Annotated in this window: 102 protein-coding genes, 1 tRNA gene and 3 pseudogenes (2 of these 106 cut by a window edge); 63 read left to right on the top strand and 43 right to left on the bottom strand. The window is 72.4% G+C overall.

The window, feature by feature from the left end; genetic code table 11:
- The 6 genes in view from hisB to hisF are tightly spaced (at most 25 nt apart) and all read left to right on the top strand, a layout consistent with a single transcriptional unit that may run on beyond the window.
- Positions 1-439 carry the 3' portion of an imidazoleglycerol-phosphate dehydratase HisB gene (gene hisB, locus ACGFQC_RS04640; RefSeq protein ID WP_363087259.1) on the top strand. The gene continues 155 nt to the left of window position 1, outside the view, so the window shows 439 of its 594 coding nt (coding positions 156-594); its start codon lies beyond the left edge, outside the window; it ends in the stop codon at positions 437-439.
- Positions 436-600 (top strand): hypothetical protein, encoded by a 165-nt coding sequence (locus ACGFQC_RS04645; protein ID WP_170109940.1) that lies wholly within the window; start codon positions 436-438, stop codon positions 598-600. The genes hisB and ACGFQC_RS04645 overlap by 4 nt, the downstream gene beginning before the upstream one ends.
- The gene (gene hisH / locus ACGFQC_RS04650; protein ID WP_393287760.1) at positions 591-1,241 is read left to right on the top strand and encodes an imidazole glycerol phosphate synthase subunit HisH; all 651 of its coding nucleotides are present in this window, start codon (positions 591-593) and stop codon (positions 1,239-1,241) included. Before ACGFQC_RS04645 ends, hisH begins: the two co-directional genes overlap by 10 nt.
- Positions 1,238-1,963, top strand: a complete 726-nt coding sequence (gene priA, locus ACGFQC_RS04655) for a bifunctional 1-(5-phosphoribosyl)-5-((5-phosphoribosylamino)methylideneamino)imidazole-4-carboxamide isomerase/phosphoribosylanthranilate isomerase PriA (protein WP_363087261.1) — start codon at positions 1,238-1,240, stop codon at positions 1,961-1,963. Before hisH ends, priA begins: the two co-directional genes overlap by 4 nt.
- Positions 1,960-2,373: a RidA family protein gene (locus ACGFQC_RS04660; protein WP_363087262.1), complete on the top strand. Its 414-nt coding sequence runs from the start codon at positions 1,960-1,962 to the stop codon at positions 2,371-2,373. The genes priA and ACGFQC_RS04660 overlap by 4 nt, the downstream gene beginning before the upstream one ends.
- A 25-nt stretch (positions 2,374-2,398) precedes the next feature.
- Positions 2,399-3,154, top strand: a complete 756-nt coding sequence (gene hisF / locus ACGFQC_RS04665; RefSeq protein ID WP_363087263.1) for an imidazole glycerol phosphate synthase subunit HisF — start codon at positions 2,399-2,401, stop codon at positions 3,152-3,154.
- Positions 3,155-3,224: 70 nt separating this feature from the next.
- On the opposite strand, the gene ACGFQC_RS04670 is transcribed toward hisF, so the two are convergent.
- Together ACGFQC_RS04670 and ACGFQC_RS04675 are read right to left on the bottom strand one after the other, a co-directional pair.
- Complete coding sequence (locus tag ACGFQC_RS04670; RefSeq protein WP_363087264.1) at positions 3,225-3,623, bottom strand: VOC family protein; 399 nt, start codon at positions 3,621-3,623, stop codon at positions 3,225-3,227.
- A gap of 12 nt (positions 3,624-3,635) precedes the next feature.
- Positions 3,636-4,271, bottom strand: a complete 636-nt coding sequence (locus ACGFQC_RS04675) for a TIGR03085 family metal-binding protein (protein WP_363087265.1) — start codon at positions 4,269-4,271, stop codon at positions 3,636-3,638.
- Positions 4,272-4,353: 82 nt separating this feature from the next.
- Here ACGFQC_RS04675 and hisI point away from each other — a divergent pair, with 82 nt between their 5' ends.
- The 11 genes from hisI to lgt all read left to right on the top strand — a co-directional run bounded on the left by hisI (position 4,354) and on the right by lgt (position 13,436).
- Complete coding sequence (gene hisI / locus ACGFQC_RS04680; protein WP_363087266.1) at positions 4,354-4,806, top strand: phosphoribosyl-AMP cyclohydrolase; 453 nt, start codon at positions 4,354-4,356, stop codon at positions 4,804-4,806.
- A gap of 11 nt (positions 4,807-4,817) precedes the next feature.
- Positions 4,818-6,320, top strand: a complete 1,503-nt coding sequence (locus tag ACGFQC_RS04685; protein WP_363087267.1) for an anthranilate synthase component I — start codon at positions 4,818-4,820, stop codon at positions 6,318-6,320.
- A 52-nt stretch (positions 6,321-6,372) separates the two neighbouring features.
- A complete protein-coding gene (locus tag ACGFQC_RS04690; protein ID WP_363087268.1) occupies positions 6,373-7,023 on the top strand; it encodes a TIGR02234 family membrane protein in 651 nt (216 codons plus the stop codon).
- A 159-nt stretch (positions 7,024-7,182) separates the two neighbouring features.
- Positions 7,183-7,434, top strand: coding sequence for an HGxxPAAW family protein (locus ACGFQC_RS04695; protein WP_363087269.1), 252 nt, complete (start codon positions 7,183-7,185; stop codon positions 7,432-7,434).
- Positions 7,435-7,517: 83 nt separating this feature from the next.
- A complete protein-coding gene (locus tag ACGFQC_RS04700; RefSeq protein ID WP_363087270.1) occupies positions 7,518-7,964 on the top strand; it encodes a DUF2752 domain-containing protein in 447 nt (148 codons plus the stop codon).
- 183 nt (positions 7,965-8,147) lie between these two features.
- Entirely contained in the window at positions 8,148-8,957 is an 810-nt protein-coding gene (gene trpC, locus ACGFQC_RS04705; RefSeq protein WP_363087271.1) for an indole-3-glycerol phosphate synthase TrpC, read from the top strand.
- A gap of 19 nt (positions 8,958-8,976) precedes the next feature.
- A complete protein-coding gene (trpM, locus tag ACGFQC_RS04710) occupies positions 8,977-9,216 on the top strand; it encodes a tryptophan biosynthesis modulator TrpM (protein WP_393287764.1) in 240 nt (79 codons plus the stop codon).
- Positions 9,217-9,280: 64 nt separating this feature from the next.
- On the top strand, positions 9,281-10,564 hold the full coding sequence (trpB, locus tag ACGFQC_RS04715; protein ID WP_363087272.1) for a tryptophan synthase subunit beta: 1,284 nt from the start codon (positions 9,281-9,283) through the stop codon (positions 10,562-10,564).
- Complete coding sequence (gene trpA, locus ACGFQC_RS04720) at positions 10,561-11,397, top strand: tryptophan synthase subunit alpha (protein ID WP_363087273.1); 837 nt, start codon at positions 10,561-10,563, stop codon at positions 11,395-11,397. Before trpB ends, trpA begins: the two co-directional genes overlap by 4 nt.
- 139 nt (positions 11,398-11,536) lie before the next feature.
- Positions 11,537-12,313, top strand: a complete 777-nt coding sequence (locus ACGFQC_RS04725) for a thioredoxin domain-containing protein (RefSeq protein WP_363087274.1) — start codon at positions 11,537-11,539, stop codon at positions 12,311-12,313.
- Between the two features lie 82 nt (positions 12,314-12,395).
- Positions 12,396-13,436 (top strand): prolipoprotein diacylglyceryl transferase, encoded by a 1,041-nt coding sequence (gene lgt, locus ACGFQC_RS04730; RefSeq protein WP_363087275.1) that lies wholly within the window; start codon positions 12,396-12,398, stop codon positions 13,434-13,436.
- 295 nt (positions 13,437-13,731) lie between these two features.
- Here the strand turns inward: lgt and ACGFQC_RS04735 are convergent, their stop codons facing one another.
- The 7 genes from ACGFQC_RS04735 to ACGFQC_RS04765 form a co-directional block, all read right to left on the bottom strand.
- On the bottom strand, positions 13,732-14,553 hold the full coding sequence (locus ACGFQC_RS04735; RefSeq protein WP_363087276.1) for a CoA ester lyase: 822 nt from the start codon (positions 14,551-14,553) through the stop codon (positions 13,732-13,734).
- A complete protein-coding gene (locus tag ACGFQC_RS04740; protein ID WP_363087277.1) occupies positions 14,550-15,776 on the bottom strand; it encodes a CoA transferase in 1,227 nt (408 codons plus the stop codon). The genes ACGFQC_RS04735 and ACGFQC_RS04740 overlap by 4 nt, the downstream gene beginning before the upstream one ends.
- Positions 15,773-15,934, bottom strand: coding sequence for a hypothetical protein (locus ACGFQC_RS04745; protein WP_393287767.1), 162 nt, complete (start codon positions 15,932-15,934; stop codon positions 15,773-15,775). The genes ACGFQC_RS04740 and ACGFQC_RS04745 overlap by 4 nt, the downstream gene beginning before the upstream one ends.
- A complete protein-coding gene (locus tag ACGFQC_RS04750) occupies positions 15,931-17,301 on the bottom strand; it encodes an ADP-ribosylglycohydrolase family protein (protein ID WP_363087278.1) in 1,371 nt (456 codons plus the stop codon). The genes ACGFQC_RS04745 and ACGFQC_RS04750 overlap by 4 nt, the downstream gene beginning before the upstream one ends.
- Positions 17,301-18,518 carry an ADP-ribosylglycohydrolase family protein gene (locus ACGFQC_RS04755; RefSeq protein ID WP_363087279.1) on the bottom strand — a complete coding sequence of 406 codons (1,218 nt, stop codon included), beginning with the start codon at positions 18,516-18,518 and terminating at the stop codon, positions 17,301-17,303. The genes ACGFQC_RS04750 and ACGFQC_RS04755 overlap by 1 nt, the downstream gene beginning before the upstream one ends.
- 8 nt (positions 18,519-18,526) lie before the next feature.
- A complete protein-coding gene (locus ACGFQC_RS04760) occupies positions 18,527-19,822 on the bottom strand; it encodes an ADP-ribosylglycohydrolase family protein (RefSeq protein WP_393287826.1) in 1,296 nt (431 codons plus the stop codon).
- A 314-nt stretch (positions 19,823-20,136) separates the two neighbouring features.
- Entirely contained in the window at positions 20,137-21,141 is a 1,005-nt protein-coding gene (locus ACGFQC_RS04765; RefSeq protein ID WP_363087280.1) for an ADP-ribosylglycohydrolase family protein, read from the bottom strand.
- A 294-nt stretch (positions 21,142-21,435) separates the two neighbouring features.
- Here ACGFQC_RS04765 and ACGFQC_RS04770 point away from each other — a divergent pair, with 294 nt between their 5' ends.
- From ACGFQC_RS04770 to ACGFQC_RS04785, 4 genes are all read left to right on the top strand, one after another.
- On the top strand, positions 21,436-22,167 hold the full coding sequence (locus ACGFQC_RS04770; protein ID WP_363087281.1) for a VIT1/CCC1 transporter family protein: 732 nt from the start codon (positions 21,436-21,438) through the stop codon (positions 22,165-22,167).
- A gap of 386 nt (positions 22,168-22,553) precedes the next feature.
- A complete protein-coding gene (gltB, locus tag ACGFQC_RS04775) occupies positions 22,554-27,149 on the top strand; it encodes a glutamate synthase large subunit (RefSeq protein ID WP_363087282.1) in 4,596 nt (1,531 codons plus the stop codon).
- The gene (locus ACGFQC_RS04780; RefSeq protein ID WP_363087283.1) at positions 27,142-28,605 is read left to right on the top strand and encodes a glutamate synthase subunit beta; all 1,464 of its coding nucleotides are present in this window, start codon (positions 27,142-27,144) and stop codon (positions 28,603-28,605) included. Before gltB ends, ACGFQC_RS04780 begins: the two co-directional genes overlap by 8 nt.
- Positions 28,606-28,848: 243 nt before the next feature.
- Positions 28,849-29,577 carry a VWA domain-containing protein gene (locus ACGFQC_RS04785; protein ID WP_363087284.1) on the top strand — a complete coding sequence of 243 codons (729 nt, stop codon included), beginning with the start codon at positions 28,849-28,851 and terminating at the stop codon, positions 29,575-29,577.
- Positions 29,578-29,724: 147 nt separating this feature from the next.
- Here ACGFQC_RS04785 and ACGFQC_RS04790 read toward each other — a convergent pair whose 3' ends face one another.
- Entirely contained in the window at positions 29,725-30,621 is an 897-nt protein-coding gene (locus ACGFQC_RS04790; RefSeq protein ID WP_363087285.1) for a hypothetical protein, read from the bottom strand.
- 180 nt (positions 30,622-30,801) lie between these two features.
- Between ACGFQC_RS04790 and ACGFQC_RS04795 the strand changes: the two genes are divergently transcribed.
- The 5 genes from ACGFQC_RS04795 (at position 30,802) to ACGFQC_RS04815 (ending at position 37,754) form a co-directional block, all read left to right on the top strand.
- On the top strand, positions 30,802-31,137 hold the full coding sequence (locus ACGFQC_RS04795) for a chorismate mutase (RefSeq protein WP_363087286.1): 336 nt from the start codon (positions 30,802-30,804) through the stop codon (positions 31,135-31,137).
- 151 nt (positions 31,138-31,288) lie between these two features.
- A complete protein-coding gene (locus ACGFQC_RS04800) occupies positions 31,289-31,822 on the top strand; it encodes a response regulator (protein ID WP_363087287.1) in 534 nt (177 codons plus the stop codon).
- Between the two features lie 470 nt (positions 31,823-32,292).
- Positions 32,293-34,785, top strand: a complete 2,493-nt coding sequence (pepN, locus tag ACGFQC_RS04805; protein WP_363087288.1) for an aminopeptidase N — start codon at positions 32,293-32,295, stop codon at positions 34,783-34,785.
- A gap of 195 nt (positions 34,786-34,980) precedes the next feature.
- Complete coding sequence (locus ACGFQC_RS04810; protein ID WP_363087289.1) at positions 34,981-36,339, top strand: aminotransferase class V-fold PLP-dependent enzyme; 1,359 nt, start codon at positions 34,981-34,983, stop codon at positions 36,337-36,339.
- Positions 36,336-37,754 (top strand): SidA/IucD/PvdA family monooxygenase, encoded by a 1,419-nt coding sequence (locus ACGFQC_RS04815; RefSeq protein WP_363087290.1) that lies wholly within the window; start codon positions 36,336-36,338, stop codon positions 37,752-37,754. The genes ACGFQC_RS04810 and ACGFQC_RS04815 overlap by 4 nt, the downstream gene beginning before the upstream one ends.
- Before the next feature lie 95 nt (positions 37,755-37,849).
- Here the strand turns inward: ACGFQC_RS04815 and ACGFQC_RS04820 are convergent, their stop codons facing one another.
- Positions 37,850-39,655 (bottom strand): 5'-nucleotidase C-terminal domain-containing protein, encoded by a 1,806-nt coding sequence (locus tag ACGFQC_RS04820; RefSeq protein ID WP_363087291.1) that lies wholly within the window; start codon positions 39,653-39,655, stop codon positions 37,850-37,852.
- A gap of 265 nt (positions 39,656-39,920) precedes the next feature.
- Between ACGFQC_RS04820 and ACGFQC_RS04825 the strand changes: the two are divergent.
- Positions 39,921-40,262, top strand: a pseudogene (locus ACGFQC_RS04825) (SIMPL domain-containing protein); the annotation flags it as partial.
- Between the two features lie 158 nt (positions 40,263-40,420).
- A complete protein-coding gene (gene pyk, locus ACGFQC_RS04830) occupies positions 40,421-41,857 on the top strand; it encodes a pyruvate kinase (protein ID WP_363087292.1) in 1,437 nt (478 codons plus the stop codon).
- Between the two features lie 12 nt (positions 41,858-41,869).
- Here the strand turns inward: pyk and ACGFQC_RS04835 are convergent, their stop codons facing one another.
- Both ACGFQC_RS04835 and ACGFQC_RS04840 read right to left on the bottom strand, forming a co-directional pair.
- On the bottom strand, positions 41,870-42,658 hold the full coding sequence (locus ACGFQC_RS04835) for a helix-turn-helix domain-containing protein (RefSeq protein WP_363087293.1): 789 nt from the start codon (positions 42,656-42,658) through the stop codon (positions 41,870-41,872).
- A gap of 80 nt (positions 42,659-42,738) precedes the next feature.
- A tRNA-Leu gene (locus ACGFQC_RS04840) sits at positions 42,739-42,822 on the bottom strand.
- 94 nt (positions 42,823-42,916) lie between these two features.
- On the opposite strand from ACGFQC_RS04840, the gene ACGFQC_RS04845 reads away from it, so the two are divergent.
- Complete coding sequence (locus ACGFQC_RS04845; protein WP_086771301.1) at positions 42,917-43,573, top strand: ANTAR domain-containing response regulator; 657 nt, start codon at positions 42,917-42,919, stop codon at positions 43,571-43,573.
- 95 nt (positions 43,574-43,668) lie between these two features.
- Here the strand turns inward: ACGFQC_RS04845 and ACGFQC_RS04850 are convergent, their stop codons facing one another.
- The 9 genes from ACGFQC_RS04850 to ACGFQC_RS04890 all read right to left on the bottom strand — a co-directional run bounded on the left by ACGFQC_RS04850 (position 43,669) and on the right by ACGFQC_RS04890 (position 53,754).
- The gene (locus ACGFQC_RS04850) at positions 43,669-44,385 is read right to left on the bottom strand and encodes an ABC transporter ATP-binding protein (protein ID WP_363087294.1); all 717 of its coding nucleotides are present in this window, start codon (positions 44,383-44,385) and stop codon (positions 43,669-43,671) included.
- Complete coding sequence (locus ACGFQC_RS04855) at positions 44,382-45,278, bottom strand: ABC transporter ATP-binding protein (RefSeq protein WP_363087295.1); 897 nt, start codon at positions 45,276-45,278, stop codon at positions 44,382-44,384. Before ACGFQC_RS04855 ends, ACGFQC_RS04850 begins: the two co-directional genes overlap by 4 nt.
- 5 nt (positions 45,279-45,283) lie before the next feature.
- A complete protein-coding gene (locus tag ACGFQC_RS04860) occupies positions 45,284-47,107 on the bottom strand; it encodes a branched-chain amino acid ABC transporter permease (RefSeq protein ID WP_363087296.1) in 1,824 nt (607 codons plus the stop codon).
- Between the two features lie 5 nt (positions 47,108-47,112).
- A complete protein-coding gene (locus ACGFQC_RS04865) occupies positions 47,113-48,045 on the bottom strand; it encodes a branched-chain amino acid ABC transporter permease (protein ID WP_363087297.1) in 933 nt (310 codons plus the stop codon).
- Positions 48,046-48,153: 108 nt separating this feature from the next.
- Positions 48,154-49,383 (bottom strand): branched-chain amino acid ABC transporter substrate-binding protein, encoded by a 1,230-nt coding sequence (locus ACGFQC_RS04870; protein ID WP_363087298.1) that lies wholly within the window; start codon positions 49,381-49,383, stop codon positions 48,154-48,156.
- Positions 49,384-49,671: 288 nt separating this feature from the next.
- On the bottom strand, positions 49,672-50,289 hold the full coding sequence (locus ACGFQC_RS04875) for a Tat pathway signal sequence domain protein (RefSeq protein WP_363087299.1): 618 nt from the start codon (positions 50,287-50,289) through the stop codon (positions 49,672-49,674).
- A complete protein-coding gene (locus ACGFQC_RS04880; RefSeq protein WP_363087300.1) occupies positions 50,286-50,534 on the bottom strand; it encodes a hypothetical protein in 249 nt (82 codons plus the stop codon). The genes ACGFQC_RS04875 and ACGFQC_RS04880 overlap by 4 nt, the downstream gene beginning before the upstream one ends.
- A 388-nt stretch (positions 50,535-50,922) precedes the next feature.
- Positions 50,923-51,405, bottom strand: a complete 483-nt coding sequence (locus ACGFQC_RS04885) for a hotdog fold thioesterase (protein WP_363087301.1) — start codon at positions 51,403-51,405, stop codon at positions 50,923-50,925.
- 69 nt (positions 51,406-51,474) lie between these two features.
- Positions 51,475-53,754: an FdhF/YdeP family oxidoreductase gene (locus ACGFQC_RS04890; protein WP_363087302.1), complete on the bottom strand. Its 2,280-nt coding sequence runs from the start codon at positions 53,752-53,754 to the stop codon at positions 51,475-51,477.
- 226 nt (positions 53,755-53,980) lie between these two features.
- On the opposite strand from ACGFQC_RS04890, the gene polA reads away from it, so the two are divergent.
- Positions 53,981-56,707, top strand: coding sequence for a DNA polymerase I (gene polA, locus ACGFQC_RS04895; RefSeq protein ID WP_363087303.1), 2,727 nt, complete (start codon positions 53,981-53,983; stop codon positions 56,705-56,707).
- 468 nt (positions 56,708-57,175) lie between these two features.
- The gene (locus tag ACGFQC_RS04900; protein ID WP_363087304.1) at positions 57,176-57,556 is read left to right on the top strand and encodes a hypothetical protein; all 381 of its coding nucleotides are present in this window, start codon (positions 57,176-57,178) and stop codon (positions 57,554-57,556) included.
- Positions 57,557-57,583: 27 nt separating this feature from the next.
- Here ACGFQC_RS04900 and ACGFQC_RS04905 read toward each other — a convergent pair whose 3' ends face one another.
- Positions 57,584-58,420 (bottom strand): DUF4184 family protein, encoded by an 837-nt coding sequence (locus tag ACGFQC_RS04905; protein WP_363087305.1) that lies wholly within the window; start codon positions 58,418-58,420, stop codon positions 57,584-57,586.
- A 338-nt stretch (positions 58,421-58,758) separates the two neighbouring features.
- Here ACGFQC_RS04905 and ACGFQC_RS04910 point away from each other — a divergent pair, with 338 nt between their 5' ends.
- Positions 58,759-60,552, top strand: coding sequence for a lytic murein transglycosylase (locus ACGFQC_RS04910; protein ID WP_363087306.1), 1,794 nt, complete (start codon positions 58,759-58,761; stop codon positions 60,550-60,552).
- A gap of 418 nt (positions 60,553-60,970) precedes the next feature.
- On the opposite strand, the gene hrpB is transcribed toward ACGFQC_RS04910, so the two are convergent.
- Both hrpB and ACGFQC_RS04920 read right to left on the bottom strand, forming a co-directional pair.
- Positions 60,971-63,589, bottom strand: coding sequence for an ATP-dependent helicase HrpB (hrpB, locus tag ACGFQC_RS04915; RefSeq protein WP_363087307.1), 2,619 nt, complete (start codon positions 63,587-63,589; stop codon positions 60,971-60,973).
- A gap of 205 nt (positions 63,590-63,794) precedes the next feature.
- Entirely contained in the window at positions 63,795-64,619 is an 825-nt protein-coding gene (locus ACGFQC_RS04920) for a class I SAM-dependent methyltransferase (RefSeq protein ID WP_393287828.1), read from the bottom strand.
- A 378-nt stretch (positions 64,620-64,997) separates the two neighbouring features.
- Here ACGFQC_RS04920 and rpsA point away from each other — a divergent pair, with 378 nt between their 5' ends.
- The 4 genes from rpsA (at position 64,998) to ACGFQC_RS04940 (ending at position 69,000) form a co-directional block, all read left to right on the top strand.
- Positions 64,998-66,500 (top strand): 30S ribosomal protein S1, encoded by a 1,503-nt coding sequence (gene rpsA, locus ACGFQC_RS04925; RefSeq protein ID WP_363087309.1) that lies wholly within the window; start codon positions 64,998-65,000, stop codon positions 66,498-66,500.
- A 419-nt stretch (positions 66,501-66,919) separates the two neighbouring features.
- Positions 66,920-67,858, top strand: coding sequence for a PAC2 family protein (locus ACGFQC_RS04930; RefSeq protein WP_363087310.1), 939 nt, complete (start codon positions 66,920-66,922; stop codon positions 67,856-67,858).
- A 57-nt stretch (positions 67,859-67,915) separates the two neighbouring features.
- A complete protein-coding gene (gene coaE, locus ACGFQC_RS04935; protein WP_363087311.1) occupies positions 67,916-68,569 on the top strand; it encodes a dephospho-CoA kinase in 654 nt (217 codons plus the stop codon).
- Positions 68,570-68,619: 50 nt separating this feature from the next.
- Positions 68,620-69,000, top strand: coding sequence for a tetratricopeptide repeat protein (locus tag ACGFQC_RS04940; RefSeq protein ID WP_363087312.1), 381 nt, complete (start codon positions 68,620-68,622; stop codon positions 68,998-69,000).
- Between the two features lie 29 nt (positions 69,001-69,029).
- On the opposite strand, the gene ACGFQC_RS04945 is transcribed toward ACGFQC_RS04940, so the two are convergent.
- Complete coding sequence (locus tag ACGFQC_RS04945; RefSeq protein WP_363087313.1) at positions 69,030-69,296, bottom strand: DUF6343 family protein; 267 nt, start codon at positions 69,294-69,296, stop codon at positions 69,030-69,032.
- A 285-nt stretch (positions 69,297-69,581) separates the two neighbouring features.
- Between ACGFQC_RS04945 and ACGFQC_RS04950 the strand changes: the two genes are divergently transcribed.
- From ACGFQC_RS04950 to ACGFQC_RS04980, 7 genes are all read left to right on the top strand, one after another.
- A complete protein-coding gene (locus ACGFQC_RS04950) occupies positions 69,582-70,259 on the top strand; it encodes a class I SAM-dependent methyltransferase (RefSeq protein ID WP_363087314.1) in 678 nt (225 codons plus the stop codon).
- Between the two features lie 89 nt (positions 70,260-70,348).
- The gene (locus tag ACGFQC_RS04955; RefSeq protein ID WP_363087315.1) at positions 70,349-70,816 is read left to right on the top strand and encodes a DoxX family protein; all 468 of its coding nucleotides are present in this window, start codon (positions 70,349-70,351) and stop codon (positions 70,814-70,816) included.
- Positions 70,817-70,866: 50 nt separating this feature from the next.
- On the top strand, positions 70,867-71,577 hold the full coding sequence (locus tag ACGFQC_RS04960) for a uracil-DNA glycosylase (RefSeq protein ID WP_363087316.1): 711 nt from the start codon (positions 70,867-70,869) through the stop codon (positions 71,575-71,577).
- A gap of 292 nt (positions 71,578-71,869) precedes the next feature.
- On the top strand, positions 71,870-72,256 hold the full coding sequence (locus tag ACGFQC_RS04965; RefSeq protein WP_363087317.1) for a hypothetical protein: 387 nt from the start codon (positions 71,870-71,872) through the stop codon (positions 72,254-72,256).
- Positions 72,256-73,023: a nucleotidyltransferase domain-containing protein gene (locus ACGFQC_RS04970; RefSeq protein WP_363087318.1), complete on the top strand. Its 768-nt coding sequence runs from the start codon at positions 72,256-72,258 to the stop codon at positions 73,021-73,023. Before ACGFQC_RS04965 ends, ACGFQC_RS04970 begins: the two co-directional genes overlap by 1 nt.
- A gap of 212 nt (positions 73,024-73,235) precedes the next feature.
- Positions 73,236-75,152, top strand: coding sequence for an FUSC family protein (locus ACGFQC_RS04975; RefSeq protein ID WP_363087319.1), 1,917 nt, complete (start codon positions 73,236-73,238; stop codon positions 75,150-75,152).
- A 289-nt stretch (positions 75,153-75,441) separates the two neighbouring features.
- A complete protein-coding gene (locus ACGFQC_RS04980; RefSeq protein ID WP_363087320.1) occupies positions 75,442-75,618 on the top strand; it encodes a hypothetical protein in 177 nt (58 codons plus the stop codon).
- 8 nt (positions 75,619-75,626) lie between these two features.
- Here the strand turns inward: ACGFQC_RS04980 and ACGFQC_RS04985 are convergent, their stop codons facing one another.
- The 3 genes and pseudogenes from ACGFQC_RS04985 to ACGFQC_RS04995 all read right to left on the bottom strand — a co-directional run.
- Positions 75,627-75,920 (bottom strand): hypothetical protein, encoded by a 294-nt coding sequence (locus ACGFQC_RS04985; protein WP_393287782.1) that lies wholly within the window; start codon positions 75,918-75,920, stop codon positions 75,627-75,629.
- Entirely contained in the window at positions 75,917-76,360 is a 444-nt protein-coding gene (locus tag ACGFQC_RS04990) for a hypothetical protein (RefSeq protein WP_363087321.1), read from the bottom strand. Before ACGFQC_RS04990 ends, ACGFQC_RS04985 begins: the two co-directional genes overlap by 4 nt.
- A 518-nt stretch (positions 76,361-76,878) precedes the next feature.
- Positions 76,879-77,661: pseudogene (locus tag ACGFQC_RS04995) on the bottom strand (ATP-binding protein); the annotation flags it as partial.
- A gap of 228 nt (positions 77,662-77,889) precedes the next feature.
- Between ACGFQC_RS04995 and ACGFQC_RS05000 the strand changes: the two are divergent.
- From ACGFQC_RS05000 to ACGFQC_RS05010, 3 genes are all read left to right on the top strand, one after another.
- Positions 77,890-78,750 carry a helix-turn-helix transcriptional regulator gene (locus tag ACGFQC_RS05000; protein ID WP_363087322.1) on the top strand — a complete coding sequence of 287 codons (861 nt, stop codon included), beginning with the start codon at positions 77,890-77,892 and terminating at the stop codon, positions 78,748-78,750.
- Entirely contained in the window at positions 78,751-79,026 is a 276-nt protein-coding gene (locus ACGFQC_RS05005) for a DUF397 domain-containing protein (RefSeq protein WP_363087323.1), read from the top strand.
- A gap of 101 nt (positions 79,027-79,127) precedes the next feature.
- Positions 79,128-79,940, top strand: a complete 813-nt coding sequence (locus tag ACGFQC_RS05010; RefSeq protein ID WP_363087324.1) for an SAM-dependent methyltransferase — start codon at positions 79,128-79,130, stop codon at positions 79,938-79,940.
- A 315-nt stretch (positions 79,941-80,255) separates the two neighbouring features.
- Here the strand turns inward: ACGFQC_RS05010 and ACGFQC_RS05015 are convergent, their stop codons facing one another.
- Complete coding sequence (locus tag ACGFQC_RS05015) at positions 80,256-81,671, bottom strand: PLP-dependent aminotransferase family protein (protein WP_363087325.1); 1,416 nt, start codon at positions 81,669-81,671, stop codon at positions 80,256-80,258.
- A gap of 170 nt (positions 81,672-81,841) precedes the next feature.
- Between ACGFQC_RS05015 and ACGFQC_RS05020 the strand changes: the two genes are divergently transcribed.
- A complete protein-coding gene (locus tag ACGFQC_RS05020) occupies positions 81,842-82,312 on the top strand; it encodes a carboxymuconolactone decarboxylase family protein (RefSeq protein WP_363087374.1) in 471 nt (156 codons plus the stop codon).
- Between the two features lie 74 nt (positions 82,313-82,386).
- Here the strand turns inward: ACGFQC_RS05020 and ACGFQC_RS05025 are convergent, their stop codons facing one another.
- On the bottom strand, positions 82,387-83,898 hold the full coding sequence (locus ACGFQC_RS05025; RefSeq protein ID WP_363087326.1) for a glutamate synthase subunit beta: 1,512 nt from the start codon (positions 83,896-83,898) through the stop codon (positions 82,387-82,389).
- Between the two features lie 357 nt (positions 83,899-84,255).
- The gene (locus ACGFQC_RS05030; RefSeq protein WP_363087327.1) at positions 84,256-84,963 is read right to left on the bottom strand and encodes a DUF2293 domain-containing protein; all 708 of its coding nucleotides are present in this window, start codon (positions 84,961-84,963) and stop codon (positions 84,256-84,258) included.
- Between the two features lie 214 nt (positions 84,964-85,177).
- Between ACGFQC_RS05030 and ACGFQC_RS05035 the strand changes: the two genes are divergently transcribed.
- The 3 genes from ACGFQC_RS05035 to ACGFQC_RS05045 all read left to right on the top strand — a co-directional run bounded on the left by ACGFQC_RS05035 (position 85,178) and on the right by ACGFQC_RS05045 (position 86,958).
- Positions 85,178-85,819: a uridine kinase gene (locus ACGFQC_RS05035; protein ID WP_363087328.1), complete on the top strand. Its 642-nt coding sequence runs from the start codon at positions 85,178-85,180 to the stop codon at positions 85,817-85,819.
- A gap of 45 nt (positions 85,820-85,864) precedes the next feature.
- Entirely contained in the window at positions 85,865-86,317 is a 453-nt protein-coding gene (locus tag ACGFQC_RS05040) for a PPOX class F420-dependent oxidoreductase (RefSeq protein ID WP_363087329.1), read from the top strand.
- Between the two features lie 206 nt (positions 86,318-86,523).
- Positions 86,524-86,958 (top strand): CBS domain-containing protein, encoded by a 435-nt coding sequence (locus tag ACGFQC_RS05045; protein ID WP_363087330.1) that lies wholly within the window; start codon positions 86,524-86,526, stop codon positions 86,956-86,958.
- Between the two features lie 24 nt (positions 86,959-86,982).
- Here the strand turns inward: ACGFQC_RS05045 and ACGFQC_RS05050 are convergent, their stop codons facing one another.
- A complete protein-coding gene (locus tag ACGFQC_RS05050) occupies positions 86,983-88,110 on the bottom strand; it encodes a magnesium and cobalt transport protein CorA (protein WP_363087331.1) in 1,128 nt (375 codons plus the stop codon).
- 263 nt (positions 88,111-88,373) lie between these two features.
- Here ACGFQC_RS05050 and ACGFQC_RS05055 point away from each other — a divergent pair.
- A pseudogene (locus tag ACGFQC_RS05055) lies at positions 88,374-89,168 on the top strand (SAM-dependent methyltransferase); the annotation flags it as partial.
- A 130-nt stretch (positions 89,169-89,298) separates the two neighbouring features.
- Here the strand turns inward: ACGFQC_RS05055 and ACGFQC_RS05060 are convergent.
- Together ACGFQC_RS05060 and ACGFQC_RS05065 are read right to left on the bottom strand one after the other, a co-directional pair.
- Complete coding sequence (locus ACGFQC_RS05060; RefSeq protein ID WP_393287786.1) at positions 89,299-90,330, bottom strand: carbohydrate kinase family protein; 1,032 nt, start codon at positions 90,328-90,330, stop codon at positions 89,299-89,301.
- On the bottom strand, positions 90,315-91,223 hold the full coding sequence (locus ACGFQC_RS05065) for a pseudouridine-5'-phosphate glycosidase (protein WP_363087332.1): 909 nt from the start codon (positions 91,221-91,223) through the stop codon (positions 90,315-90,317). Before ACGFQC_RS05065 ends, ACGFQC_RS05060 begins: the two co-directional genes overlap by 16 nt.
- A gap of 99 nt (positions 91,224-91,322) precedes the next feature.
- Here ACGFQC_RS05065 and ACGFQC_RS05070 point away from each other — a divergent pair, with 99 nt between their 5' ends.
- Positions 91,323-91,751, top strand: coding sequence for a VOC family protein (locus ACGFQC_RS05070; protein ID WP_363087333.1), 429 nt, complete (start codon positions 91,323-91,325; stop codon positions 91,749-91,751).
- 469 nt (positions 91,752-92,220) lie between these two features.
- Here the strand turns inward: ACGFQC_RS05070 and ACGFQC_RS05075 are convergent, their stop codons facing one another.
- Positions 92,221-92,775, bottom strand: a complete 555-nt coding sequence (locus ACGFQC_RS05075; RefSeq protein ID WP_363087334.1) for a methylated-DNA--[protein]-cysteine S-methyltransferase — start codon at positions 92,773-92,775, stop codon at positions 92,221-92,223.
- A gap of 94 nt (positions 92,776-92,869) precedes the next feature.
- A complete protein-coding gene (locus ACGFQC_RS05080) occupies positions 92,870-93,739 on the bottom strand; it encodes a glycerophosphodiester phosphodiesterase family protein (protein ID WP_363087335.1) in 870 nt (289 codons plus the stop codon).
- Positions 93,740-94,014: 275 nt separating this feature from the next.
- Between ACGFQC_RS05080 and ACGFQC_RS05085 the strand changes: the two genes are divergently transcribed.
- The 6 genes from ACGFQC_RS05085 to ACGFQC_RS05110 all read left to right on the top strand — a co-directional run bounded on the left by ACGFQC_RS05085 (position 94,015) and on the right by ACGFQC_RS05110 (position 102,410).
- Entirely contained in the window at positions 94,015-94,872 is an 858-nt protein-coding gene (locus ACGFQC_RS05085; protein ID WP_363087336.1) for an MHYT domain-containing protein, read from the top strand.
- A 40-nt stretch (positions 94,873-94,912) separates the two neighbouring features.
- Positions 94,913-97,060: an excinuclease ABC subunit UvrB gene (gene uvrB, locus ACGFQC_RS05090; protein WP_363087337.1), complete on the top strand. Its 2,148-nt coding sequence runs from the start codon at positions 94,913-94,915 to the stop codon at positions 97,058-97,060.
- Between the two features lie 154 nt (positions 97,061-97,214).
- Positions 97,215-97,793 (top strand): TerD family protein, encoded by a 579-nt coding sequence (locus tag ACGFQC_RS05095; RefSeq protein ID WP_363087338.1) that lies wholly within the window; start codon positions 97,215-97,217, stop codon positions 97,791-97,793.
- A 54-nt stretch (positions 97,794-97,847) separates the two neighbouring features.
- Positions 97,848-99,872 (top strand): TerD family protein, encoded by a 2,025-nt coding sequence (locus ACGFQC_RS05100; protein WP_363087339.1) that lies wholly within the window; start codon positions 97,848-97,850, stop codon positions 99,870-99,872.
- A gap of 288 nt (positions 99,873-100,160) precedes the next feature.
- Positions 100,161-101,162 (top strand): TerC/Alx family metal homeostasis membrane protein, encoded by a 1,002-nt coding sequence (locus tag ACGFQC_RS05105; RefSeq protein ID WP_363087340.1) that lies wholly within the window; start codon positions 100,161-100,163, stop codon positions 101,160-101,162.
- Positions 101,163-101,309: 147 nt separating this feature from the next.
- Positions 101,310-102,410: an ionic transporter y4hA gene (locus ACGFQC_RS05110; RefSeq protein WP_363087341.1), complete on the top strand. Its 1,101-nt coding sequence runs from the start codon at positions 101,310-101,312 to the stop codon at positions 102,408-102,410.
- On the opposite strand, the gene ACGFQC_RS05115 is transcribed toward ACGFQC_RS05110, so the two are convergent.
- Both ACGFQC_RS05115 and ACGFQC_RS05120 read right to left on the bottom strand, forming a co-directional pair.
- Positions 102,400-103,719, bottom strand: coding sequence for an MFS transporter (locus ACGFQC_RS05115; RefSeq protein ID WP_393287790.1), 1,320 nt, complete (start codon positions 103,717-103,719; stop codon positions 102,400-102,402). The genes ACGFQC_RS05110 and ACGFQC_RS05115 overlap by 11 nt on opposite strands.
- A 70-nt stretch (positions 103,720-103,789) precedes the next feature.
- Positions 103,790-104,836: a S66 peptidase family protein gene (locus tag ACGFQC_RS05120; protein ID WP_363087342.1), complete on the bottom strand. Its 1,047-nt coding sequence runs from the start codon at positions 104,834-104,836 to the stop codon at positions 103,790-103,792.
- Between the two features lie 102 nt (positions 104,837-104,938).
- Here ACGFQC_RS05120 and aroQ point away from each other — a divergent pair, with 102 nt between their 5' ends.
- On the top strand, positions 104,939-105,406 hold the full coding sequence (aroQ, locus tag ACGFQC_RS05125) for a type II 3-dehydroquinate dehydratase (protein WP_363087343.1): 468 nt from the start codon (positions 104,939-104,941) through the stop codon (positions 105,404-105,406).
- A 192-nt stretch (positions 105,407-105,598) separates the two neighbouring features.
- Positions 105,599-105,910, top strand: a complete 312-nt coding sequence (locus tag ACGFQC_RS05130) for a hypothetical protein (RefSeq protein ID WP_363087344.1) — start codon at positions 105,599-105,601, stop codon at positions 105,908-105,910.
- 271 nt (positions 105,911-106,181) lie between these two features.
- Here ACGFQC_RS05130 and ACGFQC_RS05135 read toward each other — a convergent pair whose 3' ends face one another.
- Positions 106,182-106,835, bottom strand: a complete 654-nt coding sequence (locus tag ACGFQC_RS05135; protein ID WP_363087345.1) for an MBL fold metallo-hydrolase — start codon at positions 106,833-106,835, stop codon at positions 106,182-106,184.
- Positions 106,836-106,844: 9 nt separating this feature from the next.
- Positions 106,845-107,534, bottom strand: coding sequence for a maleylpyruvate isomerase family mycothiol-dependent enzyme (locus ACGFQC_RS05140; protein ID WP_363087346.1), 690 nt, complete (start codon positions 107,532-107,534; stop codon positions 106,845-106,847).
- A 223-nt stretch (positions 107,535-107,757) separates the two neighbouring features.
- Here ACGFQC_RS05140 and uvrA point away from each other — a divergent pair, with 223 nt between their 5' ends.
- On the top strand, positions 107,758-110,778 hold the full coding sequence (gene uvrA / locus ACGFQC_RS05145; RefSeq protein WP_363087347.1) for an excinuclease ABC subunit UvrA: 3,021 nt from the start codon (positions 107,758-107,760) through the stop codon (positions 110,776-110,778).
- 51 nt (positions 110,779-110,829) lie between these two features.
- Here the strand turns inward: uvrA and ACGFQC_RS05150 are convergent, their stop codons facing one another.
- Complete coding sequence (locus ACGFQC_RS05150; RefSeq protein WP_363087348.1) at positions 110,830-111,741, bottom strand: carbohydrate kinase; 912 nt, start codon at positions 111,739-111,741, stop codon at positions 110,830-110,832.
- A gap of 366 nt (positions 111,742-112,107) precedes the next feature.
- Here ACGFQC_RS05150 and ACGFQC_RS05155 point away from each other — a divergent pair, with 366 nt between their 5' ends.
- A complete protein-coding gene (locus ACGFQC_RS05155; protein ID WP_363087349.1) occupies positions 112,108-112,533 on the top strand; it encodes a Rieske (2Fe-2S) protein in 426 nt (141 codons plus the stop codon).
- A 19-nt stretch (positions 112,534-112,552) separates the two neighbouring features.
- On the opposite strand, the gene ACGFQC_RS05160 is transcribed toward ACGFQC_RS05155, so the two are convergent.
- The gene (locus ACGFQC_RS05160; protein WP_363087350.1) at positions 112,553-113,572 is read right to left on the bottom strand and encodes a hypothetical protein; all 1,020 of its coding nucleotides are present in this window, start codon (positions 113,570-113,572) and stop codon (positions 112,553-112,555) included.
- Positions 113,573-113,845: 273 nt separating this feature from the next.
- Between ACGFQC_RS05160 and uvrC the strand changes: the two genes are divergently transcribed.
- On the top strand, positions 113,846-114,500 hold the 5' end (the start) of the coding sequence (gene uvrC / locus ACGFQC_RS05165; protein ID WP_363087351.1) for an excinuclease ABC subunit UvrC. It continues 1,445 nt past the right edge of the window; only the first 655 of its 2,100 coding nucleotides appear in the window; it begins with the start codon at positions 113,846-113,848; its stop codon lies beyond the right edge, outside the window.

Here is a 114,500-nt window from a genome sequence, read left to right on the forward strand (position 1 = left end):
GACCGTGAAGACCGACGGCGACCTGCACATCGACTCCCACCACACCATCGAGGACACCGCCCTCGCGCTGGGCGCCGCCTTCAGGCAGGCGCTCGGCGACAAGGTGGGCATCTACCGCTTCGGCAACTGCACGGTCCCGCTGGACGAGTCCCTCGCCCAGGTGACGGTGGACCTGAGCGGCCGCCCCTACCTCGTGCACACCGAGCCCGAGAACATGGCGCCGATGATCGGCGAGTACGACACCACCATGACCCGGCACATCCTGGAGTCCTTCGTCGCCCAGGCGCAGATCGCGCTGCACGTGCACGTGCCCTACGGACGCAACGCGCACCACATCGTGGAGTGCCAGTTCAAGGCACTGGCCCGGGCCCTGCGCTACGCCTCGGAGCGCGACCCGCGCGCGGCCGGCATCCTCCCCTCCACGAAGGGCGCGCTGTGACCGGTCTGTCGACCATCCTGATCGTCGTCGGTCTCTTCCTGGCCGGCGGCATCTACTCCTTCGTCAAGCAGGACATGCCGAGGAGCCTGATCGTGCTCCTCTCCATCGGCGCCGCGATGTGTCTGGTCGCGGGAGTGATGAGGTTGGAGGTGTGGAGTTGACCGCCGCATCCAAGAAGGTCGTCGTCTTCGACTACGGCTTCGGCAACGTCCGCTCCGCCGAGCGCGCCCTCGCGCGCACCGGGGCCGACGTCGAGATCACGCGCGACTTCGACACGGCGATGAACGCCGACGGGCTGCTGGTGCCGGGCGTCGGCGCCTTCGCCGCCTGCATGAAGGGCCTGCGGGACGCCCGCGGGGACTGGATCATCGACCGCCGGCTGGCCGGCGGCCGCCCGGTGATGGGCATCTGCGTCGGCATGCAGATCCTGTTCGCCCGCGGCATCGAGCACGGGGTGGAGACCGAGGGCCTCGACGAGTGGCCCGGCGCGGTCGAGCCGCTCCGGGCGGAGATCGTGCCCCACATGGGCTGGAACACCGTGGACGCCCCGGCCGACTCCGAACTGTTCGCCGGCCTGGACGCGGACGCGCGCTTCTACTTCGTGCACTCCTACGCCGTCCAGGACTGGTCCTTCGACGAGCACAACCCCACCATGCGGGCGCCCAGGGTGACCTGGTCGACGCACGGCGAGCCGTTCGTGGCCGCCGTGGAGAACGGCCCGCTGTGGGCCACCCAGTTCCACCCCGAGAAGTCCGGCGACGCCGGAGCCCAGCTCCTCACCAACTGGATCGGAACCCTGTGAGCAAGCTCGAACTCCTCCCCGCCGTCGACGTCCGCGACGGCCAGGCCGTCCGGCTCGTGCACGGCGAGTCGGGGACGGAAACTTCTTACGGTTCGCCCCTGGAGGCCGCCCTCGCCTGGCAGCGCTCGGGCGCCGAGTGGCTGCACCTGGTCGACCTGGACGCCGCGTTCGGCACCGGCGACAACCGCGCGCTGATCGCCGAGGTCGCGGGCGCCATGGACATCAAGGTGGAACTGTCCGGCGGCATCCGCGACGACGACACCCTCGCCGCCGCCCTCGCCACCGGCTGCACCCGCGTCAACCTGGGCACGGCCGCCCTGGAGACCCCCGAGTGGGTCGCCAAGGTCATCGCCGAGCACGGCGACAAGATCGCCGTCGGCCTCGACGTCCGCGGCACCACCCTGCGCGGCCGCGGCTGGACCCGGGACGGCGGCGACCTCTACGAGACGCTGGAGCGCCTGAACAAGGAGGGCTGCGCGCGCTACGTCGTCACCGACATCGCCAAGGACGGCACCCTCCAGGGCCCCAACCTGGAACTGCTGCGCACCGTGTGCGCCGCCACGGACCGTCCGGTCGTCGCCTCCGGCGGGGTGTCCTCCCTCGACGACCTGCGCGCCATCGCCGCACTGGTCCCCCTCGGTGTGGAGGGCGCCATCGTCGGGAAGGCGCTCTACGCGAAGGCGTTCACCCTGGAAGAGGCCTTGGAGGCTGTGTCTTCATGACGTCCGAAGCCGTACGGCGCGTGCAGAGCGGAAATCCCTGGGAAGAGACTCTCGGCTTCGCGCGCGCCGTCGCGGCGGGCGACATGGTGCTGGTGGCGGGCACGACGTCCTTCAAGGGCAGCGTGCTGTACGGGGAGGGCGACCCCTACGAACAGGCCAAAGTGGCCTTCACCAGCGCCCTGGAGGCGATCGCCGAGTTCGGGCTGGGACCCGAGTCGGTGGTCAGGACCCGGATGCACCTGGCGCATCCACGGGACGTCGACGAGGTGGGCCGGGCCCACAAGGAACTCTTCGACACCGTGCGCCCGGCCGCGACCCTGCTGGTCGTGGAGGGGTTCATCGACCCGCGCGTCCTGGTCTCCGTGGAACTGGAAGCATTCAGGGGCCACAGAGGCAACAGAGGCAAATAGAAGCAATCAGAGGAGCCGTGGATTCATGACCCTGGCGGTCCGAGTCATCCCCTGCCTGGACGTGGACAACGGCCGGGTCGTCAAGGGCGTCAACTTCCAGAACCTGCGCGACGCGGGCGACCCCGTCGAGATGGCCAAGGTGTACGACGCCGAGGGCGCCGACGAGCTGACGTTCCTGGACATCACCGCCTCGTCGGGCAACCGCGAGACCACCTACGACGTGGTCCGGCGCACGGCCGAGCAGGTGTTCATCCCGCTCACCGTCGGCGGCGGGGTGCGCACCCCCGAGGACGTCGACAAGCTGCTGCGGGCCGGTGCCGACAAGGTCGGCGTCAACACCGCCGCGATCGCCCGCCCGGAGCTGATCAAGGAGATCGCCGAGCGCTTCGGCAGCCAGGTGCTGGTGCTCTCCGTGGACGCCCGCCGCACCGGTTCGGGCTCCTTCGAGGTCACCACCCACGGCGGCCGCCGCGGCACCGGCATCGACGCCGTCGAGTGGGCCCACCGCGCCGCCGAGCTGGGCGCCGGCGAGATCCTGCTCAACTCGATGGACGCGGACGGCACCAAGGACGGCTACGACCTGGAGATGATCGCCGCCGTCCGGAAGCACGTCTCGGTCCCGGTCATCGCCTCCGGCGGCGCCGGCAAGCTCTCCGACTTCGCCCCGGCCGTCGAGGCGGGCGCGGACGCGGTCCTGGCCGCGTCGGTCTTCCACTTCGGCGACCTGCGCATCGGCGAGGTCAAGCAGGCGCTGCGGGCGGCGGGCCACCCGGTCCGCTGAGGCGTCCCCCGATGTCAGCCCCGGCCACCTGGTGGCCGGGGCTCACGCGTGAGCGGACACGAAAGCCGGACTACCCCCGCGCCTGCGCCAGTTGCACGTAGTTGCCGACCGTGTCGTCCAGCACCGCGGTGATCATCCGACCCTGCTCCCGCGGCTCCTGCGGGAAGTGCACGCCGAGGCCGCTCAGCCGCTCGAACTCCGCCCACATGTCGTCCACGGAGAACACGATGCAGGGCAGCTCGGCCTTCCGCAGCGCCGCGCGGTACGGCGCCGCGACCGGGCCGTGGCCGGCTTCCAGCAGCAGCTGGAGCTCCCGCTGGGCGCCCCCGGCCGCGCCCACGGTGACGTACCGCGCGCCGTCGCCCAGGTCCAGGTGGACGCGGGTCTCGAAGCCGAGGACGCCGGTGTAGAAGGCATGGGCCCTGGCGACGTCGTCGACGTACACGCTGGTCACGGCGACCTTGATCACTGCGGCGTCCTCTCAGATGCCGAGCTGCTTGCCGCCGCGCAGTGCGGTGAGGGCGTCCTCGTCGCCGACCAGGTCCACCTCGGCGGCGTTCTGCCGGCCGTACAGGAACAGCAGCAGTTCCGAGGGCTCGCCGGTCGCCGTGACGACCGGGGTGCCGCGATTGGCGACCGCCGTACGCCCGTCCGGGCGGCGCAGCACCAGGCCGGTCGGGGTGCCGCGGCCCATCAGCCGGGCGGTGCGCTCCAGGCGCGCCCACAGGGCGTCCTGGAAGACCGGGTCCAGCTCACGGGACGTCCAGTCGGGCTGGGCGCGGCGGACGTCCTCGCCGTGGATGTAGAACTCGACGGTGTTCGACGCCTCGTCGAGCTGCTTGACCCGGAAGGGGGAGAACCGCGGCGGGCCGGTACGGATCAGCTGGATCAGCTCCTCGTACGGCTTGGCGGCGAACTCCTCCATCGTCCTGTCCAGCCGGGACGCGAGCTGCTTGACGATGATGCCGCCGGCCGCGTCGGGCCGGCGCTCGCGCACCACCACGTGCGCGGCCAGGTCGCGGGCCTGCCAGCCCTCGCAGAGGGTCGGCGCCTCGGGCCCGGCCGTCTCCAAGAGCTCGGCGAGCAGGAGTCGTTCACGCTTGGCGAAAGTGGACATGCCGTCAGCCTACGACCGTCCGGCGGGTCCGCCCAGTGGACATCGGCCCGGGAGTGTCACCGCCGCGCGGCACAATGGCCCCATGACCAGCAAGCCCGCCCGTCACCCGGCCACCACCCCTGAGCGGGGCGCTTCGCCCCACAGTTCCCCGCCCCGCGGTCTCGCCCCGGACATCGCCGCGCGCCTCAGGCGCAGCCCCGACGGCCTCGTACCGGCCATCGCCCAGCAGTACGACACCGGAGAGGTGCTCATGCTCGGCTGGATGGACGACGAGGCGCTGCACCGCACCCTGACGACCGGCCGGTGCACGTACTGGTCGCGCAGCCGCCGCGAGTACTGGGTCAAGGGCGACACCTCCGGCCACTTCCAGTGGGTCAAGGCGGTCGCCCTGGACTGCGACGCCGACACCCTGCTGGTCAAGGTCGACCAGGTCGGCGCCGCCTGCCACACCGGCGCCCGCACCTGCTTCGACGCCGACGTGCTCCTCGAGGACGCCGGGAGCGCCGGTTCCGGCACCTCCGCCTCCGGTCAGTAAGGTCAGCCGTCATGGATCTCGAGACGTTCCGCAAGCTGGCCACCGACCGCCGCGTCGTCCCGGTCACCCGCAAGCTCCTCGCGGACGGTGACACCCCGGTCGCGCTCTACCGCAAGCTGGCCGCCGAGCGCCCCGGCACCTTCCTGCTGGAGTCCGCGGAGAACGGCCGTTCCTGGTCCCGGTACTCGTTCGTCGGCGTGCGCTCGGCGGCCACGCTCACCGCACGCGACGGACAGGCCCACTGGCTCGGCACGCCGCCCGTCGGCGTCCCGGTCGACGGCGACCCGCTGGCCGCCCTGCGCGCCACCATCGAGGCCCTGCACACGCCCCACCAGGAAGGCCTGCCGCCCTTCACCGGCGGCATGGTCGGCTACCTGGGCTACGACATCGTCCGCCGGCTGGAGAAGATCGGCCCCGGCGAGCGCGACGACCTCCGGCTGCCCGAGCTGACCATGCTCCTCACGAGCGACCTCGCCGTGATGGACCACTGGGAGGGCTCCGTCCTGCTGATCGCCAACGCGATCAACCACAACGACCTCGACACGGGCGTGGACGAGGCCCACGCGGACGCCGTCGCCCGTCTCGACGCCATGGAGGCGGACCTCTCACGCGCCGTGGCCCAGCCGCCCGCCGTCCTGCCCCCCTCCGAACTGCCCGAGTACACGGCCCGGTGGGGCGGCCCCGACTTCCGGCGGGCCGTCGAGGACGTCAAGGAGCGCATCCGCGCGGGCGAGGCCTTCCAGGTCGTCCCCTCCCAGCGCTTCGAGACGCCGTGCACGGCGAGCGCGCTGGACGTCTACCGGGTCCTGCGGGCCACCAACCCCTCGCCGTACATGTACCTGTTCCGCTTCGACGGCTTCGACGTCGTGGGTTCCTCCCCGGAGGCGCTGGTCAAGGTCGAGGACGGGCGGGCCATGGTGCACCCCATCGCCGGCACCCGGCACCGCGGGGCGACCCCGCAGGAGGACCAGGCGCTCGCCGACGAGCTGCTGGCCGACCCCAAGGAGCGCGCCGAGCACCTCATGCTCGTCGACCTCGGCCGCAACGACCTGGGACGGGTCTGCGAGCCCGGCTCCGTCGAGGTCGTCGACTTCATGTCCGTCGAGCGCTACTCCCACGTCATGCACATCGTCTCGACGGTCACGGGCCGGGTCGCGGCGGGCCGCACCGCCTTCGACGTCCTCACCGCCTGCTTCCCGGCGGGCACCCTCTCCGGCGCCCCCAAACCCCGCGCCATGCAGATCATCGACGAACTGGAACCGTCCCGCCGCGGCCTGTACGGCGGCTGCGTGGGCTACCTGGACTTCGCCGGCGACTCCGACACCGCCATCGCCATCCGCACCGCCCTGCTGCGCGACGGCACCGCCCACGTCCAGGCCGGCGCCGGCATCGTCGCCGACTCCGACCCGGTCGCCGAGGACCAGGAGTGCCGCAACAAGGCGGCGGCCGTGCTCCGCGCCGTCCACACCGCCAACCGACTGACTGGTCAAGTAGGGGCGCTTCGCGCGAAGTAGGACGAGACTCACGTGAACCCCGGGTGACGGTTCGCCCGGGGTTCAGGCGATAGTGGAGTACGTGACTGCCGTTCCTCGTCCCCGTTCCGAAGCCGCCGCTCCCGCCCGGTCCGGCCGCCGGAGCCTCGCGTTCGCCCTGATGTGCGGTGCGCTGGGCGCGGCCCTGACCCTGCTCGCGACCCGGCAGCGCTGGTCGCAGGGCACGGCGACGGTGGCCGGCGGAGCCTTCCCCCTGACCGCCAAGGGCAGCGACGTCACGGGCGTCCCCGCGGCGCTCGCCATAGTGGGCCTCGCCGCGCTCGTCGCCGTCTTCGCCGTCCGCCGGGCGGGACGCCTCACCGTCGCCGCCCTCCTCGCGCTCTCCGGCGCCGGCATCGTCGTCGCCGCGCTGCTCGGTGCCTCCGACAGCTCCGCGCTCGACGACAAGGCCGCCGAGGCCTCCGGGGACACCGCCGCGGCCGTCGCCTCCCTCACCCACACGGCCTGGCCCTACGCCGCCGCGGCGGGCGGCGCCCTGATCCTCCTGGCGGGCCTGCTCGCCCTGCGCTACGGCCGCCTGTGGCCGGCCATGTCGGGCCGTTACGAGCGCGACGGCACTCCCCGGGCCCGGCGCAGGGCCCCGGTCGTCGACCCCGACCGTCCCGAGGACATCTGGAAGGCCCTGGACCGAGGCGAGGACCCCACGGGCGCGGACCCGGCCTGATCCGCCTCCGCGTCCGGTTCCCCGGTGTGGCGAACCAGACTCGATCGGAAGCCACCCCGGCCCTCCCGCACGCGTGCGCGTACGGGACAATGGAGGACGAGCCCCCGGCTCGGACATGTACGACCCGTACGCCACATAGACAGCAACGAGGAGCAAGTCATGGCGGGCAGCAGCCACGGACACACCCCGGCCGCCTGGACCGGTGTCACCATCGCCTTCATCGGTTTCTGCGTCGCGGGCGCGTTCATGGTGATGGCCGAGCCGCTCGGCTTCTGGGCCGGCATGGTGATCGTGGTCCTCGGCGGTGTCGTCGGCGCGGTCATGAGCGCCATGGGCCTCGGCATGCCGAAGGACGCCCACCCGGTGCACCGGGTCACCACGACGCGCGAGCCGGTCGGCGCCGAGGGCTGACGCCCGCGAACGACCTCGCGTGAGGGGCGGCCGGTGCGCAACCGGCCGCCCCTCACGCGCGCGCGGACGTGTCGCGGGGCACAATGCGAGGCGTGAACGCAGACAGCCGCAGCGTGACGCCGCCCGCTCCCGCGACCGTCCTGGCCCGGCTCGCGGTGCCCGCCGGGATCCTCGCGGCCGTCGTGGGCGCCTTCGCGTACGTGGCCGCCGTCGACCCCAACGAGCCGGGCCACTACCCGGTCTGCCCGCTGCTGCGGGTCACGGGCCTCTCCTGTCCCGGCTGCGGCGGTCTGCGCAGCGCCCACGCCTTCGCGCACGGCGACCTGGTGACCGCGCTGCACGCCAATGCCCTGGCCGTGGCCGGCTACGCGGGTTTCGCGGTGCTGTGGACCGTCTGGGTGGTCCGCGCGGCACGGGGCCGCCCGGTCCGCATCGATCCCGGACCGGTCCCGATGTGGACGCTGGGCGCGTTGCTGCTGGCCTTCACGGTGGTCCGGAACCTGCCGTCCGGCGGCTGGCTGCTTCCCTGAACACCGGTGAGCGTCCAGCACGGGGGGACCTCCCGCCCCAGCCGTGCGAAGCTGGTCCGAGAGCGGGGGAGGGACCGCCCTCCACCGGATGCGAGGCCACCGCCCTCCTCCGGATACCATCGCAGTGACCATCCATTTCCTCTGGTCGCTGGAACCGCAACCGTCTGGAAGGGGGCCGCTCGCGTGAGTGTGCTCGACGAGATCATCGACGGAGTCCGTGCCGACCTCGCGGAGCGGCAGGCGCGCGTCAGCCTCGACGAGCTCAAGGAGCGCGCGGCCAAGGCCCCCGCGGCCAAGGACGGGGTCGCCGCGCTCAAGGGCGACGGCGTCAAGGTGATCTGCGAGGTCAAGCGCTCCAGCCCCTCCAAGGGCGCGCTGGCCGCGATCGCCGACCCGGCGGGCCTCGCCGCCGACTACGAGGCGGGCGGCGCCGCCGTCATCTCCGTCCTCACCGAGGAACGCCGCTTCGGCGGCTCGCTCGCCGACCTCGAAGCGGTCCGCGCGCGCGTCGACATCCCGGTGCTGCGCAAGGACTTCATCGTCACGTCGTACCAGCTGTGGGAGGCGCGCGCGTACGGCGCCGACCTCGTCCTGCTGATCGTCGCCGCCCTCGACCAGCCGGCCCTGGAGTCGCTGATCGAGCGCGCCGTCTCCATCGGCCTCACCCCGCTCGTCGAGGTGCACGACGAGGACGAGGTCGAGCGCGCCGTGGACGCGGGCGCCAAGCTGATCGGCGTCAACGCCCGCAACCTCAAGACCCTCGAGGTCGACCGGGGCACGTTCGAGCGGGTCGCCCCCGAGATCCCGGACCACCTCGTCAAGATCGCCGAGTCCGGCGTCCGGGGCCCGCACGACCTGATCGCCTATGCCAACGCCGGCGCCGACGCGGTCCTGGTCGGCGAGTCCCTCGTCACCGGCCGCGACCCGAAGACGGCGGTCGCCGACCTGGTGGCGGCGGGCGAACACCCCGCACTGCGGCACGGCCGGGGCTGACCCCGCTAGGCTGGACACGATGACGCTCCCGATCACCCTCACGGCCACGGACCGGTACGCCCGCCTCGCGCGCGGCTGCCGCCCCCGTGGCTGCCGCGCGCCCGCACGCAGGGTGCACGGCCGCAGGGTGCGGTACGTCATCGGAGACGAGCCGGGCCAGGTGAACGGACGCCGATGGCAGCGCGCCCCCGAGGGGCGCAGCGCAGTGTCCGCCCACGCGGCTTCGCCGCTCGGGTGCGACCGGCCACACCCGGCCTGAGGTCGTCGGACCAGCTCCGCCCCACGGCGATCGGTTTCTCCCCAACTCACCGTGAGGTTTCCGCATGCCCAGCGAGTTCTTCATTCCCGACCCCGAGGGTCGGGTCCCCACCGCCGAAGGCTACTTCGGCGCCTTCGGCGGCAAGTTCATCCCGGAGGCCCTGGTCGCCGCCGTGGACGAGGTCGCCGTCGAGTACGACAAGGCCAAGCACGACCCCGAGTTCGCCCGCGAGCTCGACGACCTGCTCGTCAACTACACCGGCCGGCCCAGCTCCCTCACCGAGGTGCGGCGGTTCGCCGAACACGCCGGTGGCGCCCGGGTGTTCCTCAAGCGCGAGGACCTCAACCACACCGGCTCCCACAAGATCAACAACGTGCTCGGCCAGGCCCTGCTCACCAAGCGCATGGGCAAGACGCGCGTCATCGCGGAGACCGGCGCCGGCCAGCACGGCGTCGCCACCGCCACCGCCTGCGCGCTGTTCGGCCTCGAATGCACCATCTACATGGGCGAGATCGACACCCGGCGGCAGGCCCTCAACGTGGCCCGGATGCGCATGCTCGGCGCCGAGGTCGTCGCGGTGAAGTCCGGCAGCCGCACCCTGAAGGACGCCATCAACGAGGCCTTCCGCGACTGGGTCGCCAACGTCGACCGCACCCACTACCTGTTCGGCACGGTCGCCGGACCGCACCCCTTCCCGGCGATGGTCCGCGACTTCCACCGCGTCATCGGCGTCGAGGCCCGCCGCCAGATCCTGGAGCGCACCGGACGCCTGCCCGACGCGGCCGTCGCCTGCGTCGGCGGCGGTTCCAACGCCATCGGCCTCTTCCACGCCTTCATCCCGGACACCGGCGTACGTCTGATCGGCTGTGAGCCGGCCGGGCACGGCGTCGAGACCGGCGAGCACGCCGCCACCCTCACCGCGGGCGAGCCCGGCATCCTGCACGGCTCCCGCTCCTACGTCCTCCAGGACGACGAGGGCCAGATCACCGAGCCGTACTCGATCTCGGCCGGCCTGGACTACCCGGGCATCGGCCCCGAGCACTCCTACCTCAAGGACAGCGGCCGCGGCGAGTACCGCGCGGTCACCGACGACGCGGCCATGCAGGCGCTGCGCCTGCTGTCGCGCACCGAGGGCATCATCCCGGCCATCGAGAGCGCGCACGCGCTGGCCGGCGCCCTGGAGATCGGCAGGGAGCTGGGCGAGGACGGACTGATCGTCGTCAACCTCTCCGGCCGCGGCGACAAGGACATGGACACAGCCGCCCGCTACTTCGGCCTGTACGACACCGACGCCGAGGTCGCCGCCGACGCGGCCGACACCGCCGAGATCGAGGGGGACGCCAAGTGAGCGGCGCTGCATCGAACAGCAAGAAGTGCGGACTACTGTCGGACACCCTCGCCGCCGCCAGGGCCGAGGGACGTGCCGCGCTCATCGCCTACCTGCCGGCCGGGTTCCCGACGGTCGACGGCGGCATCGAGGCGATCAAGGCCGTTCTGGACGGCGGCGCCGACGTCGTCGAGGTGGGGCTGCCGCACAGCGACCCCGTCCTCGACGGCCCGGTCATCCAGACCGCAGACGACATCGCCCTGCGCGGCGGCGTACGGATCGCGGACGTCATGCGCACCGTCAAGGAGGCGTCCGGGGCCACCGGCAAGCCGATCCTGGTCATGACGTACTGGAACCCCATCGACCGTTACGGCGTCGAGCGCTTCACCGCCGAACTGGCCGAGGCGGGCGGGGCGGGCTGCATCCTGCCCGACCTGCCCGTGCAGGAGTCGGCGCTGTGGAGGGAGCACGCCGAGAAGCACGGTCTCGCGACGGTCTTCGTCGTGGCGCCCAGCAGCAAGGACGAGCGACTCGCCACGATCACCGAGGCGGGCAGCGGATTCGTCTACGCCGCCTCGCTGATGGGTGTCACCGGCACCCGCGCGTCGGTGGGCGCGCAGGCTCAGGAGCTGGTCGAGCGCACCCGCGCCACCGGCACCTCACTGCCCGTCTGCGTCGGCCTCGGGGTGTCCGACGCCCGGCAGGCCGCAGAGGTCGCCGGCTTCGCCGACGGGGTGATCGTCGGTTCGGCCTTCGTCAAGCTGATGCTCGACGCCCCGGACGAGGCGGCCGGTCTCGCGGCCGTGCGCGAACTCGCGGGCGAGCTGGCGAAGGGCGTGCGCGGCCAGGCCTAGAACGGGACGGGGCACCGCACGCGACGGGCACCGCACGCGACGGGGCGGAGCACGTCGGGCACGGGAGGAACCGGTCACTCGAACGGGTGGACCTGGGACCGGGGAGGCGCTGGGCGCCTCCCCGGTTCGTTTCCGGGGTGTGAGCGAGAAGAATCGTGACAGGAAGCGCACCGCCCGGGAACGGCTGGCGGTCGAGCGTGACAGGCAGAAGGCCGCGGAGCGGCGGCGGCGGACGCTGATCGTCGCCGCGAGCGTCGTCTGTGTACTGGGCCTGGCCGCGGTCATCGGCATCGTCGCGGCGAACGCCGGCAAGGACGACGGCGGCGACAGCGCGGGCCCGGTCGTGGCGCCCTCGGGCGCGCAGGGCAAGGACGCCCTCGCGATCCCGGTCGGGAAGGAGAGCGCGAAGTCCACGCTCACCGTGTGGGAGGACTTCCGCTGCCCGGCCTGCAAGTCCTTCGAGGACACCTACCGTTCGACGATCCACGAGCTGACCGACGCCGGGAAGCTGAAGGTGGAGTACCACCTGGCCACCATCATCGACGGCAACATGGGCGGCAGCGGGTCCCGCACCGCGGCCAACGCCGCGGCCTGCGCGCAGGACGCCGGAAAGTTCCCCGCCTACCACGACGTGCTGTACGTGAACCAGCCGGAGGAGACCGACGACGCCTTCGCCGACGACGACAAGCTCCTCGAACTCGCCGGCAAGGTCGACGGCCTCGACACCCCCGCCTTCCGCGCCTGCGTGGCGAAGGGCACCCACGATGGCTGGGTCGAGAAGTCCAACCAGGCCTTCCGCACCGGTGGTTTCACCGGCACCCCGACCGTCCTGTTCAACGGCAAGAACATCTACCAGGACCGGACGATGACGCCGGCGAAGCTGAAGAAGATGGTGGAGGAGGCCGACCAGGGGTGAGCCCCGCTCACCGGCCCGTTATGGAGCCGTAGCCGGGCTGCCCGCCGTGGGCCCGGCCCGGCACGGTAGCGTCGACCCTGCCATGGAACTTGCCTACATTCCCAGCCCGTCGCGCGGGGTGATCCACCTCGGTCCCATTCCGCTGCGCGGCTATGCCTTCTGCATCATCATCGGTGTCTTCGTCGCCGTCTGGCTCGGCAACAAGCGCTGGATCGCCCGGGGCGGGCGGGCCGGCACGGTGGCCGACATCGCCGTCTGGGCCGTGCCCTTCGGCCTGATCGGCGGCCGGCTCTACCACGTGATCACGGACTACGAGCTGTACTTCAGCGAGGGCCGCGACTGGGTGGACGCCTTCAAGATCTGGGAGGGCGGCCTCGGCATCTGGGGCGCGATCGCGCTCGGCGCGGTGGGTGCCTGGATCGGCTGTCGCCGCCGGGGCATCCCGCTGCCCGCGTATGCCGACGCCATCGCGCCGGGCATCGCCCTCGCGCAGGCGATCGGCCGCTGGGGCAACTGGTTCAACCAGGAGCTGTACGGCAAGGAGACCGACCTGCCGTGGGCCCTGCACATCACGTCCTCCGTGGACGGCCGGGAGCCGGGCTACTACCACCCGACGTTCCTGTACGAGTCGCTGTGGTGCGTCGGCGTCGCCCTCCTCGTCATCTGGGCCGACCGCCGCTTCAAGCTGGGGCACGGACGGGCGTTCGCCCTGTACGTCGCCGCGTACTGCGCCGGTCGCTTCTGGATCGAGTACATGCGCGTCGACGACGCCCACCACATCCTCGGTCTGCGGCTGAACAACTGGACCGCGCTCGTCGTGTTCCTGCTGGCCGTGGCGTACCTCGTGATCTCGGCCAGGAAGCGGCCGGGACGGGAGGCCGTGGTGGAACCGGGCGCGGACGACCCCACCGGCGGTGAGGCCGCCTCCGGCTCCGAGGCCGACGGCGAAGCCGCGACCGGGGCCAAGGCCGAGTCCACGCAGGACGGCGACGAGGGCGAGGCCGGGGCGAAGGCCGACGAGGACGGCGAGGCCGGGTCGAAGGACGGCAAGGACGGCAAGGACGAGGCGGAGGACCGGGCGAAGGACGCCGCCGAGTCCGGCTCGGCGGGCAAGAAGAGCTGACGGCGACTTCCACGACGACGAGGGCGCCCGGGATCTCCGGGCGCCCTCGTCGTGTGCGACGGCTCAGGGCCTGTCGTTTGGACCACGCCGCGGACGCGGGGGCTGGTGCGCGCTCCCCGGAGGGGGGTGCCCCCAGCGGCGTCGTCGTCGGTTGCCGACGTCCCCCGGCCTTCGGCCGGGAGGTGCCCCCACCGCGGCGACGCCCTCCTCCGCCCTGCGGCCGCACGCACCAGCCCGGCTCACCGGCACCGAACAGCCCCGTGGCTGCCTTGCGCCCCGATCCGAACGACAGGCCCTAGGTGCGGTGGGCCAGCGACAGCGTCCGCCGGGCCGTCGCCACCACCGCCGCGTCGACGAACCGGCCGTCCGGCAGGGCCTGGGCGCCCGGCTCGGCCGCCGCCGCCTTCACGATCGTCTCCGCTTCCTCGATCTCCCGCTGCGTGGGCAGGTAGGCCCGTTCGATGATCGGGAGCTGGCGGGGATGGATCGCCGACCGGCCCAGGAAGCCCAGGCCGCGACCGTGCGCACAGGAGGACGCCAGACCCTCGAGGTCGCGGACGTCGGGGTGGACCGACTGCGGCGGCGGGGCCAGTCCCGCCGCCCGCGCGGCGACGATCACCCGGGAGCGGGACCAGTCGAGGCCCGCGTCCGCCCGTACGCCGAGGTCGGCCCGCAGGTCGGACTCGCCCAGGGAGATGCCGCGCAGGTCGGGGTGGGCGGCGGCGATGGCATAGGCGTGTTCGACGCCGAGGGCCGTCTCCAGGAGGGCGTAGAGCGGGTGCGGGCCGTGCTCCGCGACGAGGCCGGCGATCCGGGTGATCTGGGCGGGTGAGGTCACCTTGGGCAGGCGGAGGCCGCGGACGCCTGGGAGGGCCGCCACCGCCCGGAGATCGGCGGCGGCGAGGGGGCCGTCCAGGGCGTTGACCCGGACGTGGACCGGGACCGGCTGATCCTCGGAGAGCAGCTCGGCGGTGGCCTCGCGGGCGTACTCCTTGCGGTCGGGGGCGACCGCGTCCTCCAGGTCGATCACGACGACGTCCGCTCCGCAGCGCAGGGCCTTGGCGACGACGTGCGGGCGGTCGCCGGGGACGTACAGCCAGGTGAGCGGGAAGGTCACAGGGCGCCCTCCGTCCGCAGGGCCTCCAGGTCGGCCGGCGTCAGGCCCAGTTCGGTGAGGACCGCCTCGGTGTCCGCGCCGTGCGGGCGTCCGGTCCAGCGGATCGCGCCGGGGGTGGCGGAGAGGCGGAAGAGGACGTTCTGCATGCGGATCGGGCCCAGTTCGGGATCGTCGACCGTGGTGACGGTGTCGAGGGCCTGGTACTGGGGGTCGGTCAGCACGTCCCGTACGTCCTGGATCGGGGCGACGGCCGCTTCCGCCTTCTCGAAGGCGGCGAGGACGTCGGTGCGGGTGCGGGCGGCGATCCAGGTGCCGACCGCGGTGTCGAGGACGTCGGCGTGGGCGGCCCGTTCGGCGCCCGTCGCGAACCAGGGCTCGTCGATCAGGTCGGGGCGGCCGACCAGCCGCATCACCCGCTCCGCCACCGACTGGGCCGATGTGGACACGGCGACCCAGGTGCCGTCGGCCGTGCGGTAGGTGTTGCGCGGGGCGTTGTTCGCGGAGCGGTTCCCGGTGCGCTCCTGGACGTATCCGAGCTGGTCGTACCAGAGGGGCTGCGGGCCGAGGACGGTCAGGATCGGTTCGATGATCGCCATGTCGACGACCTGGCCCTCGCCCGTGCGGTCGCGGGCGGCGAGGGCCGTCATGACGGCGTACGACGTGGCGAGCGCCGCGATGGAGTCGGCGAGGCCGAACGGCGGCAGGGTCGGGGGCGCGTCGGGTTCGCCGGTGATGGAGGCGAAGCCGCTCATCGCCTCGGCGAGGGTGCCGAAACCGGGGCGGTGGGCGTACGGGCCGAACTGGCCGAAGCCGGTGACGCGGGTGAGGACCAGTCGGGGGTTGGCCGCCGACAGCTCCTCCCAGCCGAGGTCCCACTTCTCCAGGGTGCCGGGGCGGAAGTTCTCGATGATCACGTCGGCGCCGGCGGCGAGACGGAGCAGGGTGGCGCGGCCGCCGGGCCTGGACAGGTCCAGGGTGATGGCGCGCTTGTTGCGGCCGAGGAGCTTCCACCACAGGCCGACGCCGTTCTTGGAGGGGCCGTGGCCCCGGGACGGGTCGGGTTTCGACGGGTGCTCGACCTTGACGACCTCCGCGCCGAAGTCACCGAGCATGGTGGCGGCGAGGGGGCCGGCGAAGAGGGTGGCCAGGTCCAGGACGCGCAGACCGGCGAGGGGCGCGCCGCCCGTCCCGGTCGCGGTGCGGGCGTTGCTCGGTCCGCTCATGACGTGTGCCGCTCCTCGGTCCCGGAGCGGTACGGCGTCGACGCGGAGGCGCCCGGACGGGAGTCCCGTCCCGGCACGGTCTCCCCGCGTCGCGGGGCCTTCTCGACGTGGGCGACGGGGTCCGTGTGCGTGCTGCCGAGCACGACGATGTCGGTCATGGGCGTGCAGCCTCCCGGTGGGTGAGGTGGGCGAGGGTGTCGAATCCGGTGCCGTCGAAGTCGGCGACGGAGGTGGCCAGACGGTTCTTGAGCGGGGCCGTCCAGCGGTCGGGGAGGGCGGCCGGGTCGCCGGCGAGCAGCGCGGCGACGCCGCCGGCGGTGGCGCCGTCGGAGTCGGTGTCCAGGCCGCCGGACACGGCACGGCAGATCGAGCCGGTGAAGTCGCCGTCGGCGTGGGTGAGGGCGGCGGCGATCAGGGCGGTGTTGGGGACGGCGTGGACCCAGTGGTGGGTCGCGCTGTACGCGGCGTGGAGTTCGTCCACGACCGTGTCGAAGTCGGCGTGCTCGCGGGCGAGTCCGATCGCGTGGGTGACGGCCCGGAACAGGCGCGAGCGGGGCGGGACCACGGTGAGGCCGGTGCGCAGGCAGGCGTGGACGTCATGCCCGCCCGTCGCGGCGGCGGCGACGGCGGCCGCCGTGAACATCGCCGCGTAGACGCCGTTCGCGGTGTGGGTGAGCGTGGCGTCGCGGTGCGCCTGCTCGGCGGCGGCCGCCGGGTCCCCGGGGTTGGTCCAGCCGTGGACGTCGGCGCGGATCAGCGCGCCGATCCACTCGCGGAAGGGGTTGCGGTGGCGGGCGGTGTGCGGGGGTTCGACGCCGCAGAGGAGGTTGCGGTAGGCGACGCGTTCGGCGGTGAAGGTGCGCCCGGCGGGGAGTTCGTCCAGCCAGAGGCGTGCCACGTCGGCGGTGCTGAAGGTCCTGCCGTGACGCCGGAGCAGGAGCAGGTTGAGCAGGGGGTAGTTGAGGTCGTCGTCCTCGGGCATGCCGTCGATGTTCTCGGCGAGGGAGGTGTGCGCCGAGCGGCGGTTCCAAGGGTGCGCCTCCAGCAGGTCCCGCGGGACGCCCCGGGCCGTGAAGTAGGTGGTGAGGGGCCAGTTGCCGGTGGCGCCGGCCAGGGCGCGGACGGCGTCGAGGGGGAGCTTCTCCACGGGTTTGCCCAGGAGGCAGCCCACCGCCCGGCCCAGCCAGGCGGCTTCCAGGCCGGCCGGGGCGGGGGCCGGGCCGCGCCCGCCCGCGGGACCGGCGGGCCACGCCGGACAGGCGGCCCTGATGCCCGGGAGGTCCGTCGGCTCGTCCTCGGCCAGGGCACTCGGCAGGTCCGCCAGTTCGTCCAGCAGGTCCTCCGCCAGCAGGCGCAGGTAGCGCGACGCGCGCCGGGGGGACGCGCCGGCCCGCCCCGGGGCCTCCCGGCCGCCCGCCGCCCGCCAGCGGGCCGCGACCGCCGAGGGCTCGCGGCCGTCCTGGGCCGCCTGCCGCAGTTCGTGGCCGACGAGGTCCTCGGGCTGGACCCAGGTCAGGCGGAGCATCACCGGCCCCCGAGGGCGGCGAACGCCCGCTCGTGCGCCCGGCGGCGGTGGACGTCCTTGTCGAAGATCTCCCGGGCGACCTCGGCGAGGGCGGCCGCCGGCGACCACAGGTCCAGGCGGCTGGCCTCCGCGACCCGCTTCGACCACTCGTCCGGCACGGGAGAACCGAGGGCGCCGGTCACGGCGCCGGCCATCGTCGCGATCGAGTCGCAGTCACGGCCGTAGTTCACCGAACCCAGCACCGCGTGGCGGTAGTCGCCGCCGGCCACCACCACCATGCCCAGGGCGACGGGGAGTTCCTCGACGGCGTGCACGCGGGAGGGGCGGCGGGCGGCCAGGGAGGGCTGCCGGTAGTCGGGGCCGACGGTGTCGTACGGCGCCACCGCCTCCCGGAGCGGGACCAGCGCCGACTCGAAGTCCTGGTGGCGGGAGGCCACTTCGCAGACCCGCTCGATCGCGGCCCGGGTGCCGTCCTTGGCCAGCGACAGGCACGCCGTCACCACCGAGTCGGGCGTCGCGCCGGGTGCGCAGGCCGCGGCCACCGCCGCCGCGAGGACGCCCGCCGCCTCACGGCCGTACGACGACTGGTGGGCGCCCGCCAGGTCGATCGCCTCGGCGTAGGCGGCCGCCGGGTCGGTCGCGTTGACCAGTCCCACCGGGGCCATGTACATCGCCGCACCGCAGTTGACGATGTTGCCGACGCCCGCCTCGCGCGGGTCGACATGGCCGTAGTGGAGCCTGGCGACCAGCCACTTCTCCGCCAGGAAGACACGCTGGAGGGGGAGCGCCTCGGCCTCCAGCTCCGGGATCCAGCGAGGGTTCGTCATCAGGTCGGGGACCAGGTGGCCGGCGAGCGCGTACGCGTCCAGGTGGTCGCGGACCGTGGTGTAGACCCTGATCAGCGCGTGGGTCATCAAGGTGTCGTCGGTGACGTGGCCGTCGCCCTTGTGGTACGGCGCGATGGGGCGGGCCGTGCGCCAGTCGTCGCCGTTCCAGGGGCCGACGACGCCGTGCACGCGGCCGCCGTGGCGCCGGCGGATCTGGTCGGGGGAGTAGCCCTCCACCGGGCCGCCGAGGGCGTCGCCGACGGCCGCGCCGACGAGGGCGCCCGTGACGCGTTCCTCCAGCGTTCCGCCTTCCGGGGGCCGCCCCGTCGGGGCCTGCCGCTCTGGGGCCCTCCCGGACCTGCCGACGCTTTCTTCCGTTTTGGGTGTCATGGGCCGAATCATCCTCCTGGTGTGGCCGGTTGCGCGGCTTCCAGCAGTTCGGCGAGTTCCACCAGGTCGGTGCCGGTGAGACGGGGCAGGGCGCAGCCGGAGAGGGTGCGGCAGGCGGCGCGCCAGGTCGCCGGGATCGACGCGGCACCGCCCAGCGCCCCGGTCAGCGCGCCCGCGAGCGCGGGGGCGGAGTCCGCGACCCGCGACAGACAGGCCGCCGCCGGTACGGCCTCCGCGATCCGCCCGCCCGACGCGACGGCCAGGGCGAGGGCTACGGGCACGGTCTCGGCGGCGGCGACGCCGTAGCTGTAGACGTGGTCGACGATCTGGTGCTCCAGCAGCGGCACCAGGGCGAACGTGCTCTCCGAGGCCCGTGCGAGGGCGAGCGCGTGACGGGCGTTGCGGCCGATCTCCGTCCCCTCGGGGAGTTCGGCGAGCGCCGCGGCCACGCAGGCATCGGCGTCCGCGCCGGCCAGGGCCAGACAGAGGGCCGCCGCCATCGCGCGGGCGCCGTGCACGCCGTCGCCGTCCTGCGTGTAGCGGGCGTCGAACTCGGCCAGTTCGGCGGCGAGTCGGGGGTCGCCGGGGTGGGCCACCGCGAGCACGCAGGCCCGGACGCAGGCCGCGTCGTCGAAGTAGTGCGGGTTGTCGTGGCCGGTGGCGGGCGGGCGCAGGCCGGTGGCCAGGTTGCCGAGGCCGGCCCGGACCGAGATGCGGGCGCGCAGGGGGAGCACGGCCGACTCCACCTCGGGCGCGCGCTCCGCCGCCGCCGCGACCTCACTGGCGGCGGCGTTCCAGGTGAGGTCGATGGCGGCGCGCATACGACGCTGACGGCTGAGGTCACCGAGGACGGTGTCGTCGCCCGCCCGCAGGACCGCCTCCGCGGCGAAGGCCGCCCACTCGGCGTCGTCGGACGGGCCCAGGCGGAGGGGTTCGGGGGACTGGTTCAGGGCGATGGGGACGGGGAGGGTCGTCGTCGCGTTCTGCTCGGCGAAGGTGTCCAGTTCGCGGGTGAGGCGGCGGGTCCACTCCGGCATGCGGGCGGCGCGGTGACGGGCGGCGGGCCAGCCGGCGGCGTCGCCCGCGGCGAGGCCGAGGAGGAGGCCCTCGGTCCGGCGCGGCGCCGGTCCGGCCTCGGCTTCGCCCTCGGCCGGGGAGCGTTTCCCGCCCGCACCGGCCGCGCGGGCACCGCCGGCGGGGGCGGGCGGCCCCGGCGGGAGGCCCTCGCCGTCGGCGGCCGCGCGTCCGCTCGGCTCCACCGCGCTCGTGGCGTCCGTGGCGTCCGTGGCGGCGTCGGCATCGATGCCGACACCACCGCCGTTGCCGACACCACCGCCGTTGCCGTCGCCGTCGGTGGTCGCGGGCCTGGCCGGCCTCGTCGGGACGGTGCGGGGCGTGACGGCTTCGCCGTCGGCGGCGGGGGCGGGCGGCTTCGCCGTGGTGGTGCGACCGGTGATGTCCACCGCGTCGGTGGTCGCGGGTGCGGGCGGCTCCGCCGTGGTCGTGCTGCCCGCGGTGGCGGCGTCCGCGGTGGAGGCGTCCGCGGTGGAGGCGTCCGTGGGCGGCGCCAGGGCCACCGGACCGCCCGCAGCGCCCTCGTCCCACGGGCCCGGCGGCCTCATGAGGTGGCCGCCGGGGTCAGGAGGTCGGCCACGTCCAGGACGTGGTGGCCGCAGACCGACGGGAGGCAGCTGCCGCGGGCCGGGCCGATGGCGGCCGCCCAGTCCGCGGGGATCGCCGAGACGCCCTGGCCGGCGCCGGCCAGGGCGCCCGCCACCGCGGCCGTCGTGTCGGCGTCGCGGCCCATGTTGACGGCCGTGAGGACGGCCCGGGCGAAGTCGCCGTCGGCCGCCGCGTACGCGCCGAAGGCGAGGGCGACCGCCTCGGGGGCCAGATCGGTCCAGGGGTAGCCGCCGATGACGACGGCGGAGCGGACGGCGCGTTCGCCGCGGTGGGCGACCGCGACCGCGCGGCGCAGGGAGCGGGCCGTCCAGGAGTCGTCGGGGATCACGGCCAGGGCGGCGGCGACCACGGCGACCGTCGGCGCTCCCGCCATCGCGGCCGCGACGCCCGCCGCGACCGCCTGGCCGCCGTAGATGCCCTCGCCGTCGTGGCTGACCGAGCCGTCGACGGCGACCAGGCGGGCGGCCTCGGCCGGGCGGCCCGCGGCGAAGACGCCGAAGGGGGCGGCGCGCATCGCGAGGCCGTCGCTCCAGGCGTGCCGGTGCTGGGCGGACACGGGGGCGGCCAGGCCCCGGCGGAGGTTCTCCAGGGTGCCGCGTTCACTGAAGCCCGCCCCGCGGAAGGGGCCCTCGTGGCGGCCGGTGATCCACCGGTGCCAGGCCGCCTCCACGTCGGCGGGGGTCAGCGCGGAGCCGTGCCGGGCCAGCAGGAGGCCCGAGAAGATCGCGTACTCGGTGTCGTCGGTGCCCGCCGGGCGGTCGGTGACGTAGCCCGTGACCCGGCCCCAGCGGGCGCGGATCTCGGACGGCTTGAGGTTCTCGGCCGGTGCGCCGAGGGCGTCTCCCACGGCCAGGCCGAGCAGTGCGCCGCGGGCCCGGTCGCGGAGGCCGCCGGCGCCCTTCGGCGCCGGGACCGGGGGCATGCAGGCGATCGATGCCATACGGGGCCTTCCCTCCGGGGGCCGCGCACGGGTGCGGAGCCCTTTGCGGATGTGTCCCACCGTCGGCGGTTGACCTGAGCCTCCCGGGCCGTCATGTCACCCGGTCGACATCTGTGCAGCCTCCCGATCGAATGAGCGGCACAGGGTAAAGCTGCAGGTTAGCGGAGCCTTTCCTTGCTGGCGGAGAGGGAAGTGCGGGCGTATTCTCAGTGTTGTCAAAATATGGAATCAGTCCAAGGAAGGCTGTCCGGGGGGCACGCCGGGCGGCGCGGAGACGTACGTCTGGAGATCGGCATGGCTCTCATCGAGACCGAGGCGGCGCTGCACGAGGCGCACCGGGACAACCACACCCACCGGGACGTGAACGGCGGCTGGCTGCGGCCGGCCGTCTTCGGCGCGATGGACGGCCTGGTCTCCAACCTCGCCCTGATGACCGGTGTCGCCGGCGGGGCGGTCGAGCGGCAGACCATCGTGCTCACCGGGCTCGCGGGTCTCGCCGCCGGCGCCTTCTCGATGGCCGCCGGCGAGTACACCTCCGTCGCCTCGCAGCGCGAACTCGTCGAGGCCGAACTCGACGTCGAGCGGGGCGAGCTGAGGAAGCACCCGAAGGACGAGGAGGCCGAGCTGGCCGCACTCTACGAGTCCCGCGGCGTCGAGCCGGAGCTCGCCCGGCAGGTCGCCTCGCAGCTGTCGCACGACCCCGAGCAGGCGCTGGAGATACACGCCCGCGAGGAACTGGGCGTCGACCCCTTCGACCTGCCCTCGCCGCTGGTCGCCGCCGTCTCCAGCTTCGGCGCCTTCGCGCTGGGCGCCCTGCTGCCCGTCCTGCCCTATCTGCTGGGCGCGACCGTGCTCTGGCCGGCCGTCCTGCTCGCGCTGTCCGGGCTGTTCCTGTGCGGTGCGGTGGTGGCCAGGGTGACCGCGCGGACCTGGTGGTACAGCGGGCTGCGACAGCTCGCCCTCGGTGGTGCGGCGGCCGGTGTGACGTACGCCCTGGGCAGTTTCTTCGGAACGGCCGTAGGATAGATCGGATGCTACTTATGCGATGGGCCGTATAAGTAGCCGTTACTCGCTGGTTTCGCGCGCTTGACCACCGGGCATGAGCCGTAAGCGCTGTGGGCAACGACGCCCGCGGTGCACTCGCGGAGTGGGTTACGACGCCCCCTCCGCCCCCTGCGGACTGACGGGCACCGGTCCGACCGATGGTGTCCGGTCAAGTCCCCCCACACACTTTCAGCCGCTCGTGCGGCACCCCGCCGCCACCCCCGCGGCGTCCGCATGTTGGAACGGAGTATCCGGTTCCCGAGAACCGCTCCATCATGTAACCTGCACGAAATTTTGCACTTACGCAGAGGGCCAACGTCGTCCCTTCGCCAGCAGACATGCCACTTGAGACGACGACGGGAGAGCCGATGCGTACGCCGCGCCAGCCGTCCCAGCATTCCGCGAATGGCCAGAACTGGTCCTTCATGGATGCTCGCCCTGCTGCGCAGGGTATGTACGACCCCCGCAACGAGCACGACGCCTGTGGCGTCGGCTTCGTGGCCAACCTCACCGGCGAGGCGAGCCACACGCTGGTCGAGCAGGCGCTGACCGTTCTGCGCAACCTCGAGCACCGTGGCGCCACCGGCTCCGAGCCCGACTCCGGCGACGGCGCGGGCATCCTCACCCAGGTCCCCGACGCGTTCCTGCGCGAGGTCGCCGGGTTCGAGCTGCCCGAGGCCGGCGGTTACGCCGTCGGCATCGCCTTCCTGCCGGAGGACGGCCTGCAGGACGCCGTCTCGCGCATCGAGACGATCGCGGCCGAAGAGGGCCTCACCGTCCTCGGCTGGCGCGAGGTCCCGGTCGCCCCCGAGCTCCTCGGCGCCACCGCCCGCTCGACGATGCCCGCCTTCCGCCAGGTCTTCGTCACCGACGGCGCCTCGAAGGGCGTCGACCTCGACCGCCGCGCCTTCGTGCTGCGCAAGCGCGCCGAGCGCGAGGCCGGCGTCTACTTCCCCTCGCTGTCCGCGCGGACCATCGTCTACAAGGGCATGCTGACCACCGGCCAGCTCGAACCCTTCTTCCCGGACCTGTCCGACCGCCGCTTCGCCTCGGCCGTGTCGCTCGTCCACTCGCGCTTCTCGACGAACACCTTCCCGTCGTGGCCGCTCGCCCACCCGTACCGCTTCGTCGCGCACAACGGTGAGATCAACACCGTCAAGGGCAACCGCAACTGGATGGCGGCCCGCGAGTCCCAGCTCGTCTCCGACCTCTTCGGGGACCAGGAGCGCATCGACCGCGTCTTCCCCATCTGCACGCCGGACGCCTCCGACTCGGCGTCCTTCGACGAGGTGCTCGAGCTGCTCCACCTCGGTGGCCGCTCGCTGCCGCACTCCGTGCTGATGATGATCCCGGAGGCGTGGGAGAACCACGACTCCATGGACCCGGCCCGCCGCGCCTTCTACCAGTTCCACTCCAACCTGATGGAGCCCTGGGACGGTCCGGCCTGCGTCACCTTCACCGACGGCGTCCAGGTCGGCGCGGTCCTCGACCGCAACGGTCTGCGTCCCGGCCGCTACTGGGTCACCGACGACGGCCTCGTCGTCCTCGGCTCCGAGGTCGGCGTCCTCGACATCGACCCGGCGAAGGTCGTCCGCAAGGGCCGCCTCCAGCCCGGCCGGATGTTCCTCGTCGACACCGCCGAGCACCGCATCATCGAGGACGACGAGATCAAGGCCCAGCTCGCCGCCGAGAACCCCTACGCGGAGTGGCTGGAAGCCGGCGAGATCGAGCTGAGCGACCTGCCCGAGCGCGAGCACATCGTGCACACCCACGCCTCGGTCACCCGCCGCCAGCAGACCTTCGGCTACACCGAGGAGGAGCTGCGCATCCTGCTCGCGCCGATGGCCAAGTCGGCCGCCGAGCCGATCGGCTCCATGGGCACCGACTCGCCGATCGCCGCGCTCTCGTCGCGCCCGCGCCTGCTCTTCGACTACTTCACCCAGCTGTTCGCGCAGGTCACCAATCCGCCGCTGGACGCGATCCGCGAGGAACTGGTCACCTCCTTGCGCTCCTCGCTCGGCCCGCAGGGCAACCTGCTCGACCCGAGCGCCGCGTCCTGCCGCTCCGTCGTGCTGCCCTTCCCGGTGATCGACAACGACGAGCTGGCCAAGCTCATCCACATCAACGCCGACGGCGACATGCCCGGCTTCAAGGCCGCGACCCTCTCCGGCCTGTACCGGGTGCACGGCGGCGGGGACGCGCTGGCCGCGCGGATCGAGGAGATCTGCGCCGAGACCGACGAGGCCATCGCCAACGGCGCCCGCCTCATCGTGCTGTCCGACCGCCACTCCGACGCCGAGCACGCGCCGATCCCGTCGCTGCTGCTCACCGCGGCCGTCCACCACCACCTCATCCGCACCAAGCAGCGCACCCAGGTGGGCCTGCTGGTGGAGGCCGGCGACGTCCGCGAGGTGCACCACGTCGCCCTGCTGATCGGCTTCGGCGCCGCCGCCGTCAACCCGTACCTGGCGATGGAGTCCGTCGAGGACCTGCTGCGCGCCGGCACCTTCCTGGACGGCATGGAGCCCGAGCAGGCGATCCGCAACCTGATCTACGCCCTCGGCAAGGGCGTCCTGAAGGTCATGTCCAAGATGGGCATCTCGACCGTCGCCTCCTACCGCGGCGCCCAGGTGTTCGAGGCCGTCGGTCTCGACGACGCCTTCGTCGCGAAGTACTTCAACGGCACGGCCACCAAGATCGGCGGCGTCGGCATCGACGTCGTCGCCAAGGAGGTCGCCGCCCGCCACGCCAAGGCCTACCCGGCCAGCGGCATCGCGCCGGCCCACCGCGCGCTGGACATAGGCGGCGAGTACCAGTGGCGCCGCGAGGGCGAACCGCACCTGTTCGACCCCGAGACGGTCTTCCGCCTCCAGCACTCCACGCGCGCGGGCCGCTACGACATCTTCAAGAAGTACACGGACCGCGTGAACGAGCAGTCCGAGCGCCTCATGACGCTGCGCGGACTGTTCGGCTTCAGCTCCGGCCGGCAGCCGATCCCCCTCGACGAGGTCGAGCCGGTCGGCGAGATCGTCAAGCGCTTCTCCACCGGCGCCATGTCGTACGGCTCCATCTCCAAGGAGGCGCACGAGACCCTCGCCATCGCCATGAACCAGCTGGGCGGCAAGTCCAACACCGGTGAGGGCGGCGAGGACCCGGACCGGCTGTACGACCCGGCGCGGCGTTCGTCGATCAAGCAGGTCGCCTCCGGCCGCTTCGGCGTCACCTCCGAGTACCTGGTCAACGCGGACGACATCCAGATCAAGATGGCCCAGGGCGCCAAGCCCGGCGAGGGCGGCCAGCTGCCCGGCCACAAGGTCTACCCGTGGGTCGCCAAGACCCGGCACTCCACCCCGGGTGTCGGTCTGATCTCCCCGCCGCCGCACCACGACATCTACTCCATCGAGGACCTGGCCCAGCTCATCCACGACCTCAAGAACGCCAACCCGCAGGCCCGCATCCACGTGAAGCTGGTCTCCGAGGTCGGCGTCGGCACGGTCGCCGCCGGTGTCTCCAAGGCCCACGCGGACGTCGTCCTCATCTCCGGCCACGACGGCGGCACGGGCGCGTCCCCGCTGACCTCCCTCAAGCACGCGGGCGGTCCCTGGGAGCTGGGCCTCGCCGAGACCCAGCAGACCCTGCTGCTCAACGGCCTGCGCGACCGCATCGTCGTGCAGACCGACGGCCAGCTCAAGACCGGCCGCGACGTGGTCATCGCCGCGCTGCTCGGCGCCGAGGAGTTCGGTTTCGCCACCGCGCCGCTCGTCGTCTCCGGCTGCGTCATGATGCGCGTCTGCCACCTGGACACCTGCCCGGTCGGCATCGCCACCCAGAACCCGGTGCTGCGCGACCGGTTCAACGGCAAGGCCGAGTACGTGGTGAACTTCTTCAGGTTCATCGCCGAGGAGGTCCGCGAACTGCTGGCCGAGCTGGGCTTCCGCTCGATCGAGGAGGCCGTCGGCCACGCCGAGGTCCTCGACGTCGAGCGCGCCGTCGACCACTGGAAGGCCCAGGGCCTGAACCTGGAGCCGCTGTTCCACGTCCCGGCACTGCCCGAGGGCGCCTCCCTCCACCAGGTCGTCGAGCAGGACCACGGCCTGGAGAAGGCGCTCGACAACGAGCTGATCAGGCTCGCCGCCGACGCGCTGGCCGCGGACTCCCAGGCCGACGCCCACCCGGTGCGCGCCCAGGTCGCGATCCGCAACATCAACCGCACGGTCGGCACCATGCTCGGCCACGAGGTGACGAAGAAGTTCGGTGGCGCGGGCCTGCCCGACGACACCATCGACATCACCTTCACCGGCTCGGCCGGCCAGTCCTTCGGCGCCTTCCTCCCGCGCGGTGTCACACTGCGCCTGGAGGGCGACGCCAACGACTACGTCGGCAAGGGCCTCTCCGGCGGCCGGGTCGTCGTCCGCCCGGACCGGGGCGCCGACCACCTCGCCGAGTACTCGACGATCGCGGGCAACACCATCGCGTACGGCGCGACCGGCGGCGAGCTGTTCCTGCGCGGCCGGACGGGCGAGCGGTTCTGCGTCCGCAACTCCGGCGCGACGGTCGTCTCCGAGGGCGTGGGCGACCACGGCTGCGAGTACATGACCGGCGGCCACGCGGTGGTCCTCGGCGAGACGGGCCGCAACTTCGCGGCCGGCATGTCCGGCGGCGTCGCCTACGTGATCGACCTGAACCGCGACAACGTCAACGCCGGCAACCTCGGCGCCGTCGAGGCGCTCGACGACACCGACAAGGCATGGCTGCACGACGTGGTGCGCCGCCACGCCGAGGAGACCGGCTCGACGGTCGCCGAGAAGCTGCTCGCCGACTGGGACGTCTCCGTGGAGCGCTTCAGCAAGATCATCCCCAGCACGTACAAGGCAGTGCTCGCCGCCAAGGACGCCGCCGAGCGAGCCGGTCTCTCCGAGACCGAGATCACCGAGAAGATGATGGAGGCGGCGACCAATGGCTGATCCCAAGGGCTTTCTCAACCACGGCCGCGAGGTCGCCAGGTCCCGCCCCGTCGAGGAGCGCGTCAAGGACTGGAACGAGGTGTACGTCCCCGGCTCGCTGCTGCCGATCATCGGCAAGCAGGCCAGCCGGTGCATGGACTGCGGCATCCCGTTCTGCCACAACGGCTGTCCGCTGGGGAACCTGATCCCCGAGTGGAACGACTTCGCCTACCGCGAGGACTGGTCGGCGGCCTCCGAGCGCCTGCACGCCACGAACAACTTCCCGGAGTTCACGGGCCGGCTGTGCCCCGCCCCGTGCGAGTCGGCGTGCGTGCTCGGCATCAACCAGCCGCCGGTCACCATCAAGAACGTCGAGGTCTCGATCATCGACAAGGCGTGGGAGACCGGTGACGTCGCCCCGCAGATCCCTGAGCGGCTGTCCGGCAAGACGGTCGCGGTCATCGGCTCGGGCCCGGCGGGCCTGGCCGCCGCCCAGCAGCTGACCCGGGCCGGCCACACCGTCGCCGTCTACGAGCGCGCGGACCGCGTCGGAGGCCTCCTGCGGTACGGCATCCCCGAGTTCAAGATGGAGAAGCGGCACATCAACCGCCGTATCGAGCAGATGCGCGCGGAGGGCACCCGCTTCCGTACGGGCATCGAGATCGGCCGCGACCTCAAGGCCACGGACCTGAAGAAGCGCTACGACGCCGTCGTCATCGCCGCCGGCGCCACGACCGCCCGCGATCTGCCGGTCCCCGGCCGCGAACTCAAGGGCGTCTACCAGGCCATGGAGTACCTGCCGCTGGCCAACAAGGTGCAGGAGGGCGACTTCGTGGCGCCCCCGATCTCGGCCGAGGGCAAGCACGTCGTGGTCATCGGCGGTGGCGACACCGGCGCCGACTGCGTGGGCACCGCCCACCGCCAGGGCGCGGCCTCCGTCACGCAGCTGGAGATCATGCCCCGCCCGAACGAGGAGCGGAACCCGGTCGCCCAGCCGTGGCCGACGTTCCCGATGCTCTACAAGGTCACCAGCGCGCACGAGGAGGGCGGCGAGCGGGTCTACTCCGTCTCCACCACCCACTTCGAGGGCGACGAGGACGGAAACGTCCAGTGGCTGCACCTCACCGAGGTCGAGTTCGTCGAGGGCAAGCTGACCCAGAAGCCGGGCACGGAGCGCAAGATCCCCGCCCAGCTGGTCACCCTCGCCATGGGCTTCACCGGCACCGACCGCGAGAACGGCCTCGTGGAGCAGTTCGGCCTGGAGCTGGACGAGCGCGGCAACATCGCCCGCGACGCCGACTTCCGGACCAACGTGCCGGGCGTGTACGTCGCCGGTGACGCCGGCCGCGGCCAGTCCCTCATCGTGTGGGCGATCGCGGAGGGCCGCTCGGCCGCCCGCGGCGTCGACCGCTTCCTGACCGGCACCAGCGAGCTGCCGGCCCCGATCCGGCCGACCGACCGGTCCCTGATGGTCTGACGGTCCGGTCCCTGACGGTCCGGTCCCTGACGGTCCGGTCCCCGACGGTCTACGGACCGCCCGGCGGATCGTCCCACGCTCCGCCTGACGGACCGTCACCAAGCGTCCCGTACAAAGGCGTACGGGCGGGATGTCCGGGGGCACCGCCCCCGCACACCCCCCGAGACGGCGTCTGCCCCACTGTCCCCGACCGGACGACCGGGCAGGCGCCGCCGCACGTCCCGGTGTGGGAAGGTGTGGCCCATGGTCGCGATCAGTCTCAGCAAGGTCCAGGAGACGGCGCCCGCGCTGGTCAGCCTGTACAAGAGCGCCGGGGTGTCCCTCACGAAGCACGGCCTGGACGGGCAGCGGGCCGCCGTCTACCTGGTCGTGGACCACTCGGGGTCGATGAAGCCGTACTACCGGGACGGCAGTGTGCAGGCGCTCGCCGACCGGGTGCTGGGGCTCTCGGCGCACCTCGACGACGACGGGCGGGTGCCGGTGGTGTTCTTCTCCACCGACGTGGACGCCGTCACCGACATCGCGCTCGCCGACCACCAGGGGCGGGTGGAGCGGATCGTGGCCGGTCTCGGGCACATGGGCAGGACCAGCTACCACCTGGCGATGGACGCCGTCATCGACCACTACCTCGACAGCGGCTCGCGCGAGCCCGCCCTCGTCGTCTTCCAGACCGACGGCGGGCCGATCAACAAGCTCGCGGCCGAACGCTATCTGTGCAAGGCCTCCGCGCTGCCGCTGTTCTGGCAGTTCATCGGCTTCGGGGACAAGGACAGCAAGCAGTTCGACTTCCTGCGCAAGCTCGACGAGCTGCCCGTACCGGGAAAACGGGTCGTCGACAACGCCGGCTTCTTCCACGCGGGCGCCGATCCGCGCGGGGTCTCGGACGCGGAGCTGTACGACCGGCTGGTCGGCGAGTTCCCCCAGTGGCTGGCGGCGGCACGGGCGCAGGGGATCGTGGGCCCCGGCCGCTGAGCCGGACGGCGTGAAGGCCGCCCGCACGGAACTCCCGCACGGCACTCCCGGGGGGTGCCCCGGGCGGGGCGGGGCACGGGTCCCCTTCCCCACGCGACGCGCACGGCCGGGCGGACGCCTCCGGGCGGACAGCTCCGGACGGACGCCTCAGGTGTCACACTCCAGCACCGTCCGGCACAAGCCGCACCGCGCCCGCACCCGCCCCCGCACCGGCACCCTGATCCGCTGAAGACAGGTGGGACAGGGGAACGTCACCCGCAGCGGCCCCCGCCCGTCCGGCACGAAGGCGTACGGAGCGGTCGACGGGGCGGCCGGCGCCGGGGTGTCCCGCGCGTGCCGCCGGTCACGCGCGTAGCGCCGCCGCCCCGCCCACCCCGCGGCCGTCAGCGGCGGCTGCCGTCCGTCGAGACGGGCCCGCTCCCGCCCCGCGACGTACGCCGTGTACGCCTGCGCGCTGGTGAACCACGTCGACGGGTCCTCGCCGAAGACCAGCGCCCGCTTGGCCAGCACGTACCCGAACTCCTCCGGCGTCAGGTACCCCAGCTTCTGCGAGGAGGCCGCGTCCTCCCGGTAGGCGTCGAGCAGCAGCCACCCCGCCCCCAGATAGGCGGTGGCCGTGTCCGTGAGGATCTCGTTGTCACGCGTGCCGGGGAACGCCAGGTCCACGCGGTGCAGGAAGACGTGCATGATCTCGTGCGCCAAGGCCGCGCCGATGTCCCGCCGATGGGTGCGGAACCGGTCGTTCAGCTCGATGAAGTACTCGGGCCCCGCCGTCAGTTCGACGTCGGCGGCGTGCTGCATCTCCCGGAAGCCGACGATCACCCGGGCGTCCGGCAGGCGGAAGTGCCGCACCAGCTCCCGCGCCACCCGCTGCGCCCCGAGATGCAGGTCGTCGGTGTCGCAGAACGCGACGTCCGCGGGGGCCACGCTGACGGGGAACTGGTGGACGGTGTCGTACGACAGCCGCCGGTACAGCGCGGTGACGGCGTCCCTCACCGTGTCCAGGTGGGGGTAACCGTGCTCGACCGGTCCGCCGTTCGCCACGCCCGTACCCCCAAGACGCCGTGCCCCGCTTCCACTGTACGAGCGACCGCCGCGAGCGGCCCCGGTGAGAACCGGAGGAACCCCGACGGGAACCGGGGGAGCGCGCGCCGGGCGAGGGCCCCGGCGGCAGCGATCCCGCGGCCGCCGGCCCCGGATCGCGACGCACTAGGGTGAACGCCCATGACCACCAGCAACACCGGAACCGGTGACGTCGACCCCGCCGTCCACGAGGAACTCGCCCGGCTGCGCGACAGCATCGACAACATCGACGCGGCCGTCATCCACATGCTCGCCGAGCGCTTCAAGGCCACCCAGCAGGTCGGCCACCTCAAGGCCCGCCACCAGCTGCCGGCCGCCGACCCGGCCCGCGAGGCCCGCCAGATCGCCCGCCTGCGCGCCCTCGCCGAGAGCGCCAAGCTCGACCCGGCGTTCGCCGAGAAACTTCTCAACTTCATCATCGCCGAGGTGATCCGCCACCACGAGCGCATCGCCGAGGACGCCGTCAACGGCGCCTGACCTCCACGGACGGCCCCGCGCGCGGCGGCCCCGAACCCGGCGCGGCCGGCCCCGCGCGCGCCCCCGGCGGGCACCGGGCGTCAGCCGACGGACACTGCGCGTCAGGGTTCGGGCATAAGCTGGTGGTCCCATCGCGGGAGGGACGTCGGTCATGCCGCCGGATGCCAGGATCCTGATCGTGGACGACCACCAGGACACGCTGTACGCGCTGGAGAACGTCCTGGCCCCGCTGGGCCACCGGATAACCCGCGCCAACAGCGGCGACGAGGCGCTCAAGCAGGTGCTGCGAGGCCGGGTCGGCCTCCTCGTGCTCGACGTGCGCATGCCCGGCGTCAGCGGCCTGGACGTGGTCCGCTACCTGCGGCGCCTCGAACAGACCCAGCACATCCCCGTCATCCTCCTCACCGGCTTCGGCCCCGACCAGGAACTGACCGCCACCGCCTTCGGCCTCGGCGTGGCCGACCTGGTCATGAAGCCGGTCGACCCGCTGGCCCTGCGCACCAAGGTCCGCTACCTCTACGACGCCCACCAGCGCTACGTCGCCCTCCAGGAGGAGACGCGCGCGCTGCGGGCCCGGGTGGAGGGCCTGGGCGCAGGGACCCCGGACGCCCCGGACGCCCGGGTGCCGCCCCAGCGCGACACCGAGGCCCGTTCGGCGGGACCGCGGACTCCTACGGCGACGTAGGCCGGACCCGGCGCAGACGCCGCCCGGCGACGCAGGCCCGTCCCCCGCGTCGTCGGTACCGGGCTCCTGCGGCGGCGTGAGGCCGGCCCCGCGCTGTCGGCACCGGGCTCCTACGGGCGACGCAGGCCCGCCTCCGCGTCGTCGGTACCGGGCTCCTGCGGCGGCGTGAGGCCGGCCCCGCGCTGTCGGCACCGGGCTCCTACGGGCGACGCAGGCCCGCCTCCGCGCTGTCGGCACCGGGCTCCTGCGGCGGCGTGAGGCCGGCCCCGCGCTGTCGGCACCGGGCTCCTACGGGCGACGCAGGCCCGTCCCCGCGCCGTCGGTACCGGGCTCCCGGTGCGGCGTGAAACCCGGCCCCGCGCCGTCGGCACCGGGATCCCGCCCTCCCGGCGCATGCGCGAACGGGGGACAAACGGCGCGTACCGATCCGCCCCTGTGCCCGGCCTGCGGCATCGGGCAGCATGGCCTGCATGTCCGTACTGACGCGCGACGAAGCGCAGACCCGTGCCCAGCTCCTCGACGTCCACCGATACACCATCGAACTGGACCTGACCGCCGGCGACGAGACCTTCGAGTCCCGCACCGTGATCCGGTTCACCGCGCGCACGGGCGCCGACACCTTCGTCGAGCTGAAGCCGGCCGAGCTGCGCTCCGCCGTCCTCGACGGCGAGACCCTCGACCCGCAGACCCTGGACGACAACCGGCTGCCCCTGAAGAACCTCGCCGCCGGTGAACACGAACTGCGGATCACCGCGAGCATGCGCTACTCCCGCACCGGTGAGGGCATGCACCGCTTCACCGACCCCGCCGACGGCGAGACCTACGTCTACACGCAGATGTTCATGGACGACGTCCAGCGCGTCTTCGCCGCCTTCGACCAGCCCGACCTCAAGGCCGTCTTCGACCTGTCGGTCACGGCCCCCACGGGCTGGACCGTCCTCGCCAACGGCGTCACCGAGCACCTCGGCGAGGGCCGCTGGCGGGCCGCCGCCACCCCGCCGGTCTCCACCTACCTCGTCGCCGTCGCCGCCGGCCCCTGGCACTCCGTGCGCACCGAACACCGCGGCCTGCCCTTCGGCATCCACTGCCGCCGCTCCCTCGCCCCCCACCTCGACGCCGACGCCGACGAGATCCTCGACGTCACCCGCGCCTGCTTCGACCGCTACCACGAGAAGTTCACCGAGCCCTACCCCTTCGACTCCTACGACCAGGCGTTCGTCCCCGAGTTCAACGCCGGCGCCATGGAGAACCCCGGCCTCGTCACCTTCCGCGACGAATTCGTCTACCGCTCCGCCGTCACCGACACCGAGCGCCAGACCCGCGCCATGGTCATCGCGCACGAGATGGCCCACATGTGGTTCGGCGACCTCGTCACCCTCAAGTGGTGGGACGACATCTGGCTGAACGAGTCCTTCGCCGAGTACATGGGCTACCAGACCACCGCCGAGGCCACCCGCTTCACCGGCACCTGGACCGAGTTCGGCGTCGTCCGCAAGGCCTGGGGCTACGACGCCGACCAGCGCCCCTCCACCCACCCCGTCGCCCCCGAGGACGTCGCCGACACCGCCTCCGCGCTGCTCAACTTCGACGGCATCTCCTACGCCAAGGGCGCCTCCGCGCTGCGCCAGCTGGTCACCTGGCTCGGCGAGAAGGACTTCCTGGCCGGCATCAACACCCACTTCGCGCGGCACAAGTTCGCCAACGCGACCCTCGCCGACTTCATCGACTCCCTCGCCTCCGCCACCCGGCGCGACGTCCACGCCTGGGCCGACGCCTGGCTGCGCACCACCGGCGTCGACACCCTCACCCCGACCGTCACCACCGAGGCCGGCACCTGCACCCTCACCGTCGAGCACACCGGCAGCCGCCCGCACCGCATCGCCGTCGGCCTGTACGACCACGACCTCTCCGACGACGAGGGCCGCCTCACCCTGCGCGAACGCCTCGACATCGACATCCCTCAGAGCACGCCGCAGCCCATCGGCAAGCCCCCCGCGCTGCTCCTGCTCAACGACGGCGACCTCACCTACACCAAGGTCCGCTTCGACGCCGCGTCCGCCGAGTCCGTCGGCACCAGCCTGTCCCGGCTGCCCGACCCGCTGACCCGCGCCGTCGTCTGGAACGCCCTGCGCGACGCGGTCCGCGACGGCGAACTCGCCCCCGGCGCCTACCTGGAGACCGCCCGCGCCCACCTCCCGCGCGAGACCGACCTGGCCCTCGCCCAGGGCGTCCTCGCCTTCGCGTCCACCCAGATCGCCGACCGCTACCTCACCCCCGAGGAGCGCCCCGCCGCCCTGGCGACCCTGTCCTCGCTGTGCCGCGACCTCATCCGCCGCACCGAGGACGGCGACCACCCCGGCCTGCGCCTGATCGCCGTACGCCACTTCATCGACGTCGCCGCCCACCCGGACACCATCGCCGCCTGGCTCGCCGACGGCACGGTCCCCGGCGGACCCGAACTCGACCCCGACCTGCGCTGGCGCGTCCTCGCCCGGCTCGCCGTCCTCGGCGCCGCCGACGAGACCGCCATCGCCGCCGAACAGGAACGCGACCCGTCCGCCAACGGCCGGGAAGGCGCCGCCCGGTGCCGCGCCGCCCTGCCCGACGAGGAGGCCAAGCGCGCCGCCTGGGCCGCGATGTTCGACGGCGACGACCTGTCCAACTACCTCTTCACCGCCACCGCCCAGGGCTTCTGGCAGCCCGAACAGGCCGACCTGGTACGGCAGTACGTGCCGCGCTTCTACGACGACGCGGTCGCCGTGGCGGCCCGCCGCGGCCCCGCCATCGCGGAGGCCGTCGGCCGCTGGGCCTTCCCCGCACACGCCGTCGACGCCGAGAACCTGACCCTGGGCGAGGCCTGCCTGCGCGAGGCGGACCCGATCCCGTCCCTGCGCCGCAAGCTGGCGGACCAGCTGGACGACCTGCGACGCGCCCTCCAGGTAAAGGAGGGCACGACGGCATAGCCCCACCGGGCGTCTGCGGGACGGGACTCCGGACCGGAACGGGGGCCAGGGGCGGCGGCCCCCGGCCCCCAGCCACCGGCTCCCACCCGCACGGCACCCCGTGGCGCCTCCTGCTTTCGGGTCCAAAACCCGTACGGGCAGGGCACGTCACCACAACCACCGACAAAATGGGACTCCCCGCCCCCGGAGGAGCCCATGCGCACCCCGCCCCTCGCCTCAGGCCCCGAAGGCCCCGCCGCGCTGCGGCCGTTGCTCGCCACCGTCCTCGACGCGCTGGACGCCGGCGCCCGCGCCCGCGGCGGGCCCCTGCCCGCGGGCGGCCCCACCGCGGTGGCCGCCCGGGTACGCGCGGCGGCCGGCGAGATCCTCCCGCAGCGGGGCGACCCGGCCGCCCTGCACACCCTGGTCCGCGTCCTGACCGAGGGCTCCGCCGACCCCGCCCACCCGCTGTGCGCCGCACACCTGCACTGCCCGCCCCTCGCCGTCGCGGCCGCCGCCGACCTCGCCGCCTCCGTCCTCAACCCCTCCCTGGACTCCTGGGACCAGGCCCCGGCCGCCTCGGAGCTGGAGGCACTCGTCACCCGCGCGCTCGCGGCCGAGACAGGCCTGGCCGACGCCCTCGTCACCACCGGCGGCACCGAGTCCAACCACCTCGCCCTGCTCCTGGCCCGCGAGCGCCTCGGCGCCGGCCTCCGCCTCGTGTGCGGCGCCAACGCCCACCACTCGCTGCCCCGCGCCACCTGGCTCCTCGGCCTGCCCGAGCCGGTCGTCGTCCCCGCCCCGGCCGGCACCCTCGACCCCGTCGCCCTCGACGAGGCCCTCACCCGCCTGCCCGGCCCCCTGCTCGTCGCGGCCACCGCCGGCACCACCGACGCCGGGCTCATCGACCCCCTCCCCGACATCGCCGCCCTCTGCTCCGCCCACGGCGCCCGCCTGCACATCGACGCCGCCTACGGGGGCGGCCTGCTGTTCAGCGACCGCCACCGCGCCCGCCTCACCGGCCTCGACGCCGCCCACACCGCCACCCTCGACCTGCACAAACTCGGCTGGCAGCCGGCCGCCGCCGGACTCCTCGCCGTCCGCGACCCCGACGACCTCACCGCCCTGAACCAGCGCGCCGACTACCTCAACGCCGACGACGACACCGACGCCGGCCTCCCCGACCTCCTCGGCCGCTCGCTGCGCACCACCCGCCGCCCCGACATCCTCAAGACCGCCGTCACCCTCGCCACCCTCGGCCGCACCGGCCTCGGCGCCCTCGTCGACGAGGTCTGCGCCCGCGCCCAGGACCTCGCCGCCCTGATCGCCGCCGACCCCGCCCTCGAGCTGTACGACACCCCCACCCTCAGCACCGTCCTCTTCCGCCCCGCCGCAGCCGACGACGAGACCGTGGCCCGCACCCGGCGGCGGCTGCTCACCGAAGGCCGCGCCGTCCTCGGCCGGGCCCGCCTCGACGGCCGGCTCTGGCTCAAGACCACCCTCCTCAACCCCCACACCCGGCCCGACGACCTGGCCGCCCTCCTGGAACTGGTGGAAGGAAACACCCCCGCATGAACACCCCGGCCCACCCGGCCCCCGCCGCCCCCCGCGACCTCGTCGGCATCGGCATCGGCCCCGCCAACCTCTCCCTCGCCGCCCTCGCCCAGCCCCTCGCCGAACTCGACGCCGTCTTCTACGAACAGCGCCCCACCTTCGCCTGGCACCCCGGCCTCCTCATCGACGGCGCCCGCCTCCAGGTGCCCTTCCTCGCCGACCTCGTCACCCTCGCCGACCCCGCCAGCCCCTGGACCTTCCTCAGCTACCTGAAGACCCGCGAGCGCCTCTTCCCCTTCTACTTCGCCGAGCGCTTCCACATCCACCGCGCCGAGTACGACGCCTACTGCCGCTGGGTCGCCGACGGCCTCCCCGCACTGCACTTCGGCCACCGCGTCGACGCCGTCCGCTGGAACCCCGAACGCGACCTGTTCGAGGTCGACCTCACCCGGCTCGGCCCCGACGGCGAAGCCGAGGCCGCCGGCCGCACCCACACCAGGAACGTCGTCGTCGGCGTCGGCACCGAGCCCCACGTCCCCGACGCCCTGCGCCCCCTCACCGACACCCCCGGCGTCCCCGTCCTGCACACCGCCGACTACCTCGACCACCGGACCGAACTCCTCGCCGCCGGCCACGTCACCGTCGTCGGCTCCGGCCAGTCCGGCGCGGAGGTCTTCCTCGACCTCCTGCGCCACCGCCCCACGGGCCGCGAACGCCTGCACTGGATCGGCCGCACCGAGGCCTTCGCCCCCATGGAGTACTCCAAACTCGGCCTCGAACACTTCACCCCCGACCACACCCGCTACTTCCACGCCCTGCCCGAACCGGCCCGCGACCACCTCGTCGACGCCCAGTGGCAACTCCACAAGGGCATCGACGCCGACACCCTCGCCGCCATCCACGAGGAGCTGTACCGCCGCACCCTCCACGGCGGCTGGCCCGACGCCGTCCTCACCCCCGGCGTCCGCGTCCGCACCGCCGTCCGCCTCGCCACCACCCAGATCGAACTCCACCTCGAACACGTCCGCCAGAACACCCGCAGCCGGCTCACCACCGACGCCGTCGTCCTCGCCACCGGCCACCGCGAACGCCCCCTGGACCACCTCCTCGCCGGACTCGACCCCCACCTCCGCCGCGACGCCGCCGGACGCCCCCGCATCGACGAGCACTTCCGCCTCGCCCTCGACCCGTCCGTGACCGGCTCCGGCTGCCACGTCTACGTACAGAACGCCGAACGCCACACGCACGGCGTCGGCGCCCCCGACCTCGGCCTCACCGCCTGGCGCAGCGCCACCGTCCTCAACACCCTCACCGGCAAGGAGACCTACCCCCTCCCGCGCCGCACCGCCTTCACCACCTTCGGCCTCGACCCCCGGCCCCCCGTCCCGCCGGTCCGGCAGCCGGCCACCCCCACCCCGCTCCCCGAAGGCCGGTGACCCGCCGACCACGACGAAGGGACGGCGGGAGCCCGGCCCCCACCGTCCCTCGCACTCCACCGTCCCTCACACCCCGACGGCCGTCCGCCCGACTGCTAGAACACGGGCGTACCGTCGCGCGTCAGCCTCCAGTCCACCGACGCGAAGTCCTTCGGGTCCAGCACACCCTTCGCCGTCACCCACTCCGCGATCCGCGTCCGGATCTCCGTCGACTCCGCCCACAGCTCCCGCGCCGACGCCACGTGCGGGAACGCACCACCGCCGTTGGCCCGGTAGTTGTTCACCGCCAGCACGAACTGCCGGGCGTCGTCCCACGCCGCCCCGCCGTACGTCAGGTTCCTGATCCGCGACCCCGCCGGCTGCGCGACGTCGATGTCGTACGACAGCCCCGACACGTAGTCGTAGTTGTAGTCCGGACGGCCACCGGCGTTCGTCAGCTTCGCCACGTCCACGGCCGCGTCCGCCGCCGTCCGCACGAAGTACTCCGCCGAGTACTCCAGGTACGCCCGCACCTGGGCGCCCGTCATCAGCTTCGCGACCAGCGTGTTGTCGTACACGTACAGGCTCGACAGGTCCCGGATCGTCACCTCGCCGGCCGGGATCTCCGAGGTCCGCGAGAACGGCGACGCCTGCGCGATCACCGGCAGGGACGCGTACGACGTGCCCGCCAGGGCCGCCTTCACCACGTCCTCCTGGACCTTGGTGATCAGGTCGATGATCGGGGCGTCCTTGTAACGCGCCTCGACCGTGGTCAGCGTGTCCGTCGCCGTGCCGACGACCTGGTTGACGTACGCGACGACCTTGGCGTGCTCGTCCGACAGCAGCCTGGTGATCCTCGGGTCGTCGGCGACCGTGTTGGAGTTCAGCACCGACGCCGCCACCGACTCCACACCCCAGCGGCCCCGGGCGAAGACCAGCTCGACGTCGAACAGCGACAGCCGCTCCGCGTAGGCCAGCGGCTCCGACAGCACGACCGTCTTCCCCGTCTCCTCGTTGACGACCTTCAGCTCCGGGATCTCCACGTGCGCGTGCCCCACCAGGATCGCGTCGATCCCCGGCACCCGCTGCGCCACCAGCGCCGCCGAGTTCTCCACGTACGGCAGCTGGTCACCGTACGACGACGTGCCCGAGGAACCCGAGTGCGCCGACACCACGACGACGTCCGCACCCATCGACCGCAGCTTCGGCACCCACTTCGCCGCCTGCTCCTCCAGACCCGGGAAGGTCAGCTTCCCCTGCACGTACGCCTTGTCCCAGATCGCGATGCCCGGGTTGGTCAGGCCCAGCACCGCCACCTTCACCGGCGGCGCGCCCTTCACGCGGAACGTCTTCATGAAGTAGGGCGGGAACGCCGGCTTCAGCGTCCTCGCGTCCAGCGCGTTCGCCCCGAGCAGCGGGAAGTCGCACTGCTCCTCGAACCTGCGGAGCGTCTCGATGCCGTAGTTGAACTCGTGGTTGCCGAGCGCCACCGCGTCGTACCCGATCGCGTTCATCGCCTGCGCCATCGGGTGCACCGGACCGCCCTCGGCGGTGATCGGGTCCACCTTGGCGTAGTAGTACGTCAGCGGTGTGCCCTGGATCGTGTCGCCCGCGTCCAGGAGCAGCGTGTTCTCCCGGCCCCGCTCCTCGCGAATCTTGTTCACCAGGGTCGAGACCCGCGCCAGGCCCTGCGCGTTGCCCTTGGCGTCGGAGTACTCCGCGTCCTTGAAGTAGTCCCAGTTGAAGACGTGCCCGTGCAGGTCCGTCGTGCCCAGCACGGTCAGCGCGTACCGCTTGGCCGGCCTGGCCGGCTTCCGGGGCTCCGCCGCCCGCGCCGCCGGTGCCGCGACCGCGCCCGCGACCGCCACCCCCGCCCCGGTCACGGCGGACTTCTTCAGGAACTTCCGGCGGTTCAACGGCATGCTGTGCTCCTCGGACAACGACCAATGACGCGCGTAGACAGATGCGCGTGGACAAGGGACACGCACAGCCGGACGCGCGTAGATTCTGACCCGGCCATGGCAAACGACAACAGACCCCACAGGTTTCGATCTGATGACCGCAGCCACCCGGGAGCCGCCCCACAACCAGGCAAGGCCTGCCAGAGCGGGGCGTATGGCCACCCCCACCGCCCACGGCACCCCCGACGCCCCTCGGTCTCCTCTGACCCGATCCGCCGGACAGCCCCTGACCGACCTCCCCCTCACCCGCACCGACGGCCCCCGGTGGAAACTGCGCCCCGACTCACCGGTCCACCGCGAAACCCGCCGGCAAGCGGAACGGGACGCCGCACGGCGCGCGACCGAGTACGCCGAGGCACTGGGCACCTCCGCGGCCGCCCTGATCGAGCCGGCCGACCCCGGCGACGAAGCGACGGGCAGACGCCGACAGGGCGCCCTCGAACACCGGACCCTCCGCAGGACCCCCACCCCAGAAGACGCGCCACCCGAACCCCTCGACCTCGAACCGGAACGGATACGGGTGCGCGCCGAGGTCAGAGCACAATTCACCATGCTCCCTCCGCACCTGCGAATTCACCCGATCGAGGAATCCGGGCCCCCGTGCGGATGCTCATCGGAGCGGTCGGGCGCACAATGCCGCGCCCGTCAACAGCCCTTCACGCAAAGGTTGTTGAGAGGCCATGTCCTGCGAATTCGCTACCGCCGGGTAAGACTTAGGCTCGACTCATGCGCCGAGCGAAAATCGTCTGCACCCTGGGCCCCGCCACCGACTCCTACGACCGGATCAAATCCCTGGTCGAAGCCGGAATGGACGTCGCCCGCCTCAACCTCAGCCACGGCGACCACGCCGAGCACGAGGAGCGCTACCACCACGTCCGCAAGGCCTCCGACGAGACCGGCCACAGCGTCGGCACCCTCGCCGACCTCCAGGGCCCCAAGATCCGCCTCGGCCACTTCACCGAAGGACCCGTCCTCCTCGAACGCGGCGACACCTTCACCGTCACCGTCGAAGAAGGCGTGGCAGGCGATCGTCACACCTGCGGAACCACCTACGCCGGCCTCGCCGACGACGTCTCGCCCGGCGAACGCATCCTCGTCGACGACGGCAAGGTCTGCCTGGAAGTCACCGAGATCGACGGCCCCCGCATCCGCACCCGCGTCGTCGAAGGCGGCATCGTCTCCGACCACAAGGGCCTCAACCTGCCCGGCGTCGCCGTCTCCGTCCCCGCCCTGTCCAAGAAGGACGAAGAAGACCTCCGCTGGGCCCTGCGCACCGGCCTCGACGCCATCGCCCTCTCCTTCGTCCGCAGCGGCCGCGACATCCTCGACGTCCACCGCATCATGGACGAGGAAGGCCGCCGCCTCCCCGTCATCGCCAAGATCGAGAAACCCCAGGCCGTCGAGAACATCGACGACATCGTCGCCGCCTTCGACGGCATCATGGTCGCCCGCGGCGACCTCGGCGTCGAGATGCCCCTCGAACAGGTCCCCATTGTCCAGAAGCGCGCCGTCAAACTCGCCCGGCGCAACGCCAAACCGGTCGTCGTCGCCACCCAGATGCTCGACTCCATGATCGACAACTCCCGCCCCACCCGCGCCGAGGCCTCCGACGTCGCCAACGCCGTCATCGACGGCACCGACGCCGTCATGCTCTCCGGCGAGACCAGCGTCGGCAAATACCCCGTACAGACCGTCCGCACCATGGCCAAGATCCTCGAAGCCGCCGAGGAGGACATCCTCGCAGCCGGCCTCCCACCCCTCACCGAACGCAACAAACCCCGCACCCAGGGCGGCGCCGTCGCCAGAGCCGCCGCCGAGATCGGCGACTTCCTCGACGCCAAGTTCCTGATCGCCTTCACCCAGACCGGCGACACCGCCCGCCGCCTCTCCCGCTACCGCTCCCCGATCCCCCTCCTCGCCTTCACCCCGGAACCGGCCACCCGCTCCCAGCTGAACCTGACGTGGGGCGTCGAAACCTTCCTCGTCCCGCCCGTCGGCTCCACGGACGCGATGGTCGACCAGGTCGACGAACTGCTGCTGCGCCTCGGCCGCTGCGAGAAGGGCGACGTGGTGGTGATCACGGCGGGTTCGCCTCCGGGGGTGTCCGGCTCGACGAACCTGGTCCGCGTCCACCACGTGGGGGAGGACGACAGGCCCAAGTAGGGGGCGGTCGGGTCAGTACTTGGGGCCCACGTGGGCGTCCATGAGGGCGACGGAGGCTTTGCGGGCGACGGAGATGTTGAACGGATCGCTGCCGCGAGCAAGAGTGGTCCACTCGACGCCGACCTTGTCGAGGGTGTCAGCGAAGAGCTTCCGGATGTCGTCCGACTTGTTGGCGAAGAAGTAACGGGGATATTCGTAGCGCTTGATCTTGCCTCCGACGATCTTCTCGGTCCAGTTGGTGATGCGACATCCGTCGGAGTGGATGAGACCGCGGATGAACCCCCAAGGGTGCGCATCGACGATGGCCTGCTGCCAGGGGGTGAGAGAGATGCGACGCTCGTGCTTCTTGCCCGGGCCGTGCTGGGGGAAGAGGCAGTGCAGGTGCTTCGAGTAGACCTTCACGTTGCGGCAGCCTGTCCTGCGAACCCGGCAGACGGAGTTGTCGGGGAAGACTGCGCGTATGGCCTGCTCGCATTCATCCATGAGGCCGGGCCATGATTCGGCGCAGGTGATCATGAGGTTGGGCACGCGGTGCTCTGAGTAGTGGCTGATGTGGCCGTCGCCGAGATAGAGCCCCAAGAGGTAGCCGTATGCCGTCTCGTCCAGCTCCCGACCGTCGCACCGGGGGCACCTCGGGTCGTGCGAGCCAGGACATTCGCCGCGTTTGGCGCGGTCCAGGTGCTTCCAATAGCTGATTGTGCCCAGAGGGATGTTGAGCTGACGAGCCACGTCAGCGTTCCGGGTGCCGTTGCGCAGCAATGTGACGGCCGTCTGCCGAATCTCGATGCTGTGGAAGTTCATGTGGATACGGTGCGTGACCCACTGTTACCGTGAGCAGCAAAAAACGGAAGATCACGCGAACGTGATCCTCCGCTTATCGGTGCCGGGTATGGGATTCGAACCCACATGTCCTTTCGGACAGAGGTGTTTGAGACCTCCGCGTCAGCCAGTTGCGCCAACCCGGCCAGCCAGCCAGAGAGGAGTGTACCGGGTGACCGCGTCGAGCCGCAGCTAGGTAGGCTCTTGTCAGCAGTGCCCCTGCCTGAACAAGGAGCCCCCGTGACCGCCCCCGAGTCGCCCCAGCCCGTAGACGCGCCCGACGACGACAAGTCGCACGTGCCTCCGCTGACGACCCGTGTCGTCATCGCCGAGGACGAGGCGCTGATCCGCCTCGACCTCAAAGAGATGCTGGAGGAGGAGGGCTACACCGTCGTCGGCGAGGCCGGTGACGGCGAGCAGGCCGTCGAGCTCGCTCGTGAGCACAAGCCGGACCTGGTCATCCTCGACGTGAAGATGCCCAAGCTGGACGGCATCTCCGCCGCGGAGAAGATCGCCGAGGAGCGCATCGCGCCGGTGCTGATGCTGACCGCGTTCTCGCAGCGCGACCTCGTCGAGCGGGCGCGTGACGCGGGGGCGATGGCGTACCTGGTGAAGCCGTTCAGCAAGAGCGACGTGGTTCCGGCGATCGAGATGGCCGTCTCGCGGTTCACGGAGTTGCGTGAGCTGGAGAACGAGGTCGCGGATCTGACGCTGCGGTTGGAGACCCGCAAGCTGGTCGATCGGGCGAAGTCGATCCTGCAGACGGAGTACGGGCTGACGGAGCCGGCGGCGTTCCGGTGGATCCAGAAGACGTCGATGGACCGGCGGATGTCGATGCAGCAGGTGGCGGAGGCGGTCATCCAGGACGCCGACGAGAAGAAGGCGTCCAAGGGCTGAGGCGTTGCCGCCGCGCGGACGAAGTCGCCGCACACGAAGAGGCCCGCGCCCCCGGTTCGACCGGGGGTGCGGGCCTCTTCGTGTGCGGGGTCGGCTCAGTCCTCGCCGAGGTACGCCTTGCGGACGGACTCGTCGTGCAGGAGGTCGCGGCCCGTGCCGGAGAGCACGATCTTGCCGATCTCCATGACGTGGCCGTGGTCGGCGAGCGAGAGCGCGGCCTGGGCGTTCTGTTCGATGAGCAGGATGGTCATGCCCTGGGACTTCAGTTCCGCGATGGTCGCCATGATCTTCTGCATCATGATCGGGGACAGGCCCATGGAGGGTTCGTCCAGCATGAGCAGCTTCGGCTGGGACATGAGGGCGCGGCCCATGGCGAGCATCTGCTGCTCTCCGCCGGAGAGGGTGCCGGCGGCCTGCTTGCGGCGCTCTCCCAGGATGGGGAAGAGGTCGTAGGCGCGCTGGATGTCCTTCTCGATGCCCGCTTTGTCGTTGCGGAGGAAGGCGCCGAGGCGGAGGTTGTCCTCGATGGTCATGCGGGGGAAGATGTGCCGGCCCTCGGGGGAGTGGGCGAGCCCCAGCGAGACGATGTCGTGGGCGGGGGTCTTCTTCAGCGACCTGCCGTTGAATTTGATCTGGCCGCCGACCGGCTTGAGGAGCCCGGACAGGGTGCGCAGGGTGGTGGTCTTGCCGGCGCCGTTGGTGCCGATCAGGGTGACGACCTCGCCGGCCTCGACCTTGAACGAGATGCCCTTGACGGCCTCGATCTTGCCGTAGGCGACCCGGAGGTCCTCGACTTCGAGCAGTGCGGTCATCGGTCGTTCTCCTTGGCGGGCGCGGCGTCCGTCGTGGTCTCGGCGTGCGCTTCGGCGGCCTCGACTTCGGCGATCTCCTCGGCGCCGGGGGCGTCCTCGTAGGGTTCGCCGAGGTAGGCGGCGACGACGCGTTCGTCGCCCTGCACGGTGGCGCTGTCGCCTTCGACGAGTTTTTCGCCCTGGACGAGGACGGCGACGCGGTCGCAGAGGTTGAAGATGAAGCGCATGTCGTGCTCGATGACGAGGACGGCGATGCCCTGGTCGCGGATGGCGAAGACCAGTTCCTCGGTGGCTCGCGTCTCCTGGGGGTTCATGCCGGCGGTGGGCTCGTCGAGGAGGAGCAGGCCGGGTTCGCTGGCGAGGGCCCGGGCGATCTCCAGCTTGCGCTGTTCGCCGTAGGGCAGGTTGCGTGCGAGGTGGTCGGCCTTCTTGTCCAGGCCCACGAACTCGAGGAGTTCCATGGCGCGTGCGCGGGAGGTGGCCTCGGCCTTGTGGAAGCCGGGGAGGCGCAGGACGGCGGACCAGAAGCCTTCCTTGGTGCGGGTGTGGCGGCCGACGAGCACGTTCTCCAGGACCGTCATGTTGGCGAACAGGCGGATGTTCTGGAAGGTGCGGGCGATGCCGGCGGCCGTGACCTTGAAGGACTTGGGCGGCAGGACGGTGCCCTTGTAGCGGACTTCGCCCTCGGTGGGGATGTAGAGGCCGGTGAGGCAGTTGAAGAAGGTGGTCTTGCCGGCGCCGTTGGGGCCGATGAGGCCGACGATCTCTCCGGCGTTGACGTGCAGGTCGACGTCGCGGACGGCGGTGAGGCCGCCGAAGCGCATGGTGACGCCGCGGGCGTCGAGGACCCTTTCGCCGGTGGGGGCGACCGTGGTGGTGGTGTCGGTGGTCATGGTGGTCAGGCCCCTGCCTTCGTCAGGACGGTGGGAGCTTCCGCGTCCTCGTGGAACTCGAGCTGACGTCGCCGGTTGGGGATGAGGCCTTCCGGGCGGAAGCGCATCAGGAGGATGAGTGCGAGGCCGAAGGCGAAGAGCTGGTAGTCGCCGAGGAACTGGAGCTTGTTGGGGATGAGGAAGAGCAGTGCCGCGCCGATGAGGGGTCCGCTGATGGTGCCCATGCCGCCGAGGACGACGGCGGCGAGGAGGAAGGCGGAGTTGGGCGGGATGGGGCCGGCGAAGAGGTACTGCTCGGGGGTCACGGTGTAGGTGACGTGGGCCTGGACGGTGCCGGCGAGGCCGGCGAGGGAGGCGCCGACGGCGAAGGCGATGAGCTTGACGCGGAAGCCGTTGATGCCCATGGCGAGTGCGGCGGTCTCGTCCTCGCGGATGGCGACCCAGGCGCGTCCGATGCGGGAGTCGCCGCTGCGGCGGAAGACCAGGACGACGATCGCCGTGATGATGAGCATGAGGAAGAAGTAGTTGGCGAAGCGGCCGATGGTGAATCCGGCGATGGTGTGCTCGGTTCCGAAGTCGAACCCGAGGATGTTGAGGTTCGGGATGGAGGAGATGCCGTTGGAGCCGTTGGTGACGTCAGGGCCGGAGGTGCCGTCGAGGTTGTTGGCGGTGATGCGGAAGATCTCGCCGAAGCCGAGGGTGACGATGGCGAGGTAGTCGCCGCGCAGTCGCAGGGTCGGGGCGCCGATGAGGACGCCGAAGACGAGTGAGGCGGCGGCGCCGACCAGGACGGCGGCCCAGAACGGGAAGTGCACGTCGAAGGGGGAGCTGGGGGAGCCGGAGACCATGGCGGCGGCGTAGGCGCCGACGCCGAGGAAGGCGACGTATCCGAGGTCGAGGAGGCCGGCGAGGCCGACGACGATGTTGAGGCCGAGGGCGACGGTGCCGAAGATCAGGATGTAGACGCCGACGGTGGCGTACTGGTCGTCGGTCTGGGTGAAGGGGAACATCGCGGCGGCGACGAAGGCGCCGCAGATGGTGATGTTCTGGTGCCGGGCGGTGATCTGGGAGGCCTGGTTGACCAGTCCGGCCTTGTTGAGTGCGGCGAAGCCGAAGGCGGCGGTGATGAGGAAGCCGATGAAGAGTTCGTCGTACTCGGTGCCGATGCCGTAGGTGAAGACGGTGAGGCCGAGGCCGAGGACGGCGACGATGATGAGGATCTCGGCGTAGGAGGGCAGGGTGCCGACGGGGCGGGGGGTGCCGCCGGCGAAGGCGGCCTTGGTGATGTCCCGGCCGCCGCGCAGGCGGTGGCGGAACAGTTCCCAGCCGGTGTCGTCCGGGTCGTGGGGTTCGGGCTCGGGCCGCTCGAAGGGGAGGGCCAGGGCGCCGAGGAGGGCGACCAGGGTGGCGAGGGCGGCGACGAAGCCGCCGGGTTCGAGGTTGACGATGCCGCCGAGGTCGACGGTGATCGCGATGACCGTGTACCAGACGGTGGCGAAGGCGGCGAGGGCGGCGAACTTGATCGCGCCGTCGGCGCCGGCGGGGGTGAGCCAGCGGAGGCCCTTGACGCCGTAGGAGGACAGGCCGAGGAGGGTGGTGAGGGCGCCGCCGATGAGGGCGAGGACCTGGAGTCCGCCGGGGTAGCCGTAGACGGTGAGGTCGCCGGGGAAGGCGGCCGTCCAGGTCCAGGCGAGGAAGGTGGAGACGACGGTGAGGGCGCCGCCGCCGGTGGCGAGGGCGCGGCCGAGGTGCTCCGGGATGCCGATGAGGCCGGTGGCCGGTGCGGCGGGGGTGCTGGGGGTGCCGGGTGCGGTGGTCTGTGTGGTCATCGGTGTCACGCCCTGTCCGCGACGCGCTCGCCGAGCAGGCCCTGGGGCCTGAACAGCAGTACGAGGATGAGAAGTACGAAGGCCCAGACGTCGGCCCAGGACTGGCTGCCGAACTGGTCCATGCCGGGGATGTCGGCGATGTAGGCGGTGGCCAGGGTTTCGGCGATGCCGAGGACGACGCCGCCGATCATGGCGCCGTAGATGTTGCCGATGCCGCCGAGGACCGCCGCGGTGAAGGCCTTGAGGCCGAGGATGAAGCCCATGCGGTAGTCGATCTGGCCGTACTTCAGGCCGTAGGCGACGCCGCCGACGGCGGCGAAGATCGCGCCGAGGGCGAAGGCGATCACGATGATGCGGTCGGTGTTGACGCCCATGAGCTTGGCGGTGTCCGGGTCCTGCGCGGTGGCCTGCATGCCGCGTCCGGTGCGGGTCTTCATGACGAAGTAGGCGAGGACGGCCATGCTGATGGGGGCGGCGGCGAGGAGGAAGACGTCACCGGTCTGGATGGTGATGTCGCCGAGGTGGAAGGGGCCGCCCTCGATCTGCGGGAAGGTGCGGGCGGACTTCGCCTCCGGGTACCAGGCCCAGACGGCCTGCTGCAGGCCCAGGGAGAGGCCGATGGCGGTGATGAGGGGGGCGAGCCGGGGGGCGCCGCGCAGGGGGCGGTAGGCGAACCGTTCCGCCCCGATGGCGACGAGGGCGGCGACCAGCATGGCGCCGATGAGCATGAGCGGCAGGGCTATCCACATGGTCGTGCCGTTGGGCAGTACCCAGAGGTAGACGGAGAGAGCCCCGAAGGCGCCCGTCATGAAGATCTCGCCGTGGGCGAAGTTGATGAGCTGGACGATGCCGTAGACCATCGTGTAGCCAATGGCGACCAGCCCGTACATGGATCCCAGTAGCAGGCCGTTGACCAGCTGCTGCGGCAGTTCGTTCACCGCATGTCCTCCGAGACGTTCGGATTGTTTCGACGGATGTGTCCGGATGTGGGTCCGCGCGGGGCGCCAGTGGAACAGCGCCCCGCGCGGCTCGGTGGTGCGGGTGGGTCAGCCGGTGTAGGTACCGGCCTTCACCGACTTCCAGGCACCGTTCTCGACGGCGTACACGGTGAGCTGCTTGTTGGTGGCGTCACCGAACTCGTCGAAGGAGACCTTGCCGGTCACACCGTCGAAGGAGACGTTCTGCATGGCCGCGGTGACCTTGGCGCGGGCGTCGTCCGGGAGCTTGCCGTCGTTGTCGTCGACGACCTTCTTCACGGCCTCGATGATCGCCCAGGCCGAGTCGTAGGCGTAGCCGCCGTAGGCGGAGTACTCCTCCTTGTAGCCCTCGGCCTTGTAGTTGGCCACGAATTCCTTGGCGGAGGGCAGCTCCTCGACCGGGGCACCGACGGAGGTGGCCAGGTCGCCGTCGGCGCCGGCGCCGGCGAGGCTGAGGAAGTTGTCGTCCTTGATCCCGTCACCGCCGATCAGCGGGATCTTGGCGCCGGCCTCCTTGATCTGCTTGCTGAGCGGGCCGGCCTGCGGGTATTCGCCGCCGTAGTAGACGACGTCGGCGCCGGAGTTCTTGACCTTCGTGGCGATGGCCGAGAAGTCCTTGCTGTCCGGGTTGATGTGTTCGGTGCCCGCGACCGTGCCGCCGAGCTTCTTGAACTCCTTGGTGAAGGTGGCGGCCAGGCCGGCGCCGTAGGTCTTCTTGTCGTCGATGACGAAGACCTTCTTCTTCTTGGCGTCGTTGAAGACGTACTGCGCGGCGAACGGGCCCTGGATGGCGTCCGTGGTCGCGGTGCGGAAGTACGACTTGTACTGGCGGGTCTTCTCGGTCTGCCAGTTCGCGCCCTGGGTCAGGCTGGGGCCGGTGTTCGCCGGGGAGACCTCGACCAGCTTGGCGTCGTCGAAGACCTTCTGCATCGACTCGGCGACGGAGGAGTTCAGCGGGCCGACCACGCCGAGGACGTTCTTGTCCGCGACGAACTTGGTGGCGTTCTGCTGCCCGGCCGAGGGCTGCGCCTGGTCGTCGAGGGCTTCGATCTTGAAGGTGACGCCGTCGACGTACTTCTTCTTGTTCGCGGTCTTGGCGGCGAGGTCGGCCGAGTTCTTGATGCCCAGGCCCATGGCGGACAGGTCGCCGGTCAGCGGGGCGTCGACGCCGATGGTGACGGTGGTGCCGCCGCCGCTGTCGGAGCCCTTGTCGTCGCTGTCGCGCGAGCCGCAGGCGGTGAGGGTGAGTGCTCCCGCGGACAGCGCAGCGGTGATGGCGATAAGCGAACGTTGACGCACGTTCCAGTCCTTTCCCTGGGCGGCCCTCCCCCCTGGAAGAGGCCGAGTCGAGCGCTGGGGCCGAAGGGGTATTCCAGCTGCGCGGTGACTGGCCGTGACTCTAAACGGGTGAAGGTAACGCGGAGGAGGCTCTGGCCCATGCTGTGACTCTCTTGTTATGACACGAGGTAATGCAGAGCGGTACTCGGAGGGTGGAACCGTGGAATTCAGGCCGATTCGCCCTGTCCGCATGCTGAGAATCCGCAGGACGGGCCCCGATGGTTTCAGGCGTCTCAGGCGTTTTGGTGATTACGCGGATTCGTTGCTGCAGGCGACTTGTAGGGCCTGGGAGAGGTCCTGCGCATACCGGGAGCCGAGGATGAAACTGTGGTCCTGTATTGCGCGCGCATTACGCAGAGTTACGTCCAGGAAAGGCAGCCCGGCATCCGTCGGCACATTTTCGCAATCCGTCACATGCATCGTGATGACGATCTTGCGGGCGGAACCCGCCTTCGTGCGGAAAGGTGGGCGCGGCGCCGACGTCAGGAAGATCCCCGCGTACGGCTGAGCCAGCCGCGTCGTCGTGACCGGCGGACCCGACTCCACGCTGAGCAGCACCTCCAGCGCGAAGGTCCGTGGCCGGGTGCCCGGCGGCACCGCGAGCGGCCCCAGATACGCGACGTCCACCACCTGGGACGGGAACGGCGGTGCCGGGACGGCTCGTTGGCGGTCCTGCGGCCGGGTCGCCCAGAGCAGACCGGCACCGGCCAGGAGGGCGAGGGCCGTCAACGCCCCGAGCGCGGCCCGGCGGTGACGCCCGAGGGGCAAGGCCGGCCGCAGGCGCGAAGCGCCCGACCCCCGGACCTCCCCGGCCTCCCACACGCGCGTGCCCTCACCCGGCTCGACGGGGCCGACCCCGCCGCTCACCGCCACGGACCCCCGCCCGGAGTGCCGGAGCGGTACCGGGCGACACAGCCCTCGCGCGACTGACGGTCGATCAACTCGTGTGTGGCACGGGCGCCTTCGCGCTTCTCCACGGCCCGCGCGGCGTCCACGACCGACCGCAGGATCTCGTACTGGCCGCCTGAGAGTCCCATCGACTGGTAGTCCCCGTAACCGCCGCCGTCCAGCACCTCGCGCGACCAGTGGGCGACGATCCGGGCGCACAGCACCTCGGGGGGAGTCGCGGAAGGCGCCGGGGTGCCCCGCGCCCCGGCGGCGCCGGGACCGGCGCAGGCCGTGGCCAGCAGGCCCGCGCCGAGGACCGCTCCGAGAGCCGTCCCGAGGCCTCGCGCCGCGGCGGTTCGCCGGGGCGTCCCCGACCGCCGTGCCGGCGCGGACCGGTGGGTCGGCACCGACCGGCGTGCCGCGGGCGGTCGTGCCGTCGCGGGCCGTCGCGCCGTTCCGGTTCGCCGTGCCGCTTCCGTCCGCCGTGCCGTTGCGGGCCGTCGCACCGCCCGCGGCCAGAGGGGCCCTCCCATTGCCATCCCCCGACGCTAGGCCGCGGAGGCGGCGGCGGGCAACGGGCCGGGAGGGCCGGGACGAGGAGCGCCGGTGCGGTCAGCCGGCCGCGGGCGCGGCGTCGCCGGGATCCAGATCCCGCAGCAGGCACGTCAGCCGCGCCGTGCACACCCGCTTGTCCGCCTCGTCGCTGATCACGATCTCGTACGTCGCCGTGGACCGGCCCCGGTGCACGGGCGTGGCCACGCCGGTGACCAGGCCGGAGCGGGCGCCTCGGTGGTGGGTGCAGTTGAGGTCGACTCCGACGGCGATCTTGGAGCTGCCGCCGTGCAGCATGGCGCCGACCGAACCGAGGGTCTCCGCCAGCACCGCGGAGGCGCCGCCGTGCAGCAGTCCGTACGGCTGGGTGTTGCCCTCGACCGGCATCGTGCCGACGACCCGCTCGGCGGACGCCTCGACTATCTGTACGCCCATGCGGGTGCCCAGGTGCCCGGCGGAGAAGAGGGCGCCCAGGTCGATGCCGAGCGCCGCGTACTCGTCGACGACCTCCTGCGGGAACTTCACGTGCTGCTGCTCGCCCATCTGGACCTGCTCCGTTCGTCGTGACCCGTGTCGTGACCGGTACGGGGACCGTGTCGGCTGAGCAAACGCTCAGCCGGTCGCCGATTGTTCCAGACGGACCACGACGGACTTGCTGGCCGGGGTGTTGCTGGTGTCCGCGGTGGCGTCCAGCGGTACCAGGACGTTGGTCTCCGGGTAGTACGCCGCCGCGCAGCCCCGCGCCGTCGGGTAGGACACCACCCGGAAGCCGGGCGCCCGCCGCTCCACCCCGTCCCGCCACTCGCTCACCAGGTCCACGTAGGAGCCGTCGGCGAGGCCGAGCGTGCGGACGTCCTCGGGGTTGACCAGGACGACCCGGCGGCCGTTGGTGATGCCCCGGTAACGGTCGTCGAGCCCGTAGACGGTGGTGTTGTACTGGTCGTGCGAGCGCAGCGTCTGCAGCAGGAGCCGGCCGACGGGCAGCTCGGGGAACTCCACCGGGGCGGCCGTGAAGTTGGCCTTGCCGGTGGCCGTGGGGAAGCGGCGCTCGTCGCGCGGGGCGTGCGGCAGCGCGAAGCCGCCGGGGCGGGCGACGCGCGCGTTGAAGTCCTCGAAACCGGGGATCACGCGCGCGATGCGGTCCCGGATCGTCGCGTAGTCCTTCTCGAACTCCTCCCACGGCACCCGGCTGTCCTCGCCCAGCACCCGGCGCGCCAGCCGGCACACGATGGCCGGCTCGGACAGCAGCCGCGCGCTCGCGGGCGCCAGCCGCCCGCGGGAGGCGTGCACCATGCCCATGGAGTCCTCGACGGTCACGAACTGCTCGCCGCCGGCCTGCACGTCGCGCTCGGTACGGCCGAGCGTCGGCAGGATCAGGGCACGCGCGCCCGTGACGACGTGCGAGCGGTTGAGTTTCGTCGACACGTGCACCGTCAGCCGGGCCCGCCGCATCGCCGCCTCGGTGACCTCCGTGTCGGGGGAGGCGGACACGAAGTTGCCGCCCATGGCGAAGAAGACCTTCGCCTCGCCGTCCCGCAGTGCCCGGATGGCCCGTACGACGTCGAAGCCGTGCTCGCGCGGCGGCGCGAAGCCGAACTCCCGCTCCAGGGCGTCCAGGAAGGCCGGGGCCGGGCGCTCGAAGATGCCCATGGTGCGGTCGCCCTGCACGTTCGAATGGCCGCGCACCGGGCAGACGCCCGCGCCCGGACGGCCGATGTTGCCGCGCAGCAGCAGGAAGTTGACCACCTCGCGGATGGTCGGCACGGAGTGCTTGTGCTGGGTGAGGCCCATCGCCCAGCACACGATGACGCGCTCCGAGGCCAGCACCATGCGCAGGGCCTCCTCGATCTCCGCGCGCGTGAGCCCGGTCGCGGCGAGCGTCGTGTCCCAGTCGGCGTCGCGGGCGGTCGCGGCGAACTCCTCGTAGCCGTGGGTGTGCTCGGCGACGAAACGCTCGTCGACCGCGCCCTCGGTCTCGACGATCAGCTTGTTGAGGAGACGGAACAGGGCCTGGTCGCCGCCGAGGCGGATCTGGAGGAAGAGGTCGGTCAGGGCGGCGCCCTTGAGCATGCCCTGCGCGGTCTGCGGGTTCTTGAAGCGCTCCAGGCCGGCCTCGGGCAGCGGGTTCACGCTCATGATCCGCGCGCCGCCCGCCTTGGCCTTCTCCAGGGCGGTGAGCATGCGCGGATGGTTGGTGCCCGGGTTCTGACCGGCGACGATGATCAGGTCGGCCTGGTACAGGTCATCGAGCAGGACGCTGCCCTTGCCGATGCCGATCGTCTCCACGAGGGCCGAACCGGACGACTCGTGGCACATGTTGGAGCAGTCGGGAAGGTTGTTGGTGCCCCACTCGCGCGCGAACAGCTGGTAGAGGAACGCGGCCTCGTTGCTCGTGCGCCCCGAGGTGTAGAACACGGCCTCGTCGGGGGAGGCCAGGGCGGCCATCTCCTCGGCGACGATGTCGAAGGCGCGCTCCCAGGAGACCGGCTCGTAGTGCTCGCCGCCCTCGGGCAGGTACATCGGGTGCGTGAGCCGGCCCTGCTGGCCCAGCCAGTAGCCGCTCCGGTCCGCCAGGTCGGCGACCGGGTGCGCGGCGAAGAACTCCGGGGTGACCCGGCGCAGGGTGGCCTCCTCGGCGACCGCCTTCGCGCCGTTCTCGCAGAACTCCGCCGCGTGCCGGTGGTCCGGTTCCGGCCAGGCGCAGCCCGGACAGTCGAAACCGTCCTTCTGGTTGACGCGCAGCAGGGTCAGCGCGGTCCGCCTCACACCCATCTGCTGCTGGGCGATCCGCAGGGTGTGACCGATGGCCGGCAGTCCCGCCGCCGCGTGCTGCGGCTCGGCGACCTGCGGCGCGTCCTGGACCGGGTCGGCCTTGGGCGGCTTCGTTGCCATCGCGGCGCTCCTTCACTGACACGGGTGACCACTCCCACCGATCCTTGCACGCGACACCGACGGGGCGGAGGTACGGGCGGACGGGGTGCGGAGGCAATGGCCGCGGGGCAGGAGGGCCGCGGGGCCGCGGGGGCAGGGGGACAGGGGGAGGGGGCCGTGGCCGTGCCCCGGGCCGCCGCGGGCACACGTGGGCCGGAGTGTCAGTGGGGCGTGGCAGGATCGGGGCGTGGCAGAAACAGCATCGAAGAAGACCGAGAACACCTCCGGCGCCGGCCGGCCCCGCCTGATGCTCATGGACGGGCACTCGCTGGCCTACCGCGCGTTCTTCGCGCTGCCCGCGGAGAACTTCACCACCGCGACCGGCCAGCCGACGAACGCGATCTACGGCTTCGCGTCGATGCTGGCGAACACCCTGCGTGACGAGGCGCCCACGCACTTCGCGGTGGCCTTCGACGTCTCCCGCAAGACCTGGCGCTCCGAGGAGTTCACCGAGTACAAGGCCAACCGTTCCAAGACCCCGGACGAGTTCAAGGGCCAGGTCGAGCTGATCGGCGAGCTGCTCGACGCGATGCACGTCTCACGGTTCGCGGTGGACGGCTTCGAGGCCGACGACGTGATCGCCACGCTGGTCACCCGGGCCGAGGCCGAGGGCTTCGAGGTGCTGATCGTCACGGGCGACCGCGACTCCTTCCAGCTCGTCAGCGAGCACACCACGGTGCTGTACCCCACGAAGGGCGTCTCCGAGCTGACCCGCTTCACCCCGGAGAAGGTCGTCGAGAAGTACGGGCTGACGCCCGCCCAGTACCCCGACTTCGCGGCCCTGCGCGGCGACCCGTCCGACAACCTCCCGGGCATCCCGGGCGTCGGCGAGAAGACCGCCGCGAAGTGGATCAACCAGTTCGGTTCGTTCGCGGAGCTGGTCGAGCGGGTCGACGAGGTCAAGGGCAAGGCCGGGCAGAACCTCCGCGACCACCTGGAGGCCGTCAAGCTCAACCGCCGCCTGACGGAGATGGTCCGCACCGTCGAGCTGCCCGGCACCGTCCTCGACCTCGAGCGCGCCCCGTACGACCGTACGGCCGTCGCGATGATCCTGGACACCCTGGAGATCCGGAACCCGTCGCTGCGCGAGCGGCTGCTCGCCGTCGACCCGGGCGCACAGGAAACCGGGGCGAGCCCGGCCGTGGCCCCCGGCGTGGCACTGGACGGCACGGTGCTGGGCACGGGCGAGCTGACCGCCTGGCTCACCGAGCACGGCGTCGGACCCCTCGGCGTGGCCACCGTCGACACCTGGGGTCTGGGCACCGGGGCGGTCGCGGAGGTCGCGCTCGCCGCGGCCGGCGGACCCGCCGCCTGGTTCGACCCGGCCGAGCTGGACGAGACCGACGAGAACACCTGGGCCGCCTGGCTCGCGGCCGAGGACCACCCCAAGGTCCTGCACAACGCCAAGGGCGCCATGCGCGTCCTCGCCGAGCACGGCTGGAGCGTCGCCGGCGTCTCCATGGACACCGCCCTGGCCGCCTACCTGGTCAAGCCGGGCCGCCGCTCCTTCGACCTGGAGGCGCTGTCGCTGGAGTACCTGGGCCGGGAGCTGGCCCCGCCCGCCGCGGCCGACGGCCAGCTCGCCTTCGGCGCGGAGGACGGTGCCGAGGCCGAGGCGCTGATGGTGCAGGCCCGCGCGATCCTCGACCTCGGCGAGGCCTTCCGCGGCCGGCTGGAGGAGGTCGGCGCGGCCGACCTCCTCCAGGACATGGAGCTGCCCACCTCCGCCCTCCTCGCCCGCCTGGAGCGGCACGGCATCGCCGCCGACCGGGCGCACCTGGAGGCCATGGAGCAGATGTTCGCGGGGGCCGTCCAGCAGGCGGTGAAGGAGGCGCACGCCGCCGCCGGGCACGAGTTCAACCTCGGTTCGCCCAAACAGCTCCAGGAGGTCCTCTTCGGAGAGCTGGGGCTGCCGAAGACGAAGAAGACCAAGACCGGTTACACGACGGACGCCGACGCCTTGGCCTGGCTCGCCGCCCAGACGGACAACGAACTCCCGGTGATCATGCTCCGCCACCGTGAGCAGGCCAAGCTCCGCGTCACCGTCGAGGGCCTGATCAAGACGATCGCCGCCGACGGCCGCATCCACACCACCTTCAACCAGACGGTCGCCGCGACCGGCCGGCTGTCGTCCACGGACCCCAACCTCCAGAACATCCCGGTCCGCACGGACGAGGGCCGGGCGATCCGGCGCGGGTTCGTCGTCGGCGAGGGCTTCGAGTCCCTGATGACGGCCGACTACAGCCAGATCGAACTGCGGGTGATGGCCCACCTCTCCGAGGACGAGGGCCTCATCGAGGCGTTCACCTCCGGCGAGGACCTGCACACCACGGCCGCCTCCCAGGTCTTCGGCGTCGAGCGGGACGCCGTGGACGCCGAGATGCGCCGCAAGATCAAGGCGATGTCGTACGGCCTGGCGTACGGCCTGTCGGCGTTCGGGCTGTCCCAGCAGCTGAACATCGACGCGGGGGAGGCCCGCGCCCTGATGGACGCCTACTTCGAGCGGTTCGGCGGCGTGCGGGACTACCTGCGCCGGGCGGTCGAGGAGGCACGGGCGACGGGCTACACGGCGACGCTCTTCGGGCGCCGCCGCTACCTCCCCGACCTCAACAGCGACAACCGCCAGCGCCGTGAGGCGGCCGAGCGCATGGCCCTCAACGCACCGATCCAGGGCACGGCGGCGGACATCGTCAAGATCGCCATGCTGAAGGTGGACGCGGCCCTGCGCGGGGCGGAGCTGAAGTCCCGCATGCTCCTCCAGGTCCACGACGAAATCGTCCTGGAGATCGCCCCCGGCGAGCGGCCGGCCGTGGAGGAACTGGTCCGCCGGGAAATGGCCGGCGCGGTCCACCTCAGGGCCCCCCTGGACGTCTCGGTGGGCGCGGGCCCCGACTGGGAGTCGGCAGCCCACTAGGGCGTGTTTCGAAAGTCCCTCCCCCAGAGGGGGGTGCCCCCAGCCCGGCGGCGTCTGGCACGCGCGCTCGCCGCGTTGTCGGGATCGCCCCGGTACAACCAGTATCGGGGCGACCCTCCGCCTTGCGATCGCACGCGCCAGACGCCGCCGGGCCTGCCCTTCGGGCAGTCGACGCCACTTTCGAAACACGCCCCAGGACCGGCACCGACGGGCGGGGACCTCACCCGCAACGGCGGGGTCCCTGCCCTGTCCCGCCCGCTCCCCGGCGCTCGCACCGGCCCCGTGCGGGTCCCGCGCGCTCACCGCTCACCTCCCCGGCTCCCGCGCCCTCCCCGTTCGCCACCGGCCCGCCTGTCCGCCCGCGGCTCCCCTGTGCCTCCTCACCCCCCTCGCGTCCCCCGAAGGGCCCTCACCCGCGTGGCCCCCGAGAAGGGGCCCTTGGGGGCGGAGGGCCGCCAGGATGCGGCCATGGGTATACGCATGCTTCACCGCCGGAAGGCCTCCGCACGCGTTCACGCCACGGCCACCGCCGGGAAAAGGCGAGTCGGCCCCGACGCGACGCCCCCGGGGCGACCGCTTCCCGCCCTCGCGCCCGGCGCCGCGACGCCCCGCGTCCCCGGGACCCCCCTCAAGACGCTGCGCGAGGCGGCCGTACGCCTCCGGCGCCGGGCCCTCGCCCTGCTCGTCCGTCCGGACGGCACCTGGCGTCTCGGGACCGAGACGGCCCGCGGCTACCTGGCCCTCGGCCTCGCCGCCCTGCGCCGGCTCCCCAGGCCGCGCGCGGGGCGCCGTATCACGGTCTTCGTCGTGAGCGCGGCACCCGGCGCCGACCGTTTTGGCGAGCGCTGAACCAGGCCGGCGGGCGGTCCCCGCCGCTCACCCGACGCCCACCTCGTCCCTCTCCCGCGAAGGACGCCCCGTTCCGCGCCGCGACCGCACCCCCACGGCGTACAGCACCACCCCCAGCAGCAGCCCCGCCCCCGCCCCGAAGCACAGGGTCGGGATCAGCTCGTAGGGCTTGCTGTCCGGTCCCCACCGGTCCCACCAGCGGAGCGCCCGGCGGGCCGCCGCGGTCAGGGCGCAGCCGCCGATCACGGCCGCCGCCCACCAGCGGTCGCGCGCCGACAGCACCGGCACCCCGAGCGGCTCGGCCGCCGGGGTCCGGCGCAGCGCGCGCAGGACGAACGCGGCGATCACGACCGCCGCGACGGCCGAACCGCCGTACTGCAGGTACCAGTACAACGGCGAGCCCGCGACCGTCTCGCCGAGGATCGGGAAGACCCGCATGCCCCACCGGTCGAGGTGGGTGAAGGCGTCCCAGACGACGTGCGTCAGCGCGCCGAGGACCGCGGACGCGTACCACCACGCCACCGTCGACGGCCGGACGCGCGCGCGTGGCGACCCGCAGCGCGTCAGGACGGCGGTACGGCCCTGCCGCGCCCGTGGCAACAGCGCCACGAGCGGCTCGCGCACCAGCAGCCACAACCCCACCAGCACCCAGGCCAGCAGCACGTCGACGGTGAGGACGCCGGGGAAGGAGTGCGTGACATCCCCGAACTCCATCGCCCCGGACAGGACACTGGCCGCGTAATAGGTCATGTCGGGAGCGAACGACCCCGCGACGAGGACGGCGGGCACCAGGCGCCCGCGGCCGGTGCCGTCGGCGCGCACGGCGGGCAGCACGGCCGCCGCGTGACTCAGCGTGAACGGCAACGAGGCTCCCCGGCGCGGAAGTTGCCGGACCCACCGGCCCGGACATCGACGACCCGACCAGTATGCGGGACGCCTCCCGCGCCCCACGGCGCATGGCCGGGCGATGAACACCGGGTTCGAACGGGTGCCGGTCGCAGAGAAGTTGTCGTAGGGTCGCCTGGGCCGCCGCCGTGCGAATGGCGGTCGGACAACCGAACAGATCAGCGCAAACCGCCCGCGACCGCAACCTTCGCGGCCGGTGGCTCGTCCCCTGAGGGGCGAGTGGGGCAAGGCGTCCCACGGGACGGGCGAGACGGATGAAGACGGGCGCTCGAGTGTCCACGGGAGGGGTTCACTTCATGTCGGCGCATTTCGGCAGCAGGCTGCGCAAGGGTGCGGTCAACACCACCGTGGCCGCGTTGGCGGTCGCGGCTCTGGCCGCCTCCCAGGCACCCGACGTCACGGCCGGTGACGCGGGCGGACGGACCGCCGCGAACACCCCGTCCGCCGACGGCGGCTCCACCGCCGGCACCGGCGAGAGCGCCACCGGCAACTCGCCGTACTACACGGACCTGCCGCCGCTCAAGAGCCCCGCCCCGGCGCCCAGCCAGAGCACCGGCACCACCCCGGTCGGCACCGGCGGCACGGAGGCCGGCATCCCCGCGACCGTCCTGGACGCCTACAAGAAGGCCGCGTCGGCCCTCGCCGAGTCCCAGCCCGGCTGCAACATGCCCTGGGAACTCCTCGCCGCCATCGGCAAGGTGGAGTCCGGCCACGCCCGCGGCGGCAACGTCGACGCCGACGGCACCACCCGCTCGGCCATCCTCGGCCCGGTGCTCGACGGCAACGGCTTCGCCAACATCAGCGACACCGACAACGGCGCCTTCGACAGCGACACCACGCACGACCGCGCCGTCGGCCCGATGCAGTTCATCCCCTCCACCTGGGCGTGGGCCGGCCGCGACGGCAGCGGCGACGGCCGCAAGGACCCCAACAACATCTACGACGCCGCGCTCGCCGCCGGTCACTACCTGTGCCGCTACAGCTGGGACATGTCCACCGCCGCCGGCCTGCGCAGCGCGATCCTGAGCTACAACAACTCGACGGACTACTACAACACCGTCGTGTCGTGGCTGGAGTACTACCGCAAGGGCACGCACGAGGTCCCGGACGGCACCGGCACCCTGCCGGACAACCGCAGCGACGAGAACAGCGGCGGCGGCACGACCACCTCGCCGTCCCCGTCCCCCACGCCGCCCAGGACGACCCCGCCCGCCACCAAGCCCCCGGTGACCCCGCCTCCCGCCACCAAGCCCCCGGTGACCCCGCCGCCGGCCACCACGCCCCCCGGGACGACGACACCGACCGACACGGTGCACCACCTGGAGGACGCGGGCACGGAGCCGCTCACCGCGATGGCGGGCGACGCGTTCGGCGACCGGATCAGCACCCGCGCCGAGACCAAGGCCGGCACGGCCGTCGCCAAGGTCCGGGTCCGCTTCACGATCGTCGGCGACACCGACGCCACCTTCACGGGGGGCGAGAGCGTCGCCACGGTCATCACCGACAGCCGGGGCACCGCCACGGCGCCCGCTCTCCGGGCGGGGGAGGAGACCGGCACCTTCACGGTCCGCGCCATCGTCGTGGGCCGCACGGTCGCGGCCGTGAGCTACTCGGCCACGGTCACCGCGCGGACCGCCGACACCCTGGTCCGCACCGGCTCGACCGCCCTGACCTGCGTCGCGGGCGGCGAGTTCGCCGACCGGGTCGAGGTGAAGGCCACCCGCAAGGGCGCCGCGGCGGACAAGGTCGCGGCCACCGCCACGCTCGTGAAGGCGGCCGACGGCCCGACCGCGAACGACAAGGGCCCCTACTTCAAGGACGCCGCCGGCGACCCCGTCCGCACCCTGACGGACCTCCGCACGGACGCGAACGGCCTGCTGACGCTCCCGAAGCTGTACGCGGACGACGCCGCCGGCACCTACCTGCTGCGCGTCACCACCGAGGGCGGCGCCACCCTCACGGTCGAACTGACCGTCACGCCGGCACCGTCGTCCACGCCGACCCCGTCGGACACCCCCTCGGAAACCCCGTCGGGCACCCCCTCCGAGAGCACCTCCCCGAGCCCCTCCGGATCGACGACGACCGGCTGAGGGCCCGCCCCGCACCACCGACGGCGTCCCGCTCCGGGCGAGCGGGACGCCGCCGTCCTGCACGACCTGTGCTCATCCCCCGCCCCTCGCCACGGTGTCCGATCTGACGTACCGTCAACTCCGGTGCGCCCGGCGCCACCCGCCGGCGCACCACCGTCCGCAGGCTCCGGGTCGCACCCGTACACGGCGCACCCGTCCACGACGAGGAGACCCAGCGGGAGGGACCGTGCGGCCGCACCCTCCGCGACGGCCGCGACCGGGGACGGCGTTCGCCGGCCACGTGAAGATGCGCGAGGACCACATCGAGCACACCGTCGGCCCGGTCGCCGCCGACCGCACCCCGGCCCCGCTGATGACGTCCCGCCGACCCGGAGCCGGTCCCCGCGGCCGACGCCGAACCGGTCACCGCCCGAACCGGTCACCGCCCGAGCCGTGCGTTGGTGTGCCGGGTGGGCTCGGCACCTGCCGGGTCCTCCGGCCACGGATGCCTGGGATACCGGCCCCGCAGCTCCGCCCGCACGCCCCGGTAGCCGTCCTTCCAGAAGGAGGCGAGGTCGGCGGTCACGGCCGCGGGCCGCCCGGCGGGGGAGAGCAGATGCACCAGCAGCGGGACCCCCGCCACGCGCGGTGTCTCCTGGAGTCCGAACATCTCCTGGAGCTTCACCGCCAGCACCGGCTGTGCGGGGTCGGCGTAGTCGATCCGGATTCCCGACCCGCTCGGCACCGTGATCCGCTCCGGTGCCAGCTCGTCCAGCCGTGCCGCCTCCCCGGACGCCCAGGGCAGCAGCCGGGCGAGTGCCGCCCCGGCATCGATCCGCGCCAGATCGCCCCGGCGCCGGGCCCGGCCCAGCTCGGGCTCCAGCCACTCGTCCACGCGCGCGTGCAGCGCCGTGTCGGAGACGTCCGGCCACGGCTCCCCGAGATGCGTCCTGAGGAACGCCAGGCGCTCCCGCAGCCCCCGCGCCTGCGCCGACCACCGCAGCAGCCCCCACCCCTCCTGCCGCAGTCCCTCGAGCAGCGCCGCCCGTACGAGCCCGGCGGCGGCCTCCCGCAGCGGCCGCGCCACCAGCTCCACGGCCCCGAGCCGCTCGACCCGCCGGGCCACGACGTCCCCCTCCGCCCAGTGGACCTCCTCGCGTACGTCGAGCAGGGCGCCCGCCGCGAACCGGGCGACCTCCTCGTCGACGGCCGCCGCGAGCTGCACCCGCGCGTGCCCCTTGCCGACGGGCCGGTCGGCGACGGCGACCGCGATCCACGGCACGCCGCGCAGCCCCGACCCGTCGCGGACCTCGGCCCGCGTCCCGGACACCATCAGGTAGGAGCCGCCGTCCGCCCTGGCGACCCGCTCGGGAAAGGCGAGCGCGGCCACGACACCGACGCCGCCGTCCTCACCGGCCGGCACCGCCGGCCCCCCGGCGGCGCTCACCGGCGCCACGGGCCCTTCCGCAGGGCCGACGGAGGACTGCGTCGCCACGGCGCCCTCTGCCGGGCCGGTCAGCCGCGTTGCCGCGCGCCCCTGCGCCGGGCCGGCGAACTCCGCCGCCACGGCCCGCAGCCGCCGTACCTCGCTCCGCCAGCGCCCCGCGTACGCGTCACCCCCGCGCCGGGCCGCGCGCAGCGCACCCGCGAGATCGTCGCCGTACTCCCGCGGCGCCTCCTCGCTCAGCAGGGCGACCACCTCCGCGGCCCGCTCCGCCCCCACCACGGCGGCCCCGTCGAGCAGCGCCCGCCCCAGCCGAGGGTGCAGCCCCGCCCGCGTCAGCCGTACCCCGCGCTCCGTGGCCCGGCCCGCCGCGTCCACCGCCCCGACCGCCCGCAGGAGCCGGCCCGCCGCCGCCATCGCCCCACCCGGCGGCGGATCCAACAGGGCGAGCCCCGACGCCCCGGGATCACCCCAGCAGGCCGCCTGCAGCGCGAACGCCGTCAGATCGGCCACCTTGATCTCCGGCGCCGGGAAGCGCGGCAGACGGGCGTTCTCCGCCTCCGCCCAGCAGCGGTACACGACGCCCGGTGCCTCACGTCCGGCCCGCCCGGCCCGCTGCCGTCCCGCCGCGACGGACGCCCGCACCGTCGCCAGTGCGCTCAGCCCGCGCGCGTGGTCCACCCGCGGCTCGCGCGCCAGGCCCGAGTCCACCACCACCCGCACGCCCGGCACCGTCAGCGACGACTCGGCGACGGACGTGGCCAGCACGACCCGGCGACGCTCCCCGGGAGCCAGCACCGCGTCCTGCACCGCCGCGGGCGCCCGCCCGTGCACCTGGAGCACGTCCACGCCCTCCAGGTCCGCGAGCCGTCCCGCGACCCGCGCGATCTCGCCGACCCCGGGCAGGAAGCACAGGACGTCCCCCGGATGCTCCGCCAGTGCCCGCCGCACCACCGACGCCACGTGCGCGAGCAGCGCGGGGTCCACCGACAGGCCGTGCGGCGGCCGTACCGGCCGGGCCGGAGGCGCCCACACCACCTCGACGCCGTACGACGAACCGTGGGCCTCGACCACCGGCGCGTCCCCCAGCAGCCGGGACCAGCCCTCCGTGTCGGTCGTCGCCGACGCGGCCACCAGCCCCAGCTCGGGGCGGAGCGTCTCGCGCACGTCCCACAGGAAGGCGGCCGCCGTGTCCGCGTCCAGATGCCGCTCGTGGCACTCGTCCAGCACCACCACGTCGACCCCGGTCAGCTCCTGGTCGCGCTGGAGACGCTGGAGCAGCACCCCGGTGGTGACGACCTCCACGCGCGTGTGCCGCCCGACGACGCGCTCGCCGCGCACGGTGAACCCGACGCTCCCGCCGGTCCGCTCGCCGAGCAGCCACGCCATCCGCCGGGCCGCCGCGCGCACCGCGATCCGCCGCGGCTCCGCCACCACCACCCGCCGGACCGGCCCCCCGCCCACCAGCCCGGCCAGCGCGAGCGGCACCAGCGTCGTCTTCCCGGTGCCGGGCGGCGCCGCCAGCACGGCGCTACCCCGTCCGGCCAGGGCGTCGTGCAGGGCGGGCAGGGCGGCCCGCACGGGCAGCGCGTCCAGGGCGTCGTCACGGATCACGCCACCCAGTGTCGTACGCCCGGGGAGCTGCCCCCGCACGCGCGTGCGGGCCGGACGCGGGGCGCGCGGGTCGGGGCGCGCGGGTCATGGGGCTTTCGTGTGATCGGGCTGGATCAGGGAGCGGGGTCCGGAGCCCCGGCGATCGACGACGACGCGGCGAGGTGCGGTGCCGGGGCCCGGTGCCCGGCCTGATCCGACCGGGAGACTAGTCCCGTTCGCAGACGAAGATCGCCGTGCCCGGGATCAGACCGCCGCGCAGCGGGGACCAGCCGCCCCACTCCGCCGTGTTCCAGGCCGGCCACTCCGGCTCGACCAGGTCCACCAGCCGGAAGCCCCCCGCCACGACGTCACGGACCCGGTCGCCGATCGTCCGGTGGTGCTCGACGTACACCGCCCGGCCCTCGTCGTCCTGCTCGACGTAGGGCGTGCGGTCGAAGTACGACGAGGCGACGGACAGGCCCTCGGGGCCCGGCTCGTCGGGGAAGGCCCAGCGGATCGGATGGGTCACCGAGAAGACGAAGCGCCCGCCCGGCCGCAGCACCCGGCGCACCTCCTTCAGCACCAGCACCGGGTCGGCGACGAAGGGCAGCGCCCCGTACGCGGAGCAGGCCAGGTCGAAGGAGCCGTCCGCGAACGGCAGGACGGCCGCGTCGGCGCACACCAGCGGGAACGCCGCGCCGATCCGCAGAGCGTGCTGGAGCTGGCGGTGGGAGACGTCCAGGGCGACCGGACGGGCTCCCTGGGCGGCCAGCCAGCGCGCGCACTGGGCCGCGCCGGCGCCGATCTCCAGGACCACCTTCCCCTTCAGGTCCTCCGGCGGGCCGAGCAGCTCGGCCTCCACCTCGTCCAGGCCCTCGGGACCCCACACGAAGCGGTCGTCACCGAGGAACGTGCCGTGCTCGATCTGGTACTCGTCCGCGTTGCGGTCCCACCAGCCGCGATTGGCGCGGGCGCTCTCCGCGACACCGGCCTCGCGGCGGGTGGCTTCCGGCTCGAACGCCGGCTCGGACGATACGGGCTCTTGGATGATCGGCTCCCTCGTCGTACTCTTCCGTCCAACCCGACTCGGGAGACGCCTTCACGGTGTCACCAGGAGGGCTTCCTGCGGCCTGCGTGGTCTCGGAAGAGAGGATGTGTGCCGGGATTGCGGTGATCTGCCCCGGGTGTGCGCCTTCGCGCATTGACCCTGCCCGGCTGCCCCCGTATGCTACAAGTTGCGCTGCGGGCCTGCGCACCTCAGACGTAGCAGGTCGTGCTCGCATCTGTATGTATGTCCCCTCGGTTGTCGAGGCGCCATCGCCGTTCCGGTAGGGCGCTTCCTTGGCTGTCCGGCCTTCTGCAGAGCGAAACGGGCTCCCGGCGTAAGCAGTACCTACGACTCTCTGTCCGTACCGGAGCCCTTTCCCACATGACGAGCAGCACCGAGACCACCTCTACCACGCCGCAGGTAGCGGTCAACGACATCGGTAACGAGGAAGCCTTCCTCGCCGCGATCGACGAGACGATCAAGTACTTCAACGACGGCGACATCGTCGACGGCGTCATCGTGAAGGTCGACCGGGACGAGGTCCTGCTCGACATCGGTTACAAGACCGAAGGTGTCATCCCGAGCCGCGAGCTCTCGATCAAGCACGACGTCGACCCGAACGACGTGGTCGCCGTCGGCGACGAGATCGAGGCCCTCGTCCTCCAGAAGGAGGACAAGGAAGGCCGCCTGATCCTCTCGAAGAAGCGCGCCCAGTACGAGCGCGCCTGGGGCACCATCGAGAAGATCAAGGAAGAGGACGGCATCGTCACCGGTACCGTCATCGAGGTCGTCAAGGGTGGTCTCATCCTCGACATCGGCCTCCGTGGCTTCCTGCCGGCTTCCCTCGTCGAGATGCGCCGTGTCCGCGACCTCCAGCCCTACGTGGGCAAGGAGCTCGAGGCCAAGATCATCGAGCTGGACAAGAACCGCAACAACGTGGTCCTGTCCCGCCGCGCCTGGCTGGAGCAGACCCAGTCCGAGGTTCGCCAGACGTTCCTCACCACCCTCCAGAAGGGTCAGGTCCGCTCCGGCGTCGTGTCCTCGATCGTCAACTTCGGTGCCTTCGTGGACCTGGGTGGCGTCGACGGTCTCGTGCACGTCTCCGAGCTCTCCTGGAAGCACATCGACCACCCCTCCGAGGTTGTCGAGGTCGGCCAGGAAGTCACCGTCGAGGTCCTCGACGTGGACATGGACCGCGAGCGTGTCTCCCTGTCGCTGAAGGCGACCCAGGAAGACCCGTGGCAGCAGTTCGCCCGCACCCACCAGATCGGCCAGGTCGTGCCCGGCAAGGTCACGAAGCTGGTTCCGTTCGGTGCGTTCGTCCGCGTGGACGAGGGCATCGAGGGTCTGGTCCACATCTCCGAGCTGGCCGAGCGCCACGTGGAGATCCCGGAGCAGGTCGTCCAGGTCAACGACGAGATCTTCGTCAAGGTCATCGACATCGACCTCGAGCGTCGCCGCATCAGCCTCTCGCTGAAGCAGGCCAACGAGGCCTTCGGTGCCGACCCGGCCTCGGTCGAGTTCGACCCGACGCTCTACGGCATGGCCGCGTCGTACGACGACCAGGGCAACTACATCTACCCCGAGGGCTTCGACCCCGAGACCAACGACTGGCTCGAGGGCTTCGAGTCCCAGCGTGAGGTGTGGGAGAACCAGTACGCCGAGGCCCAGAGCCGCTTCGAGCAGCACCAGCAGCAGGTCATCAAGTCCCGCGAGGCCGACGCCGCCGCTGCCGCCGAGGGTGGCGAGGCCGCCGCTCCGGCCGCGTCCGGTGGTGGCGGTGGCGGTTCGTACTCCTCCGAGGGTGCGGACACCTCCGGTGCCCTCGCTTCGGACGAGGCGCTCGCCGCGCTCCGCGAGAAGCTGGCCGGTGGGCAGAGCTGACGCCCGCTGAGCAGTAGCTCATGACTGAGGGTCCGCACCTTTCGAGGTGCGGGCCCTCAGTGCTGTTCCCGGACGGCGGCCGGTGAACCCTCCCGGCGGGGCACCCGCGAGGAAACGTACGGGACACCCGAGGAGCTGACGGCCCCGTAACCCGGCGGTGCGACGCTTCCCCCGGGCATCGGACGGTGCCGTCGGCGGACGGTCGTGTCGGCCGCCGCCGCGAGGCCCGCATCCCGGCCCGTCCGCCCCCGCGCGCCGGCCGTGACAGCCCGCCACGCACGGGTTCCCGCTTCCCCGTCCCGAGCGTTCCGAGCGTTCGGAACGGGCCGCGCGACGCCGAGCGATCAGGGGGCGTGGGCCGGGAATGCCCCTGCCCTCCGGGGCGTTGTGCAGTACGAACACGAGGAGGAGCGGTCCAAGTGCTTGATCCGCAGGGTTTGTACGCATGGGAGCCGAAGGGGCTGGCCGTCGTCGACATGGCGCTCGCCCAGGAATCGGCCGGACTTGTCATGCTCTACCACTTCGACGGATACATCGACGCGGGTGAGACCGGCGACCAGATCGTCGACCGGCTTCTCGACTCGCTGCCCCACCAGGTCGTCGCCCGCTTCGACCACGACCGACTGGTGGACTACCGCGCCCGCCGCCCGCTGCTGACCTTCCAGCGCGACCGGTGGACGGAGTACGAGGAACCCGGCATCGAGGTCAAGCTCGTCCAGGACGCCACCGGAGCACCCTTCCTGCTGCTGTCCGGCCCCGAGCCGGACGTCGAGTGGGAGCGCTTCGCCGCGGCCGTGAAGCAGATCGTGGAGCGCCTCGGCGTCCGCCTGTCGGTGAACTTCCACGGCATCCCCATGGGTGTGCCGCACACCCGCCCGGTGGGCCTCACTCCGCACGGCAACCGCACCGACCTCGTCCCCGGCCAGCGCAGCCCCTTCGAAGAGGCCCAGGTCCCGGGCAGCGCCGAGGCCCTCGTCGAGTACCGCCTCATGGAGGCCGGACACGACGTCCTGGGCCTCGCCGCGCACGTCCCGCACTACATCGCGCGCTCCGCCTACCCGGACGCCGCCCTGACCGTCCTGGAAGCCATCACGTCCGCCACCGGACTCGTCCTGCCGAGCATCGCGCACGCCCTTCGCACCGACGCGCACCGCACACAGACCGAGATCGACCGCCAGATCCAGGAGGGCGACGAGGAGCTGACGGCCCTCGTCCAGGGCCTGGAGCACCAGTACGACGCCGCCGCGGGCGCCGAGACCCGCGGCAACATGCTCGCCGAGCCGGTCGACATCCCGTCCGCCGACGAGATCGGGCGGGAGTTCGAGAAGTTCCTGGCCGAGCGGGAGGGCGAGGGCTGAGCGCCCTCCCGGGGTCTGCCGCGTGCCCCGCCGACGGCAGGCCCTAAGCTTCCCGTCATGCTGAAGGTGGGCCTGACCGGCGGGATCGGCGCCGGCAAGAGCGAGGTGTCCCGGCTGCTCGTCGAGTGCGGCGCCGTCCTGATCGACGCGGACCGGATCGCGCGCGAGGTCGTCGCGCCGGGAACGCCCGGCCTCGCGGCGGTCGTCGAGACCTTCGGCGAGGGCGTCCTCGCCGCGGACGGCAGCCTCGACCGGCCCAGGCTCGGCTCGCTCGTCTTCGCCGACCCGGACAAGCTCGCCGCGCTCAACGCGATCGTGCACCCCCTGGTCGGCGCCCGGTCCCGCGACCTGGAGACCGCCGCGCCCGAGGACGCCGTCGTCGTCCACGACGTCCCCCTCCTCACCGAGAACGGCCTCGCCCCCCTCTACGACGTGGTCGTGGTCGTCGACGCCGACCCCGCCACCCAACTCGACCGGCTCGTGCGACTGCGCGGAATGACCGAGGGCGACGCCCGCGCGCGGATGGCGGCGCAGGCGACCCGCGAGCAGCGCCTGGGGATCGCCGACATCGTCATCGACAACGACGTACCCCTGCCCGACCTGGAGCGACGCGTGAAGGACGTGTGGGCCGACTTGGTCCGCCGGGCGCGGACGGCGGAGCGGGACGGCGCAGGGCCCCGTGAGCGGTCCGGTGAGCGGCCTGAGGAATAGCGGCCCGCGCCGCGCGCGTTGAACGCCACGAGTGAGGGAAGGAATTTTCCGTGCCCGAAACCAGCGGTTCGACCGGACGTACTCCGGAGACGCACGTCATCGACTTCCGTGCCGCCGAGCAACTGCTCGCCGCACGGGATCCGCGGGGCGCGGTGAAACTGCTCGACGGTGTCATCGCCGCGTATCCCGAGAACACCGCCGCCCGGCTGCTGCGCGCGCGAGCCTTCTTCGCCGCCGCGCAACTACGACCCGCCGAGCTGGAGTTCACGATCGTCCTGGAGCGCGAGCCGGACAACGCGTTCGCCCACTTCGCGCTCGCCCGCACCTACGAGCGGCAGGGCCGTGCCGACCAGGCGAAGAGGCACTTCCGCCTGGCCGCCGCCCTGGACCCGAACCCGCAGTACCTGAAAGCGGCACGGTTCGAGTCCTAGCGGCTGCCGGATCCCGGACGGTCGCCGTTTCAGGGACGATGCTGCTCCGGCGGCCGGTACGGCGGGATGCCCGGGCCCGGCTGGAAGTGGGACCCCTCGCGCAGATGCTTGGTGATCACCGACATGTCGACGGTGATCACGAGCCACAGCACCCCGCAGGCGACCGCCCACCCGGAGCGCCCCACGAGCGCGAACGCGACCGTCCCGAAGACAGCCCAGAGCATCCCCCACACGCTCAGCCACAGCCGAATCCTCAGTGCACTGCGCGCCGTCACCGGCTCACTGCCCGTACGCATCGGTTCATCACTCCTTCCTGCAACGTACTCCCCGGACCGGACGTTCTCCAGGGAGCCAGGGAGCCAGGGAGCCAGGGAGCCGGGGAGCCGGGGAGCCGGGGAGCCGGGGAGCCGGGGAGCCGGGGAGCCAGGGAGACAAGGAGACAGGGCGCCGGTGCCGGAGGAGGCATGCTCACCACCGGCCGCGCCTTCGTCGAAAAGACTTCCCTCACTCGAACGAATGAACCTGGGAAGTGGCGGAACGGCCTGGCGGGCACGGGCCGTTGGGAGGGCATGAGGCGTGAAATGCGAGAGGGACACGAGGGGACGGGCCCCGGTGTCATCACCCCGGACGGCTGCGCGGTCGAGCTGTACAGCCGCCTCCCGGTGGGCGAGGAACCCGACATCGTCACTGCCGCCGTACCCGCGGGCGCGCACATCCTTGAGCTGGGCTGCGGCGTCGGCCGCATGACCCGTCCGCTCCTGGAGCGCGGGTTCACGATCACGGCGGTGGACGAGTCCGCCGAGATGCTCGACCGCGTCCGAGGGGCACGCACCGTGTGCGGCCCCGTCGAGGACCTGGACCTGCACGAGACCTTCGACGCGGTGATGCTCGCGTCGTTCCTCGTCCACGCCGGGGACGAGGAGGTCCGGCGCGGCATGCTGCGCACCTGCGCGCGGCACGTGGCGCGGGACGGGTGTGTGCTGATCCAGCGGGAGGGCGAGGACTACCACACCGACCTGCCCAGGGAGCGGGTCCATCCGAGCGGCTTCACCTTACGGATCCTGTCGTCGGAACCCGTCGGTGACGGCGTCCACTCGGTGCGCGCGGAGTACGTGTTCCCGGACGCGACATGGACCCAGACGTTCCGTGCCCGGCCCATGGGCGAGGAAGAGTTCGAGGAGGCGCTGGCGGAGGCGGGCCTGAGAGTGGACCGGTATCTGACGCAGGACCGGGTCTGGGTGCGGGCGGTGAAGCGATGAAGTCCGGCGCAGAGCGATGAGTTCACGGCGGGGGAGCGGTCTGTGTCTCCGACAGCACCACGGACCACTTCCTCCAGGAGAAGACCTCCATGTCCGAGACCACGGCACCGCTCCCCTCCGCCGCTTCCGCCGCTTCCTCCCCCTCCGCCCCGTTCGAGTCGATGACCGCCGGACGCCGGCGCGCCCGCATCGCACTGCGCGGGCTGGAGGTGCTGCTCGCTCTCTTCTACGGGATCGCCAGCGCACTGCCGAAGCTGATCGCCCACCCGTCGGCGGCCGAGAGCTTCGACAAGCTGGGCTGGGGCGGCACCGGCATGTACGCCATCGGTGTCCTCGAACTGGCCGGGGCGATCGCCCTGCTGGTCCCGGTGCTCCGGTCGGTGGCCGCGGTCTGCCTGGGAGCGCTCATGGTGGGCGCGTTCATCGTGACGATCGTGGCCATGGACGGGCAGAACGCGGCGACACCCCTCATCCTGCTCGTCCCGCTGGCCCTGATCGCCTGGGCCCGACGCGACTCCGTGCAGGACCTGCTGCGGCTGGTGCGGCGCACGCAGTGACCGGACCGTCCGGGCCCGTGGCCCCGGCGACCCCGTCTTACTGTGGACCCATGGACCCGGACGAACCGCTGGACCCCGCCCTCCTTCCCGCCCTGGACCGGCGGGTCGCGGAGTGCCGGTCCTGCCCCAGGCTCGTCGAGTGGCGGGAGGAGGTGGCCCGCACGAAGCGGGCGGCCTTCGCCGACTGGACCTACTGGGGGCGGCCGGTGCCGGGGTTCGGGCCGGCCGACGCGCCGTTGCTGATCGTGGGACTGGCTCCGGCCGCGCACGGGGGGAACCGCACGGGTCGGATGTTCACGGGCGACCGTTCCGGGGACGTGCTGTACCAGGCGCTGTACGACGTGGGGCTCGCCTCGCAGCCGACCTCCGTGTCCGCCGACGACGGCCTCGCCCTGCACGGCGTACGGGTCACCTCCCCGGTGCACTGCGCGCCGCCCGCCAACAAGCCGACCCCGCGGGAGCGGGACACCTGCCGGCCGTGGCTCGTCCGGGAACTGCGCCTGCTGCGGCCGACGTTGCGGGCGGTCGTCGTGCTGGGGGCGTTCGGCTGGCAGGCCGCGCTGCCCGCGTTCGCCGAGGCGGGATGGGCCGTGCCCCGGCCCCGGCCGGCCTTCGCGCACGGGGCGCGGGTACCGCTCGACGGCCTGGATCTCTTCGGCTGCTTCCACGTCAGCCAGCGCAACACCTTCACCGGGCGCCTCACCCCGGAGATGCTGCGGGAGGTACTGCACACGGCGGCGACGGCGGCGGGACTGAGCTGACCGGCCCGGCGTCGTCGGCCTGCTCCCGCCGACCTGCCGTTGCCGGTCCGGCCCGGTCGGCCTGCCGCTGCTGCTGCCGGCCCGACCTGGCAGGTCCAGCCCTGCCGGCCCGCACCTGCGTGCCTGCCGCCTCCCTTGCCGGCGATCGCCCTCGCCGCCGATAACCGCTGGACGGACGCGGACCGCGGACGCCAGCCTTGCTCCCATGCGCACCAAGCACCTGGGCCGTTTCACGGCGGCGGACTTCTAGCGGGCCGCGCCGGAAGTCCCGGCGGGCCCGCGGAGGTCCGCCATGTCCCGCACCGTCCACCACATCCCTCTCCGACACCGCAACCACCACCCGGCTCCTGGATCGGGCAGCCGGGCCGTGCTGCGCTCCGGGCACCGCCTCGTCCAGCTCCGTATCACCTCCGAGGAGTCGGCTCGCGCGCGGCGCGAGGGACGCCGCCCGCGTTCCGTCCCCGTCCACCGCGCCTTCACCGCCCACACCTGGCCACGCTCCCTGAACGCGGGAGTCGACGGCCCGTACGAGTCACGTGCCCGGGCCGCACTGGCCGTTTTCCGCACGACTGCCCGCAACCGTCTGCGAGCCGCCCCGCCCGGCGCCCTCCCCGATGTCGCCGAGGACCTGGACCACCCGCCGACCCGCCACCGCCACCGGAACATCTGGGATTTCTGATGGACGCCACCTTCCTCCGTGCCACCACCGACCGCCTGGCCGCCCTCCCCGGGGTCCGCGCCGTCGCCCTCGGCGGCTCCCGTGCCGAGGGCACCCACCGCCCCGACAGCGACTGGGACCTCGCCGTCTACTACCGGGGCACCTTCGACCCGGCCGACCTGCGCGCCATCGGCTGGGAAGGCGAGGTGTCGGAGATCGGCGGCTGGGGCGGCGGCGTCTTCAACGGCGGCGCCTGGCTCACCATCGACGGGCGGCGCGTCGACGTCCACTACCGCGACCTGGACGTCGTCGCCCACGAACTGGCGGAGGCGGAACAGGGCCGGTTCCGGGTGGAACCCCTGTTGTTCCACCTGGCGGGCATCCCGAGCTACCTGGTCGTCGCCGAGCTGGCGATCAACCAGGTGCTGCACGGAGAGCTGCCGCGCCCGGCCGCGTACCCCGACAGGCTCCGCCGGACGGCGCGCGACCGCTGGTACGGCACCGCGAGCGCCACCCTCGCCTACGCGGCCGCCCACCACGCGGCACAGGGCCGGCGCACGGAAGCCGCGGGAGCCCTGGCCGTCGCCGCCACGCAGGCCGGCCACGCGGTGCTCGCCGCGCGCGGGGAGTGGGTGACGAACGAGAAGCGACTGCTGGAACGGGCCGGGCTCAGAGGCGTCGACGCGCTCGTCGCGCGGATCGCCCACGGCGGCGTCCCGGAGGCGCTCGAACGGGGCCGCACGCTGTTCGGGGAGGCGGTGGCGGCGGCCGGGACCACGCGCGCGTGAGGAGGCGCGGCCGACGAGGAGCCGGCCCCCGGCAGACGCCCGAGCGGTTGCGTTCATAAAGAACCCCGGGTCCGGCCCAGGTGTCATCTTCCCGAAACGCCGCCGTCCCACCTTCTCCTCGATCGACGCGTACCGTGGAGACACAGCCCGAGCACCAGCCCCGGCCACCGTCGCCCGAAGGCACACCCCCGCCCTCGCCCGAACGGAGCCCTGTGTCCCCGCGTTCCGCCGTTGCCGTTCGCACACTCACCGCTCTGCCGCCCTGGCTCGCGCACGCCCTGCGCGCCCAGCACGGGCCCGTCCCGTGGAGCGCGGTCGTGCGCGGTGCGCTCGCCGCCGGGCCGTTGCTGCTCACCGCCGTCCTCGCCGGGCACCCCTCCCTCGGGGTCGTCGCCGCCATCGCCGCCATGCTCGCCGGGATCAACGACCGCCCCGGCAGCCGGCGCGCCGCCGTACGGCGGCTCGGGGCGCCCGCGCTCGCCGGAGCGGCCGGACTCCTCGTCGGGACGTACGCCGGCGACCACGCCGGCCCGGTCGCGCTGACGCTGCTCCTCACCGGTCTGGGCCTGCTGGCCGGCGGTGTGAGCGCCATCGGGCCCGTCGCCTCCGGGGGCGGGACCCAACTCCTCGTCGCCGCGGCGATCGGCGCCGGGATGCCGTTGCCCGACAGCGGCGGGGCACGGGCCCTCGCCTTCCTCGCCGGCGCGGGATGGCTGATCGTGCTGCGGCTCGCCCTGCCCACGCCGGGCGCGTTGGCCGGAGACTTTCGTTTCGACGGGGAGCGTGCGGCCGTGGCCGGTGTGTACGAGGCCGTCGCCGCTCTCCTCGACGCCGCCGGCACCGAGCACGCCACCGCCCGCCGTGCCGCCCTCACCGCCGCTCTCGACCACGCCCAGGACGCCCTCGCCGGGCCCCGGCTGCGCCGCTACGCCAGTTCCGCGGCCGAACGCCGGCTGCACGCCCAGTACGCCGCCGCCCTGCCGCTCGCCGAGGCCGCCACCGCCCTCGCCTGGGCCGGCGCCCCCCTCACAGGCCGGGCCGCCGAGGGCCCCCGGCGCCTCGCCGCCGCCGTACGGGAGAGCGCGGCCACCGGGCCGTTGCCCGCGCCCGCCCGGTCCGCGCCCGCGCTGCGGGCTCTCGACGACGCCCTGCTCAGGGCCGCCGACGCCTTCGACCAGGGCATCGGGTCTGACCTGCACACGCGTCGGCGCGGCACCCGGGACCTGCTGCGGACCGCTTTCGGGGCCGGCGGGCGGGAGTACGGCCTGCGGGTCGCCCTCTGCTTCGGCGCCAGCGCCGCCATCGCCCAGGCGCTGCACCACTCGCACTGGTACGGGCAGCACACGCACTGGTACTGGCTGCCCGCCACCGCCGTCTTCCTCGTCAAGCCCGACCTCGGGCCGCTGGTCTCCCGCGTGCTGTGCCGAGCCGCCGGGACGGTTCTGGGGGCGCTGCTCTTCGCCGGGTTCGCCGCCGTGCTGCCACGTCCGGAAGGGCTGGTCGCCCTGGTCGCCGTGTGCGGGGCGCTGATACCCGTCGCCACGCGCCACTTCGCCGCCCAGACCGCCGTCGTCACCGTCCTGGTCCTGTCGCTCGTCATGGTCGGCGGGGAGCCCCAGGCATCCGTCGGGCGCATCGGTGAGACGCTGCTGGCCTGCGCGCTCGTACTCATCGTCGGGCACCTGCCGATGCCGGGGGAGCGCGGCGGGCACGTACGCGCCCGGCTCATGTCCGCCGCGGGCGCCGCGCACGCCTACCTCGCCCATGTGCTGGATGGCCGGGATGCCCCGGATGGCTGGGACGGCCCGGACGGCTCCGGCGACCGCGCCACCCGCTGGACCCTGCGTCGCGAGGCCTACCGGGCGCTCGCCGAGGCCCGCGCCGCCATCGCCCTCTCGGCCGCCGAACTGCCCGCGCTCGCCCGGTACACCGAGGGCACCGACGAGGTCGCCGCCCTCCTCGAACGCCTCGTCGACACGACCACCGCCGCCGCCGTCCACCTCGACGACACCGGCCGGCTCGACCGCAGCCACAGCGACCGGCTCACCGAACTTCTTGGAGAACTGGCCGCACACCGGGAACAGGTGGGGCTGCCGGCCCGCGTCACGGACCTGACCGTCGCGGTGTGACCGCGGTCCCGGACGGGCTGTCGCGGTCCGGCCCGGTCCGGCCGGGCCACGTGGCGCACCACGGCTCGGCCCCGCCGCGGTCTGAAGCGCGCGGGGAAGCGAGGGGCGATGCCACGACGCGTACGAGTTCCGACGCACAGGGTAGCTGGTGTGTTCAGAAGGTGACCAGATCCTCACACTCCGCGTTGAACTTGTGTCAACTGCGTCTCAGTAACGTCACCGACCGAGGCGTTCCCTCTCCGGAGAGCGTTAACTCCTACAGGTACAACGCTTATCGGAGGTGTGCGAGATGGTGAACGGGCGAATGGTGCTCGAACGCTTTCCCGCGGGCGGGCCGCGCGGATCGTGGCCCGCGGAGGAGTTCGCGCAGGCGCGGCGCATGGAGGGACTGGCCGCCGAGGTTGTCATGGACCTCGCGACCGACACGTTCCTGGTGGTCGTCCGGGGCGGCGAGGCCACCGACTGACGCCGCGGTCAGCCCGCTTTCGCGGCGGGCCCCGGGTCCGTCGGCGGGCCGGTGAACGGCTTCGCCCGCAGCGCGCACGGCTCCGCTTCCACCCCGCCCTCGTCCGGGGTGCCTGCCTCCACGAGCCGGCCCTGGTCCAGGACGCGCACCAGGCGCGTGTGCCGGACCGACGCCGGCCGGTACGTGATCGGTGCGACCGTCCGGCCGCCGCCGGCCGGCGCGCGGATCTCCTCGAAGACCTCCAGCCCGGCCCGCGGGCCGAGCGCGGCTGCGCGCCGGCCGGGCACCCGGACGCGCGTCACGCGCTGATCGGCCGCGACCAGGTGGGTGGTGTGTCCGTGAGGCGGCACAGTGTCAGATAGAGGGGGATGGGCGGGGTGTACGGCAGGGTGCCGTCCGGCCGGTGGATGAGGCCGGGGGCCCGCCGGGAGTCCGGCACGACAGCGCCCGTGGCGTACCGCGCGGGGACGGGCCAGTCCAGGGCGTAGTCGGAGTCCGACGGGACCAGCCACCACCAGTGCGCCTCGTCTGCGTACACGCAGCCCACGCGCGGGAGGCGGGGCATGACCAGCGGGCCCAGCCGCGCAGGGACGGCCACGGCGTCGCAGCCCAGTGGAGCCGTCATCCCCTCGGGGACCGCGAGCCGGTGCGAAGTTCGCGGGGTGCCGCCGCCGGGGCCGCGCCCCAGGCGGACGAGCGTGTCCAGGTTGAGCACCCCGATCCGGCCGGGGGCCGCGCTCACGCCGTGTCCCGGCCGCGCGGAGGGAAGCCCGCAGAACCCGCGCCGGGGTGCGGGCGCCGGGCGGGCGCCCCGCTCGTCGTGTCGAGCGCCTGGTCGGTGTGGTCGGTCGGCCTGGGCGGCTCGCCGGCCCCCGGGCCGCGGTGCCACTGCGGCGCTACGCGGGGCAGGGGACCGTCGGACGGGTACGGGAGCCGGCCGAGAGGGCCGCCCGGCCGTGGGTCGGTCCGGCCGTCGGTGGCGGGGGTGTGATGGAGCCGGTGCGTGTGGCCGAGGGTGCGGGTTTCCGCGCGGCCTTCCGCGGGGTGCGTCCTGTGTGCCTGTTCGGCGGGCTCGGAGTCGCCGTGCACGTCGTCGTGTCCGTGCCGGAGGTCGCCGTGCACGTTGTCGTGTCCGTGCCGGAGGTCATCGTGCACGTCGTGTCCGTGCCGGACGTCATCGTGCACCGGGTGTCCGTGCAGGGCGTCTCCGTGCCGGAGGTCGCCGTGCCGGGTGCCCGGGTGTCGCGCGTCGTCGTGCCGGGCGTCTTCACGTCGCGTGTCTGCGTGCCGCGCGTCTGTGTGATCACCGTGCTCGGCGGGGGCCTCGTCCTCGTCGCCCGAGCCGCCGGCCGGGTCCGGCTTCGGGCGGGCGCCCCAGCCGAGGTCGGCGCGCGGCGCGGGCACCTGGCCGGCGTCGGAGACGTCACGAGTAGAGTGCCCGGAGTGCCCGGAGTGCCCGGGGAAAGCGTGTTCTCCGGAGTCATCGGAGGCGGTCCGTCGGGGCAGGTCCGCCCAGACCAGCAGTCCGGGGCCGTGTTCCTGGGCGCCCCAGGAGTGGGAGAGGGCGTCGACGAGGAACAGACCCCGCCCGTGTTCCTCCTCGGGGCGCTGCGGCGAGGGGTGCGGCTCGCCCGGCGCGCAGCCCTCGTCGCGCACGGCTATGCGCACGAGGTCGGCACCGTCGTACAGCTCGCAGACGACCACGCCGCTCGCGGTGTGCACGATGGCGTTGGTGACCAGCTCGGATATGACCAGGGCGGCGGTGTCGCAGGTGTCCTCGCACACCGACCAGCCGGTCAGCCGGGCCCGCGCCAGGCGTCTGGCCTGCGCCGGGGAACCCGGATGCGCGGCCAGTTCGAATCGGAACCGGCGCTCGGCAGCGGCCTGGTCGAGGCCCGCTTCCTTCCCCATTCTCGAATGCGCTCGACCGGGGGAACCCGCATCGGCACCGAGACCCTGGGGGTGGCCTGCGGCGGCGTCTGTTCCTAAGGGCGCGGACGGAATCACGCTTGCCACTATCGCCCCGCCGTGAACACTTGGCAAGTGTCACTCTGAAAAATGCAGAGTGCTGTGTGACGCGGTGAAGGGCCGTGGCACACTGCTCGCAACAGCATGTCGAGCGGCGCCAGTTGGGATCACGGAGACCCGTACTTATCCGTACGTGTTTTCGAATGAGGTCTTCATTTGGCGCCGCAGGGCTGTTGGGAAGTTTTCGTGACCGCCCGGCCGGGCCAAGTGAGCCGTCGGCCGGGCTCTTCGTGGAGGTGGAGCGTGAGTGAACCACGGTCCGCGCCGACAGTGGGGCAGGTCGTCCTCGGCCGGCGCCTGCTGGACCTGCGGGAACGCGCAGGACTCAAGCGCGAGGAGGCCGCCCGCATCCTCCGCGTCGCACCCGCCACGGTCCGCCGTATGGAGATGGCCGAGGTCTCCCTCAAGATCCCCTACCTCCAGCTGCTGCTGAAGGCCTACGGCATCACCGACGCGGAGGCCGAGGGCTTCGTCCAGCTCGCCGAGGAGGCCAACAGGCCCGGTTGGTGGCAGCGCTTCCACGACGTGCTGCCCGGCTGGTTCTCGATGCACGTCAGCCTCGAGGGCGCGGCCGCCCTGATCCGCCAGTACGAACCGCACTTCGTCCCCGGCCTGCTGCAGACCGAGGACTACGCGCGCGGAGTGCTGAGGTCCGGAGCCATCGGCCAGACCCGGCCGGAGGACATCGAGCGCCACGTCGACCTGCGCATGCAACGCCAGGGACTGCTCACGCGTGAGGACGCGCCCAGGCTGTGGGTCGTCATGGACGAGACCGTGCTGCGCCGCCCGGTGGGCGGTCCGGAGGTGATGCGCGCGCAGATCGACAAGCTGCTCGACGCCACGAAGCTGCCCAACGTGACGCTGCAGGTCGCCCCGTTCTCCGCGGGGCCGCATCCCGGCACGTACGGGCCCTTCGTGCTGTTCCGATTCGCCATGCCCGAACTTCCGGACATGGTCTACAGCGAGTACCTGACCGGCGCCGTCTACCTGGACGCGCGCACCGAGGTGGCGACCCACCTCGAGGTCATGGACCGCATGGCGGCACAGGCCGCTACGGCACATCGCACGAAGGAGATCCTCCGGGATCTCCGCAAGGAGCTGTGAATGGAACGCATCAAGTCCCCCACCAGGCCGCGTGGCCGCGCTCAGCGGATCTACAACGGCATGCCCGCGAGGGAACTGGGCAGCGAGGGCTGGCACAAGCCGTGGAGCGGCGGCAACGGAGGCAACTGTCTGGAGGCCATGAAGCTCGCCGACGGCCGGATCGCCGTCCGCCAGTCCACCGACCCCGACGGTCCGGCGCTGATCTACACCTCCGACGAGATGACGGCCTTCATCCAGGGAGCGAAGGCGGGAGAGGCGGACTTCCTGCTGTCCTGAACCGGCCCGACTGTTCCTTCTTCCTGCGCACCCTTTGTTCAACTTCCTTATCTTGGTACTGACTTGATCTTTATTCGTGTCACATGCTTATGGAGTTCCTCATGACCGGGCAGGACCCCGCCGGCGCCGTCGAGATCGACACCAGCAAGCCGCACCCCGCGCGGATGTACGACTGGTACCTCGGCGGCAAGGACAACTACCCCGTGGACGAGGAGATGGGCCGGCAGATGCTGGCCCTCGATCCCCGCGTCCCGGTGATGGCCCGGGTCAACCGGGCGTTCATGCACCGCGCCACGCGCTGGCTCGCCGGCCACGGCGTCCGGCAGTTCCTGGACATCGGCACGGGCATCCCGACCGAGCCCAACCTCCACCAGGTCGCCCAGCAGGTCGCGCCCGACGCCGCCGTCGTCTACTGCGACAACGACCCGATCGTCCTGGCCCACGCGGCCGCCCTGCTGCGCAGCACTCCCGACGGCGTCACCGAGTACCTCCAGGCGGACGTCCGGGACCCGGCCACCATCATCGAGGGCGCCAGGAAGATCCTGGACTTCGAGCGGCCCGTGGCGCTGTCGCTCATCGCCCTGCTGCACTTCGTCTCCGACGAGGACGGGGCTCACGAGCTGGTCGACCGGCTGCTCGCCGAAGTCCCCTCGGGCAGCTACCTGATGATGACCCACGCCACCGCCGACTTCACCCCTGAGGAGTCCGCGGCGGCCACGGCGAAGCTGAAGGCGGCCGGCGTCACGCTGGCACTGCGCTCGCGCGACGAGTTCGGCCGCTTCTTCGACGGACTGGAACTGGTCGAACCGGGTGTCGCGGTGGTGCCCGAGTGGCACCCCGAACTCGGCGAGCCGGTTCCGGGTCAGGACGACGGCGTCATTCCCGGCTACGGCGCGGTGGCACGCAAGCCGTAGGCGTCCGGCGTGCCGGGCGTCATGACGGGATTCCGTGGGGTGGCGGTCGTCGTCCGGGTCCAGGTCCGGGGCCGACGACGTGGGGTGGCGGTCGGCGTCCGGGGCCAGTTCCTCGGGACGAAGTCCGTCGCCCCGTCCGCCGGCGCCGAGCCTCCGGCGGTGGGACTCCGTCCCTCCGCCCCGGGGAGGAGGTGGCGTCCGGGCGCGGGACGTGGCGTCCGGGCGCGGGACGTGGCGTCCGGCACCTCCTGGGAGGCGGGACGCGGGAGACGTGGCGGGCGGGGTACGAGAGGGCGCGGCCTGGGGAGCGGCGGCTCAGGGCAGCGCGCCGAGCAGTGCGTCCAGCGCCGCCCCGTAGGCGTGCTCGGAGGGCGTGGCGTATCCCACGACCAGTCCGTCGTGCGCCGCCATGTCCGTCTCCGGGTGGCGGAAGTCGGCCAGGCCGTCCAGCGCGATGCCCCGCCGGACGGCCGCCTCGACCGCGGCCCGCTCGGTGCCCGGTGGCAGCCGCAGCACCGCGTGCAGTCCGGCCGCGACCCCGGTGACGCCGACCCGCGGCGCGTGCTCGGCGAGCGCCGCCACCAGACGGTCCCGGCGACTCCGGTACCGCTGTCGCATACGCCGCACGTGGCGGTCGTAGGCCCCGGAGACGATGAGGTCGGCCAGACCCGACTGGTCCGGCACGCTCGCCCAGGCCTCCCGGTCGCCCTTGGCCGCGAGGACGTCGCCGACGTACCGCTGCGGCAGCACCATCCAGCCCAGCCGCAGGGCCGGTGACAGGCTCTTGCTGACCGAGCCGAGGTGGATCACGCGCTCGGGGTCCAGGCCCTGGAGCGCGCCGACGGGCTTGCGGTCGTAGCGGAACTCGCCGTCGTAGTCGTCCTCCAGAACCACGGTGCCCCGCGCGCGTGCCCAGTCGATCACGGCGGCCCGGCGGCTCGCGTGCAGCGGGCCACCGGTCGGGAACTGGTGGGCGGGCGTGAGCAGCACACCACGCTCGCGCCCCAGCAGGTCGACGCGCGCCCCGTCCTCGTCGAGCGGGAGCGGCACCGTCCGTACGCCCGCCGCGGCCAGCAACTCCCGGTGGAACCGCAGCCCGTACGCCTCGACCGCCAGCGGGCCGCGCAGCGCCCCGCCCCCGCCCTGGCCGAACAGCAGCCGCAGCGCGTGCGCGAAGCCGGAGCAGATCACGATGCGGTCGGGCTCGGTGCGCACGCCGCGCGCGCGTGCCAGGTACTCGGTGAGCGCCTCGCGCAACTCGCGACGCCCGGCGGGGTCACCCGGCCCGAACACCTCGTTGGGCGCCTGCTGGAGCGCCCGCCGGTAGGACGCCAGCCAGGCCGCACGCGGGAACGCCGACGCGTCCGGGGTGCCCTGGCGCAGGTCGTGCCGCGGACCACGCGCGCGTGGAGGTGGTTCAACGGGCCCGCGCGCGGCGTGTCGCAAGGGCTCCGTACGATCGGCGACCCGCGTACCGGACCCCTGCCGAGCCGTCAGCCAGCCCTCCGCCACCAGTTCGGCGTAGGCGTCGGCCACCGTGTTGCGTGCGACCCCGAGATCGGCGGCGAGGGAACGGTAGGGCGGCAACCGGGTGCCCGGAGCGAGCCGTCCGCCGCGCACGGCCTCGCGCAGTGCCCGGATCAGCGCGGCCCGCCGTCCGCCCGGACCGGACAGCTCCAGATGCAGGTCGGCACCGATCCGCTCAGCGGAATTGACCCATGATTCCTCCATGGAAATGCACCCTACAGAGGGTCTTTCCGGCTCATAGATTGATCTGCATGACGACGAACGCGATGAACGCGGCGAGTACGGCGGACGCGGCGAGGGCGGCGGACGCGGCGAGCACAGCGAGTACGGCGGACGCGGCGAGCACAGCGAGTACGGCGGACGCGGCGGACGCGATGAGCGCGGCGGACACGATCGGCACGAACCGGCTGGACTTCGCGAAGTCCGCCCGCAAGACGTTCCGCGCACTCGTCGGCTTCGACGCCGCCGCCCGCGAGGGACTCGATCCCGCCCTCGTCGAACTGATCCAGATCCGCGCCTCCCACCTCAACCACTGCGCGTACTGCCTGCACATGCACACGAACGACGCGCGCAGGGCCGGCGAGAGCGAGGACCGGCTGCACCTGGTCGCCGTCTGGCGGGAGGCCCGGCACTTCTACACCGAGAAGGAACAGGCCGCCCTGGCCCTGACCGAAGCGGTCACGCTGGTGGCCGAGGGAGGAGTCCCGGACGACGTCTACGCACAGGCCGCGGCCTGTTTCGACGACACGGAACTCGCCCAGGTGCTGGCCCTCATCTGCACGATCAACACCTGGAACCGGGTCGCCCTGGCCACCGCCAAGGTGGCGGGCACCGACGAGCGCTGAAGCGACCGTCCGCGGTCCGGCGGCACCGCACGGCCACCGGCCGCGCATCTCACCGGCCGCTGGTTCCCGCACGCTCATCGGCCGTTCGTGCGCGTCTCCGGCACGCTCATCGGCCGGTCGTACGGCCCGATCGGTGCCGGCAGCCGTGAGCTTCCCGTCAGACGGCGGTCGACGGCCGCGGCGACCGCCCGGCCCTCCGCGATCGCCCACACGATCAGCGACTGCCCGCGGGCCGCGTCCCCGGCGGCGAACACGCCGGGCACGTTCGTCGCGAAACCCACGTCCCGCGCGATCGTGCCGCGCGGCTCCAGCGCCAGCCCCAGCTGTTCGGTGAGTCCGTCGTCCCGGTCGGGACCGGAGAAACCGAGGGCGAGCAGGACGAGGTCGGCGGGGAGCGCCCGCGCGGTGCCCTCCACCGGCCGCCGCTTCGCATCGACCTCGACGAGGTGCAGCGCCCGGACGTGCCCGCTCTCGTCGCCGGTGAAGCGGAGCGTGGACGCCGCGAACAGGCGCGCGTCCGCGTCCGCCGCTGGCGCGACGCCGAGGTCGCGCGCCTCCTCGTGCGCGGCGGACAGCCGGTAGATCTTCGGGTACGTCGGCCAGGGATCGGTGTCCTCGTCGCGCTCCGCACCCGGCTGGGCGTAGATGTCCAGCTGCGTCACGGACGCGGCACCCTCCCGGATCGCCGTGCCCAGACAGTCGGCGCCCGTGTCACCGCCGCCGACGATGACGACGTGCTTGCCGGCGGCGGACATGGGGGACCGCTCCAGGTCGCCCTCGCACACCCGGTTCGCCAGCGGAAGATACTCCATCGCCTGCTGGATGCCGGTCAACTCCCTTCCCGGCACGTGCATTTCCCGCCACTCGGTCGCTCCGGTGGCGATCACCACGGCGTCGTAACGCGTCCGCAGATCGTCGGCCATGACATCCCGCCCGACCGTGGTCGACGTACGGAACTTCGTGCCCTCCGCCCGCATCTGCTCGATCCGGCGGTCCAGCTGCCGCTTCTCCATCTTGAACTCGGGGATGCCGTACCGCATCAGCCCACCGATGCGGTCGTCCTTCTCGTAGACGGCGACTGTGTGCCCGGCCCGCGTCAGCTGCTGGGCGGCGGCCAGCCCGGTCGGCCCGGAGCCGATCACCGCCACCGTCCGCCCGGACAGCCGGTCCGGTGGCCTGGGCGGGGTGAGCCCGTCCGCCCAGGCCCGGTCCGCGATGGCGGCCTCGACGTTCTTGATGGTGACGGCGGGCTGGTTGATGGCGAGCACGCAACCCGCCTCGCACGGAGCGGGACACAACCGCCCGGTGAACTCGGGGAAGTTGTTCGTCGCGTGCAGCCGGTCGCTCGCCGCCCGCCAGTCCTCGCGGGAGACCAGGTCGTTCCACTCGGGGATCAGATTGCCGAGCGGGCAGGCTTCGTGGCAGAACGGGACGCCGCAGTCCATGCAGCGGTCGGCCTGTGCGCTGATGAGGGGGAGCAGTGCTCCGGGGACGTACACCTCGTCCCAGTCGCGGACCCGCTCTCCGACAGGCCGGCGCGGCCACTCCTGGCGGGGTGTGGTCAGGAATCCCTTGGGATCGGCCATGGCCGTCTTCCTCGCGTGCGCTTGCGACGGGGCCGTACGTCATCGGGCGGCACTCTTTCGGCCACGATACGTCCGCTTAGCGCCCAGCGCAGGGCGCCGGGCAGCGCCTGCCGGGAGCGGGGCCTGCCGGGAGCGGGACCTGCCGTCAGGTCGTCGTTTGTCGCAAGCGGGCCCGGCCGTCAGGTCGGTGCCGGCACGTGGGCGAGCGCGGCGGCGTGTCCGGTCCTCTCCTCACGAAGGTCGAGAACCCGAAGCAGGCCCCCGCCACCAGCCCGGTCTCGGAGACCGGCCTGCTCGGCTACTGACCAGCTCGGAGACCGGTGTGTTCGGGTGCCGACGTGTTCGGTGTCGCACGCCTCAGCGACCGGCGGCACCGACCTCCTCCCACTCCCACCCCCACTCCCGCAGCACCGCCGCCACGCCCGCCGTGATCCGCTGCCGCGCCTCCCGTCGCGGCACCCCGCTCCTCAGCAATTCGTCGTACGGGGTGTCCAGATGCCGTACGGACGCCACGACCGCCGACACGACCGCGCCCTCGGACAACAGCCGTCCCGCGGCACTGCGTCCCACCCGCCCGCTGCCCCGTTCCGACGCGTGCGCGGCGATCGTGCGGGCCCGGTCCCGTGGGCAGCGGGGGAAAAGCCGCAGGATCTCCTCCGCGAACGCCTCCGCGAACCGCGCGTCCTGCGCCGCCCGCCGACGGGCGTCCCGCACCCGGCGCCGCCCGCGCGCCTCGGCGTCCGCCAGGCATCGCGCCTCCGCCCGCGCCAACCCCGCCTCCTCGACGAGGACGCCCTGCCGCTCGTAGCGGCCCCTGCGGCGGTTGAACCGCACGACGACCACGCAGAGTGTGCTCTCCTGCCGCGCCCTGCGCGTGAGCGCCGTATCGCCGCGCGGCAGGAAGACGAGGTGCCCCAGGTCCGCGCAGCCGAGGCAGTGCGGCGCGCCGTCCTCGACGACGAGCAGCGGCAGCGGTCCCCGCCGGCATCCGGCACAGTGCCGCCGACGCGACGGCTGGACCGCGGCAAGCCCGTTGCCGGGCGGGGGAGTTGAGGGAACCCGCATACCTGCTGCATTCCCCCTTCCGAGCCCGCCCCCACCCGATCGGCGCGCCGCGTCGGAACGCGCCCCGCTCGTCCCGTGCGGCGTGTAGACGGACGCCCGGGCGCGGTAGGGCGCCGCCGCCTCGAACGTGACCGGACCGCCTCCGCCACGCCTCCCCTCCGCGGGGCCGGGCCGTGCGGCGGCATGGTCGTCCCGGATCGGCATCTGTCGCATCATGGGCGGTGTGCGACTCGAAGCGATCACGTGGGAACGCCTCGGTGACCTCCTCGCCGACCGCCTGCTCGACCTGAAGCCGGAGGACGGCAGCCCCTGGCCGCGCATCGCCTTCGACGGCGCCCCGGCGGCCCGACCGGGAGACGTCGCCGAACGCGTCGCCGAGGCGCTGCGGATACGCGGACGCCCCTCCCGCGTCATCGGCACCCAGGGCTTCCTGCGACCGGCCTCCGTCCGCCTGGAGTACGGCCACCACGATGTCGAGGCCTACTACGACGGCTGGTTCGACACCGGCGCCCTGTGGCGTGAGGTGTTCGGTCCCCTCGAACCCGGCGGCGGCGGGCGGATCCTGCCCGACCTGTGGGACCCGGTCACCGACCGCGCCACCCGCAGCCCCTACTTCCAACTCCCGCAGGGCGGAATCCTGTTGCTGCACGGACCTTTCCTGCTGCGCCACTGGTTCCCCTTCGACCTGACCGTCCACGTCCTCCTCTCCCCGCCCGCCCTGCGCCGCCGTACCGCCGAGGCCGACCGGTGGACGCTGCCCGCCTTCGAGCGCTACGACCAGGAGACGGGCCCGGCGGCCGCGGCGGACGTCCTGGTCCGCGCGGACGACCCGCGACACCCGGCGTGGAGCGGGTGACCCGCGGACGACCGCTGACCCGCTGCCGACCACCTTTAAATGTGCATGCATGCAACTGGGCTGCCGTCATGGCGATCCCCTCCCGTACGCCCGTACGCCCGTACGCCCGTCACCCTCGACGCCTCGGTCCGCACCCTCCTCGACGGCAAGAACTTCGCGCCCGTGGCCACCCTCGGCCCCGACAGGGCTCCCCGGAACTCGGTGGTCTGGATCAAACGAGAGGGCCACACCGTCCAGTTCTCCTCCAGCGGCGGTCGGCAGAAGGTGCGCAATCTCCGCCGTGATTCCCGCATCAGCCTCTCGGAGTTCGACCTCGCCGATCCCTGCACGTCCGTGGAGATCCGTGGCACCGCCGAGATCCTCCCCGATGACCACAAGCGCCCGCCGCACGAGCTGTCGCACAAATACCTCGGCATCGACCCGCCGGACGAGAAGGACGACGAGGTGCGCCTGATCATCCGTGTCGTCCTGTGGAAGGTGGTCGGCTTTTCGACTTGAATCGCTGCTGACGCCCCCGTCTCCCGCCTGGCTCCCCCGTCCGGTCCGCTGTTCGCTGCCCGTCGCCCGTCGCCCGCTGCCTCCCGCCGGACATGCGGTAGGTGACCGGCCCGGAGAGAATGGGACGCCGGGACACGAGAGTGCAGGGCACCGGGACAGTGGCGCGCACCGCGTCGCGCCGGCCGTCCCGCACCGGGAGGTACACCATGACCACCGCCGGACAGATCATGCACCGAGGCGCCCAGTGGATCCCCGCCCACGAGACCCTAGACCGCGCCGCCCAGCTGATGCGCGACCTCAACGTCGGAGCCCTCCCCATCAGCGACGAGAACGAGCGGCTCTGCGGCATCCTCACCGACCGTGACATCGTCGTCGGCTGTGTGGCCATGGGGCACGACCCCGCCAAGGTCACCGCCGGGCAGATGGCCAAGGGGACCCCGCGCTGGGTCGATGCCGACGCCGATGTCAGTGAGGTGCTCCAGGAGATGCAGGGGCACCAGATCAAGCGGCTGCCGGTGATCGAGAACAAGCGTCTGGTGGGCATGATCAGTGAGGCCGATCTCGCCCGGCACCTGACCGACGATCAGATGGCGTCCTGGGCCGAGAGCGTCTACGCCAGGACCGGCACCGCTCCCTCCTGACTCCGGCCGCCCTGAGCCGCTCCCTCAGAGCCAGCCGTTGCGGCGGAAGCCGCGGTACAACGCCAGACAGACGGCGGTTATCAGTCCGAGGGCCATGCCGTAGCCGTACTTCCAGTGCAGCTCCGGCATGCGGTCGAAGTTCATGCCGTAGACCCCGCAGATCATGGTCGGTACCGCGACGATCGCGGCCCAGGCGGTGATCTTCCGCATGTCCTCGTTCTGCGCGACGGTGACCTGGGCGAGGTGCGCCTGGAGGATCGAGTTGAGCAGTTCGTCGAAGGCCGCGATCTGTTCCGTGGCGCGCAGCAGATGGTCGGAGACGTCCCGGAAGTAGGCCTGTATCTCGGGGTCGACCACCCGCATCGGCCGGGCCGCCAGGTCCTGGAGCGGTCGGCTCAGCGGCACCACCGCCCGCTTCAGCTCCAGCAGTTCCCGCTTGAGCTGGTAGATGCGCCCGGGGTCGGCCCGTGCCCCGTTCTCCGCGAAGACGTCCGTCTCGACCTGGTCGATGTCCATCTGCGCGGCGTCGATGACGTTGAGGTATTCGTCGACCACATGGTCCGCGACCGCGTGCAGCACCGCTGACGGTCCCTTGGAGAGCTGGCCGGGATCGCACTCCAGCCCCTCGCGCAGCGGGCCCAGCGAGCCGTGCCGCCCGTGGCGCACGGTGACGACGAAGTCCTGGCCGACGAACACCATGATCTCGCCGGTGTCGACCACCTCGCTCGTCGCCGTGAGCTGCTCGTGCTCGACATAGCAGACCGTCTTGAACACCGCGAACAGCGTCTCGCCGTACCGTTCCACCTTCGGGCGCTGATGGGCTTCGATCGCATCCTCGACCGCCAGCGGATGGAGGTCGAAGAGATCGGCGACGCCCGCGAACTCCGCGTTCGTCGGCTCGTGGAGGCCGAGCCAGACGAATCCGTGCCCGCTCTTGCGCACCCGCTCCACGGTGTCGACCAGGTCACCGCCGGCCGGGACGCGCGCGCCCTCGCGGTAGGCCACGCAGTTCACCACCGAGGAACCCAGCGGCGACCGCGCGGGATGGCTCAGATCGACCCGCGTCCGCCGCCGGGCCAGGCGCGCCACCCTGCGCAGGCCGCCCACCCCGCCCAGGCCAGTGACCTTCCGCAGATTCCCCGCCATGGTCATCCCGACCTCCTTCTCGGATCCCCCCGCGTGATCTCACGCCGTGACGCGCCAGTCTGCCAGGCCCGCGCAGACCCTGGGCAAGCCTGTGGAAAGGGGACGTTCCGCTTGGTTCCCGTCTGTGGACAACCTGAAATGGGTCTGCCCCGGAGACGGCTCCCCATCCCCTTCCGCGCCTTGTCAGGGCTGCCTCCGGCTCCCGTGTCCCGGTCGTCCCGGTCGCGTCGCCCGCTTCGGCCAACCGGAACGACCGGGATGATCGCGGCGTGACGCGAGCCGACCACCGGTACCTCCCCGACAACCGGCGGACCGAGGAGGGAAAGCGCTTCGACGCCCTCGCCACCCCCTCGACCCGACGACGTTCCAGCACATCGAGGGGCTGGGCGTGGGCCTGGGCGTGAGCACCGGGCCGGTGCTGCTGGGAGGTCGGCGCGGGCGGCACCTCGGTGGTGTCCCGGCCGACCAGGAAGGCCGGTCCCACGGGCAAGGTCACCGGCACCGGCACCGATGTCTCACGACTTGCTCCGGCCGTCCGCCCACCGGTCGAGGCGCGGGTGCACGATGTCGGAACGGAGCAGCCGCCGGGGGAGGGCTTCGGCCCGGTCCACGCCCGGCTCGTACTCACCCACGTACCGCAGCGGGAACAAGTCCTGCGCTCCATGGTCAAGGTCCTGTGGCCGCCGGGTGGACGGATCCTCCTGGAGGACACGGACCCGGCCCTCCAGCCGCTGCCCCGCCCGGACGAGCACGGTCCCGAACAGCGGTCGGCGAACCGCCTGCCCCACCGCTTCCGCAAGCTCCTGACCGACCGCGGTGCAGACCTCCCGTACGGCCGCAGGCCCCCCGCCTGCTGCGCGAGGCAGGACTGTGCGGCGTCGAGGCCGACACCTTCTTCCCCCCTCACCCCCCCCGCCTGCGCCGCGCTGGAATCCGCCGCGGTTCGCCAGATCCGCGCCGGCCTCGTGACCGACGAGGACACCGACCGCCACCTCGCCGACGTCGCCTCAGTCGGCATGGACCTCGCGACGGCCTCGATGGTCTCGGCCTGGGGGAGGAAGGGGTGGCCGCCGACGGCAGGTGCGGTCACCGTCGCCGACAGCGGCCCGCCGGGACTCGCCGTGCGACTGACGTGCCCGACGTCAACGGCGTCGCCGAGGCCCGTTCCTCGTCGCATGCGGCGGCTCCACGCCCTCACCGAGCGCCGGCCGACTCCACCGCCCCGGTGGACCGTCCCGGTCTGCCGCCCACCCGCTCCACCGCCAGCGCGCCCGCCCCGCACCCCTCGACCGCGGCCCTCGCGGGCTCCGCGCCCCCGAGCAGGGCGGTGAGGAACGCACCGGTGAAGGCGTCGCCCGCGCCCGTCGTGTCGCGCGGTGTCGCCGGGACGGCGCGAACACGGGCGACGACGGCGCCGCCCTGCGCCACCACGGCTCCGTCCGCCCCCTGCTTGGCCACCACCAGCGGCACGCGTCGGCTGAGTTCGGCGGCAGCGTCCGCCCCGTCGGCCGATCCGGTCAGCAGACAGGCCTCGTCCCGGCTGGGCAGCAGCACGTCCACGCCCCGCACCAGGGCCAGGAACCGGTCGGCGCCCAGCTCCGCCAGGAATCCCACCGACGCCGGATCCAGGCTCACCGGCACTCCACGCGCGCGTGCCGACGCCAGCGCCGTCCGCACCAGCGCCCGCCCCGACGCGGAGAACAGCAGGTAGCCCGACAGGTGCAGTCGGGCGACCCCGTCGAGCAGCGCGTCCGACCAGTCGTCCGGTTCGAGCCGCAGGGAGGCACCGCTGTCGGTGAGGAACGTCCGCTCGGCCGCGGCCCCGGTGTCGACCAGGCAGACCACCGTCCCCGTCGGTACCTCGGGATCGACGACGAGCAAGGGCCGTACCCCGCACGCGACCAGCTCACGTTCGTGCCAGGCCGCCGCCTCCGCACCCACCCGGCCGAGCAGCCGTACGTCCGCACAGCCCCAGTGCGCCGCCCAGCACGCCACGTTGGCGCCCGCGCCGCCCGGCAGGGTCCGGACCACCGCGGCCGTGTCCGTTCCCGAGGCCAGCGGCCCCCGGTGGCGCGCGACGACGTCCGTGACCACATCCCCGACCACCAGCAGCGCCCCGCCCCCTCGCCGGCCGCGCGCGGGAGCGGCCTCCGGCCCCGGGCCGTCGGAGCCGCGATCCGCCCCGCCGGAACTCGGCCCCGGACCGCCGGTCACGCCCCGGCCCACGCCGAGGCGATCCGTCCCGCCAGCCGTACGTTGCCGCGCACCGCGGCCAGGTTGGCGCTCAGAGAGGCGCCGTCGGTGTGACGGACCAGGTGGTCGAGCAGGAACGGGGTGACGGCCTGACCCGTCACACCCTCCGCCGCACACGCCTCCAGCGCCTCCGCGAGCACACGCGCGTGCAGCGCGGGATCCAACTGCTCCTCCTCCGGAACCGGGTTCGCGATGATCAGCGCCGACTCCGGTAGGTCGAGTGCGACCTGAGCCCGCATCACCTCCGCCACCTGACCGGGACTCTCCAGCGTCCAGTCCACCGGATGCCCCGAGTCGGACAGGTAGAAGCCGGGAAAGCGGTCGGTGCCGTACCCGGCGACGGCGACCCCCAGCGTCTCCAGCCGCTGGAGCGTCGCCGGCACGTCCAGGATCGACTTCACCCCCGCGCACACCACCGTGATCCGGGTACGCGCCAGCAGGCCCAGATCGGCCGACTCGTCCTGGGTGACCGTCCACCCCCGGTGCACCCCACCGAGTCCGCCCGTCGCGAACACCCGCACCCCTGCCAGCGCCGCGAGCAGCGCGGTCGCCGACACCGTGGTCGCCCCACTCGCCCCCGAGGCGACCGCGAGCGGCAGGTCGCGGTGGCCCAGCTTGCGGATGCCGTCCTCGTTGGCGACCCGCTCCAACTGCTCCTCGTCGAGTCCGACACGGGGCCGCCCGTCCAGCACGGCGATCGTCGCCGGTACTGCGCCCTCCGCGCGCACCAACGCCTCCAGCTCCCGTGCCACCTGAAGGTTGCGCGGACGTGGCAGCCCGTGGGCGATGATCGTGGACTCCAGCGCCACCACGGGGCGACGCGCGTCGACCGCCTCCCGCACCTCTTCCGACACCACCAGCACCACGTGCCCGCCTCCTGTCCGTCGGTCCTCTCTCATCTCTGGCGGGCGGCGCGCCCGGCCAAACCCTTGCGGCCTGTGGGGGACGACACCAGCCTGGAAGGCATGACCGACAACTCGCCTCGCCTCGACCACGTCGTCCTATGGGTGCGCGACCCGCTTGCCGCGACCGACTTCTACGAGAACGTCGTCGGCCTGACCCCCGTCCGGCTCGCCGCGTTCGCCGCGGGTGAGGAGCCCTTCCCCTCCGTCCGGGTCGACGACGGCAGCCTTCTCGACCTGATGCCGCTGACCATGGTGAAGGGCATGACGATGCTCCCCGGGGCGGCCGACAGCGCCGGACACCCCGTGAACCACATCTGCCTCGCCCTGTCCCGCAGCGCCTTCGACGCCCTCCGCACCCGCCTGGCCGAGCACGCAGTCCCCGTCTCGGACGTCTCGCACGGCTCGTTCGGCGCCCGGGGCGCGGCCACGCGCAGCCTCTACTTCCGCGACCCGGACGGCAACATCGTCGAGATCCGGCACTACGACTGACGCGGGCGCCGGTACCCGCCCACGCCGTTCCACCCACGCCGCCCCGCCCGGACACCGTCGCCCACCCCTGTCGCGTCCCTGCCCCGTGTGAAGAGGACCGCCGCCGGGGGCGGAGGCGGACATGCCGCGGCGTCGTTCGGCCACGCCTGGCCCGCCTGTGTGACCACCCCCGCCCGACGATCACCCGCCCTTCGGCGCCCGCCGAGGTGTTCATCGTGAGGTCGGACAGGCGGGCCAGGCGTGGCGGCCCACGCGGGCTGCGGCACGGCGTCCGTGAGCAGGGCAGACCCGACACCGTCCCTGCCGACCGGCCGAGGCCCCGCACGAAGAGCCCGGCGGCGGTCCGCGACCGGCTGTCGTCCGCCGCCCCCGCCGGTAACAGTCCGCACGCCGGCACTCCCGTCGCCGACCCTGCCACGGACCAGCCGTCCCACCCGGTCCGCGCCTGTCCCGACCTTCGCTCGGCCGCTCAGAACAGCGGCTCGGGCAGAACCCCCTCCAGGGCGAGCAGCCTGCGCTTGGCCTCCAGGCCGCCGCCGAAACCGCCGATCCCGCCGTCGCTCTCCACCACCCGGTGGCAGGGCACCACGACCGGCAGCGGATTGGCACCCATCGCCGTCCCCACCGCCTGCGCCGCGCCGGGCTGGCCCACGCGCCTGGCCAGATCGCCGTAGCCGACGACCGCGCCGTACGGGACGCCGGAGGCCAGCTCGCGCAGGACCTGCCGGTTGAAGCCGGAGATCAGCGACCAGTCCAGGGGGAGCTCGAAGGCGCGCCGCTCCCCGGCGAAGTAGGCGTCGACCTGGCGTATCGCCTCGGACAGCAGCGGCGATCCGGGCGACTCGACCGGCTCCGCACCCAGCCGGTCCGTGAGGCGGCGCAGCGCCTTCTCGCGCACCGGCTCATCGGCGTGGAACACGACATTGACCAGGCCCTCGCGGGTCGCGGCCAGCAGCAGCGGACCGATGCCGGTGTCGACGACGGTCCACACGACCTGCTGCTCGTACTGCCCGTGGCTGTCCATGCGCCCACCGTACGACCTGCCACCGACAACGCCGCGACCCGACGGCGGGCACGGCGCCCGACCGGTCGCGGGGTCAGTCCCGTACGTCGCGGGGTCAGTCCCCGTAAAGGGCCCGCGCCACCACGTCCGGCTTGTCGGTGATGATGCCGTCGACGCCGTACCCGGCCACGGTCCGGGCCGCCGCGGCGTCGTCCACGGTCCAGACGAAGATCCTCAGCGGGCTGCCGTGCGGTCCCTCGACCGCGTGCACGGCGGAGACGTACTCCGCGGAGAGAGACACGTACGAGGGATTGATCAGGTCGGCGAAGGCCGCGCTGCCCGGCAGGTCCCGCACCGGTGGCCTGCCCAGCAGACCGGTCGTCACCGACGGCGCCAGGTCGTGGACGGCCCGCAGACTGTCGGCGCCGAAGCTCTGCACCACCAGCCGGTCGAGATGCTCCCGGTCCAGCCACCCCTCGTCGGCGAGCACCTTGAGGGTGTCCTGTTCGATCCCCGGGTACAGCGCGGGGTTCTTCAGCTCCAGCAGCAGTTTCTGGTCGTGACGCTCGACACGGCGGACGTACTCCCGGAGCGTCGGCACGCGCGCTCCCGCGTACGCGGGGCCGAACCAGCTGCCCGCGTCGAGCCGTGCGACCTCGGCCGCGGTGAAGTCCCGCACCTTCCACGGGGCCCGCCCGGGAAAGACCTCCTCGGCGTCGGTGGTCCGCTCGAGGCTGTCGTCGTGGATCACCACTAGCTCGCCGTCCCCGGTGCGCTGGACGTCGTTCTCCACCCAGCGGACGCCCAGGTCGGCGGCCGCGTCGACGGCTGCCAGCGTGTTCTCGGGAGCCTGGGCGGAAGCACCCCTGTGGGCGATCACCACGGGCCGCCAGACGATCCCCGCCCGGGCGTCGTGAACAGGGAGCAGGAGGGCGGCGAAACCCACCAGTGCGGTGGTCGCCGCGGCGACTGCGCGCGCGTGCATGCGTACTCCTCGCATCGGCCGATCACATACGGCACGACTCTGACAGCAGAGAGCCGGCGGCGGATGCGCGCGGGAAGGCCGAAGGACGAAGGTTGACGGCCGGAACCGCACACCGGTGCCGCACATTGCGGCAAGGCCGTGTTTCTTTGCCGGAAAATCGTTCGACCATTCCGGTGGCAGTCATACTGCTCTGCGTCAACCCTGATCGCTCGCGCGGTCCTGGGTACACGGCGCGCTCCAGGCATTCCAGCAAAAGGGCGGAAGGGCAACCGCGCATGCACGGCACGGCCGACGGATTCAGCTACGGACTCGTGACACCGCTGGTGGCCTACCTCATGGCCTGTCTCGGCGGTGCCCTCGGCCTGCGCTGCACGACCAGAGCCATGCGCGGCGCCCACGCCTGGCGCCCCGGATGGCTCGCCCTCGGCGCGGCCGCGATCGGCTCCGGCATATGGACCATGCACTTCGTCGCCATGACGGGCTTCACGGTCGTCGGCGCCCCGATCCACTACGACAAGCCGATGACCTACGCCAGCCTCGGCGTCGCCGTCGTCATGGTGGGCGTCGGGATCTTCATCGTCGGTTACCGGGGCGCGGCCGGCACCGCCCTGTTCACCGGAGGCACCATCACGGGCCTCGGGATCGCCTCGATGCACTACCTGGGCATGGCCGGTATGCGGTTCGACGGCAAGTTCGAGTACAACACCCTCACCGTGGGTGTCTCCGTGGCCATCGCGATGGCCGCCGCCACTGCCGCGCTGTGGGCCGCCGGGCAGGTCAGGGGCTTCCTGTGGAGCGTCGGCGCGAGCCTCGTCATGGGCCTGGCCGTGACCGGCATGCACTACACGGGCATGGCCGCCCTCAGCGTCCGTCTGCACGCCGCGGGATCGCCGTCCGCGGGCGACTCGCCCGCCGGTCTCCTCGCGCCGATGCTGATCGGCCCGCTCGCCTTCCTCTGCCTCGCCGGTGTGGTGGTGCTGTTCGACCCCCTCGTGATGACGGGCAGGCTTGACCGGAGCCCCGCCGAGCACAGGCCCGGCGTCCCGGCCCACCCGCACCCCGTCGCAGGGGCCCGGCTCCGCACCCGCCGCAGGACGGCCCCCCATGAGCGCCGGACCCCGCAGAACCGCTGATCGGACCGCGTTGTCAGTGGCGGGTCGTACGGTGGATGGCATGCGGCCCGTTTCCAGCATCGAACGCACGGTGGCGCCTTTCGAGGTCGTCAGCCCCTACCAGCCCAGCGGTGACCAGCCGGCGGCCATCGCCGAACTGGCCAAGCGCATCGAGGCCGGCGAGAAGGACGTCGTCCTCCTGGGCGCGACCGGCACCGGCAAGTCCGCGACCACCGCGTGGATGATCGAGAAGCTCCAGCGCCCCACGCTCGTGATGGCGCCGAACAAGACGCTGGCCGCCCAGCTGGCCAACGAGTTCCGCGAGCTGCTGCCGAACAACGCGGTGGAGTACTTCGTCTCGTACTACGACTACTACCAGCCCGAGGCGTACGTCCCGCAGTCGGACACCTACATCGAGAAGGACTCCTCGATCAACGAGGAGGTCGAGCGGCTGCGCCACTCCGCGACCAACTCGCTGCTCACCCGCCGGGACGTCGTCGTGGTCGCCTCGGTCTCCTGCATCTACGGTCTCGGCACCCCCCAGGAGTACGTGGACCGCATGGTCCCGCTGAAGGTCGGCGCCGAGATCGACCGCGACCAGCTGCTGCGCCGCTTCGTCGACATCCAGTACACGCGCAACGACACGGCCTTCACCCGCGGCACCTTCCGGGTCCGCGGCGACACCATCGAGATCTTCCCGGTCTACGAGGAACTGGCCGTCCGCATCGAGATGTTCGGCGACGAGATCGAGGCCCTGTCGACCCTCCACCCGCTCACCGGCGAGATCATCAGCGACGACGAGCAGCTGTACGTCTTCCCCGCCACTCACTACGTGGCCGGCCCGGAGCGCCTGGAGCGCGCCGTCAACGACATCGAGAAGGAGCTGGGTGAGCGCCTCGCCGAACTCGAGAAGCAGGGCAAGCTCCTCGAGGCCCAGCGCCTGCGCATGCGCACCACGTACGACATCGAGATGCTCCGCCAGATCGGCAGCTGCTCGGGCGTGGAGAACTACTCGATGCACTTCGACGGGCGCCTGCCCGGCTCCCCGCCGAACACCCTGCTCGACTACTTCCCCGACGACTTCCTCCTCGTCATCGACGAGTCCCATGTCACCGTCCCGCAGATCGGCGCCATGTACGAGGGCGACGCCTCCCGCAAGCGCACCCTCGTCGACCACGGCTTCCGGCTTCCCTCCGCCCTCGACAACCGTCCGCTGAAGTGGGAGGAGTTCCAGGAGCGCATCGGGCAGACCGTCTACCTGTCGGCGACGCCCGGCAAGTACGAACTCTCGCGCGGGGACGGCGTCGTCGAGCAGATCATCCGCCCCACCGGCCTCATCGACCCCGAGATCGTCGTCAAGCCCACCGAGGGCCAGATCGACGACCTGGTGCACGAGATCCGCACGCGCGTCGAGAAGGACGAGCGGGTCCTGGTCACCACCCTCACCAAGAAGATGGCCGAGGACCTCACCGACTACTTCCTGGAACTCGGCATCCAGGTCCGCTACCTGCACAGCGACGTCGACACCCTGCGCCGCATCGAGCTGCTGCGCGAACTGCGATCCGGTGAGTTCGACGTGCTGGTCGGCATCAACCTCCTGCGGGAGGGCCTCGACCTGCCCGAGGTGTCCCTGGTGGCCATCCTCGACGCCGACAAGGAGGGCTTCCTGCGCTCCGGCACCTCGCTGATCCAGACCATCGGCCGCGCCGCGCGCAACGTCTCCGGCCAGGTCCACATGTACGCCGACAAGGTCACCCCGGGCATGGAGCGGGCCATCGAGGAGACCAACCGCCGCCGGGAGAAGCAGATCGCCTACAACACGGCGCGCGGAATCGACCCGCAGCCGCTGCGCAAGAAGATCAACGACATCGTCGCGCAGATCGCGCGCGAGGAGGTCGACACCGAGCAGCTGCTGGGCTCCGGCTACCGCGCGAAGAAGGACGGCGGCGGCACCAAGGCGCCGGTGCCCTCCCTCGGCGGCAAGGCGGCCAAGGGCGCGAAGTCCACCAGGTCCGCGAAGGGCAAGGTCAAGGAGACGGTCCCGACCGACCGCCCCGCCGCCGAACTCGCCGACCAGATCGAGGAGATGACGGCTCGGATGCGGGCGGCCGCCGCGGATCTCCAGTTCGAGGTCGCGGCCCGGCTGCGCGACGAGGTCTCCGAGATGAAGAAGGAACTGCGCCAGATGAAGGAGGCGGGTATCGCCTGACGTACCGCGCGGGGCCCGGCCGCCGTACGCGCTGTGTTGCAAGAACGACACAAAGTGCGGTCCTGGGTACGGCACTGTCAGTGCCCTTGCGTAGGGTTTTCGTCAACCGCGGGGACCGCGGCAACAGGGGACAGTCCGAGAGGGGAATCAGCGCGTGACCGTCAACATGACCAAGGGTCAGGCCATCAGTCTGCAGAAGAGCGACGGAGGCAGCCTGACCGCGGTGCGCATGGGTCTCGGCTGGCAGGCTGCCCCCCGGCGCGGCCTGTTCGGCTCCCGCACCCGGGAGATCGACCTCGATGCCTCCGCGGTCCTCTTCGCGGACAAGCAGCCGGTCGACGTCGTCTTCTTCCGCCACCTGGTGAGCGACGACGGCTCGGTCCGGCACACCGGCGACAACCTCGTCGGCGGCGTCGGCCAGGGCGGCGACGACGAGGCGATCCTCGTCGACCTCTCCCGCGTCCCGGTCCACATCGACCAGATCGTCTTCACGGTGAACTCCTTCACCGGCCAGACCTTCCAGGAGGTGCAGAACGCGTTCTGCCGCCTGGTCGACGAGACCAACGGCCAGGAGCTGGCGCGCTACACGCTCGCGGGCGGCGGCGCCTACACCGCCCAGATCATGGCCAAGGTGCACCGGGTGGGCGCGGGCTGGAACATGACCGCCCTCGGCACCCCGGCCAACGGCCGCACCTTCCAGGACCTGATGCCGGCCATCCTGCCCGCGCTGTAACCGGGCCGGGCGGCACACGACAACACGACACGCGACGCAGGGGGACCACAGGCGATGACGGCCGAGCTGGTGCGGGGCCAGAACCACCCGCTCTTGGAAGTCCGCCTGGTGATCCGGGTCTCGGCCGGCGCCCCGGTCGTTGCGGCGGCCACGCTCTGCGACGAGAGCGGCAGGATCCACGGCGTGGAGTGGGTCGCCCACCCTGGCGCACCCACTCTGCCCGGTCTCGAGGTCTCCCGGCAGGCGGCCGCAGACCACCGCCTCGCGGTGGACCTGGACGCCGTCGCGGAGAGCGTGCACCGCGTCGGCATTCTGCTCGCCCTGCCCACCGGGGTGGGCGGGCCGGTCGCCTTCGGCGCCCTCGCCGCCCCCTTCGTCGCCGTCACCGGCCTCGACGGTTCCGAAGTGGCCCGCTTCACCCTCACCGGCCTCGGCCCCGAGTCGGCCGTCGTCGCCCTGGAGCTGTACCGGCGGCAGGGCGCCTGGAAGGTCCGGGCCGTCGGCCAGGGGTACGCGGGCGGCCTCGCCGACCTTCTCGCCGACCAGGGCCTGGCGCAGGCCCAGCAGCTCGCGTCCGGCATCAACGAGGCCGTGGCCCAGGGCCTGGCCCGCTCGGTGCCGGCCCCACCGCCGCGTACGGCCGACGCCGACCGCTCCCGACAGGCGGCCGCCTCCGCCCTCGGCCCCGACCAGGGCGGATCCCCGTACGGCGGGCAGAGCACCCAGGGCCCCGCCGGCCCGTACCCGGGTCCCCAGCCGTCGCAGGGCGCAGCGGATGCCGTGGCGGGACACCCGACGGGACCCGCGAACCCTGCGGCCACCACCCAGCCGGGCACCCCCGCGGCGTCCGGCACCGGCGGCTCCATCGACTACAGCCACCCGCGGCGGCGGAACACCGCCCTGCCGCCCCCGCCCGCCGCGCCCCCGGCCGAGCCCGGCAGGCCCGCGCGGCCGGTCGCCGGCGACGCCACCGGCTGGTCCATGGAGGAGCGGCTGTACAACCAGGTCTGGGGCATGTTCGAGGACCTGGCCCGCGCCACGGCCGCGTACCGCAGCGCCGTCGACTTCGCCGACACGCGCAGGGAAAAGGAACTCGACGAGGTCCTCTCCGACCCGCGCAGCCGGATCGGCGGCCAGGGCGACGCCGCCCGCGAGACCGCTCGCGCCAAGCACGCCCAGCTCGTCGACCAGGCCCGGCAGGTGCTGGACCGTGATCTCGCCCAGCTCGTGGCCGAGGCCGAGGTCGTCGAGCCGGCGCTGCCGCCGGCCTTCGCGCGCTGGGACAACCCCGTCTGGCACGCCTATCGCGTCCCGATGGAAATGCCCATGGCGTTGCGCCTGGGCGACCTCCACCTCCCCGAGAGCGACCTGCTGCACATCCCCGTGCTCATCCGCCTCCCGCTGGAGCGCGGTCTGTGGGTCGACAGCGGGCGGACGGGCTCGCCCGACGGCTCGTTCCTCGACTCCCACGAGCTGCGCCGCCTCGCGCTGGACTCGGCCGTGGCGCACACGGCCCGGCTGCTGGCGGTCCATCCGGCCGACGAGTTCACGGTGCACGTCGTCGACCCGGACGGTTCGGGCGCGTCGGCGCTCGCACCGCTGGTGCGGAGCGGAGTGCTGGCGGCGCCGCCCGCGGTGGGCTCGGCCGGGGTGACGGACGTGCTCACCCGACTCACGCAGCACGTCGACCTGGTGCAGATGGCGGTGCGCGGCGGTGCGGCCGACTCGCTCCCGCCCGGGTTCGACACCGCACAGCAGCTCCTGGTCGTCAACGACTTCCCGCACGGCTTCGACGACCGTGCCGTGACCCAGCTCCGCTACCTCGCGGACGAGGGCCCGTCCGTCGGCGTCCACCTGATGATGGTCGCCGACCGCGAGGACGCCGCCGGTTACGGTCCGTTGCTGGATCCGCTGTGGCGCGGGCTGATGCGGCTGACCCCGGTGCCCGACGACCACCTCGCCGATCCCTGGGTGGGGCACGCCTGGACGTATGAGCCGGCCCTCGTGCCGCCCGGCAGCCAGGTTCTCCAGCAGGTCCTGACACAGGTCACCGCAGCCCGCCGGACGTGGCGGAGCTGATCGCTCCCACCACTTCGCCAAGCGACCGTAAAGTGGTCCTGACCAGCAGATTTGATCTTCATTTTGCCAATCCCTTTACCTTTCCTTGGTGATTGGGTACTGTCTTTCGTACGGAGGGGAGTACTCCCTGCCAGCTGCGGCGTACCCGTCAATACGGATCAGAACTGATCCCGGGGCGTCGGCCCGTGCGGCCCCGTGCGCATGCCCTGCGCCGGGACCCGGGGTGGAAGAGACCTCCGGCAGCGCGACGACGCTGATCACCTGCCGTTACGTACTGCCGGAGGCGCAGTGGATGTTTCCCTGACCCTGTGGGTCCTGACTGTCGTGGGCCTGGGCGCCCTCATCGCGATCGACTTCTTCATCGGCCGCAAGCCGCATGACGTGTCGATCAAGGAAGCCGGTATCTGGACCGTCGTCTGGATCGCCCTGGCCGCCCTGTTCGGGCTCGGCCTGCTCATCTTCGGCGGGGGGCAGCCCGCCGGAGAGTTCTTCGCGGGCTTCATCACCGAGAAGTCGCTCAGCGTCGACAACCTCTTCGTCTTCGTCCTGATCATGGCGAAGTTCGCCGTCCCCTCGCAGTACCAGCAACGGGTCCTGCTCGTCGGCGTACTCATAGCCCTGGTCCTGCGGGCGATCTTCATCGCCGCGGGCGCCGCGATCCTCGCCAGCTTCTCCTGGGTGTTCTACCTCTTCGGCGCCTTCCTGATCTGGACCGCCTGGAAGCTCATCCAGGAGGCCCGGGCGGACGAGGAGGACGAGGAGTTCGAGGAGAACAAGCTGCTCAAGGCCGCCGAGCGCAGGTTCGGTGTCGCCGACCGCTACCACGGCACCAAGCTGTGGATCGAGCAGAACGGCAAGCGGGTCATGACCCCGATGCTGGTCGTGATGCTCGCGATCGGCACCACCGACGTGCTGTTCGCCCTCGACTCGATCCCCGCGATCTTCGGCCTGACGCAGGACCCGTACATCGTGTTCACGGCCAACGCGTTCGCGCTCATGGGTCTGAGGCAGCTGTACTTCCTCATCGGCGGCCTGCTGAGGAAGCTCGTCCACCTCAGCTACGGCCTGTCGATCATCCTCGGCTTCATCGGCGTCAAGCTGGTACTCCACGCGCTGCACGAGTCCGGGGTCCACGTCCCCGAGATCAGCATCCCGGTCTCGCTCGGCGTCATCTGCTCCGTCCTGATCATCACCACGATCACCAGCCTGCGGGCCTCCAAGAAGCAGGCGGCGGCCGAGAAGACGCAGCCCGGGAGCGAGGACGCTCCGAGGGACAGCGTCGACGTCTGACCACGGACGACGCGGGAACCACCTCCGGGAGCGGTGCACGGCGATTCGCCGGGCGCCGCTCCCGGCGCTTCCCGGCGCTCCCCGGCGCTTCTCCGGGCACTTCCCGGACGGAATGCGGAGCCCCTGCCGCTCTGCGACGATCGCTTCATGATCGCTCGGCTCAGGTCGCTCACGGCCCGCTGGACATCCCTCGTGCCGGCGCTCGCCGTCGTCCTGCTGGCCCTGACCTGGGGTCGTGACCTCAGCCCCGCGGTCGTCGCCCTGATCACGGTCGTCCTCGCCGGAGCGGTCCTGGCGGCCGTGCACCACGCGGAGGTCGTCGCGCACCGCGTCGGTGAACCGTTCGGCTCCCTGGTACTCGCGGTCGCCGTGACGATCATCGAGGTCGCGCTCATCGTCACGCTGATGGCGGACGGCGGCGACAAGGGCTCGACCCTCGCGAGGGACACGGTCTTCGCGGCCGTGATGATCACCTGCAACGGCATCGTCGGCCTGTGCCTGCTCGTCGCCTCCCTGCGCCACGGCACGGCGATCTTCAACCCCGAGGGCACCGGCGCGGCCCTGGCGACCGTCGCCACCCTGGCCACCCTCAGCCTGGTCCTGCCGACCTTCACCACCAGCAAGCCGGGCCCGGAGTTCTCCACCGTCCAGCTCACCTTCGCCGCCCTGTCCTCACTGATCCTGTACGGCCTGTTCGTGGCGACCCAGACCGTCCGGCACCGTGACTACTTCCTCCCGGTCACCCGGCAGGGCGACGTGATCACCGGGGACGACCACGCCGCCGCTCCTTCGTCGCGGACCGCCCTGATCAGCCTGAGCCTGCTCGGCCTGGCCCTCATCGGCGTGGTCGGACTGGCCAAAGGGGTCTCGCCCACGATCGAGGACGGCGTGGAGGCCGCCGGGCTTCATCACGCTGTCGTCGGTGTGATCATCGCGCTGCTCGTACTGCTCCCCGAGACCATCGCCGCACTGCGCTCCGCCCGCCGCGACCGGGTGCAGACCAGCCTCAACCTCGCGCTCGGTTCCGCGATGGCCAGCATCGGCCTGACGATCCCGGCGGTCGCCCTGGCCTCGGTCTGGCTCTCCGGTCCGCTCGTCCTCGGCCTCGGCCCCACCCACATGGTGCTGCTCGCACTGACCGTCGTCGTCAGTTCCCTGACGGTCGTTCCGGGAAGGGCCACGCCGCTGCAGGGCGGCGTGCATCTGGTGCTGTTCGCGGCGTATCTGGAGCTGGCGGTCAATCCCTGAGGTCTTTCGGCCGGGCCGGCGCCGGTCGGGTATCCGGCAGCAGGGCGAAGCAGCCGAGGCTGAGCAGGGCGATGCCCGTCAGATACGCGCCCACCCCCCAGGGGACGCGCCCCGAGTGCTCCGCGAGTGCCGTGGCCGCGAGGGGCGTGAGCGCGCCGCCGAGAACTCCGCCGAGGTTGTAGCCGACCGACGCGCCCGTGCAGCGGATCCGTGGCTCGTACAGCTCCGGCAGATAGGCGGCGACGACGGCGAACATGGTGACGAACGCGAGCATGGCGCCGAGGAAGCCCAGGAACATCGCAAGAGGCTCGCCCGTGCCCAGCAGAGCGACCAGAGGGAACATCCACAGCGCGGCGGCGACGCAGCCGACGAGGCACAGCGGCCGCCGCCCGTAACGATCGCCCAGCAGAGCGACCAGGGGCGTCAGCGCCCCCTTCACCACCACCGCCGCCATGACACAGGCCAACACGACCGTACGGCTCACCCCGAGCCGTTGTGTCGCGTAGGCCAGGGACCAGGTCGTCACGGTGTAGAAGACCGCGTACCCGACGGCGAGTCCGCCGGCGGTCAGCAGGACGAGCCGCCAGTGGGAGCGCACCACCTCGGCGAGCGGCACGCGCGCGCGTGCCTCGATCTCCAGGAACCGGGGGCTCTCGGGCAGCGACGACCTCAGCCACAGCCCGAGCACCGCCAGTACCCCCGCCGCCCAGAAGGGCACCCGCCAGCCCCACCGCGCGAACTGCTCTCCGGTCAGCGTCGCGGACAGCGCCAGCACCACCCCGTTGGCGAGCACGAAGCCCACCGCGGGCCCGACCTGGGGAAAACTCGACCACAGCCCGCGCCGTCCGACGGGCGAGTGCTCCGCCGTCAGCAGCACCGCGCCGCCCCACTCCCCACCGAGCCCGAGCCCTTGCAGGAACCGCAGCACCAGCAGCAGCACGGGTGCCGCCACCCCGATCGAGCCGTACGTCGGCACGCATCCGACCGCGACCGTCGAGGCGCCCGTCAGCAGCAGGGAGACGACCAGGACCGGCCGGCGCCCGCGCCGGTCGCCGACATGACCGAAGATCACCGATCCCAGCGGCCGCGCCACGAAACCCACACCGAACGTCGCGAAGGCGGCCAGCGTTCCCGCCAGTGGGGAGAACGTCGGAAAGAAGAGCGGCCCCAGGACGAGCGCCGCGGCGGTCCCGTAGACGAAGAAGTCGTAGAACTCGATGGCCGTCCCGGCGAGCGAGGCGGCCGCGAGCCGCGGCATGGAAGGCGCCCCCGCGGTGCTTGCGGTGTTCACGGTGCGTACGTCGCGCATACCGCGTCAACCACCCACCGTGACCGAGGGTTACGGGGGCGCACGGTGTCGCGACCGCGGCGCGCGGGGTTCAGTAGGTGACGGTGACGCGTCGTCCGGGACCGTCGACGCGGATCGTCCCTCCGTAGGGGAGGACGAGCTGCGGGTCCGTGTGGCCGAAGTCCACGTCGAAGACGGCGAGGGTGCCGGGCGCATACGTCTCCAGCGCGCTCAGTACCGCTTCGCGCTGCTCCGCGGCGTAGCGGGCGGCCTCCTCGGGGCCGTTGGGGCGTTCGAAGGACCAGGTCTTGGCGCGTCCCATCAGGAACGCGGGGAACCGCTGGAGGAGGCCGCGCTCGCCCATGTTGCGCAGGATCCGGAAGACCTCCGTGGCGCTGGGGAGTTCCTCGGAGGTCTCCAGGAACAGCACACCGCCGTCGTAGACCGACAGGTCGTGGGAGATCTCGCGGTCGGCCATCAGGAGCCAGGAGAGGATCTCCAGATTGCCGCCCCAGCCGCGGCCCTCGACCACACGGTCGGCGTTGCGCCAGATCCAGCCGGTGCCCGGCCGGGTCTCCGGCTGCGACGCGAAGGCCGCAGGGTCCGCCCAGTCGCGGTTGACGTCGTTCCAGCGCTCGGCGGGCCGCAGTTCGTAGGCGCCCGAGGTGAACAGGGCCGCCCGCAGGGAGTCCGCGGTCAGCGCGTCCATGGCCACCGGCCGCCCGAGCTGCACCATCACGCTCGCGCCGTGATAGCCGACGATCCCGGTGTTGTACAGGAAGGCGAGCAGGTTGGTGTTGTCGCTCGTACCGAAGAACGGCTTCGGGTTGGCCCGGATCAACTCGCGGTCCAGCAGCGGCAGAACGGTGATCTGGTCGTCACCGCCGATCGACGCGATGACCGCCTTGATACCGGGATCGGCGAAAGCGGCGTGGATGTCGTCGGCCCGCGCCTGCGGCGTGGCGCCCATCGTGCGGGTCGTCGGGTACTCGACCGGCTCGAGGCCGAACTCCTCGCGCAGCCGTTCCAGGCCCAGTTCGTAGGGGACCGGGAAGAGGCCGGGCAGGCCGGCGGCCGGTGAGAGGACGGCCACGCGGTCACCGGGGGAGGGCTTCGGAGGATACGACGGTGTGGTCATGCCGGTGAGGCTAGGGCTTCCCGCCCCGCTGTTTCACCGTGATAAACCGGGTCCGAGCAGCGGTCCGACGGGCCGCCCCACGCCGAACGGACCGGAGGAACCGTGCCTCGCACCCTGGCCAGCGCCCCCATCATGATTCTCAACGGCCCCAACCTGAACCTCCTGGGGCAGCGCCAACCCGAGATCTACGGCTCCGACACGCTCGCCGACGTCGAGGCGCTCTGCGCGAAGGCCGCGGCGGCGCACGGCGGGACGGTGGACTTCCGGCAGTCCAACCACGAGGGTGAGCTGGTGGACTGGATCCACGAGGCGCGGCGGAACCACTGCGGCGTCGTGATCAACCCCGGCGCCTACTCGCACACGTCGATCGCCATCCTCGACGCGCTCAACGCCTGCGACGGACTGCCGGTGTTGGAGGTCCACATCTCCAACATCCACCGGCGGGAGTCCTTCCGGCACCACTCGTACGTCTCGCTGCGCGCCGACGGCGTCATCGCGGGCTGCGGAGTGCAGGGCTACGCGTTCGCCGTGGAGCGCGTCGCCGCACTGGCGGGGCAGGCCGGCACGTGAGACCCGGCCGCGCGTGAGCACCGGCCTCCTGGCAGGTGACCCTTACAGGCGCCCGGCCTCCGCGGAGACAAGGTGCCGTACGAGTTGATCGCGTCCGTCTTCCGACGCCGACGGATGACAAGTTGCATGACCCTTATGGGGCATTAGTGTTGAAATTAGTCACCCTGCAACCTATGCGCTTAAGGGGCAGTTATGACCGCTAGGCATTGGAAGCGCTCCGTCGTCGCCTGCTCGGTCCTCATCCTCGGCTTCGCGCCGGTGGGCGTACAGCAGGCTTCAGCTGCCGCGCCGGCCGAGACCCACGCCAGTGCGCCTGCAGCCGTCAACAGCCCACGTGACTACCGGCAGGGCTTCAGGGCCGGTTTCCGGGACGGCTATCAGGATGCCAGGGACGACTGTCGACTGGACGCCGTCGGAAACGGCTTCAGCAACCGCGACTACGCCCGTGGTTACGCCGACGGCTACAGCGCGGGTTTCGCCCGGGCCGAGCGGCGGTACTGCTGAGTCCCGCAGGCTCGGTGAGTGATCTGTCGTAGAGTCAGGGAGGCCGTTTTCCGGGGCGCTTCGGCGCCTCCGGAGGCGGCCTCCCCGTCTTGCGGCCTCCTCGGGCGGCGACTCCGGTACGGGCGCTGCCCGGTCGCCGGGCCCGGCGGTCACCTCGACCGGCATCGGGCACGCCGTGAGAAGCCGCATCCGTACCCCGGTGGGCACCGCCTCGGGGCGGGGAACGGCGTGAGGCGAGCCCGTTACCGGCCGTTCCGCGCAGATCGACGGATCACCAGCCCCGGGACCTCCACTCCTCCAAGTGCGGCCTCTCGGCCCCGAGCGTCGTGTCGTTCCCATGGCCCGGGTAGATCCACGTCTCGTCGGGCAGAGAGCTGAAGATCTTTTCTTCCAGGCCGTCCATCAGACTGGTGAAGTCCACTGTGCTCGTTGTCCTTCCAGGACCGCCGGGGAAGAGGCAGTCGCCCGTGAACACGTGCGGATGCCCGTGCGGGTCGTCGTACACGAGGGCGATCGAGCCCGGCGTGTGTCCGACGAGATGACGCGCGGTGAGGCGCACGTCGCCCACCCGGACGACGTCGCCGTCGTCGAGCAGGACGTCGGTCGGCACCGGGATGCCCTCGGCGTCCTCCCGGCCGGCGTACGTACGCGCGCGCGTGGCCGCGACGACCTCGGCGAGGGCCTGCCAGTGATCTCCGTGACGGTGTGTGGTGACGACGGAGGCGATGCCGTCGTCACCGATCATGCCGAGCAGCGTCCGGGCGTCGTCGGCCGCGTCGATCAGCAGCTGCTCGTCCGTGGCCCGGCAACGCAGCAGATAGGCGTTGTTGTCCATCGGGCCGACCGCGATCTTGGTGATCATCAGGTCCTTCAGCTCGTGCACGTCCGCCGAGCCGCCGACCCGCACCTCTCCGCTGTACGTCATACCGCCAGCCTATAGCGGGGGGAGGGCCGGGAGAGGGCCGCCGTCGACCGTGAGCGCGGAGCCGTCGCGGCGTCCCGAGAGCCAGCCGAGCAGGTCCGCGGCCGGGCCCCTGGCACCGACGGGCCCGCCGGGTGCGCCGCCGCCCGTGGTCCAGGCCCCGCCGCCGTCGTCGCTCAGGCGCGTCGACGGTACGTCCCCGTGGCCGCGGAAGCGTTCCGCGAGGAAGTCGATCTCCCGCGCGACGAACTCCGCCGGCAGATCCTCCAGCTCGTAGCCGATGCCGAGGTCCACGTGGTGCAGCTCCACCTCCGCCCAGCGCCGGAAGGGCACCCGCGCCGCCGAGTCGGTGACGCCGTTGCGCAGCTCGACCGTGCGCGACCAGTCCGCGGGGACGGCGGCGGCCTCCTGGAAGCGGGCGGCGCTCTCCCGGACGTCCGCGAGCTGGACGTCCAGGGGGCGCGGGGCGTCCCGCTCGATGTCGCCGTCCCGCACGGTTGCGTCGATGTACATGGGGCGGCCCTGGAGGACGTTCACCAGGGCGTCGGCGTTGCGGGCCAGGTGGGCGAGCACGTGGCCGCGGCTCCAGCCGGGCAGCCGTGACGACTGCGTCACGGCCGCGTTGTCCAGCTCGGCGACTGCGGCGAGCAGCCGGTCCGTCGCGCCACGTACCGATGCCAGGTCATGAGCGTGATCAATCATGGTGCTGACCTTAGCTTCGCCACTCCTTCGGGTGAAGGTGGTCGGCAACCGCCCGTAAATCGAATGTGCGTGCTATAAGGTCGTTGGCGGCGTCGGGCATGCTGGATGGCAGGGGATTGTTGTCAACCCGTGAATCCGACCGGCGTTGTCAGTGGCTCCCCCTAGTCTGAGAAGGACGGGGGCCCCGCCCCTGTCACTTCTCTCAAGAAAGGTGCGGACCGGCGTGGCCGACCGTCTCATCGTCCGTGGCGCGCGCGAGCACAACCTCAAGAATGTCTCGCTCGACCTGCCGCGCGACTCGCTCATCGTCTTCACGGGCCTGTCGGGGTCGGGCAAGTCCTCGCTGGCCTTCGACACGATCTTCGCCGAGGGGCAGCGGCGCTACGTCGAGTCCCTCTCCTCCTACGCCCGGCAGTTCCTCGGCCAGATGGACAAGCCGGACGTCGACTTCATCGAGGGCCTCTCCCCGGCCGTCTCGATCGACCAGAAGTCGACCTCGCGCAACCCGCGCTCCACGGTCGGCACCATCACCGAGGTCTACGACTACCTGCGTCTGCTCTTCGCGCGCATCGGCAAGCCGCACTGTCCCGAGTGCGGCCGCCCCATCTCGCGCCAGTCGCCGCAGGCCATCGTCGACAAGGTGCTGGAGCTGCCCGAGGGCAGCCGCTTCCAGGTGCTGTCGCCGTTGGTCCGCGAGCGCAAGGGCGAGTTCGTCGACCTGTTCGCCGACCTCCAGACCAAGGGGTACAGCCGCGCGCGGGTGGACGGCGAGACCGTGCAGCTCTCCAACCCGCCCACGCTGAAGAAGCAGGAGAAGCACACCATCGAGGTGGTCATCGACCGCCTCACGGTGAAGGAGTCCGCCAAGCGCCGCCTCACCGACTCCGTCGAGACCGCCCTCGGCCTGTCCGGCGGCATGGTCGTGCTCGACTTCGTGGACCTGCCCGAGGACGACCCCGAGCGCGAGCGCATGTACTCCGAGCACCTGTACTGCGCGTACGACGACCTGTCCTTCGAGGAACTGGAGCCCCGCTCCTTCTCCTTCAACTCGCCCTTCGGCGCCTGCCCCGACTGCTCCGGCATCGGCACGCGCATGGAGGTGGACCCCGAGCTGATCGTCCCCGACGAGGACAAGTCCCTCGACGAGGGCGCCATCCACCCCTGGTCCCACGGGCACACCAAGGAATACTTCGGCCGCCTGATCGGCGCCCTCGCGGACGCGCTGGGATTCCGGACCGACATCCCCTTCGCCGGCCTGCCGCAGCGTGCCAGGAAGGCCCTTCTCCACGGCCACAAGACGCAGATCGAGGTCCGTTACCGCAACCGGTACGGCCGCGAGCGCGTGTACACGACACCGTTCGAAGGCGCCGTTCCGTTCGTGAAGCGCCGGCACAGCGAGGCCGAGAGCGACGCCAGCCGCGAGCGCTTCGAGGGCTACATGCGCGAGGTGCCCTGCCCCACCTGCGAGGGCACCCGCCTCAAGCCGATCGTCCTCGCGGTCACGGTCATGGGGAAGTCCATCGCCGAGGTCTCCGCCATGTCGATCAGCGACTGCGCGGACTTCCTGGGCGAGCTGAAGCTCGACGCGCGCGACAAGAAGATCGCCGAGCGTGTCCTGAAGGAGGTCAACGAGCGCCTGCGGTTCCTGGTCGACGTCGGCCTGGACTACCTCTCGCTCAACCGCGCCGCCGGCACGCTCTCCGGCGGCGAGGCCCAGCGCATCCGCCTGGCCACCCAGATCGGCTCCGGCCTCGTCGGCGTGCTGTACGTCCTCGACGAGCCGTCCATCGGCCTGCACCAGCGCGACAACCACCGGCTGATCGAGACCCTCGTCCGGCTGCGCGACATGGGCAACACGCTCATCGTCGTCGAGCACGACGAGGACACCATCAAGGTCGCCGACTGGATCGTCGACATCGGCCCCGGCGCCGGCGAGCACGGCGGCAAGGTCGTGCACAGCGGCTCACTGAAGGAGCTGCTCGCCAACGACGAGTCGCAGACCGGACAGTACCTGTCCGGCAAGAAGGCCATCCCGCTGCCCGACCTCCGGCGCCCGCGCGACCCGTCCCGGCAGCTCACGGTGCGCGGGGCCCGCGAGAACAACCTGCGGGACATCGACGTCTCCTTCCCGCTGGGCGTCTTCACCGCGGTCACGGGTGTCTCCGGCTCCGGCAAGTCGACCCTGGTCAACGACATCCTGTACACGCACCTGGCCCGTGAACTGAACGGCGCGAGGAACGTGCCGGGGCGCCACACGCGCGTGGACGGCGACGACCTCGTCGACAAGGTCGTCCACGTCGACCAGTCGCCCATCGGCCGCACCCCGCGGTCCAACCCGGCGACCTACACCGGCGTCTTCGACCACGTCCGCAAGCTGTTCGCCGAGACCACCGAGGCCAAGGTCCGCGGCTACCTGCCCGGCCGCTTCTCCTTCAACGTCAAGGGCGGCCGCTGCGAGAACTGCGCGGGCGACGGCACGATCAAGATCGAGATGAACTTCCTCCCGGACGTCTACGTCCCGTGCGAGGTCTGCCACGGCGCCCGCTACAACCGGGAGACCCTGGAGGTCCACTACAAGGGCAAGTCCATCGCCGAGGTCCTGAACATGCCGATCGAGGAGGCGACCGAGTTCTTCGAGGCCGTCCCCGCGATCGCCCGCCACCTCAACACCCTCAAGGACGTCGGTCTCGGCTACGTCCGGCTCGGCCAGTCCGCGACCACCCTGTCCGGCGGTGAGGCACAGCGCGTCAAGCTCGCCAGCGAGCTCCAGCGCCGCTCCACCGGCCGCACGGTCTACGTCCTGGACGAACCGACCACGGGTCTGCACTTCGAGGACATCAGCAAGCTCCTGAAGGTCCTCTCCGGTCTCGTGGAGAAGGGCAACACGGTCATCGTCATCGAGCACAACCTCGATGTGATCAAGACCGCCGACTGGGTCGTCGACATGGGTCCCGAGGGCGGCGCGGGCGGCGGCGTCGTCGTCGCCGAGGGCACGCCGGAGGAGGTGGCCGGGGTCCCGGCCAGCCACACCGGCAAGTTCCTGCGCGAGGTCCTCGGCGACCGCGTCAGCGACGCGCAGCCGGTCAGGGCCCCGCGCGGGGCGGCGGCGAAGAAGGCGGTCGCGGCCAAGACGGCGCCGAGGAAGACGGCGACCGCCAAGACCACCGTCGACGACACGGCGACCAAGAAGGCCGCCGGCGCCACGAGGAAGGCGACGGCCGCGAAGAAGGCGGCGAAGAAGTAGGAGAAGTGGCGGCGGCGCCCCGCGGGGAGTTCCCCGCGGGGCGCCGCCGTCTCACAGCTCGTCGAGTTCGGAGGCGTACGGCGGTTCCGCACCCGCCCGCGAGCAGGTGATCGCCGCCGCGCGGGCCGCGAAGCGCAGCAGCCGTTCCCAGCCGTCACGGCCCAGGCCCGCGAGGGCCGCCGGAGAGAGGGCGTCCTGGACCGCGAGGGCGTGCAGCAGAGCCGCGTTCACGGTGTCGCCGGCGCCGATGGTGTCCACGACGTCGACCTTCTCGCCGGGCACCGGGTAAACGGAGCCGTCCCGGGTGAAGGCGGTCAGCCCGTCGCCGCCGTGCGTGATCACGACGGCGGAGGGCCCGGCGGCCAGCCAGTCACGCGGGGTGCCGCCCAGCCAGAGGGCGTCCTCCTCGGAGAGCTTGAGCAGGGACACCGAGGGCAGCCAGCTCTCGAAGCGCGCCCGGTAGGCGTCGGCGTCGGGGATCAGACCGGACCGGACGTTCGGGTCCAGGGCGGTGAAGAGGCCCTGGGCCGCCGCCGTCCGCATCAGCTCCTCGTACGCGCTCGCGCCCGGCTCCAGCACCAGTGAGCAGGTGCCGAAGGACACCGCCCGGCTGCCGGCGGGCAGGCCGGCGGGGGCGGTGAACAGCCGGTCGGCGGTGCCCTCGACGTAGAAGGAGTAGGCGGCCGAGCCGTTCCCGTCGAGCGTGGCGACCGCGAGGGTGGTCGGCTCCGTGCCGCGCTGCACCGCGGACACATCCACCCCCGAGTCGCGCAGCCCGCCGAGGAGCGCCTCGCCGAAGGCGTCGTAGGAGACGCGGGAGCAGAACACGGTCGCGGAGCCGAGGCGGCCCAGGGCCACGGCCGTGTTGTACGGGCCGCCGCCGAGGGCAGGCTGCAGAGCCGCGAGGGCGCCAGTGCCCCGCGGTACCAGGTCGATCAGGGCCTCACCGGCGACGACGATCACGGGGCGGTTCCTCTCCGGTGGCTCGCTGAGCACACCGCTCGGGCTGTCGGTGGCCAAGGGTCGCACGAAGCCCGGGGGTTCGGGCGTGGTGGTCCCGCCGGACGGCGGACGGCGGACATACACGCTGACGCAAGCGTTGCCGTCCGCACAACCCCGAGTGGCCGCGCGCTCCTTCGCGACCGCCGCACCTTCCGTGCGCTCCGTGACGGCCGCTCCGGCGCAACCCGTGGCATTCCGTGGCAACCCGCCGCCGTCCGGTGCGGTCCCGGCCGGTATCGTGCGCGGGGCAGCGGCCCGCCGGCCGCGTGCCGTACGGCCGTCCCGCACCGCCGGGCCCGCCTCCGTCCCGGACCCCTGGAGATGCGCATGTCCGCCCGTCCGTCAGCGACCCGCCGTACCGTCCTGCGGGGAGCGGCCCTCGCACCGGCCGCGGGCCTCGGTCTGGCCGCCTGTTCGCCGACCGGCGGGACCACCGCGCCCGCCACACCGACCGCGCCCGTCGAACTGGGCGCGGACGGCGAGGTCGCGAAGGGGGGCGCCAAGCTCTACCGGGACCACAACGTGGTGGTCAGCCGGTCCGCGGCCGGTGAGCTGAAGGCGTACAGCTCGATCTGCACGCATGCGGGGTGCCCCGTCAACAAGCTCGAAGGGACGACCCTGATCTGTCCCTGCCACGGCAGTGAGTTCGACGCCGCGACCGGCGAGGTGCTGCGGGCACCGGCGACCGTGCCGCTGAACGAGCTCCCGGTCAGGACCGAGAACGGAAAGATCGTTTCGGGGCCGGCCGTCTGACCCGCCGGGGACCCTCCGCTCACTCCCAGTCCCACCCGATGCCCACCATGCCCGACCGCACCCGCGGCTCGACGAGGTGCACCGAGCGGTGGCGCCGGCTGAGGGGGAGTTCCTGACGCCTGCCGCGCGGGGCCGCCGGGGAGTGCCGTGTGAAGCGGTGGCAGCGCACCGGCACGGCGCTCTCGTCGAACCGGACCTGGAGGGCGTACTGGCCGCCGGGGGCGCCGAAGCCGCGGACGTACTCGCGGGCGGCCCCGGCGGTGCCGTCCTGGACGCCGTAGCCGAAGAGGAAGGTGTCGCCGGTGCGCAGGCGGGTGTCGAAGAGGAACTCGGCCACCAGGACGCCGGTGCCGTGGTGCCGGCGGACGCGTCCGGTCCGGCAGTTCTCCAGGGCGTGCACGGACATCCGTTCCGGGGCGCAGCCGGGGTCCCCGTGGTGGACGGCGACGAAACGGTCGACGCCGTCACGGTGGGCTCGGACGACATGCTGCGACTCGCGTTCCAGCAGTTCGCGGCAGGCCCCGATGCGGACCCGCTCGTGGTGGCCCAGGACGTGCAGTCCGCCGTCCAGGGGACACTCCAGTTCGACGAGGAGTCCCTCCAGGACGTCCGAGGCCTCCAGGAGCGACCGGTACGTGCGGCTGGCCCGCTGCCCGGCGGGCACCTTCTCGCCGGGCTCCGCGAGCAGCCGGATCAGGGACTCGTCCGGCAGTTGGAGGATCTCCTCCAGGGCGCGCACGGCCCGCAGCGACTCCGGGCGCTGCGGGCGCCGGGCCCCCTGCTGCCAGTAGCTCAGGCTCGTGACCCCGACCTTGACCCCGTGCCGCGACAGGTGGTGCTGGACGCGCTGGAGGGGCAGCCCCCGGGCGGCGATCGCGGCGCGCAGGGCGACGTGGAAGGGGCCGCCGTTCAGGACCCCGTCCAGTTCGACGGCGGCGACACCGGGAACGGGCCGGGGGCCGGCCGTCACGCCGGTCTCCGGGCCGGTCTCCGTGGCGGTGTGCGCGTCGGCGTCCGCGTGCTGTGGGGCGTGCGGCATGCAGGGGCCTCTCTGTGAATGCTCGCGACGGCTGGTCGGACCGTTCGCGTGAGTGTCCGGGCCGCCTCGGCGACGCGGGCGAGCCTTCACATCCGCAGCGCGGGGTTCACCGCCCGGAGTTCCCCGCATTGAAGCGCGCTGACCTGGTCCCGACAACAGGTGACACCGGAACGCGGCGCGGCCGTGGCCGAGTCGGCGCCCTTGCCCAGCACGTCCCGCGCCGTTGTCCACAGCCCCGTCGGACTGTCACCGCGCGCCAGTAGGGTGTGAGACATGGCCGACCCCTCCAGCTACCGCCCCAAGCCGGGACAGATTCCCGACTCTCCCGGGGTGTACCGATTCCGCGACGAGCACCGCCGGGTGATCTACGTCGGAAAGGCGAAAAGCCTCCGCCAGCGCCTGGCGAACTACTTCCAGGACCTGGCGGGCCTCCACCCGCGCACCCGCACGATGGTCACGACGGCCGCGTCCGTGGAGTGGACCGTGGTGTCCACGGAGGTCGAGGCGCTCCAGCTGGAGTACTCCTGGATCAAGGAGTACGACCCCCGGTTCAACGTCAAGTACCGCGACGACAAGAGCTACCCGTACCTCGCGGTGACGATGAACGAGGAGTTCCCCCGCGCGCAGGTGATGCGCGGGCACAAGAAGAAGGGCGTCAGGTACTTCGGGCCGTACGCGCACGCGTGGGCGATCCGGGACACCGTCGACCTCCTCCTGCGGGTCTTCCCGGTCCGCACCTGCTCGGCCGGCGTCTTCAAGAACGCCGCCCGCACCGGCCGCCCCTGCCTGCTCGGCTACATCGGCAAGTGCTCCGCGCCCTGCGTCGGCCGGATCTCGCCCGACGACCACTGGGAGCTGGCGGACGAGTTCTGCGACTTCATGACCGGCCGCACCGGCACCTACCTGCGCCGTCTGGAGAAGCAGATGA

Source organism: Streptomyces sp. NPDC048734, from assembly GCF_043198675.1.
Taxonomy (GTDB): Bacteria; Actinomycetota; Actinomycetes; order Streptomycetales; family Streptomycetaceae; genus Streptomyces.

Bases quoted from the DNA above. Each gene is read 5' to 3' on its own strand.
- ACGFQC_RS04700 (WP_363087270.1), top strand. From the start codon at position 7,518: ATGCGAGGCGTGAACGCAGACAGCCGCAGCGTGACGCCGCCCGCTCCC.
- ACGFQC_RS05130 (WP_363087344.1), top strand. From the start codon at position 105,599: ATGACCGCTAGGCATTGGAAGCGCTCCGTCGTCGCCTGCTCGGTCCTC.
- ACGFQC_RS04810 (WP_363087289.1), top strand. From the start codon at position 34,981: ATGCGCACCCCGCCCCTCGCCTCAGGCCCCGAAGGCCCCGCCGCGCTG.
- ACGFQC_RS04800 (WP_363087287.1), top strand. From the start codon at position 31,289: ATGCCGCCGGATGCCAGGATCCTGATCGTGGACGACCACCAGGACACG.
- ACGFQC_RS04835 (WP_363087293.1), bottom strand. From the start codon at position 42,658: ATGAACTTCCACAGCATCGAGATTCGGCAGACGGCCGTCACATTGCTG.
- uvrB (WP_363087337.1), top strand. From the start codon at position 94,913: ATGCGGCCCGTTTCCAGCATCGAACGCACGGTGGCGCCTTTCGAGGTC.
- ACGFQC_RS04750 (WP_363087278.1), bottom strand. From the start codon at position 17,301: ATGCTCCGCCTGACCTGGGTCCAGCCCGAGGACCTCGTCGGCCACGAA.
- rpsA (WP_363087309.1), top strand. From the start codon at position 64,998: ATGACGAGCAGCACCGAGACCACCTCTACCACGCCGCAGGTAGCGGTC.
- ACGFQC_RS05085 (WP_363087336.1), top strand. From the start codon at position 94,015: ATGCACGGCACGGCCGACGGATTCAGCTACGGACTCGTGACACCGCTG.
- ACGFQC_RS05020 (WP_363087374.1), top strand. From the start codon at position 81,842: ATGAGCGCGGCGGACACGATCGGCACGAACCGGCTGGACTTCGCGAAG.
- ACGFQC_RS05050 (WP_363087331.1), bottom strand. From the start codon at position 88,110: ATGACCATGGCGGGGAATCTGCGGAAGGTCACTGGCCTGGGCGGGGTG.
- ACGFQC_RS04945 (WP_363087313.1), bottom strand. From the start codon at position 69,296: ATGCGTACGGGCAGTGAGCCGGTGACGGCGCGCAGTGCACTGAGGATT.
- ACGFQC_RS04745 (WP_393287767.1), bottom strand. From the start codon at position 15,934: ATGACCGACATCGTCGTGCTCGGCAGCACGCACACGGACCCCGTCGCC.
- ACGFQC_RS04685 (WP_363087267.1), top strand. From the start codon at position 4,818: ATGGATCTCGAGACGTTCCGCAAGCTGGCCACCGACCGCCGCGTCGTC.
- ACGFQC_RS05015 (WP_363087325.1), bottom strand. From the start codon at position 81,671: ATGGAGGAATCATGGGTCAATTCCGCTGAGCGGATCGGTGCCGACCTG.
- ACGFQC_RS04795 (WP_363087286.1), top strand. From the start codon at position 30,802: ATGACCACCAGCAACACCGGAACCGGTGACGTCGACCCCGCCGTCCAC.
- hisF (WP_363087263.1), top strand. From the start codon at position 2,399: ATGACCCTGGCGGTCCGAGTCATCCCCTGCCTGGACGTGGACAACGGC.
- ACGFQC_RS04960 (WP_363087316.1), top strand. From the start codon at position 70,867: ATGGACCCGGACGAACCGCTGGACCCCGCCCTCCTTCCCGCCCTGGAC.
- ACGFQC_RS05025 (WP_363087326.1), bottom strand. From the start codon at position 83,898: ATGGCCGATCCCAAGGGATTCCTGACCACACCCCGCCAGGAGTGGCCG.
- ACGFQC_RS05100 (WP_363087339.1), top strand. From the start codon at position 97,848: ATGACGGCCGAGCTGGTGCGGGGCCAGAACCACCCGCTCTTGGAAGTC.
- ACGFQC_RS04755 (WP_363087279.1), bottom strand. From the start codon at position 18,518: ATGACACCCAAAACGGAAGAAAGCGTCGGCAGGTCCGGGAGGGCCCCA.
- pepN (WP_363087288.1), top strand. From the start codon at position 32,293: ATGTCCGTACTGACGCGCGACGAAGCGCAGACCCGTGCCCAGCTCCTC.
- ACGFQC_RS05075 (WP_363087334.1), bottom strand. From the start codon at position 92,775: ATGGACAGCCACGGGCAGTACGAGCAGCAGGTCGTGTGGACCGTCGTC.
- ACGFQC_RS04890 (WP_363087302.1), bottom strand. From the start codon at position 53,754: ATGGCAACGAAGCCGCCCAAGGCCGACCCGGTCCAGGACGCGCCGCAG.
- ACGFQC_RS05030 (WP_363087327.1), bottom strand. From the start codon at position 84,963: ATGCGGGTTCCCTCAACTCCCCCGCCCGGCAACGGGCTTGCCGCGGTC.
- ACGFQC_RS05110 (WP_363087341.1), top strand. From the start codon at position 101,310: ATGATCGCTCGGCTCAGGTCGCTCACGGCCCGCTGGACATCCCTCGTG.
- ACGFQC_RS05115 (WP_393287790.1), bottom strand. From the start codon at position 103,719: ATGCGCGACGTACGCACCGTGAACACCGCAAGCACCGCGGGGGCGCCT.
- ACGFQC_RS04900 (WP_363087304.1), top strand. From the start codon at position 57,176: ATGGGTATACGCATGCTTCACCGCCGGAAGGCCTCCGCACGCGTTCAC.
- ACGFQC_RS04770 (WP_363087281.1), top strand. From the start codon at position 21,436: ATGGCTCTCATCGAGACCGAGGCGGCGCTGCACGAGGCGCACCGGGAC.
- ACGFQC_RS05005 (WP_363087323.1), top strand. From the start codon at position 78,751: ATGGAACGCATCAAGTCCCCCACCAGGCCGCGTGGCCGCGCTCAGCGG.
- lgt (WP_363087275.1), top strand. From the start codon at position 12,396: ATGGAACTTGCCTACATTCCCAGCCCGTCGCGCGGGGTGATCCACCTC.
- ACGFQC_RS05160 (WP_363087350.1), bottom strand. From the start codon at position 113,572: ATGCCGCACGCCCCACAGCACGCGGACGCCGACGCGCACACCGCCACG.
- ACGFQC_RS04970 (WP_363087318.1), top strand. From the start codon at position 72,256: ATGGACGCCACCTTCCTCCGTGCCACCACCGACCGCCTGGCCGCCCTC.
- ACGFQC_RS04785 (WP_363087284.1), top strand. From the start codon at position 28,849: ATGGTCGCGATCAGTCTCAGCAAGGTCCAGGAGACGGCGCCCGCGCTG.
- ACGFQC_RS05140 (WP_363087346.1), bottom strand. From the start codon at position 107,534: ATGATTGATCACGCTCATGACCTGGCATCGGTACGTGGCGCGACGGAC.
- ACGFQC_RS04740 (WP_363087277.1), bottom strand. From the start codon at position 15,776: ATGAGCGGACCGAGCAACGCCCGCACCGCGACCGGGACGGGCGGCGCG.
- ACGFQC_RS05045 (WP_363087330.1), top strand. From the start codon at position 86,524: ATGACCACCGCCGGACAGATCATGCACCGAGGCGCCCAGTGGATCCCC.
- gltB (WP_363087282.1), top strand. From the start codon at position 22,554: ATGCGTACGCCGCGCCAGCCGTCCCAGCATTCCGCGAATGGCCAGAAC.
- ACGFQC_RS04815 (WP_363087290.1), top strand. From the start codon at position 36,336: ATGAACACCCCGGCCCACCCGGCCCCCGCCGCCCCCCGCGACCTCGTC.
- ACGFQC_RS04660 (WP_363087262.1), top strand. From the start codon at position 1,960: ATGACGTCCGAAGCCGTACGGCGCGTGCAGAGCGGAAATCCCTGGGAA.
- ACGFQC_RS04950 (WP_363087314.1), top strand. From the start codon at position 69,582: ATGCGAGAGGGACACGAGGGGACGGGCCCCGGTGTCATCACCCCGGAC.
- ACGFQC_RS05080 (WP_363087335.1), bottom strand. From the start codon at position 93,739: ATGCACGCGCGCGCAGTCGCCGCGGCGACCACCGCACTGGTGGGTTTC.
- ACGFQC_RS04850 (WP_363087294.1), bottom strand. From the start codon at position 44,385: ATGACCGCACTGCTCGAAGTCGAGGACCTCCGGGTCGCCTACGGCAAG.
- ACGFQC_RS04695 (WP_363087269.1), top strand. From the start codon at position 7,183: ATGGCGGGCAGCAGCCACGGACACACCCCGGCCGCCTGGACCGGTGTC.
- ACGFQC_RS05120 (WP_363087342.1), bottom strand. From the start codon at position 104,836: ATGACCACACCGTCGTATCCTCCGAAGCCCTCCCCCGGTGACCGCGTG.
- ACGFQC_RS05070 (WP_363087333.1), top strand. From the start codon at position 91,323: ATGACCGACAACTCGCCTCGCCTCGACCACGTCGTCCTATGGGTGCGC.
- trpB (WP_363087272.1), top strand. From the start codon at position 9,281: ATGCCCAGCGAGTTCTTCATTCCCGACCCCGAGGGTCGGGTCCCCACC.
- ACGFQC_RS04885 (WP_363087301.1), bottom strand. From the start codon at position 51,405: ATGGGCGAGCAGCAGCACGTGAAGTTCCCGCAGGAGGTCGTCGACGAG.
- ACGFQC_RS04910 (WP_363087306.1), top strand. From the start codon at position 58,759: ATGTCGGCGCATTTCGGCAGCAGGCTGCGCAAGGGTGCGGTCAACACC.
- ACGFQC_RS05155 (WP_363087349.1), top strand. From the start codon at position 112,108: ATGTCCGCCCGTCCGTCAGCGACCCGCCGTACCGTCCTGCGGGGAGCG.
- ACGFQC_RS04855 (WP_363087295.1), bottom strand. From the start codon at position 45,278: ATGACCACCGACACCACCACCACGGTCGCCCCCACCGGCGAAAGGGTC.
- ACGFQC_RS04860 (WP_363087296.1), bottom strand. From the start codon at position 47,107: ATGACCACACAGACCACCGCACCCGGCACCCCCAGCACCCCCGCCGCA.
- ACGFQC_RS04980 (WP_363087320.1), top strand. From the start codon at position 75,442: ATGGTGAACGGGCGAATGGTGCTCGAACGCTTTCCCGCGGGCGGGCCG.
- pyk (WP_363087292.1), top strand. From the start codon at position 40,421: ATGCGCCGAGCGAAAATCGTCTGCACCCTGGGCCCCGCCACCGACTCC.
- ACGFQC_RS04955 (WP_363087315.1), top strand. From the start codon at position 70,349: ATGTCCGAGACCACGGCACCGCTCCCCTCCGCCGCTTCCGCCGCTTCC.
- hisI (WP_363087266.1), top strand. From the start codon at position 4,354: ATGACCAGCAAGCCCGCCCGTCACCCGGCCACCACCCCTGAGCGGGGC.
- trpM (WP_393287764.1), top strand. From the start codon at position 8,977: ATGACGCTCCCGATCACCCTCACGGCCACGGACCGGTACGCCCGCCTC.
- ACGFQC_RS05040 (WP_363087329.1), top strand. From the start codon at position 85,865: ATGCATGCAACTGGGCTGCCGTCATGGCGATCCCCTCCCGTACGCCCG.
- ACGFQC_RS05135 (WP_363087345.1), bottom strand. From the start codon at position 106,835: ATGACGTACAGCGGAGAGGTGCGGGTCGGCGGCTCGGCGGACGTGCAC.
- ACGFQC_RS05035 (WP_363087328.1), top strand. From the start codon at position 85,178: ATGGGCGGTGTGCGACTCGAAGCGATCACGTGGGAACGCCTCGGTGAC.
- ACGFQC_RS04765 (WP_363087280.1), bottom strand. From the start codon at position 21,141: ATGGCATCGATCGCCTGCATGCCCCCGGTCCCGGCGCCGAAGGGCGCC.
- coaE (WP_363087311.1), top strand. From the start codon at position 67,916: ATGCTGAAGGTGGGCCTGACCGGCGGGATCGGCGCCGGCAAGAGCGAG.
- ACGFQC_RS04780 (WP_363087283.1), top strand. From the start codon at position 27,142: ATGGCTGATCCCAAGGGCTTTCTCAACCACGGCCGCGAGGTCGCCAGG.
- ACGFQC_RS04965 (WP_363087317.1), top strand. From the start codon at position 71,870: ATGTCCCGCACCGTCCACCACATCCCTCTCCGACACCGCAACCACCAC.
- ACGFQC_RS04820 (WP_363087291.1), bottom strand. From the start codon at position 39,655: ATGCCGTTGAACCGCCGGAAGTTCCTGAAGAAGTCCGCCGTGACCGGG.
- ACGFQC_RS05010 (WP_363087324.1), top strand. From the start codon at position 79,128: ATGACCGGGCAGGACCCCGCCGGCGCCGTCGAGATCGACACCAGCAAG.
- ACGFQC_RS04675 (WP_363087265.1), bottom strand. From the start codon at position 4,271: ATGTCCACTTTCGCCAAGCGTGAACGACTCCTGCTCGCCGAGCTCTTG.